Consider the following 110,045-nt stretch of genomic DNA (forward strand, 5'->3'; position numbering starts at 1 on the left):
TGGAGAACAGCGACGCGCAGGAAATCCATGCCGCGCTGGAACAGTTGCGGGAAATCACGCTGCTGCGCCTGGAAGGAGTCATCCACGAATGAGCACGCTCAGCACCCATATTCTCGATATTTCGACGGGCAAGCCCGCACAGGGCGTGACGGTTCACCTGCAGCAGGACGGGAACACGCTGGCCACGGGCGTGACCAACGCCCAGGGGCGTATCGCCGCGTTTGTCCCTTTCCTGCCCGCAGGCCGCTACCGGCTGGTGGCGGAGATCGGCCCGTGGTTTAGCGAAACCGGTCGCAACACGATCTATCCCTGCGCGCAGATTGAGTTTGTGACGGGAGACGCGGCAGACGAGCATTTCCATCTGCCGTTTGTGATTGCGCCCGGCGGGTGGTCAACCTACCGGGGCAGCTGACCACACCCGCTCGCCGTTGACCCAGGTCTCGCTGATGTTGCGCTCGTCGCCCAGGGTCATCAGCACAAAGAGCTGCTCGTAGATATCCTGGCAGCGGCGATTGCGCAGGCGCTGCAGCGGCGTGACGTCCGGGTCGATGACGACGAAATCCGCCTCTTTGCCGGGCGCGAAGTTGCCGATCTTATCGTCCAGCCTGAGCGCATGCGCGCCGCCCAGCGTGGCGTGGTAAAAGGCCTCGCTGGCGCGCAGGCGGTAGCTCTGGAGCTGGCCGACCTTGTAGGCTTCCCCCAGCGTGCGCAGCATGCTGAAGGTGGTGCCCGCGCCCACGTCGGTGCCGATGCCCATCCGCACGGCGTGCTGCCAGCAGGCGGGCAGGCGAAACAGCCCGCTGCCGAGAAACAGGTTCGAGGTAGGGCAAAACGCTACCGCCGAGCCGGTGTCATGCAGGCACTGCCACTCGCTGTGGTGCAGATGGATCGCGTGGGCAAACACGCTGCGCTCGCCGGTCAGGCCGTAGTGGTGATACACGTCCAGATAGCGCTCGTGCTCCGGCCAGAGGTCGCTCACCCAAGCCACTTCGTTGGGGTTTTCGCTCAGGTGGGTCTGCAGCCAGGTATCCGGAAACTCCTCTCTCAGCAGGCTGACCGCGGCGAGCAGCTCGGGGGATGACGTCGGGGCAAAGCGTGGCGTAATGGCGTAGCCCAGCCGCCCCCGGTGGTGCCAGCGCCGGATCAGCTCACGCGTCTGCCGGTAGCTCTGCTTCGCGTCCTCGCTCAGGTAGTCCGGCGCGTGTCTGTCCATCATCACCTTCCCGGCGATAAGGCGCATGTTGAGGCGCAGCGCCTCAGTAAACAGCGCCTCGACCGATTCCGGATGCAGCGTGCAGAACACCAGCGCGGTGGTGGTGCCGTTGCTCACCAGCTGGTGAATGAAAAATTCGGCGATCTCTTTCGCGTAGGCCTCATCGGCAAACTGGCTCTCCACCGGGAAGGTATAGGTGGTCAGCCACTCCAGCAGCTGCTCGCCAAAGGCGCCGATCATCTCCGTTTGCGGATAATGAACGTGGGTATCGATAAAACCGGGCAGCAGCAGCCTGCCGCGCATATCGGTGTAGCCCTTGTGGGGGTCAAGATACTGCTCGCCCTCCTGCCACGCCATGTGCGCCAGAATTTTACCGTTCTGGATAAACAGTAGTCCGTCCTCAAGGTAGCGCGCGTGTTCGGCAATGGCGTCTGCGCTGTCGCAGACCTGGGCAATGTCAAAAAATGCACCGCGTATCGCAGTCTGGTATTCCATCATGGTTCCTGCCTTCGGGTTTGCGTAGCGGGGTGAGAAAGCGCAGCAAGAACGGTGCCAGAATGAACGGGCCGCAGTGACGCTGCGGCCAGAAGGGGAGGGAAGGGTTACTCTTTTTGCGTTGCCACGCGGGAGCTGAAGGTGGTCGCGCCTGCCGTCTCGCGATCTTCCCGCGCCAGCCAGCGGTAGGTCACGCCGCCGAGGAAGACGCCGATGAACCAGCTGAAGTTTGCCACCTCATGCAGGGCCGGGATAAAGCTAATGACCAGGCCCACGGCAACGGAGGGGATCAGCGCGCCGATGGCTTTCGGGTTAAAGCCGTTGCGATACCAGTATTTGCCCTTTGGTGTGTCGTCGAACAGGTCGTCAACCGACACCTTGCCGCGTTTAATCAGGTAGAAATCGGCAATCAGTATGCCGAACAGCGGGCCGATAAACGCCCCGAGCACGTCCAGGGTGTAGTGGATAAGCTCCGGCGAGTTGAACAGGTTCCACGGGGTGAGCAGGATTGAGCCGACGGCGGCAATCATCCCCCCGGTGCGGAAGCTAATTTTCTGCGGCGAGCAGTTAGAGAAATCAAAGGCCGGTGAGACGAAGTTCGCCACAATGTTAATCCCGATGGTGGCGGTGATCATCGTCAGCAGGCCAATCGCCACGGCCAGATCGTTACCCACACGGCTGACGGTTTCAATCGGGTCGGTGATCATGCGGCCAAACAGCGACTGCGTGCCGGAGACAATCACCACCGTGACGATGGAGAACAGCAGAAAGTTAAACGGCAGTCCCCAGCGGTTGCCGCGGCGGATCTCCCCCATGCTTTTGCCGTAGCGGGAGAAGTCGCCAAAGTTGAGCAGCGGGCCGGAGAAGTAGGAGACCACCAGCGCGGTCGCGGTGATCATCTGCCAGGTTTGCTCGCCCGCGGTCAGGGATTTGCTGGCGAGGGTAAAGGAGATGCCGTCAAAACCGGTCTTGTATACAATCCAGCCCGCAAGGGCCAGCATCACCACGTAGACCGCCGGACCGGCGATATCAATGAAGCGCTTGATGGCGCTCATCCCGTGCCAGAAAACCATCGCCTGCAATACCCACATGATGGCGAAGCAGATCCAGCCCAGATGCGACAGGCCGAGGAACGCGCCGGCGGTGAGCGAAGAGAGTGACGGCCAGAACTTCAGCGCCACCAGCATCAGGGCGTTGGCGGCCAGGTAGGTCTGGATGCCGTACCACGCAAAGGCGATAAGCCCGCGGATCACCGCCGGAATGTTCGCCCCGAAGACGCCGAACGCCTGACGGCTGATCACCGCATAGGGCACGCCCGCCATCTGGCTCGGTTTTGCCACCAGGTTGGCGCACAGCTGCACGATGCAAATCCCCACCAGCAGGCAGAGCAGCACCTGCCAGCTTGCCAGCCCGAGCGTGAAGAAGCTCGCGGCGACAACATACCCCCCCATGCTGTGCACGTCCGACATCCAGAATGAAAAGATGTTGTACCAGCTCCAGTTCTGGTCACGCGTGGGTGCCAGATCCTCATTGCAAAGACGTGGGCTGTAAACCGCACCGGAATCAGCGGCCGTACCCTGCTGCGCGTTTTGACTATTTGGCATGAAACCTGCTCCTGTGAATGAAAACCCCTTGAGTGGGCGTGCAGACGGTGTTGCAGGATCCAGGCCAAAATAATAAATCTTGTATGCAATATTTTATTTTTATGTATACGATTCGATAACGAAGAGTAAAAGACGGAGTGGTGAATGAACAATATAAATGCCCTGCAGACCGCGCCAGACCTGCATGATAAAGATGAATCGATCTTTCAGGCGCTGATGACCGCGATAGTCGAACATCAGCTGCTGCCGGGGAGCAAATTGCCGGAAGAGGCGCTGGCCGAGGTCTTTGGCGTCAGCCGCACGGGCATCCGCAAGGTGCTGCAGCGACTCGCCGCAGTGCAAATGGTCACCTTATCGCCCAGGCGTGGTGCACACGTCGCCAGCCCGACGGTAGAAGAGGCGCGGCACATCTTCCGCACCCGCGCCCTGCTGGAGGTCGCCAACCTGCCGGACGTGCTGGCCCACTGCCAGCCGCCGCACCTTGCCGCGCTGGAGGCCATTATTCGCCAGGAGCAGCAGGCGCACGAGGCGTACGACGGCCCGGCGGCGATCCGCCACTCCGCCAGTTTCCACATTCAGCTGCAGGCCATCTCCGGCAATCAGGTGCTCACCGAGATGGTCACTGGCCTGAGCCAGCGCTCGTCGCTGGTGATTGCCACCTGGGGCGCGCCCTGGCGGCAGGGCTGCCGCTGCAACGACCACGAACAGCTGGTGGATCTGCTGCGCCAGAAGGCGCTCCAGCCGCTAAGCGATGCCTTAATGCACCATTTTGAACATATCGTTGCCAGCCTTTGCTTTGAGCGGGCGGGCGAGTGTCTGCCTGATTTTGCCCGGCTGTTTGCCGGCCACAAGGAGTCGTAATGTCCGTCCGTATACAAGTGATCAACCCCAACACCAGCCTCGCGATGACGGAAACCATCGGCGCGGCGGCCCGCGCGGTCGCGGCACCGGGAACGGAGATCCTCGCCGTCAGCCCCAGCGCGGGCGTGCCGTCTATCGAGGGACACTTTGATGAAGCTATCGCCGCCGTGGGGGTTCTCGAACAGGTCAAGCTCGGCAGAGAGCAGGGCGTGGACGGTCACGTCATCGCCTGCTTTGGCGATCCGGGCCTGCTGGCGGCGCGCGAGCTGGCGCAGGGGCCGGTTATCGGCATCGCCGAAGCCGCCATGCATATGGCGACGCTGGTGGCGACGCGCTTTTCGGTGGTCACCACGCTGCCGCGCACGCTGATTATTGCCCGCCATCTGCTGCACCAGTATGGCTTTCACGACCGGTGCGCGGCGCTGCACGCCATCGATCTCCCGGTGCTGGCGCTGGAAGACGGCAGCGGTCTGGCGCAGGAAAAGGTGCGCGCGCGCTGTATACAGGCGCTGAAAGAGGACGGCTGCGGCGCCATCGTGCTGGGCTGCGGCGGCATGGCGACGCTGGCGCAGGAGCTGACCCGCGAGCTGCGCGTGCCGGTGATCGACGGCGTCAGCGCGGCGGTGAAGATGGTGGAGTCGCTGGCGGCGCTAGGGCTGTCGACCAGCAAGCATGGGGATCTGGCGTTCCCTGAGAAAAAAGCGTTAAGCGGACAATTTCAGGCACTGAATCCATTTTAATTTTTGGGGGTGGCAATGGGGCTTTTTGAACAGGATTACCCGCGGGATCTGCGCGGCTACGCGGGCAGCCCGCCGCACGCGCGGTGGCCGAATCAGGCGCGCATCGCCGTGCAGTTTGTGCTCAATTACGAAGAGGGGGCGGAAAACCACGTTCTGCACGGCGATGCCGGATCCGAGCAGTTCCTGTCGGACATCATCGGTGCGGCCAGCTACCCGGACAGGCACATGTCGATGGACTCGCTCTACGAGTATGGCAGCCGCGCCGGGTTCTGGCGGATCCACAGTGAATTTCAAAAACGCGGCCTGCCGCTGACGGTCTTCGGCGTGGCGATGGCGCTGGCGCGCCACCCGGAGATCGTTGAGGCGATCAAAGCCGCGGATTACGACGTGGTCAGCCACGGCTGGCGCTGGATCCACTATCAGCATATGGACATCGCCCAGGAGCGTGAGCATCTGCATAAAGCGGTGCAGGTGCTGACCGACCTGTTCGGCAAGCCGCCAACGGGCTGGTACACCGGGCGCGACAGCCCCAACACGCGCCAGCTGGTGGTGGAGCACGGCGGCTTCGACTACGACAGCGACTACTATGGCGACGACCTGCCTTTCTGGACGGAAGTGGCCTGCAGCGACGGTACCCGCAAACCACACCTGATCGTGCCGTATACGCTGGATGCGAACGACATGCGCTTCGCCACCGCGCAGGGGTTTAACACCGCCGAGCAGTTCTATACCTATCTCAAGGACAGTTTTGACGTGCTGTACGAAGAGGGGGAAAGCGCGCCGAAAATGATGTCCATCGGCATGCACTGCCGCCTGCTGGGGCGGCCGGGGCGTTTTCGCGCGCTGCAGCGGTTCCTGGATTACGTGCAGCAGCACGAGCGGGTGTGGATCTGTACCCGCCAGCAGATTGCCGATCGCTGGCGGGAGGTGCATCCGTTTCAGAAGTAATTGAGCCGTATTTTGCCGGGTGGCGGCTGCGCCTTACCCGGCCTACGGAATCTCGTATTCCCGGCGGTGCTACACCATCAAACTCACCTGAGCCGCCACGATCCGCCATCCGTCGGCAAACCGCACCCACGTCTGCTGCTGGCGGCCAATGCGTTCCGTCCCCTCGCGGGTAAACTCGGTGCTGCACACTGCGTAATCCTCCCCGAAGGTGGTGATGACGGTGTGGCGCAGCGTCCGCTGCAGCCCGGCGGCGGGGCGCGCCGCACGGAAGGCGCGGATTTCATCAATGCCGTACAGGTTTTCACCCGCCCCCAGCCGCACCGTGTTTTTGTCGTGCCAGAACAGCTCGTCCAGCACCGCAACGTTGTTGCTCACCAGCGCGTCTTCGTAGCGGTAAAACGCGGCGGTCACCTCGGCAACTACCCACGGCAGGTTAATGTCGTCGTGATTCATCATGCGGCCACCTCCGCCGGGCGGGCATCGGTGATGCCGCGCTCTTCCAGCACGCGCGCGACGCGCAGGCAGGCCTGCTCGTTAAACGGCTCCGCTATCAGCTGCAGGCCTATCGGCATACCCTGAGCGGTGCGCAGCGGAACGGTGGTCACCGGCAGGCCCAGGAACGAAATCGGCTGGGTGAGCATGCCCATGCTGGCGCGAATGGGCAGCAGTTGGCCGTTAATCTCCATGGTCTGCTCACCCGCGAGCGTAGCGCCGCGCGGGGTGGCCGGGGCGATCAGCACGTCGGCCTGGGCGAACAGGGTTTTAAACGCCTGCCGGGCGTGCGCGCGAAACCGCTGGGCCTGAATGTACCAGGCGGAGGGGAGCATCGCCCCTGCCAGCAGCCGTTCGCGGGAATGGGGTTCGAAACGCTCCGGCTCGCGACGAAGCGCGGGCAGGTACTGATTCCCCCCTTCGGAGGCGCTGATGATAAACGCCGCCGCGCGCGCGAGTTCGGCGTCCGGGAACTGCAGCTCGTCCTGCACGTCGAGCGCCTTCGCCACCCGCGCCACGGCGTCTCGGGCGTCCGCGTCGCACCAGGTGGTGAAGTAGCCGCCGAGCACCGCGCAGCGCAGGCCGTCAAGCCCGCGGTCAAGCAGGGGGCGCGTCTGCTCGCGCGAGCTCTCGGCCTGAAACGCGTCGCTGCTGTCCCGCCCCTGCAGCGCGTCATACACCGATGCAAGATCGCACACGCGGCGGGCGAAGGGGCCGATATGATCCAGGCTCGGGACAAACGGATGGCTGCCGGAACGCGACAGGCGGCCAAAGGTGGGCTTCAGGCCATAGATGCCGCACAGGGAGGCCGGAACGCGAATCGAGCCGTTGGTGTCGGTGCCGAGCGAAAAGTGCACCAGCCCGGCGGCCACCGCGGCGGCTGAACCGCCGGACGACCCGCCCGCGATGCGCGCCAGATCGTGCGGGTTGCGCGTCGTGCCGTAGTGGCTGTTCTCGGTAGTAAAGCCGTAGGCGTAGGCGTCCATATTGACCATCCCGGTCAGCAGCCCCCCCGCGCTGCGCAGCTGGCGCACCGCGAAGCCGTCAGCGGCGGCGGCAGGGCGCTGGCTGAACAGCTCGGCCCCGGCGAGGGTGGTGTGGCCCGCAACGTCGAACAGGTTTTTTACCGCGTAGGGCACGCCCGCCAGCGGCGGCAGGGGACGCTTCTCGCGGCGCAGGGTGTCGATGCTCTCGGCCTCGGCGAGCATGCGCGCTTCCGTCACGGCGGTCCATGCGCCGATTTGCGGGTTAACGCGCGCAATCGCCTCCAGCGTCTGGCGGGCGATCTCATGCGCGCTTAGCTCGCCCGCGCTCAGCGCCTGCTGAATGTCGCTGATACTCATCTCGTGTAGCGTCATGCTTTATATACTCCTGCGATCTCCAGGCGGTCGTCGAGCGGCAGCGCCATCAGCGGGACGGCCATGCTGGCAATGCGGCTGAACTGCACCAGCAGCTCGGCGCGGCGGGCGTCGTCCAGCGTCACGCCGAGCACGGACTCCATTTGCGCAAGATACGCCTGCCAGTCGGGTTGGTGTGTGGTCATTGTTGTCTCCTCAAAATCCGGCGGCCGCGCCGTTGCTGCGCGGGTCAAATGCGCCTTCCAGCAGCCCGTTGGGGTGACGGACAATCGCGCCCGCGTGGCCCATCGCTTCACTAAAGTCAGGGAACATTTCCACCTCGTGACCGAGGGCCTGCAGGCGCGCGACGGTCCCGGATGAAAAACGCCCTTCAAGCTTTAAGGTGTCCGAGGTTTGTCCCCAGGTGCGCCCCAGGAGCCAGCGCGGGCGGGAAATGCTCTCCTGCAGGGGCACGCCCTGGACCACGTAGCGGGTAAAGAGCGCGGCCTGGGTTTGCGGCTGCCCGTCGCCGCCCATCGAGCCGTAGACCATCACGCGCCCGTCCTTAAGGCGCGCCGCCGCCGGGTTCAGGGTGTGGAAGGGCTGCTTGCCCGGCGCGAGGGCCAGAAGATGATCGGGATCGAGGCTGAACGAGGCCCCCCGGTTCTGCCAGACGATGCCGGTGTCGGGCAGCACCACGCCGCTGCCGAACTCGTGATAAATGCTCTGGATAAACGATACGGCAAGCCCGCTGCTGTCCACTACCCCCATCCACACCGTGTCGCCGGGGCCTTTACCGATTCCCCACGGCGCGGCGCGACCGTCGTCAACCCTGTCGGCAAGCGCCTGCAGGGCGGCGGGATCCAGCAGGCTTTGAATATCGGTTTTCAGCGCGCGCGGGTCGGTGATGTGGGCATCGCGCAGGCCAAAGGCCAGCTTGGTGGCTTCCACGATGCGGTGAAGGGTGTCGGCGTCGTCGGCCTCCGCCATGTTCAGGCGATCGGTAATGCCGAGTATCGCCAGCGAAACCAGCCCCTGCGTCGGCGGGGCGTGGTTATAAATTTCTCCCTGCTGATGCTGCAGTTTCAGCGGCGCGGTGCGCCGGGCGGCGTGGGCGCGTAAATCGGCCAGCGTGACCGGCAGGCCCAGCGTCTCCATCCCCTGCGCCAGCACCTCCGCCAGCGGGCCGCGATAAAAGCTGTCCAGGCCGTCTTCCGCCAGGCGCTTAAGCGTGGACGCCATGGCCGGTTGATAAAAACGGCTGCCGGCCTCTGGCGGCCTGCCGTCCACCAGCCAGGTTTCCGCGAAGCCGGGAACGTCCTTCAGCTCGTCAAATTTACTGGCCGTGGCGTTGGCCTGAGAGGCTGTGACCGGCGTGCCGTTCTGCGCGTAATCGATGGCGTCGGCCAGCAGGCGGGAGAGCGGCAGCGCCTTGCCGGTCATCTCGCGGGAGACCTTCAGCGCCTCGTCCCAGCCGCTCACGGTGCCGGCGACGGTCAGGGCCGCCTGCGGGCCGCGATGGGGAATATGCGCCAGCCCGTCGTAGGCGGCGAGCGTCGCGCGCGATCCCGCCGCGCCGCTGGCGTCAATGGCGATCGGTTCGCCCTGCGGGGGGACGATGAGCCAGAAGCCATCGCCGCCCAGCCCGTTCATGTGCGGGTAAACCACGGCGATAGTGGCCGCCGCGGCGACCATCGCCTCTATCGCGCTGCCGCCTTCTCGCAGCACCGCCAGCGCGCTCTGGCTGGCAAGATGGTGGGGCGCAACGGCCATGCCGTGCGTGGAGACATTACTTTGCATGAAGCATCCTCGTAATCCTGAAAGGCACAAGGTGCTGCAAAAGCTGTTCCAGATCTGAAAAAAAAGTTTCAGTAAACTGGCACGTATAATGAAAGGTAGAATGAAAAGCAAAATGTGATGAAACAAAAGTTACAGAGGCGCTATGGAACAACTGGATGAACGTCTGAAAGCACAGTACCCGTCACTGTCGCCGCAGGAGCAGCGGGTCGCGGATTTTATTTTCGACCATTTTGACGATCTGATTAGCTACAACAGCGCCGAGCTGGCGCAGCTGAGCGGGGTGTCGAAAGCCACGGTCAGCCGCCTGTTTAAGCGTCTGGGCTATGAGAAATATAAGGACATGCGCGACGAGCTGCGCACCCTGCGCCAGAGCGGGATGCCGCTCACCGATAATCGCGACGCGGTGCAGGGCAATACGCTGCTGGCGCGCCACTACAAGCAGGAGATGGCGAACCTGACCCAGTGGGTCAATGCCCTCGACGCGCAGCAGTTTGCCGACGCCATGGCCTGCATGGTGAAGGCGCGGCGCATCGTCATTATCGGCATGCGTAACGCCTATCCGGCGGCGCTGCACCTGCGCCAGCAGCTGCTGCAGGCGCGCGGTCAGGTGCTGGTCCTGCCGCAGCCGGGGCAGAGCCTGAGCGAAGAGCTGGTCGATTTAACGCCGGACGATATGGTGGTCATGATGGCGTTTCGCCGCCGTCCGCGCATCATTCGCCCGCTGATGCAGCAGCTTCAGCGTTGCGGCATTCCGGTACTGCTGATGTGCGAGCCGCAGGCCCACAGCCTGTTTCCGCTGGCCAGCTGGCAGCTCTGCGCCCCGCTGGACAGCGTCTCCGCCTATGACAGCTATTCCTCGGTCAACAGTCTGATTAACCTGCTGGCGAACGCTTTCCTGCATGACGTTCTCGATAAAGGCCGTCCGCGCATTCACGACATTGCCTCCCTCTACCAGCAGCTGGACGAGCTCGAACAGCGATAATGGGGCATCAGTCTGGTGCTTTGCATTGAAATGGTGCAGAAGGTCGGGGCGAAAATGGAGAATATTTTCGCCCCGACCGCCTTATTTAAGGCTTTATAAGAAATTTCCCCGCGTCGCCTCACCTGGCACATTAGTTGCAAAATTACATTCAAAGAATCTTTTGTTTCATGTTAACGTTACGGGGAAGCACCATGAAAAAACTGTTGATTGCACTGGTCGGGGCCGCAGGCCTCTTCACACAGCTGCCGGCAAAGGCTGACCAGCTTCAGGATATCGAGAAGCGCGGCACCATTCGCATTGCCGTTCCGCAGGACTTCCCGCCGTTTGGCTCGGTGGGGACCGACCTGCAGCCGCAGGGCTATGACATCGACATGGCGCGCTATCTGGCTAAGCAGATGAAGCTCAGGCTGCAGCTGGTGCCGGTGACCAGCGCCAACCGCGTGCCGTACCTGCAAACCGATAAGGTGGATCTGGTCATCTCCAGCCTCGGGAAAAACCCGGAGCGCGAGAAGGTAATCGACTTCAGCCGCGCCTACGCGCCGTTCTTCCTCGGCGTGTTTGGTCCCAAAGGGGCCGAGCTGAAGGATGCCGCCGCGCTGAGCGGCAAAACCATCGGCGTGACGCGCGGGGCGGTAGAGGACATGGTACTCACCGGCCTGGCGCCAAAAGACGCGAACGTGAAGCGCTACGAAGACAACAACACCACGCTCTCTGCATACCTCTCCGGGCAGGTGCAGTACGTGGCAACCGGCAACCTGGTGGTGGCGGCTATTTCGCGGCAGAACGCGGATAAAGCCCCGGTGCCGAGCTTTATGCTGAAAGATTCGCCGTGCTTTATCGGCCTGAAGAAAAACGAACCGGCCCTGAAGGCAAAAGTGGACGCTCTGATTGAGCAGGGCATTAAGGACGGCACGCTGAACGGCCTGTCCGAGCAATGGCTGAAGGCCCCGCTGCCGGCAAACCTTGGCGCCTGAGCCGATGACGGAGCAACTTGATTTTTCAGCCCTCTGGCCGCACTGGCCGGAGCTGCTGGCGGGGCTGTGGGTCACCGTTCAGCTGACGGTGATGGCGACCGTCGGCGGGCTGGCGACAGGGATTTTCGGGGCGGCGATCCGCAGCGGACGCACGACCTGGTACAGCCGGATCTGGGGCGGTTACGTGGAGATTATCCGCAACACGCCGTTTGTGGTGCAGCTATTTTTCATCGTCTTCGGCCTGCCGAATCTGGGCCTGAAGATGACGGCGGGGGAAGCGGCGCTGCTGGCGATGGTGGTGAACCTGGGCGCCTACAGCACGGAGATTATCCGCGCGGGCATTCAGGTGACGCCGAAAGGGCAGTGGGAAGCCGGACGCGTGCTGGGGCTGAGCCGCCTGCAGACCTTTATCCGCGTGGTGCTGCCGCCCGCGCTGCAGCGAATTTACCCGGCGCTGGTGAGCCAGTGCATCATCGTGATGCTCGGCTCGTCGGTGGTGTCGCAGGTCTCGTATGAAGAGCTGACCTTCGCCGCCAACCTGATCCAGTCCAGAACGTTTTTGAGCTTTGAGGTCTATCTGGTGACAACCGGGATTTACTTAGCGCTGTCGATTACCCTGCGCCAGCTGATGATGGCGGCAGGACGTAAATGGCTGGGGGTGCAGGCATGATGACCACCTTTACCGACTGGGACATTATTCGCAACCTGCTGCTGGCCGGACGCTGGACGGTGCTGCTGTCACTGGTGGCGTTTGTCGGCGGGGCGGCGGTGACGCTGCCGCTCCTGCTGCTGCGCCTGACCGGCGGGCGCACGGTGAAGCGCATCATCCGCGGCTATATCGAGCTGTTTCAGGGCACGCCGCTGCTGATGCAGCTGTTCCTGGCCTTCTTCGGCGTGGCGCTGTTCGGCATCGACGTTTCGCCGTGGACCGCCGCCTCGCTGGCGCTGACGTTTTACACCAGCGCGTTTCTGCTCGATATCTGGAACGGCAGCATTCGCGCCCTGCCGAAGGGGCAGTGGGAGGCCTCGCGCTGTCTGGGGCTGACCTTCGGCCAGACCCTGTTTCGCGTGGTCGCCCCGCAGGCGCTGCGCATCGGTATCGCCCCGACGGTCGGCTTTGCCGTGCAGGTGATTAAAGGCACCGCGCTGGCGTCCATTATCGGCTTTATCGAGCTGACCAAGGCCGGGACCATGCTGACCAACGTGACGTATCAGCCGTTTAAGGTCTTTGCGCTGGTGGCGCTGGGCTACTTTATTCTGTGTTATCCGCTGTCGCGCTACAGCCGCTATCTGGAGACGAAATTCAATGCCTCTTATCACCATTAATCAGGTGCAGAAGTACTACGGCGATAACCACGTGCTCAAGGGTGTCGATCTGGATATCGACATGGGCCAGGTGATCTCCATCATCGGGCGCAGCGGATCGGGCAAAAGCACGCTGCTGCGCTGCATTAACGGCCTGGAAGGCTACCAGGACGGCAGCATCAAGCTTGGCGGCATGACCATTACCGACCGGGACTCCCAGGCGCGCGAAATCAGCCGCTCGGTCGGGATGGTGTTCCAGAGCTTTAATCTGTTCCCGCACATGACGGCGCTGGAAAACGTGATGCTTGCCCCGCGTCGGGTGCTGAAGAAAAGCGCCGCCGAATGCCGGGCGCTGGCGCAGCAGATGCTGGAGAAGGTTGGCCTTGGCGATCGTCTGGATTACTACCCCTCGAGCCTCTCCGGCGGCCAGCAGCAGCGCGTGGCGATCGCCCGCGCGCTGGCGATGTCGCCGAAAGTGTTGCTCTGCGACGAGATCACCTCCGCGCTCGATCCGGAGCTGGTGGGCGAAGTGCTCAAGGTGCTGGAGCAGCTGGCGGCAGAGGGGATGACGCTGATACTTGTTACCCATGAAATGAATTTTGCCCGCGAAGTGGGCGACCGCGTGGTGTTTATGCACCAGGGGAAAGTCTGGGAGCAGGGCGACAGCAAAACGCTGTTCGCCAACCCGCAGACCACGGAACTGAAGCAGTTCATCTCCTCCGTGCGCGGCCTTAACTGATAAGGACTTAACGATGGATATCGCACGCTTTCCGCAAATCAACCCGCCCCAGCGCCTGCTTATGGGCCCGGGGCCAATCAACGCCGACCCGCGCGTGCTGCGCGCCATGTCGAGCCAGCTGATCGGCCAGTACGATCCGGCCATGACCCACTACATGAACGAGGTGATGGCGCTCTATCGCGGCGTGTTCCGCACCGAAAACCGCTGGACGATGCTGGTGGACGGCACCTCCCGCGCAGGGATTGAGGCCATTCTGGTCTCCGCCATTCGCCCGGGCGATAAGGTGCTGGTGCCGGTCTTTGGCCGCTTCGGCCACCTGCTGTGCGAGATTGCCCGCCGCTGCCGGGCGGAGGTCCATACCATCGAGGTGCCGTGGGGGGAGGTGTTTACCCCGGACCAGGTCGAGGATGCGATCAAACGTATCCGTCCGCGCCTGCTGCTGACCGTGCAGGGCGATACCTCCACCACCATGCTGCAGCCGCTTGCGGAGCTCGGCGCCATCTGCCGCCGCTACGACGTGCTGTTTTACACCGACGCCACCGCGTCGCTCGGCGGTAACGCGCTGGAGACCGACGCCTGGGGGCTGGACGCCGTCTCGGCCGGGATGCAGAAGTGCCTCGGCGGCCCGTCGGGCACGTCGCCGATCACCCTGAGCGCGCGCATGGAGGAGGCGATCCGCCGCCGCAGGTGCGTTGAGGAAGGCATACGCACCGACGCCCACCGCGACGGCGACGAGGAGATGATCTACTCCAACTATTTCGATCTCGGCATGGTGATGGACTACTGGGGACCGGAGCGGCTAAACCACCACACCGAAGCCACCACCGCGCTGTTCGGCGCTCGGGAATGCGCGCGGCTGATCCTGCAGGAAGGGCTGGATAACGGCATTGCCCGCCACAGGCTGCACGGCGATGCGCTGCTGAAGGGCATTCAGGCGATGGGGCTGGAGACCTTCGGCGATCTGAAGCACAAGATGAACAACGTGCTGGGCGTGGTTATTCCTCAGGGCGTCAACGGCGACGAGGTGCGCAAGCTGATGCTGGAGGATTTCGGGATTGAAATCGGCACCTCGTTTGGCCCGCTGCACGGCAAAGTGTGGCGCATCGGCACCATGGGCTATAACGCGCGCAAGGACTGCGTGATGACCACCCTGAGCGCGCTGGAGTCGGTGCTGAACTACCTGAAATTCACCACCACGCAGGGGGCCGCCATGCAGGCCGCGTGGGACCACTATCGCCGCGAGACGCCGCAATGAGCCCGGCGGCAGAGCGGGTGATGGCGCGCGCCGACGCGCTGGCCGCCATTAGCGAAACCCCGGATGCGCTGACGCGGGTCTATCTTTCCACGCAGCATCTGCAGGCCAACCAGCTGGTCGGGGAGTGGATGCGCCAGGCGGGCATGACCGTCTGGCAGGACAGCGTGGGCAATATCTGTGGACGCTACGAAGGCGCGCGGGAAGGGGCGCAGGCGGTGCTGCTCGGCTCGCATCTGGATACCGTGCGCAACGCCGGGCGCTATGACGGCATGCTCGGGGTACTCACCGCCATCGAAGTGGTAGACGGCCTGCACCAGCAGGGTCTCCATCTGGCGCAGGCCATCGAGATTGTCGGCTTTGGTGACGAAGAGGGCACCCGCTTCGGCATTACGCTGTTGGGCAGCCGGGGGCTGACGGGCACCTGGCCGCAGGGCTGGCTGGAGACGCGCGATGCCAGTGGCATCAGCGTGGCGCAGGCGATGGTGCAGGCGGGGCTCGATCCCGCCCGCGTGGCGCTCGCGGCACGTCGTCAGGACGATTTCAGCGCCTGTCTGGAACTGCATATCGAACAGGGGCCGTGCCTGGAGCAGGAAGGGCTGGCGCTGGGCGTGGTGGAAGCCATTAACGGCGCGCGTCGTCTGAACTGCCGCTTCACCGGCGAGGCCGGGCACGCGGGCACCGTGCCGATGAACCATCGCAAGGACGCGCTGGCCGCCGCCGCCGAGTGGATGGTGCTGATCGAAAACACCACCCGACAGCGGGGCGGCAACCGGGTGGCGACGGTCGGCGAGCTGCGCTGCCTGCCCGGCGCGGTCAACGTGATCCCCGGTGAGGTTACGCTCACGCTGGATATTCGCGGTCCGCAGGAGGCACCGCTTGACGCGCTGCTCGATGAACTGCTGGCGCAGGCGCAGGCGATTGCCGCGCGTCGCGGGCTAAGCTTCAGCGCGGAGGCGTTTTACCGGATCGCCGCCACGCCGTGCGATGCGCGTTTGCAGCATCTGCTGGGGAACGCCGTGGAATCGGTGCAGGGGCGCTCAGTATCTCTGCCGAGCGGCGCCGGGCATGACACCATCGCCCTGGCGGAACGCTGGCCGGTGGGCATGCTGTTTGTGCGCTGCAGGGGGGGCGTCAGCCACCATCCGGCGGAATCGGTGATGGCTGAGGATGTTGCCCTGGCGATTGAGGCGTTTGGGCAGGCGGTGAGAAGGCTGGCTAACGGTGGCGCGCGTTAAGCCACCGAGCGTACTGCATCTTCGATATCCGCGCTCACCCGCACGTCCTGTTCGTCAAAGATCATGCAGTGACGGTCGTCAAACGCCACGTCTATCTTCTGCCAGGGCGCGAACATCACGTCGCCCGGCAGTAAGATCTTCACGTTGTCATGGCCGTAGCATTGTCCAAACAGGTACGTATTGTTCCCCAGACGCTCCACGACTTCACAGTTGAATTCCAGCGGCGTGCCGCGCCTGACGTCGGTGGACAAATGTTCCGGACGAATGCCCAGCGTCACCTGGCTTCCCGGCTGCAGCGGCGTGGTGGTTATAGCGAGCGTGAGCGACTTCTGCTGCGACAACCTGACGGTGAGCTTGCCCGGTTGCCAGGCTTCGACGGTCGCCGGCAGGAAGTTCATTTTCGGCGAGCCGATAAACCCGGCGACAAACTTATTTGCCGGTTTGTAATAGAGATCCATCGGCGCGCCCATCTGCTCAACCTTGCCATAGTTCATGACCACAATTTTGTCGGCCAGCGTCATCGCTTCGATCTGGTCATGCGTGACATATACCATGGTGGTTTTCAGCTCCTGATGCAGGCGGGCGAGGTGCAGTCGCATCTCGACGCGCAGTTCAGCGTCCAGGTTAGAGAGGGGTTCATCGAACATAAAGACGCGCGGATTGCGCACGATGGCGCGCCCAATGGCCACGCGCTGGCGCTGCCCGCCGGAGAGTTGTTTCGGCTTACGGTCCAGCAGGTGGGAGAGCTGCAGCGTTTTTGCCACCATCTCCACCTGATGGCGGATCTGCTCTTTCGGCACTTTGTTCACCTTCAGACCGTAGCCCATGTTTTCGGCGACCGTCATGTGTGGATAGAGCGCGTAGGATTGAAAGACCATCGCCACGCCCCGGCGTGAAGGGGCGACGTCATTCATCACCTCATTACCGATTAAGACTTCACCTTCGCTAATCTCCTCCAGCCCCGCAATCATGCGCAGCATGGTCGATTTCCCGCAGCCGGAAGGGCCGACAAAAACGGCAAATTCACCGTCTTCAATTTCCAGATTCACGTTGTGTAAGGTGACGGTGTCGCCAAAGCGCTTGGTGACATTCCTCAATTGTATGTTCGACATCAGTGTTCCCCGAGTAAATCGTCAGCTATGTTTTACGTATAACAATCTGGTTCAACACAGCTGGACGGTGCAATTTGTCTGGATTGACTATAACTTCCAGTATTCACGCGCCCTATACAGATATTCCATTAATGTTATGACGATCACACAACTTACAGTTTTTTGTAGAGTTATCATGATGTGAAGGGTAGCGTATATCCAACCAAAGGCATTTGATGTCATACGTGCAGCATTCGTTTTAATGCGTAACAGGATGCGTCGGGTACGGCGTTAAATGCGATAACAACCATAAAATTGTTATACCTTCACATGAGGTTGAACATGAAAAAGAACATTCTCGCTGCGCTTATCCTCTCTACGCTCGCGGTGCAGGTTCACGCCACCGCGCAGCTTAACGTATGGGAAGACATCAAGAAGTCGTCCGGCATTAAAGATGCGGTCGCCGATTTTGAAAAACAGTACGACGTGAAGGTTAACGTCCAGGAGACCCCTTACGCTCAGCAGCTGGAAAAGTTGCGTCTGGACGGTCCGGCAGGGATTGGCCCGGATGTGCTGGTTATCCCTAACGATCAGCTAGGCGGCGCCGTTGTGCAAGGGTTATTGACCCCCCTGAATCTGGAGGCCAGGCAGACCGAACAGTACACCCCGGCCTCCATCAATGCCTTCAAAATGGATAACGCCCTCTACGGCGTGCCGAAAGCGGTTGAGACGCTGGTGCTGATCTACAACAAAGACCTCATCGCTAAACCCCTCAACTCGCTGCAGGACTGGTATGACTTTTCTAAACAGCAGCGCGCAAAAAACCAGTACGGCCTGCTCGCCAAGTTCGATCAGATTTACTACAGCTGGGGCGCTATCTCCCCGATGGGCGGCTACATCTTTGGGCAAAACGACAAGGGCGGCTATAACGCCAGCGACGTCGGCCTGAACAAACCGGGCGCAGTAGAGGCCGTGACGTACCTGAAAAAATTCTACGCCGACGGGATCTTCCCGGCCGGGATAGTCGGCGACAACGGCCTGAACGCCATCGACTCTTTATTTACCGAGAAAAAAGCGGCAGCCGTGATCAACGGGCCGTGGGCCTTCCAGCCGTATGAAGCGGCAGGCATCAACTACGGCGTTGCGCCGCTGCCCACGCTGCCGGACGGCAAGCCAATGAGCTCCTTCCTCGGCGTGAAAGGCTACGTGGTCTCCACGTGGAGCAAAGACAAAGCGCTGGCGCAGAAATTCATCGAATTTATTAACCAGCCGCAGTACGTCAAAACCCGCTACGTCGCCACGCGCGAGATCCCGCCGCTGACGGCGATGATCGACGATCCGATTATCAAGAACGATGAAAAAGCGAGCGCCGTTGCGGTACAGGCCGCGCGCGCTTCCGCCATGCCGGGCATTCCGGAGATGGGCGAAGTGTGGGGGCCAGCCAACGCCGCGCTGGAGCTGAGCCTGACCGGCAAACAGGATCCGAAAGCCGCGCTGGACAGCGCAGAGAAGCAGGTCCAGATGCAAATCGAAGCCATGCAGGCCAGCAACCAGTAATTTTCTGACGTCACCGAACGGGAGGCTGCTCTCCCGTTTTTTGAAAGGAGTTGTCTGTGAGTATCATCCCGGAACATATTGCCAAACCGCGCGTGGCCGGGCGTCATGCCTGGACTGGGCTGCTGCTGGCGGTCATCCCTGGCTTCGGTCAGTTCTACCATCGCCAGTGGCTGAAGGGGATCATCTTCCTGGTGCTGCTGGCAAGTTTTATCGGCGTATTCGCTGATTTTTTACGCGAAGGGCTGTGGGGGCTGGTGACGCTTGGCGAGGAGGTGCCGCGTGACAATTCCATCTTCCTGCTGGCTGAGGGGATCATCAGCGTGTTGATTGGCGCGTTTGGCGTGGCGGTGTACGCCCTGTCGATGCGGGATGCGTGGGCAAATGGCCGTCGACGTGACGAAGGCTTACGGCTTAATAGCGTGCGCAAGCAGTACCAGATGCTGCTCAGCGACGGCTTCCCGTATCTGATGATCGCGCCGGGTTTTATCCTGCTGGTGTTTGTCGTGGTATTCCCCATTCTGTTCGGCTTTGCCATCGCCTTTACCAACTACAACCTTTACCACACGCCGCCGGCTAAGCTGGTGGACTGGGTTGGCTTTAAGAACTTTATCAATATTTTCACGCTCTCCATCTGGCGCTCGACCTTCTTCGACGTGCTCCAGTGGACGGTGGTCTGGACCCTGCTCGCCACCACGCTGCAATGCTCGGTAGGCGTGCTGCTGGCCATCCTGGTTAACCAGAAAGATCTGCGCTTTAAGCCGCTGATCCGCACCATCTTTATCCTGCCGTGGGCGGTGCCGGGTTTTGTCACCATTCTGGTATTTGCCGGGATGTTCAACGACTCCTTCGGGGTGATTAACAACGCGATTCTGGCCTTCTTCGGCATTGCGCCTAAAGCCTGGATGACCGACCCGTTCTGGACCAAAACGGCGCTGATTATGATGCAGACCTGGCTCGGCTTCCCGTTTGTGTTCGCCATGACCACCGGCGTGTTGCAGGCGATCCCTGACGATCTGTATGAAGCGGCCACCATGGACGGCGCCAGCAGCGCGACCAAGCTGCGCACCATTACGCTGCCGCTGGTGCTGTACTCGATTGCGCCGATTCTGATCACCCAGTACACCTTCAACTTCAATAACTTCAACATTATCTATCTGTTTAACAACGGCGGTCCGGCGGTGGTCGGGTCAAATGCGGGCGGGACCGACATTCTGGTGTCGTGGATCTACAAGCTGACGATGTCCTCTTCGCAGTACGCGATTGCGGCGACCATCACCATCCTGCTGTCGATTTTCGTCGTCGGCCTGGCGCTGTGGCAGTTCCGCGCCACCAAATCTTTCAAAAATGACGACATGGCGTAAGGGACGCAACAATGGCTCAATCACCAAGTATTAAACGTGAGAAGTGGGTACGCCTCTCGCTCTCCTGGCTGGTTATCGTGCTGGTGTCGACAATCATCATTTACCCGCTGGTGTGGACGGTCGGGGCGTCATTCAACGCCGGTAACAGCCTGCTCAGCTCGTCGATTATTCCGGAGAACTTTTCGGTCCAGCACTATGCCGACCTGTTCAACGGCCAGGTGAACTACATGACCTGGTACTGGAACTCGATGAAAATCAGCTTTCTGACCATGGTGCTGACCCTCATCAGCGTGAGCTTTACGGCCTATGCCTTCTCGCGCTTCCGCTTTAAGGGGCGTCAGAACGGGCTGATGCTGTTTCTGCTGCTGCAGATGATTCCCCAGTTCTCGGCGCTGATTGCCATCTTCGTACTGTCGCAGCTGCTGGGCCTCATCAATAGCCATCTCGCGCTGGTGCTGATCTACGTGGGCGGCATGATCCCGATGAACACCTATCTGATGAAAGGCTATCTCGATGCCATCCCGAAAGATCTGGATGAGTCCGCGCGCATGGACGGGGCCAGCAATTTCCGGATTTTCATCGAAATCATCATGCCGCTTTCGAAGCCGATTGTGGCGGTGGTGGCGCTCTTTTCCTTCACCGGGCCGCTGGGGGATTTCATTCTCTCCAGCACCATCTTGCGCACCCCGGACAAATTCACGTTACCCATTGGGCTTTATAACCTGGTGGCGCAAAAAATGGGTGCCAGCTACACCACCTACGCGGCAGGCGCGGTGTTGATTGCCGTACCGGTGGCGATCCTCTACCTGGCGTTACAAAAATACTTCGTCTCCGGCCTGACCTCCGGGAGTACCAAAGGATAATCATGAAAAGACTCAAACCCGCTTTGCTTGCCGTTTGCCTCTCATGTGGCCTTGCCGCAGGCGCTTTTGCTGCCGACGCGGTGAAAACGCGTCCTTTTAACGCTATGCCGGCGGATTTCATCAAGGGGGCGGATATTTCGACCCTGCTGGAAGCCGAACAGCACGGTGCGAAATTTTATAATCAGAACGGTCAGCAGCAGGATGCGATAGCGATCCTCAAAGCGAACGGCGTGAACTATGTGCGCCTGCGCCTGTGGGTTGACCCGCAGGATTCGGATGGCAATACCTACGGCGGCGGCAGTAACAGCCTGGAAAACACAATTACGCTGGCGAAGCGCGTGAAAGCGCAGGGCCTTAAGCTGCTGCTCGATTTCCACTACAGCGATTTCTGGACCGATCCGGGCAAACAGTACAAGCCAAAAGCCTGGGAAAAGATGGACTACCCGCAGCTCAAAACGGCGATCCACGACTACACCCGCGACGCGATTGCCCGCTTTAAGAAAGAGGGCGTCCTGCCGGACATGGTGCAGATCGGTAACGAAATCAACGGCGGCATGCTGTGGCCGGAAGGGAAAAGCTGGGGGCAGGGCGGCGGCGAATTTGACCGCCTGGCCGGTTTGCTCACTGCTGCCATTGGCGGGCTAAAGGAGAACCTGACCGACGGTGAACAGGTGAAGATCATGCTGCATCTGGCGGAAGGGACCAAAAATGACACCTTCCGCTGGTGGTTTGATGAAATCACCAGGCGCAACGTGCCGTTCGATATTATCGGCCTGTCGATGTACACCTACTGGAACGGCCCAATCAGCGCGCTGAAGGCCAATATGGACGACATCAGCAAACGCTATAACAAAGACGTCATTGTGGTAGAAGCGGCCTACGGCTATACGCTGGAAAACTGCGATAACGCCGAGAACAGCTTCCAGGCGAAAGAAGAAAAAGACGGCGGCTATCCGGGCACCGTTCAGGGCCAGTACGATTATATCCACGATTTAATGCAGTCCGTTATTGATGTTCCGGACCATCGCGGCAAGGGGATCTTTTACTGGGAGCCTACCTGGATCGCCGTGCCGGGTACCACGTGGGCGACCAAAACCGGCATGAAATATATCCATGACGACTGGAAAGAGGGAAATGCCCGCGAAAACCAGGCGTTATTTGATTGTCAGGGAAAAGTGCTGCCGTCAGTAACGGTATTTAAGTAATTTATTTTCATTCAGGACCTTTTTAATATGAATAAATTTGCGCCTTTAAGCTCGAAGGTCGCGGCGTTATTGCATGGCGCCGACTATAACCCGGAGCAATGGGAGAATTACCCCGGTATTATTGAAAAAGACATCGCCATGATGCAGCAGGCGAAATGCAATGTGATGTCGGTGGGGATATTTAGCTGGGCGAAGCTCGAGCCGCGCGAGGGGGAATATGATTTTGCGTGGCTGGATAATATTATTGAGAAACTCTATGCGGCCGGTATTCATATTTTCCTGGCGACGCCAAGCGGCGCGCGTCCGGCCTGGATGTCGCAAAAATATCCTGAGGTGCTGCGCGTCGGGCGCAACCGCGTGCCCGCGCTGCACGGAGGTCGTCATAACCACTGCATGTCATCCCCGGTGTACCGGACTAAAACGCTACAAATAAACGCCCTGCTGGCTGAGCGATATTCACACCATCCGGCGGTGCTGGGCTGGCATATCTCCAATGAGTACGGCGGAGAATGCCACTGTGACCTGTGCCAGGCGCGCTTTCGCGACTGGCTGAAGGCGCGCTACAACACCCTCGACGCGCTGAACCATGCATGGTGGAGCACCTTCTGGAGCCATACCTACACCGACTGGTCGCAGATTGCGTCTCCCGCGCCGCAGGGTGAAGTGTCGATTCATGGCCTGAACCTCGACTGGCGGCGTTTCAACACCGCGCAGGTGACGGATTTCTGCCGCCATGAGGTGGCCCCGCTGAAAGCCGCGAATGCACAACTGCCGGTGACCACCAACTTTATGGAGTATTTCTACGATTACGACTACTGGCAGCTTGCTGAAGCGATCGACTTCATCTCCTGGGACAGTTACCCGATGTGGCACAAGGAGAAAGACGAAACGGCGCTCGCCTGCTATACCGCCATGTATCACGACATGATGCGCAGCCTTAAGGGCGGCAAACCCTTTGTGCTGATGGAGTCCACGCCGAGCACGACTAACTGGCAGCCGACCAGCAAGCTGAAAAAGCCTGGGATGCACATTCTCTCTTCTATTCAGGCGGTAGCGCACGGGGCGGATTCAGTGCAGTACTTCCAGTGGCGTAAAAGCCGCGGGTCGGTGGAGAAATTCCACGGCGCGGTGATCGATCACGTGGGCCACCTTGATACCCGCGTCGGGCGGGAAGTGACGCGCCTCGGTGAAATGCTTGAACGTTTGCCGGATGTCGCGGGCTGTCGCACAGAAGCCCGGGTGGCGATTATCTTCGACCAGCAAAACCGCTGGGCGCTGGACGATGCCGAAGGGCCGCGCAACAAGGGGATGGAGTACGAGAAAACCGTTAACGAGCACTATCGTCCGTTCTGGGAGCAGGGCATCGCGGTGGATATTATTGACGCCGATTGCGATCTCAGCCCGTACGCGTTGGTCATTGCGCCAATGCTCTACATGGTGCGCAAGGGCTTTACCGAACGAGCGGAGGCCTTTGTCGCTGCGGGCGGGCATCTGGTGACGACCTACTGGAGCGGGGTGGTGAATGAAACGGATCTTTGCCATCTGGGAGGATTCCCGGGACCGTTGCGCAAGCTGGTGGGGGTCTGGGCTGAGGAGATAGACTGCCTGGATGACGGCGAACGTAACCTGGTTCAGGGGCTGGCGGGTAATGCGTCGGGGCTACAGGGGCCGTATCAGGTCCGTCATCTGTGCGAGCTGATCCACGCTGAGTCCGCGCAGGTGCTGGCGACCTACCGGGATGATTTCTACGCCGGTCGCCCTGCGGTGACGGTCAATCGCTTTGGGAAAGGCAAGGCGTGGCACGTGGCGTCGCGCAACGATCTGCCGTTCCAGCGCGATTTCTTCGCCGCCATTATCAACGAGCTGGCGCTGCCGCGCGCGGTCGAAGGGGATTTTCCACCGGGCGTGGTCGCGACGGCGCGCACGGACGGCGAAACCACCTGGGTGTTTGTGCAGAACTTTACCGCCCAGCAGCAGTACATCACGCTGCCGCAGGGGTATACCGACTGCATGACAGACGCCGCCGCAGCGGGCGATACCGTGCTGCTGGCGTGGGACTGTCGGGTGCTCAGGCGTAAAGCGTAGTGCGGTTTTATTGCCGGGTGGCGCTGCGCTTACCCGGCCTACCCAACCCGTAGGCGCTGCAAGCGAAGAGCCGCCGGGCAACAAGGCACAGAACGCCTGCTCCACGAGCAGGCATTTTTTTATCTGCATATCATGAGGCGTATTATGGACAGTCAAATAACCCAGCGTTTAATTCCCGCGTTTGGCGGTGATGATAATATCGAACACGTCGAAGCCTGTATTACCCGCCTGCGCGTAACGGTTAAAGATTTGAATAAGGTTGATTCACAGGCCTTACAGAATGAAGGGGCGCTGGGCGTAATTATTATCGGTCAGCAGGTGCACGCCATATTTGGCAGGCAGTCTGATACATTACGCCAGTTATTAGATAAACATTTTAATCATTAAATATAAAAAAGGGATAGCCAAAATAATGGCTATCCCCGAGCAGAGAGTGAGGCTGCAAATAGCTGGAGATACAATAACGATTAACGCATTTTAAAAATGAAGACTTACCACCAGGCTTCGACCTGTACGCCAAAGTTCCAGGTATTATTCGCCGTGCCGTCCTCGAACGATTTTCCTTTTTCGGAATCATTCAGGTAGGAGGCAAACACGCGCAGTTCCGGACGTGACATAAAATCAGGACCGTCTGCCAGACCCAGCGCGAGGGTATACTTCTCGCCGCTCTGCTTGTAGTTCGAGCCGTCGGTGTAGGTATCTTTCTGATAGAAACCACCCACTTCGCCAATCAGGCGGACATACTCGGTGAACTGATACTGCGCGCGGCCGACCAGGGAAACCAGGCGCGATTTATCGGTAAATTGCGTGGTGTCGTCCGCCGACCCCCAGGTCAACACGTGGTTGAAGGAGAGCTTGTCGGTAATGGGAATTAGGCCGGTGTTGATCACGCGGTAGCCGCTGGCATCGTTCACATAGTTCCACATGTCGTACCAGCCGCCACCCTGGGACACCATGTTCTGCGCCAGCCCTTTGTTGGCGTACTGCAGCACCAGCTTGTTGTAACCCCCCAGCATGTCCTGGCTGATTTCGCCGGTCACCATCACGCCGTTATCGGCCTCGTAGAGCCCGCCGTACTCTTTCTGCTTGTTGGTTGGGTTGGGCATAGCGTAGTCGATACCGACTTCGGTCCAGGCGCCTGCCCATGGTTTCCAGCCCGCATAGCGCAGATCGATGTAGTTGATGTTCACGTCGTTATCACCGTCAACGCGATAGTCTACGTCGTTGGCATCGCCGCGGATCCACGCCACGGAGACCGCGCCTGGGCCGAGCGTATAGTTCTCAATACCCGCGCCGGAACCCGAGATATTCCAGTATTTGGTATCAATGATGTGCAGGTCATGGCGCTGGTAATAGCGTTTACCGCCCCAAATCACCGCGTTAGGATCGCCCGGGATCAGGCCTTTGATTTGCAGGTTCAGCTGACGAAGACCGAACTGGGCATCATCACCGAAGGTAGTCTCGTTATCGTTAGAGCCGTCAGACACCATGCTCACCATACTGTCGAGGTAGAAGCTGACGTCGTTCTTTTTGTAAACCTCAGAGCCCAGCTCCAGCTCGCCGTAGGTGTCGGCTTCGTTACCCAGACGGCCAATTTTATTTTTTTGCCACTCCTCCATCCCACCATCCCGTGAGACGCCCACGCCGGAGCGAAGATATCCATGAAAATCAATCGGTACTGAAGACGCTGCAAACAGCGAAGGAGACGCTAGCGCCGCAGCCAGCGCAACAGATACAGAGCGGATCGTCGTGTTCATTGTTACCCTCTTATTGTTTTGTAATACGTTCACAAATCCGCTGTCATAAAATGCCTAAACCCTCCAACTGGCAATTGCGCGATCATAAATGTGTGATTAAGTGCAAATAAAATAGACAATTTTGTATCAATCAATGTGATTTTTCAGGGAGTGCTGTATTGTGAGCGTCATACTTTTTTGATGTGTTATGCCAGCAGCGAGAGGGTGATTAGCGTTTTTTTTCAGCGCCCCTGTTACAATCAGCGCATAACAGCATAAGGAACCGGACCATGAAGTCGAAAAGCGCAACGTTAGAGGACGTGGCACGCCATGCGGGCGTCTCCTATCAGACCGTGTCCAGGGTACTGAATAAATCTGCCAACGTATCCGACGCCACGCGTAGCAAGGTGGAGAAATCCATAGAGTTATTACGGTATGTGCCCAACCGCCTGGCTCAGCAGCTGGTCGGCAAACAGACTCAGACCGTCGGGCTGGTGACAATTTCGCTCGCGTTGCATGCCCCTTCTCAGGTGGCGGCGGCGGTAAAACGCTATGCGAACGTGGAGGGTTATCAGGTCCTGATTTCAATGATCGATGAGAACGTCAACCACAGCATTCAGGACTCTATCAACGAACTGAAGTCTCAGCTGGTGAGCAAGGTGATCATCAACGTGCCGCTGGAGGCCGAAGAGGCGCAGAAGATCGCCACAGACAACGACGATATCGTCTGTTTGTTCCTGGATGTGGACCCGTACAGCTCCGTGTTTAACGTTTCGTTTAACCCGGCTGACGGTACCCGTGCGAGCGTTAAATACCTCTACGAACTGGGCCATCGCGACATCGCTCTGCTGGCGGGGCCAGAGTCCTCTGTCTCGGCGCAGCTGAGGCTGAAAAGCTGGATCGAAACCCTGAAGGGTTATGGCCTGGAGCCTGCCTCGGTGATCCGCGGCAACTGGGATGCACAGAGCGGGTATGCCGGCGCGCTGCAGATGCTGCGCGAAACGCCGCACTTTTCCGCCGTGCTGGTGGGCAACGACCAGATGGCACTCGGCGTCCTGAGCGCGTTCCATCAGCAGCAAATTTCAATTCCGGGCGAGAAGTCGGTGATTGGCTACGATGACACCTACGAAAGCTCGTTTTTCTACCCGGCGCTAACGACGGTCTCGCTGGATTTAGATCTGCAGGGTAAAGAGGCGGTGCGGCGTATTCTGGACAGTGGCGAAGATAATGCGCTGCGTATGTCCTCGATTTTGCCTGCTCGTCTGGTGGTGCGGCAGTCTACCGGGCCAAAAGGGGAGAAGGGGAAAAATCTCCAGGCGCTGGCCCAGCAGCTGCGCGAGATTGCGCATCACCTTGGTGACGCGTAGCGGCGTGAGCACCGCAATCACAGAAAGCGGTGCTCGCAAGATTACTCCAGCCCCAGCGTGTACTGGGCGATTTTGAAGTAGATAATCAGCCCGGTGCCGTCGATGAGCGTCGCGATAAACGGCGCGGAGACGACCGCCGGGTCAATGCCGCAGCGCTTGAGCACCATCGGAATCACGGACGACACGATCGCGCTCCAGAGCGTAATGCACACCAGCGTCAGGCTGACGATAAGCGTGATTTCCAGCCCAATCCCCATCATCCAGGCGCGGATACACCCGGCGATACCCAGCGTCACGGCAATCATCAGCGAGGTGGTCATCTCTTTACGCAGCACGCGCCCGACGTCGCGCAGGTGGACTTCCCCCAGCGCCATGGCGCGCACCAGCGTGGAGGTGATCTGCGTCCCGCTGTTGCCGCCCGTGCCGATCAGCAGTGGAATAAAGAACGCCAGCGCAATGGCGGACTCCAGCGCCTCTTCGAAGTGCTGGATCACCGAACTGGTGTAGGCTTCCGCGACAAACAGCAGCAGCAGCCAGACGGAGCGTTTCTTCCACAGGCTGAAGGCGCTGGTTTCCAGATAGGGCTTCTCCAGCGGCAGCGTCGCCCCCTGAAGCTGGGCGTCCTCGGTGACGTCATCCTCCAGCAGATGGGCGATTTCGCGCTCGGTCAGGCAGCCGACGAGCTTCCCATGGGTGACCACCGGCACGACATCCGCGCCGCCGTGCGCCAGCAGACCGGCGACATCGGCACGTTCATCCTCCGGCTTGACCTGCAGGAACTGCGAAATCATCAGCGATTTCACCGGCTGTACCGTATCGGCGGTCTGCAGCAGTTTACGCACCGCAATCATGCCCGCCAGGCGACCATTGTCTTCAATAAAAATATGTGACGGAATATCGTCATCTTTTAATTTTTCGAAGAATTGCTCGCGGGCCAGGGCCACGCATAATGAAATATCGAGAACGATAAAATCGGTATTCATATATTGCGCGATGGCGCTGTCGTTGAATCCCGAATTTTGATTGTGAATAGCGTAAGACATAGTGAATTCCCTTTGAATAATAACATCTCTCAGGGGCGAGCAAGACAGGGCATGTCGAAGAGGAGATCCCCACGTCCTGGGTTCAGCACTGTACACCGTATCCCGCAAGGGAAGTTATACTGACAAAGCCTTGATTCGACAGTGCCTGTTTTACCCTGTGCCGATTCTCTCGAACCCACCAGAGCGATAACGTGTATTTGTACAGGAGCCTCGCCATAACGAGATCGTTGTAAAACGTGAGGGATAATACGCATATTTAAATTCACCGCTCGGGAATTTAAATAACGTTTAAGAACGGTTTAAAATAATATTATTAATGCGATGTTGAGGTTTTATTTAATGTTGCTCCTTTTAAATGGAGGATTAAATAATTAACGGAGGAGGGGGGAATGGCGTGGTTTGATAATCTGCTGAATCATTTTGCGCTCTATCCGGCACAGTTGTTCGCGCTGTTATTTATGATGGCGCTAAGCAAGTCGACGGTGCTGATCTCCTCCGTGCTGCCGCCCGCGTCGGTGATGCTGCTGGCGGGCATTACCGTCAGCCAAGCGAGCATGCATCCCGGGCTGGCGTGGCTCGCCGTCGTGATGGGGGCAACGGCGGGGTCGGTGCTGAATTACCATATCGGCCAGCTGATGGGGCATACCCGGCTGGTCACGCGCTTCACGTCGAAGCATGCCGGTAAGTTCTTGCGGGTACAGCATCAGCTGCAAAAGAACGGTGCCATCGCACTTTTTACGTCGCGCTTTCTGGCGGTGCTGCGCTACATCGTCCCGCTGGCAGCGGGAATGCTCAGGCTGAACGCCGTCAAGGTCTACGCCGTCAGCCTGCTTTCCGCCTGCGCGTGGGCGGCGCTGTATGTCGGCATCGTCACCGGCATCAGCGCCTTCTGAATGGCAAACTCTCCATTCCACCGTATGGACGCCAGATAGCGCCAGGCTACTGCTTCGCGTAGCGCGGGGCCGGGATGCCGGTGCGCGCGCTGTTAAACAGCTCAAGGCGCGCCGCTTCGTAACGCTCCCAGAGCCCTTCGTCATGCATCGGGGGGATGGTGATCGGTTCGCCTAGATCCAGACCCGCCAGTGAGGCATCGACCATATCGTCGGTGGTCATCACCGACCCTTCCGGCAGATCGTTCACCGTGACGCCGGAATGGCTCCAGATTTCCGTCGCCGTGGCGGCGGGCAGCACGGCCTGAATGCGCACGCTGCTGTCGGCAAATTCTTCCTGTAGCCCACGGGTAAAGCTCAGCACCCACGCCTTGGTGGCGCTGTAGAGCGCGCTGCCCGCCCGCACGTGCAGGGCCAGCACGGAGGCGATATTGATTAAGGTACCGCGATTGTTCTGCGCCAGCCGCGGCAGCGCCGCATAGGTCAGCCGCATCAGGGCCGTGGTGTTCAGGGTATTGATGGCCTGATGCTGCGCCACATCGCCCGCGAGGAAGGGCGCCATCTGCGCGGTGCCCGCGTTGTTAATCAGCGCATCAATGGCGGTATTGCTGCGCAGCTCTTCTTCTACGGCGCGGATCCCGGCTTCATCGGTGAGATCGGCCACCAGAATATCGACGGTGATGCCATAGCGGGCGCGCAGGTCGGCGGCGAGGGATTTCAGACGATCCTCGCGACGGGCGACCAGCACCAGGTTAGCGCCGCGCGCGGCAAGACGGTCGGCATAAACGGCACCAATCCCGGAAGAGGCGCCCGTAATCAGGGCGGTGGTGATGTGCGTAGTCATCGTGTGTTACCTCAAGCAAAGTGGGTTATTTGGTTTCAATATGAAACTTAATTAACTCTCCATTATTTGGTTTTATAATGCAACCAATTTTGCGATCGTTTTGTGCTTTTACCGTCGGGAAGGATCAGGAGGGGAGTTTAGCCACGATCTCTTCAGGCGCCAGTTCGCGCCCGTCGTCGGCGATAAGCGCCAGTTTGCGCAGGGGTTTACGCTGTTCGGTATCGACCAGCACGGTGCCGCATTCGTTTTCCGCAAACAAAAATTCATTCCCCCACTGGGAAAGGGCAACCAGCACCGTCTGCAGGGCGCGACCCTTATCGGTCAGGACATACTCCTGCCAGGCGCTGCCGTCGGACGGGGGCTGAAGCCGGAGGATACCCTCATCAACCAGCAGCTTGAGCCGCGTGGTCAGCATGTTTTTCGCGATGCCGAGGCTTTTCTGAAACTCGCCGAAGCGCTTAATTCCGCGCAGCGCGTCGCGAACAATCAGCAACGACCACCAGTCGCCGATGATATCCAGCGAACGGGCGACGGGGCAGGGGCTCTCTTCAAGGCGGGTACGTTTCACAAGCAATTCTCCGGTAGGGTATGGTTTTATTATAAAACTAATTGGCACACACCGTAAGCACGTTAATCATCAGTTTGAGAAATGCTTCCCGGAAAATTGTCACCAATCTGTCACACTGAACGCGACATTTAAAACGAGTGAGGAATTAGGGATGAGAAAAGCACTACTCGCGCTGGCAGTCGCCGGTTCCATTTCAGCAACGTTTGGCGTGCAGGCGCAAGAGACGCCGGAAGGGTATCAGCTGGAACAAGTTTTAATCATGAGTCGCCATAACCTGCGCGCGCCGCTTGCCAACAACGGCAGCGTGCTGGAGCAGTCCACGCCGAAGCAGTGGCCTGAATGGGAGGTGCCGGGCGGCCAGCTCACCACCAAAGGCGGCGTGCTGGAAGTCTACATGGGCCATTACATGCGCGAGTGGCTGGCGCAGCAGGGGATGGTGACCACCGGCGAATGTCCACCGGCGCAGAGCGTTTATGCTTACGCCAACAGCCTGCAGCGTACCGTTGCGACCGCGCAGTTCTTCATTACCGGGGCGTTCCCGGGCTGCGACATTCCTGTGCACCATCAGGAAAAAATGGGCACCATGGATCCGACCTTTAATCCGGTGATTACCAATAACTCGCCGGAATTCCGTGAAAAAGCGCTGAAGGCGATGGAGGCGGAACGGCAGAAAATGCAGCTTACAGAGAGCTATAAGCTGCTGGAGCAGATGACGAACTACGCCGATTCTCCGTCCTGCAAAGAGAAAAAGGTCTGCTCGCTGGCGGACGCGAAGGATACCTTCAGCGCCGACTATGAAAAAGAGCCTGGCGTATCCGGGCCGCTGAAGGTGGGCAACTCGCTGGTGGATGCGTTCACGCTGCAGTACTACGAAGGCTTCCCGGCCGACCAGGTAGCCTGGGGCGAAATCAAGACCGACCAGCAGTGGCGCGTGCTGTCGATGCTGAAAAACGGCTATCAGGACTCGCTGTTTACCTCCACCGAGGTGGCGCAAAACGTGGCGAAGCCGCTGGTGAAGTATATCGATAAAACGCTGGTCACCGACCGGGCGAAAGCGCCGAAAATCACCCTGCTGGTGGGGCATGACTCGAACATCGCGTCGCTGCTCACCGCCCTCGATTTCAAACCGTATCAGCTGCACGATCAGCACGAACGTACCCCGATTGGCGGGAAAATTGTCTTCCAGCGCTGGCATGACAAAAATGCTAACCAGGAGCTGATGAAAATTGAGTATGTCTACCAGAGCGCGGAGCAGCTGCGTAACGCCAGCGTGCTGTCGCTGCAGTCTCCGGCGCAGCGCGTGACGCTGGAGCTGAAGGGCTGTCCGGTGGATGCGAACGGTTTCTGTCCGGTCGATAAATTCAATGCGGTGATGAATAACGCGGCGAAGTAAAAGAGAACCCCCCGCGTGATGGCGGGGGGAAACGCTTAGACGTTTTTACGTTCGATGGTTTGCTCGCCCCAGAAGAGCGAGTCTTTATCCGTTTTTTCGAAGGCGCGCACCAGCACCTCATCGTTACCTTCCTCCCATATCTGCTCGGCCAGCTTTTCATCGTATTTCGCGACTTCAAAGATAGCTTCGGCGATCTCCGGAGAGGTGTTGCGTAAACTTGCCCATTCGCCCACGTGGTGAGCTTTGGATTCTTGAGTTGGCATGCTTGTCCTCCTGTTGGGTGTTAGCCGTTCAGTTTTTTAGCCAGACCCGCGACGTATTCACCCTGATAGCGGGCAATAGCCAGTTCTTCATTGCTTGGCTGACGCGAGCCATCTCCACCCGCAATGGTGGTGGCACCGTACGGCGTACCGCCGCGGACCTGGGAAACGTCAAACAGCTCCTGCGCGCCGTAGCCAATCGGCACAATCACCATCCCGTGATGGGCAAGGGTCGTCCAGGTTGAGGTAATCGTCTGCTCCTGACCGCCGCCGGTGCCGGTGGAGCTGAAGACGCTGGCGAGTTTGCCGTAAAGCGCCCCGGAGGCCCACAGCCCGCCCGTCTGATCGAGGAAGGTGCGCATCTGGCCTGACATATTGCCGAAGCGGGTCGGGGTGCCAAAAATAATGGCATCGTAGTCTGCCAGTTCCTGCGGGGTGGCCTGCGGCGCGTTTTGCGTTTTACCGCCGGCTTTTAAGAACGCCTCGGCATTCATGGTTTCCGGTACGCGTTTTACCACAACCTCTACGCCGTCTACCTTGTTTGCACCCTCAGCGACCGCGTGAGCCATGGTTTCAATGTGTCCATACATGGAATAATAGAGCACCAGAACTTTTGCCATTTTGCTTCACTCCTCGTTGGTTTTTCTGACAGCGGATCGCTGCGTTCTTTTAAAGATATGCCATCACGGCCAGACTGCAAAAATGAACGGCATTTCTTTGATTTATAACAATATGATTACAAAAAGGCGTTGTAGCAAAATGAAACAAATTTCAGGCGGCGGTTTTTTGAAAAGATAAGAAAGGCTTATGAATTACCGCCGCGTCATCTCACCCGAAAGACTGAGATCATGTTGCAGGATATTACCTTCGACTTGCCGGATAACCTCATTCCACTAAGCTTAGTTTCACGCGGCACGGATAAAGGCTCTGTCCTTGTGTTGCGAGGTGAAAGAATCCTCTTTTACTGAATGCAATATGATGTCTAATGTTTCACACTTTGGAGGTTAGAGATGGCAAACCATCGTGGTGGTTCAGGTAATTTCGCTGAAGACCGTGAAAGAGCATCAGAAGCAGGTCGTAAAGGTGGCCAGTCTAGCGGGGGCAACTTTAAAAATGACCCTCAGCGTGCATCAGAGGCTGGTAAAAAAGGGGGCAAAAACAGCCACGGCAGCAGCAACAAGTAGTACGCCGGGTTGACTCCCTGCCGCCGGGTTTCCCGGCGGTTTTTTTATGTCTGCAACATTGAACTGTAACCAAAGGCAACGCACACTAGAGAATTGTTATTATTTGCTGGTGCCGCATGTCCTTTTCACGCTTCAAATTCTCCGTTAAACCGCAGGAAGCTATCCTCATACTCATCACCATGTTCTGGGGCGGGACGTTTCTGGCCGTCCAGTACGCGGTGACCCTCAGCGATCCCTTCTTTTTTGTTGGCCTGCGCTTTGCGACGGCGGCAATAGCCGTGGGGCTGATCTCGCTGAAAACGCTGCGTGGCCTGACGCTTAAAGAGCTTAAGGCCGGCGTGGCGATTGGGGTGGCGATAGCGATGGGCTACAGCCTGCAGACGTGGGGGTTGCAGACCATCTCCAGCAGTAAATCCGCATTTATCACCGCCATGTATGTGCCCCTGGTGCCGCTCCTGCAGTGGCTTTGCCTGGGGCGGCTGCCGGGGCTGATGTCCTGCATCGGCATCGTGCTGGCGTTTATCGGCCTGATTTTGCTGGCCGGGCCGGAAAACAACCTCCTGGCGCTGGGGCCGGGCGAGATCATCACCCTCGTCGGGGCGATTGCGATTGCGGCGGAAATTATTCTGATCAGCGCCTGGGCGGGGAAGGTGGACGTCAAGCGGGTCACGGTCGTGCAGCTTGCGACGGCATCGCTGGTGGCGTTTGCGACAATGGTGCCGACAGGGGAGTCCGTGCCGCCCATGTCCACCGGCCTGATCGTGGTCGCGCTGGGGCTGGGTATCTTCAGCGCCATTATTCAGGTCACCATGAACTGGGCGCAGCGCAGCGTGTCGCCGACGCGAGCGACGGTGATTTATACCGGTGAACCGGTGTGGGCGGGGATTTTCGGCCGTCTTGCCGGCGAGCGTTTGCCGCTGCTGGCGCTGGTGGGCGCGGCGTTTATCGTCGCCGGGGTGCTGGTGAGCGAGTTAAAGCTCAGAAAGCGTCGGAGTCAGGTGAGCGACCTGACCGCTAAAGAAGGTTTAGATTGAAAAAAAGGCCCGGCCTATCTACCATGTGTACGGATAAATACCGTACACAGTGAAGCAAACCATGCCAGCACTTAAAAAACAGCGTATCGATCTTCGCTTAACGGGCGAAGACAAAACCATGATTGAAGAAGCGGCGGCGATGACAAACCAGACGATCACCCAGTTTATGGTGAACAGTGCGTCAGCGCGTGCTGCAGAGGTCATTGAACAGCATCGGCGTCTCGTATTAAACGAAACATCATGGAATGCGGTGATGGATGCCATCGACAATCCGCCAGAGCCAAATGAACGCCTGAAGCGAGCGGCAAAACGTCTTAAAGACATGGAGTGATGCGTCGTGGAAAATCTCACGATCGAAATGTTTGCTGAAGGAAAAGATTACGATTTCAGGGAGTTCGATTGTGGTGAACCCTCGCTAAATGTTTTCCTCACAGAACATCTGGTGCGTCAGCACAATGGACGTATTTTACGCGGCTACCTGCTTAAAGCGCGCGACCATCCGCGAGTCTTGGGTTATTACACGCTGTCTGGAAGTTGCTTTGAAAGGGAGATGCTTCCCTCTAAGACGCAGCAGCGGCGCATCCCTTATAGCAACGTGCCCAGCGTAACGCTGGGACGTCTGGCTATTGATAAAAACATACAGGGACAGGCGTGGGGAACGACGCTCGTCGCGCATGCCATGCGGGTTGTCTATCTGGCATCGCAGGCGGTGGGGGTACACGGAATATTTGTTGATGCACTTAACGAGCCGGCAAAGCGATTTTATCTTAAGCAGGGGTTTATTCCCCTGACGGGAGAAAACGGCCATTCTCTTTTCTTTCCGACAAAATCTATCGAACGACTGTTTGAGCAAGATTGATCGTTGTACATCTTGTTGATGGTTCTAACGAGATTAGTCGGGTAAGGCCCGGCCGTTACCCGACATGCAGACTTCACGACTCCTGATGCATCACTTCCCCCTGCGGGGCAGCGGCCATCCGGCGGCTCAGCAGTGCGTTAAGCAGAATTGCCCCGAACGTTGCCGTGCCAATCCCGCCAATCGTAAACCCGCCCAGCGTCAGGGCAAAATCGCCCGCGCCCAGCACCAGCGTGACCGCCACCATAATCAGGTTGCTGTTCTGGCTAAGATCGACCCGATGCTGCACCCAGATTCGCGCCCCGGCGACGGCGATCAGCCCAAACACCACGATTGATGCGCCGCCAATGACCGGTGACGGAATGGTGTGGATCAGCGCGCCGAACTTCGGCGAGAAGCCAAGCAGGATTGCCATCACCGCCGCCGCGACGAAGACCAGCGTCGAATAGACTTTGGTCACCGCCATCACGCCGATGTTCTCGGCATAGGTGGTCACGCCGCTGCCGCCGACGGAGCCCGAGAGCATGGTCGCCAGCCCGTCACCGACAAACGCGCGGCCCATGTACGGATCCATGCTGCGTCCGGTCATCCCTGCAACCGCCTTCAGGTGACCCAGGTTTTCCGCCACCAGGATCACCGCCACCGGTGCGATAAGCATCATCGCCTGGGCGTTAAAGGTGGGCGAGGTCACCTGCGGCAGGCCAAACCAGGCGGCCTGCTGAAGCAGCGTAAAATCAACCGGCTTGCCGAGACCAAAAACGTTGGCCAGCAGGGCATAGACCAGACAGGCGGCAATCAGCCCGACCAGGATCAGCAGCCGCTGGATCATGCCCCGCGTAAACACCGCCACCAGGCCGATGCACAGGACCGTAATCACCGCCATCCAGCTTTCAAACGGCGAGCCGGAGACGCTTTTCACCGCAATCGGCGCAAGGTTCAGGCCTATCGCCATCACCACCGCGCCGGTGACGACGGGAGGCATCATGCGCTCGATCCAGCGGGTGCCGATCTTCATCACGACCAGGCCAATCAGGGTGTACACCAGGCCGCAGGCGATGATGCCGCCGAGTGCCACGCTCAGGTTAGGATTGATCCCCTGGCCGTTAAAGCCGGTGGTGGCGATAACCACGCCCACAAAGGCGGCGCTGGATCCGAGATAGCTGGGCACGCGTCCGCCGGTAACAAAAAAGAACAGCAGGGTGCCGATACCCGACATCAAAATCGAGAGGTTGGGATCGAGCCCCATCAGCATCGGCATCAGCACCGTGGCGCCAAACATGGCGACCGCGTGCTGGACGCCCATCACCATCGTTTGCCCGAGCGGGAGGCGTTCATCAGGCGCGACCACGCCTGCGTCTGTGGAGGTCGATTTCAACTGCCAGTGGGGAAATCCGAACATGGTCTGTCTCCTTAGAGCGCCTTAACAGGCGGGTCGCATAAGCGCGTGGTAGCCGCGGTCAAACCACACCAGCCCTTGCGGCGCGGGGTGGCGAATAATCGAAACAATGTCGCAGAACAGAATGTCGTGGGTACCGACGCTCACCACCTGACTGATGCGGCAGTCAAACGAGGCCAGCGCATCCTCCAGGCGCGGGCAGCCCGTGTCGCCCGTTTGCCAGCGGGCGGCGGCAAAGCGTTCCTCCATCGGCGTTTTGCCGCCAAACAGGTTAGAGAGCGGCTCTTGTCCGGCGCTCAGGGTATTTACGCAAAGAGTGCGGTTTTCGCTGAACGTCGGCCAGACGGACGCGCCGCGATTCAGGCACACCAGCAGGGTGGGCGGTGAGTCCGTCACGCTGCACACCGCGCTGGCGGTGAAGCCTGCCATCCCCGCCGGACCGTCGGTGGTGATGATGTTGACCGCCGCGCCAACGCAGGCCATCGCGTCGCGAAAGTTTTGTTTATCCGGTGTCGTCATAGTCGTTCCTTACGCCAGCCCGCAGGCATCGTTGAAGGTCAGGCGCGGCAGGCGCCCGTACACTTTACGGGTATCGCCGTAGCCGATGTTGATCAGCAGATTGCTCTTAAGCGTGGTGCCGGTGAAAAAGGCCTCGTCGACTTTTTGTCGGTCAAAGCCCGACATCGGACCGGTGTCGAGCCCCAGGGCGCGGCAGGCGAAAATCAGGTAGGCGGCCTGCATCGAACTGTTGCGAAAGGCCGTCTCTTCCGCCAGCGCGGGGCTGGTGGTAAACCAGCTTCTGGCATCACCGTGCGGGAACAGCTCGGGCAGGCGCTCGTAGAATTCACCGTCCCAGGCGACAATCGCCGTGACCGGGGCGGCGAGCGTTTTCTCCAGGTTGCCGCTGGAGAGCGCCGGGCGCAGCTTCGCTTTTCCCTCCGCGCTTCGCACAAAGACAATCCGCGCCGGGGAGCAGTTGGCGGACGTGGGGCCCCATTTCATCAGGTCGTAGATTTCGCGCAGCGTTTCGTCGCTGACGGCAATATCCCGCCAGCCGTTGTGGGTGCGGGCAGCGGTGAACAGCGTTTCCAGCGCGGCGGGCGTAATGGCTTCGCTCATTAAAGCTCCTTACAAAGCGGGTTCGGGACTGTGCAGCAGGCTGGCGAGCCCGTTCAGCAGCAGGGTGTTAAAGGTGTCCGGCTCGGTGACGTTGCAGGCGTGCCCGCCCTGGCGCATCACCGCGCCGTGGCTGTGCGGGAGAGCCGCCTGCAGCTCGGACGAGCAGACCGCGGGTACCAGCATGTCGTCGGCGGAGCAGATAAGCTGTACCGGGCAGCGGATGCGCGCGGCGTGGCGGCTGAAGTCGGCCTTTTTCAGGGCGCTGAGCCGGTGCAGCAGGTTGGCTTTTCCCTGGAAATGGGCCAGCGCCAGCGCTTCTTCGGCCTCCAGACGGGGCGCGCGGGCGGCCATCCAGTCTGCCGGGTAGAGAAACAGCGGCTGCGCCTCAACCCACGCCTGCGTGCCGCCGTAATGCAGCAGGCGCTCGCGGATCTGAAAGCAGCGTCGGGTGTGGGCGTTGAGGGTTAACCAGCCGTTGACGCACACCAGCGCGGTGAGGGCCTCGGGCCTGTCGAGGGCCAGTTGCAGGCCGACCAGCGCCCCCAGCGCGTGACCGACGACGCTGTAGCGCGCGATCCCGGCTTCAGCCAGCGCCAGGGCCAGTTCGTCCGCCATCTGCGCCAGGCTGTAGCCTTCCGGCAGGGCGTCGGGGTTATTGCCCGTTCCGCGCTGGTCATAGCACACCACCTGATACTCCGGCTCCAGCGCGGCCAGCTGCGGCAGCCAGTAGCTGCCGCTGCCGCCGAGACCGGAAATCAAGACCACCACGGGCGTACCCTCATACGGCGGCGGTGAGACGGAGAGTTTCATGGTTGCCTCACTTCGCGATGTGCGCAACGGTGGCGATTTCCACCAGCGCGTCCGGCTTCACCAGCCCGCACTGAATGCAGAACCGGGCCGGTTTATCGCCGGGGAAGAACTCGGCGTAGATTTCGTTAATCGCGGCGTAGTTTTTCCAGTCGGTGATAAAGATGCTGTTGAAGGTCACATCCTCCATGGTGCCACCCGCCGTTTCGATCACGGTTTTGATCGTCTCCAGCACGTGGCGGGTTTGCGCCTTTGGGTCGTTGATAAACACCACGTTGTTGTCTTTATCGAACGGCAGCGTGCCGGAGACATACACCACCCCGTCGGCGAGCGTGCCGGGGACGAACGGGGCGATGGGCGTGCTGGTGCCCGGCGGAATAATCACGGATTTCGGCATAGCATATCTCCTCAGGCGATGCGGGCGAGCGGGGGATTCAGGGCGTCGCAGAAATCATTGACGTTACTGACCCAGCCAAAAAAGGTTTCGATATTGAACAGGGCCGCCTTCTGGGCGAATTCCGGCCCGGCCTGGTGGGTCGCGTCTTCCAGCACCACGCCAAAATACTCGAGGAAAAAGCCGTCGCGCAGGGTCGACTCCACGCAGACGTTGGTGGCGATCCCGGTGAAGACCAGGTGGCGAATGCCCCGGCTGCGCAGCAGGCTGTCGAGCGGGGTATTGAAAAAGCCGCTGTAGCGCGGTTTCGGCAGGACGATATCGCCCGCCTGCGGCACCAGCTCGTCCACCAGCTGATAGTCCCAGCCGCCTTTGGCCAGCAGCTTGCCCTGCAGTTCTGGGTTTTTGCGCATCGTTTTCAGGGCGTTGGACTTGTGGAAGTTGGGCGAGCCGGGCCCGCCGGCCTCCACGTACTGGTCATCCCAGCCGTTCTGGAACCAGACGATGAGCATGCCCGCGGCGCGCGCGGCGGCGACGGCGGTGTTGATGTTCTCAATCACGGGTTTGGTGGCGGAGACGTCGAACCCCGCCAGGTCCAGATAGCCGCCCTGGCTGGCGTAGGCGTTTTGCATGTCCACCACGATCAGCGCGCTCTGCTGCGGCGAGAAGGTGATGGCTTCCGGGCGTGCGTTGAGGGTCGTCATTACGCCACCTCCTTCGTCATGGCAGGAATGTGGGCGCGGCACTGCATCAGCGGCTGGATGCGATCGCCGAAGGTCTCCACGCCGGTGAGGAAATCATCGAAGGTCAGCAGAACGCCCTCCGCCCCGGGCACGGCCGCCACTTCGTCAAGCATTCTGGCGACGCTGGCGTACGAGCCGACCAGCGTGCCCATGTTGATATTGACGGCAGAGGTCGGGTCAGCCATCTGGCGCACGTTGGTGTCCGCGCCGGAGCGGGTGTCCTTCTGGCTCTGCTCGGTTAGCCAGCTCAGGGCCTCCTCGTCGGCGCCGTCCTTATAGCGCTCCCATTTGGCGCGCGCGGCGTCGTCGGTTTCGTCGGCAATGACCATAAACAGCACGTAGGATCCCACGTCGCGCCCGGTTTTGTCGGCGGCCTCTTTCATGCGCGCCGCGGTGGGGGCGAAGGCGGCAGGGGTGTTGACGCCTTTGCCGAAGCAGAAGTTAAAGTCGGCGTATTTGGCGGAGAATTCCATTCCCGCGTCGCTCTGCCCGGCGCAGATCACCTTCATCGGCACCGACGGCTGCGGGCTGACGCGACAGTCGTTCATGGTGAAGAAGTCGCCTTTGAAATCGCTTTTGCCGGTCCCCCACAGGTCGCGCAGGACCTGCACGTACTCGGTCAGGTAGTCGTAGCGACGGGAGAAGTAGTCGTCACCCGGCCAGAGCCCCATCTGCTCGTACTCCGGCTTTTGCCAGCCGGTCACCAGGTTGACGCCAAAGCGCCCGCCGGAGATGGAGTCGATGGTGGAGGCCATGCGCGCGACGATCGCCGGGGGCAGGGTGAGCGTGGCGGCGGTCGCGTAGATCTGAATCCGCGAGGTGACCGCGGCCAGCCCGGCCATTAGGGTGAAGGACTCCAGGTTGTGATCCCAGAATTCGGTTTTGCCGCCAAAGCCGCGCAGCTTGATCATCGAAAGCGCAAAGTCGAAATGGTAGTGCTCCGCTTTCTGCACGATGGCTTTATTCAGCTCAAAGGTCGGCATGTATTGCGGGGCAGCGGTCGAGATAAGCCAGCCGTTGTTGCCGATGGGTACAAATACGCCAATTTTCATCACGAACCTCTTTTCACTACGTTGCAGGTACTGACGTTTTTGCAAAGGGAGTGCCAGTTTTGAAAATGACTTTGTTATTAATGTGTTAATCGAAGGTTGGCGTATTGATGCGGTTAAAAGTGGACTAACTGGTCAAAAACATTGCACAGAAAACAGGCATTCATGCGCGATGGGAGTGCAGAATGTCGTGGCGAGACGGGGGTTTTGCTATGCTGAGGGCAACGCAGAATAAGGAGAGCGGGAATGACGCAAGGCGCAGTGAAAACACCAGGTAAACGTTCGCAGGCGGTGAGCGCCAAGAAGCAGGCGATCCTCAGCGCGGCGCTGGAGACGTTTTCACAGTTTGGCATTCACGGCACGCGGCTGGAGCAGGTAGCGGAGCAGTCCGGGGTCTCCAAAACCAATCTGCTCTACTACTACCCGTCGAAAGAGGCGCTGTATGTCGCGGTGATGCAGCAGATCCTCGATATCTGGCTGGCGCCGCTGAAGGCGTTCCGCGCAGAGCTGGCCCCGCTGGTGGCGATAAAAGAGTACATCCGCCTGAAGCTGGAGGTGTCGCGCGATTACCCGCAGGCGTCGCGCCTGTTTTGTCTTGAGATGCTGCAGGGCGCGCCGCTGCTGCAGGCTGAACTGACGGGGGATTTAAAACAGCTGGTGGACGATAAGTCGGCGATTATTGCCGGATGGGTCGCCAGCGGAAAGCTGGCACCGGTCGACCCGCAGCATCTGATCTTTATGATTTGGGCCGCCACCCAGCATTACGCTGACTTTGCGGCCCAGGTTGAGGCGGTCACCGGGAAAACGCTGCAGGACGAAGCGTTTTTCCACAGCACCCTGGAAAACGTGCAGCGGATGATTATTGAAGGGATCCGCGTGCGCTAGTTCCCCTCACCCTGGCCCTCTCCCCAGAGGGGAGAGGGAAGAGTTCTCTGCCTCGTCAGCCCGGCGGGAGAGGGCAGCTTAAGTCGCCCTCTTCACACTGCATCAGCGAGGCCAGAAACGCTTCGCGCTCCACGGTTTTTTCCGCCAGGCACTGGTTCACAATCATCGGCTGTACGCTCCCGCCTTCCGTCCCCGAACCGATAAACGCGCAGTCCGCGTCGCGCAGGGTAATCCACGCCTGCTGCGCTTTTTTCAGCAGATCGCGCTGGGGGGCTGCCGCGCGTTTGATGGCGGCCTGATAGGTCTGGTTGAGCTTTTTATCAGCAGCCTGGTACTGCTGCGCGCTGCAGGTATTCAGCTCAAGCTGGGTGGTCGCTTTGTCGCACTCGTCGGCCAGCGCGCTGGCGCTCAGCAGCAGTGCGGCACCTGCGAGAAATACTCTTTTCATCATCCCCTCCATGTAAAAAAGCCGGATGCGCTGCGCTTATCCGGCCTACGGTGATTTTGTCGCCCCGGTTAGCGTAGCGCCACCGGGGAAAGTTTACACGATTAACCGATGGTCATCAGGCTGGCGTTACCGCCTGCCGCCGCGGTGTTGACGCTGAGCGAGCGCTCCACGTACAGACGCTCCAGCAGCAGGTTGGTTTCCCCGCGCGCAAAGCCCTGCACCGATACAATCGCCCCGCTGCGGGCCGCGACCTGCTCGCACAGTTCGCGCAGCTGGTCGGAATCACCGTGATAAATGACGGCATCAAACGGCTGGGTCAGCAGCGCATCGGCCTTCGCGAAGCGAATGCGGGCCGAGACCGCTTTCGGCAGCTGTTTCGCCAGGTCGCGATGCAGCGCGTCTTCCGGCCACAGTACCTCACACCCGGTTGCCATCGCGGCCGCCAGCTGCACCAGCGCGTCCTGCTCGTTATCCGCCACGCAGAGTACGCGCTCGCGCGGCATCAGCGTCCAGGTGTTGCGCTCGCCGGTTGGCCCCGGCAGCAGACGCTGCGTGCCCGCCTGCGCCAGCTCGCCATACTGCTGGGCAACGGCCCGCAGCTCAGGACGTTTTTCCGCCCAGGCGATCAGCGCCTCCAGCGGCTGGGTGAGCACGGTTTTCAGCTGCGCATCGACCGGATAGTCTGCGTCCTGACGCGCCAGCGTCACGCCCAGGGCGTTCTCCGGACGGTTCGCCAGCAGACGGTACAGGTAGAGAGGACCGCCCGCTTTCGGACCGGTGCCGGAAAGGCCTTCACCGCCGAACGGCTGCACGCCCACGACCGCGCCAACCATGTTGCGGTTGACGTACAGGTTGCCCACTTTCGCGCTGCCGGTCACCTGGGCGATAGTCTCGTCAATACGGGTATGCACGCCGAGCGTCAGGCCATAGCCGGAGGCGTTGATCTGCTCAACCAGCTCGTTCAGGTTGTTACGGTTGTAGCGCACCACGTGCAGCACCGGGCCGAAGACCTCTTTTTTTAGCTCGTCGAAGCTTGCCAGCTCGATCAGCGTTGGCGGCACAAAGGTGCCACTCCGCCATTCGCGGGCATCTTCGCTGCTCTCACGCACCGCCTGGAACACCGGACGCCCTTTCGCGCGCATGGCCTGAATGTGGTTTTCAATATTGGCTTTGGCTTCCGCGTCGATCACCGGCCCGATGTCGGTGGTGAGACGGCCCGGGTTACCCATGCGGCATTCGGCCATCGCGCCGCGCAGCATCTTCAGCGTGTGGTCCGCCACGTCGTCCTGCAGGCAGAGCACGCGCAGGGCGGAGCAGCGCTGACCGGCGCTGTCGAAGGCGGAGGCCAGCACGTCGACCACCACCTGTTCCGTCAGGGCAGAGGAGTCCACGATCATGGCGTTCATGCCGCCGGTTTCCGCGATGAGCGGCGTAGGACGGCCCTGCGCATCCAGGCGGGTGGCAATGTTGCGCTGCAGCAGAGTGGCCACTTCGGTCGAGCCGGTAAACATCACGCCGCGCACGCGGTTATCGGAGGTCAGTCTGGCACCCACGGTTTCACCGCGGCCCGGCAGCAGCTGAACCACGCCCGCCGGTACGCCCGCTTCCAGAAGAATGTTGATGCCCTGCGCGGCAATCAGCGGGGTCTGCTCTGCCGGTTTTGCCAGCACGCTGTTGCCAGCGGCCAGGGCGGCGGCAATCTGGCCGGTGAAAATCGCCAGCGGGAAGTTCCACGGGCTGATACAGACGACCGGGCCGAGCGGGCGGTGGGTTTCGTTGTCGAAATCATCGCGCACCTGACCGGCGTAGTAGTGCAGGAAGTCGACCGCCTCGCGCACTTCGGCGATGGCGTTGCTGAAGGTTTTACCCGCCTCGCGCACCAGAATGCCGATAAGCTGTTGCTTCTGGTCTTCCATCAGCACCGCGGCGCGTTCCAGAATGGCGGCGCGCTCCTGCGGCGGGGTGGCGAACCAGATTGGGGCGTTATTCACCGCGCTGTCCAGGGCCCGTTCCACTTCCGCGTCGGTGGCTTCCCGCACGTAGCCGACGATGTCTTTTGGCTCTGCCGGGTTAATGACCGGCTGCATGTCGCCGTCCTCAACGGACTGCTCGAGGATCGGCTTCGCCTGCCATTTCTGCAGGGCGCTGTTGAGCAGGGCAGAGGAGAGGGACGCCAGACGGTGTTCGTTGGCGAGGTCCAGACCCGCCGAGTTGACGCGGCCTTTGCCGTACAGCTCGCGCGGCAGGGCAATCTTCGGATGCGGCAGGCCAATCTGGCCTTCCTGCGCCGCCATCTTCTCAACGGCCTGCACCGGGTCGGCCACCAGCTCGTCGAGCGGCAGGGTGGTGTCGGCGATGCGGTTCACGAAGGAGGTGTTCGCGCCGTTTTCCAGCAGGCGACGCACCAGGTACGCCAGCAGGGTTTCGTGGGTGCCTACCGGGGCATAGATACGGCACGGGCGGTTCAGCTTGCCGTCCGCCACCTTACCGGTCACCTGCTCGTAGAGCGGTTCGCCCATGCCGTGCAGGCACTGGAACTCGTACTGGCCCGGATAGTAGTTCTGCCCGGCCAGGCTGTAGATCGCCGCCAGGGTGTGGGCGTTGTGGGTAGCGAACTGCGGGTAGATCAGGTTCGGCACGCCGAGCAGCTTTTTCGCGCAGGCGAGGTAAGAGACGTCGGTGTAAACCTTGCGGGTATAGACCGGATAGCCTTCCAGCCCTTCCATCTGGGCGCGCTTGATTTCGCTGTCCCAGTAGGCGCCCTTGACCAGACGGATCATCAGGCGACGGCGGCTGCGGCTGGCCAGGTCGATCAGATAGTCAATAACGAACGGGCAGCGCTTCTGGTACGCCTGGATAACGAAGCCAATGCCGTTCCAGCCCGCCAGCTCTGGCTCGAAGCACAGCTTTTCCAGCAGATCGAGGGAGATCTCCAGACGGTCGGCCTCTTCGGCGTCGATGTTAATGCCGATATCATACTGGCGCGCCAGCAGGGTCAGGGACTTCAGGCGCGGGTAAAGCTCCTCCATTACCCGATCGTACTGCGCGCGGCTGTAGCGCGGGTGCAGGGCGGAGAGCTTAATGGAGATGCCCGGGCCTTCATAAATGCCGCGGCCGTTGGAGGCTTTACCGATGGCGTGGATCGCCTGCTGGTAAGAGACCATGTAGGCCTGCGCGTCGGCGGCGGTCAGGGCCGCTTCACCGAGCATGTCGTACGAGTAGCGGAAGCCTTTGTCTTCCAGCTTGCGGGCGTTCGCCAGCGCTTCGGCAATGGTTTCTCCGGTGACGAACTGCTCGCCCATCAGGCGCATCGCCATGTCCACGCCTTTGCGGATCAGCGGTTCGCCGCTCTTGCCGATGATGCGGTTCAGGGAGCGGGAGAGGTTAGCTTCGTTATGGGTCGACACCAGCTTGCCGGTAAACAGCAGGCCCCAGGTCGCCGCGTTGACGAACAGCGACGGGCTGCGGCCAATGTGCGAATGCCAGTTGCCGTTGCTGATCTTGTCGCGGATCAGCGCGTCGCGGGTGGCTTTATCCGGAATACGCAGCAGCGCTTCCGCCAGGCACATCAGCGCCACGCCTTCCTGTGAGGAGAGGGAGAACTCCTGCAGCAGCCCCTGAACCATCCCGGCGCGGCCGGTGGCGGTTTTCTGGTTGCGCAGCTTGTCGGCTAACTGATAGGCCAGGTCGTGGGCCCGGGCGGCAATGGCTTCCGGCAGGCGGGCCTGCTCCAGCAGCATCGGCACGGCGTCGGTTTCGGCACGGCGGTAGGCGCCGGTAATGGCGGCGCGGCTGACGGACTGCGGCAGGATCTGCTCGGCAAACTCGAGGAACGGCTGATGGCTCTCGTCGCCAGCGGCGGGCGCTTCCTCGCTTTCATTGGCCGCACCGGCCAGCAGGGCAGGCAGCTCCGGCAGGCCCTCGTCGCTCTCGAGCCTTTCGAGATAGTTAAAAATCGCCTGCTTAATTAACCAGTGCGGCGTGCGGTCAATGCGGGTTGCTGCGGTCTTAATCCGTTCGCGGGTGGCGTCATCCAGCTTCACCCCCATGGTGGTCATACCCATGCCAAAGCTCCTGTTGTGCTTTTATCGTATTTGGTCGTTAGCGTGAAATATCCACCATGTTGCAACTTTGTGCAACCGTGTTAAATGTGACCTGGTTTGCAACCCAGAAAATGAATGGATTGTTAACGAATGGTTAGCTGGAAAAACGCGCTGACGGTTTTGCCGGAAGTCAGTTTTTATGCGGGAGTTAACAGTTTTAAAAGGTGCAACCCGTAAAAGCGTGAGCAAGTGCAACCTATAGGAAACTCGTATCAAACCGGGGATGAATTTGATGTAAATGCAGTGTTAAATCGTTTGTCAGCGGGAGGCGCATACGGCAGGATAGCGCGCCTCATCGAAACACAAGATACCGTCACCACGTTCCGGTGATCATATAACAAGGCAGCCCGGACGGCTGTCGCTCGACACTTTTGGAGAATTTGCATGGCTATTAGCACACCGATGCTGGTGACATTTCTCGTTTATATTTTTGGCATGATCCTGATAGGGTTTTTGGCGTGGCGTTCAACGAAAAACTTTGACGACTACATTCTGGGCGGACGCAGCTTAGGCCCGATGGTGACCGCGCTGTCTGCGGGCGCATCGGACATGAGCGGCTGGCTGCTGATGGGCCTGCCGGGCGCGATTTTCATCTCCGGTATCTCGGAAAGCTGGATCGCCATCGGTCTGACCGTGGGCGCGTGGATCAACTGGAAGCTGGTGGCAGGCCGCCTGCGCGTGCACACCGAGGCCAACAATAACGCCCTGACGCTGCCGGACTACTTCACCGGACGCTTTGAAGATAACAGCCGCATCCTGCGCATCATCTCGGCGGTGGTTATCCTGCTGTTCTTCACCATCTACTGCGCCTCCGGCATCGTGGCGGGCGCGCGTCTGTTCGAAAGCACCTTCGGCATGAGCTATGAAACCGCCCTGTGGGCCGGTGCGGCGGCGACTATCCTGTATACCTTCGTGGGCGGGTTCCTGGCGGTAAGCTGGACCGACACCGTGCAGGCGAGCCTGATGATCTTTGCCCTGATCCTGACCCCGGTGATTGTGATTTTCACCGTTGGCGGCTTTGGCGAATCGCTGGAAGTGATCAAGCAGAAGAGCATTGAAAACGTCGACATGCTGAAAGGCCTCAACTTCGTGGCCATCGTGTCGCTGATGGGCTGGGGTCTGGGCTACTTCGGCCAGCCGCACATTCTGGCGCGCTTTATGGCGGCGGATTCTCACCACACTATCGTTCACGCGCGCCGCATCAGCATGACGTGGATGATCCTGTGTCTGGCGGGGGCGTGTGCGGTCGGCTTCTTCGGTATTGCCTACTTCAACAACAACCCGGCCCAGGCGGGCGCGGTGAACCAGAACGCGGAGCGCGTGTTCATCGAGCTGGCGCAGATTCTGTTTAACCCGTGGATTGCCGGCATCCTGCTCTCCGCGATCCTGGCGGCGGTGATGTCTACCCTTAGCTGCCAGCTGCTGGTTTGCTCCAGCGCGATTACCGAAGACCTCTACAAAGCCTTCCTGCGCAAGAACGCGAGCCAGAAAGAGCTGGTGTGGGTCGGGCGCTTTATGGTGCTGGTGGTGGCGCTGGTGGCGATTGCCCTGGCGGCCAACCCGGAAAACCGCGTGCTGGGCCTCGTGAGCTACGCGTGGGCGGGCTTTGGTGCGGCGTTTGGTCCGGTGGTGCTGTTCTCCGTCATGTGGTCACGCATGACCCGCAACGGCGCGCTGGCGGGGATGATCATCGGCGCGGTGACCGTCATCGTCTGGAAGCAGTTCGCGTGGCTGGGCCTGTACGAAATCATTCCGGGCTTCATCTTCGGCAGCATCGGCATCGTGGTCTTCAGCCTGCTGGGTAAAGCCCCGTCTGCCTCCATGCAGAAGCGCTTTGCTGAAGCAGACGCGCACTACCACTCCGCGCCGCCGTCTAAGCTGCAGCCTGAATAATCCACCCCCTCACCCTAACCCTCTCTCCAAAGGAGAGAGGGGATAAACCTCTCTTGCTAAATTCTGCAATTTACGTTGATATCGCTGTGCTTATAACAATGAGGATAGCGAAGCATGACAATCAAAACAGGGTTAATGGCAGGGGCATTATTGCTGCTGGCAGGATGCACCGTACCGTCGCAGCACGCGGCGGTGGAGACCTGCAAAGCGGATAACCAGATGCAGCAAACCACGCTCTATTTCGGCTTAAACCGTCCTGCCGGGGCGCAGATTACCCCCAACGAGTGGCAGCAGTTTGTTGACCTGGACGTGACGCCGCGCTTTCGCGATGGCTTAACGGTATTTGATGCCCGGGGGCAGTGGCTGGGGAACGACGGAAAAGTGGCGCGCGAGCCGAGCAAAGCGCTGATGCTGATCCACGGAAAAGATGCGCAGAGCGAGAAGAACATCGAGGCGTTACGCGGGATTTATAAGTCACGCTTCGCGCAGGAGTCGGTGATGCGGGTCGATCAGCCGGTGTGCGTGCAGTTTTAATAAAAACGGCGGGATAACCCGCCGTTGTTGTTTTGTAGGCCGGGTAAACGCAGCGCCACCCGGCAATACATCAGAGCACCAGCCCCGCAAAGCTCGCCGACAGCAGGCTCACCAGCGTCGCGCCGTAGACCAGACGCAGGCCAAAGCGCGATACCACGTTACCCTGCTGCTCGTTCAGGCCCTTAATCGCCCCGGCCACGATGCCGATGGACGCGAAGTTCGCGAACGACACCAGGAAGACGGACAAAATGCCCAGCCCGCGCGGGGACATCTGGTGCGCGATTTTTTGCAGCTCGATCATCGCCACAAACTCATTCGCCAGCAGCTTGGTCGCCATAATACTGCCCGCGTTTAGGGCATCGCTCAGCGGAATACCCACCAGCCACGCCAGGGGATAAAATACATAGCCCAGGATCTGCTGGAAGCTCATGCTGAATACGCTGGAGAAGAGGGCGTTGACGGCGCTAATAAGCGCGATAAAGCCGATCAGCATCGCCAGGATAATCATCGCCACCTTAAAACCGGCCAGAATATACTCGCCGAGCATTTCGAAGAAGCTCTGGGATTCGTGCAGTTTTTCCAGCTTAACCTCCGGCTCCGCTTCCGGGCGCGCCGGGTTGATGACGGAGAGAATAATAAAGGTGCTGAACATGTTCAGAATCAGCGCCGCAACGACAAATTTGGCGTCGAGCATGGTCATGTAAGCGCCGACAATCGACAGGGAGACCGTCGACATGGCGGTGGCCGCCATGGTGAACAGGCGACGCGAGGAGAGATCGCCCAGCACGCCCTTGTAGGCAATGAAGTTTTCCGACTGGCCGAGGATCAGCGAGCTCATCGCGTTAAACGATTCCAGCTTGCCCATACCGTTCACTTTCGACAGCAGCGTACCGATCGCCCGAATAAAAATCGGCAGGATCCGCCAGTGCTGAAGAATACCGATCAGCGCGGAAATAAAAATAATCGGGCAAAGCACGCCGAGGAAAATGAACGCCAGCCCTTTTTCACCCATTCCGCCAAAGACAAAATTGGTGCCTTCGCCGGCAAATTTCAGCAGGGATTCAAAGAAGCCGGAAACGTATTTAATCAGGAATAAGCCGCTTTCGGCGTGCAGGAAAAAGAACGCCAGGGCAATTTCAATGACAATCAGCTGTAAAACATAACGAATGCGAATTTTTCGGCGGTCGAAACTCACCAGCCAGGCCAGCGCAAGAATAATGACCAGCGCCAGCAGGAAATGGACAATCTTAAACATGGTTTATTTTCACTTGGTTTTCGAGGCGGATATTTAGCCACAGCGCTGATTAACCGTAAATGGGCATTTTCGCTATAACTTATAAACCTGAACGTTACGCAGGTAACTATTATCACGCTTGGCGTTTACAACTCGTCATCAAAACACCACACATTTCGCTTGTGTTTCTTTCTGCCGTAATGATAATCACTATCACAAGAATTTACCTTTCTTTGCATCAGTTGACCGCGATAAACATTTAAGGTGTCGGCATGTTTGTTCCATTTCTCATTATGTTACGTGAAGGGCTTGAAGCTGCCCTCATCGTGAGCCTCATCGCCAGTTATCTGAAGCGAACCCAGCGCGGACGCTGGATTGGCGTCATGTGGATTGGCGTATTCCTTGCCGCGGCGCTCTGCCTGGGCTTAGGTGTCCTCATCAACGAAACCACCGGCGAGTTCCCGCAGAAGGAGCAGGAGCTGTTTGAGGGGATTGTCGCCGTGATTGCGGTCGTCATCCTCACCTGGATGGTGTTCTGGATGCGTAAGGTCTCGCGTAACGTGAAGGTGCAGCTGGAGCAGGCGGTGGATAACGCGCTGCAGAAAGGCAATAACCACGGCTGGGCGCTCATTATGATGGTCTTTTTCGCCGTGGCGCGCGAAGGGCTGGAGTCTGTTTTCTTCCTGCTGGCGGCGTTTCAGCAGGATGTGGGGATCTGGCCCCCGCTGGGCGCCGTGCTGGGTCTTGCCACGGCGGTGGTGCTCGGTTTCCTGCTGTACTGGGGCGGTATCCGCCTGAACCTGGGCGCGTTCTTCAGGTGGACCAGCCTGTTCATTCTGCTGGTGGCGGCCGGGCTGGCGGCAGGGGCGATCCGCGCCTTCCACGAAGCGGGCCTGTGGAATCATTTCCAGGACGTGGCGTTCGACCTCAGCAACGTGCTCTCCACACATTCTTTGACCGGCACCCTGCTCGAAGGCATCTTCGGCTATCAGGAAACGCCGAGCGTCAGCGAAGTGGCGATGTACTTTATTTATCTGGTTCCGGCGCTGGTGCTGTTCGCTATGCCGCCGCGTGCCGGCACCCAAGCGACGCGCGTCGCGCCGTAATCATTGATTTAGTGACAACATACTTTTAAAGGGAAGAGTCATGGCAATTCAGTTCCGTCGTAGTGCGTTATGCGCAGGCATTGCCGCGCTGTTCGCTTCCGCATTCTCCGCCTGGGGCGCGGATGTTCCACAGGTTAAGGTCACCGTTAACGACAAGCAGTGTGAGCCGATGACCCTCACGGTGAACAGCGGCAAAACCCAGTTCATTATTCAGAACCACAGCCAGAAGGCGCTGGAGTGGGAGATCCTGAAAGGGGTGCTGGTCGTCGAAGAGCGCGAAAACATCGCCCCTGGCTTCAGCCAGAAGATGACCGCCAACCTGCAGCCGGGCGAGTATGAGATGACCTGCGGCCTGCTGACCAATCCTAAGGGTAAGCTGATCGTCAAAGGTGAAGCGACGGCCGATGCGGCGAAAGGCGCTGCGGTGCTGAGCCTGGGCGACGCGATTACCGCCTATAAGGCATACGTTACCCAAGAGACGGCGGATCTGGTGGCGGGCACCAAAGCCTTTACCGATGCGGTGAAGGCCGGGGATATCGAAAAGGCGAAATCCCTCTACGCGCCAACCCGTCAGCACTACGAGCGCATCGAGCCGATTGCCGAGCTATTCTCTGACCTTGACGGCAGCATTGACGCCCGCGAAGACGACTACGAGCAGAAGGCCGCCGATCCGAAATTCACCGGCTTCCACCGTCTGGAAAAAGCCCTGTTTGGCGACGGCTCCACCAAAGGGATGGAGAAATACGCCGAGCAGCTGAACGGCGACGTGCTGGAGCTGCAAAAGCGCATCAGCGAGCTGGCCTTCCCGCCGTCAAAAGTGGTGGGCGGCGCGGCCGGTCTGATTGAAGAAGTGGCCGCGAGTAAAATCAGCGGTGAAGAGGATCGCTACAGCCACACCGATCTGTGGGACTTCCAGGCCAACGTCGACGGCGCGCAGAAAATTGTCGAACTGCTGCGCCCTCAGCTGCAGAAAGAGAACGGCGAACTGCTGGCCAAGGTGGACGCCAACTTCAAAAAAGTCGATACCATTCTGGCGAAGTACCGCACCAAAGACGGGTTTGAAACTTACGATAAGCTGACCGACGCGGACCGTAACGCGCTGAAAGGCCCGATTACCGCCCTGGCGGAAGATCTCTCCCTGCTGCGCGGCGTACTGGGTCTGGACTAAGCACGATGAACAAGAATGGCAAGTTCGACGAGGTAGAACCTTCCCGTCGTCGGTTGTTAAAAGGGGTAGGGGCGCTGGGCGGCGCGCTTGCCCTTGCAGGCGGCTGCCCGGTGGCGCATGCGGCGAAACCGCAAAGCGCGCCCGGCACGCTGTCACCCAATGCCCGCATGGAGACGCAGCCGTTCTACGGCGATCATCAGTCGGGTATTCTGACGCCGCAGCAGGCGTCGATGATGCTGGTGGCCTTTGATTCGCTGGCCAGCGATAAGGCCGATCTGCAACGCCTGTTCCGCCTGCTGACGACGCGCATCGCGTTTCTTACCGTCGGCGGGCCGGCACCGGATACGCCGAACCCGCGCCTGCCGCCGATGGACTCCGGCATTCTGGGGCCGTTTATCGCCCCGGATAACCTGACCATTACCGTGTCGCTGGGGGAATCGCTGTTTGATGCGCGCTACGGGCTGGCAAAGCAGAAGCCGAAAGCGCTGCAAAAAATGACGCGCTTCCCGAATGATTCTCTCGACGCGGCGCTGTGCCACGGCGACCTGCTTCTGCAGATTTGCGCCAATACCCAGGATACGGTGATCCACGCCCTGCGCGACATCATCAAGCACACGCCGGATCTGCTCAGCGTGCGCTGGAAGCGGGAAGGGTTTATCTCTGACCACGCTGCGCGCAGTAAAGGGAAAGAGACGCCGGTGAACCTGCTGGGCTTTAAGGACGGTACGGCCAACCCGGACAGCCACGACGGTGCGCTTATGAAGGAGGTGGTGTGGGTCACTGCCGACCAGGGCGAACCGGCATGGGCGGTGGGGGGCAGCTATCAGGCGGTGCGGATTATCCAGTTCCACGTGGAGTTCTGGGACCGCACGCCGCTCAAAGAGCAGCAGACCATTTTTGGCCGCGACAAGCAGAGCGGGGCACCGCTCGGCATGAAGAACGAGCATGACGTGCCCGACTACGCCAGCGATCCCAATGGCGACACCATCGCGCTGGACAGCCATATTCGTCTGGCTAATCCGCGCACCAAAGAGACGCAGTCCAGCCTGATGATGCGTCGGGGATACAGCTACTCGCTCGGCGTGACCAACTCCGGCCAGCTCGATATGGGGCTGCTGTTCGTCTGCTATCAGCACGATCTGGAAAAAGGCTTCCTGACCGTGCAGAAGCGGCTCAACGGCGAAGCGCTGGAAGAGTACATAAAGCCTATCGGCGGCGGCTATTTCTTTGCCCTGCCGGGCGTGCGCGACAGCAGCGCGTATCTGGCTCAGGGTCTTATTGAAGCCTGATAATCGTCCCCGCAATCGTTCGCGGGGACATTATTTTTTCCTATGACTATCTTGTTGTTATATTTCTGTAATATTCCTATATGAGACTGAATTCGCTGCAGGAGCAGTCTTAAAAGTTGCATCAAGGTAAAATAAATGTTGCATTTATGATAACTCCTGATGTACTTAAGATAAGACAGCGGTAGTTCCCGGCAGTGATGCTGAATCACTATGGAGATCGCGTATGGTTGCGTCCTGTACTGGACAAGGTAAACATAACAACCGCAGCACCCGGCGCGGAGGCTCAGACTCCGGCAGCGATTTCCTCACCACTCAATTTTCCCCCCTCCCTCAAGAATCTGATTCGACCGACGTGCTGAACGGTGCGCGTAGCTGTTCCGTATCGTCATCCGATAGTGCAAGCAATGGCTTACAAGGAAGCCAACCCTCTGATGTTCGTGCGCATAATCGCGCCAACGCTGGCGCGTGTGATGAATACCAACAACTCAAGGTGCTATCCATGGGAAGACAAAAAGCAGTGATCAAAGCTCGTCGCGAAGCAAAACGTGTGCTGAGACGGGATTCACGTAGCCATAAACAGCGTGAAGAAGAATCGGTCACCTCGCTTGTGCAGATGAGTGGCGTAGAAGCAATTGGCATGGCCCGAGACAGCCGTGATAATTCTCCAATTGTGGCGCGCAATGAGGCTCAGGCGCACTACCTGAATGCTATCGAGAGTAAACAGCTCATCTTTGCAACCGGTGAAGCCGGATGCGGGAAAACCTGGATCAGTGCGGCCAAAGCGGCGGAAGCGCTGATTCATAAGGACGTGGAGCGCATTATTGTTACCCGTCCGGTACTGCAGGCGGATGAAGATCTCGGCTTCCTGCCCGGCGATATTTCGGAGAAGTTTGCCCCGTACTTCAGGCCCGTCTATGACGTGCTGGTGAAGCGGCTGGGCGCATCCTTCATGCAGTACTGCCTGCGACCAGAGATTGGCAAGGTGGAAATCGCGCCGTTCGCCTACATGCGCGGACGTACATTTGAAAATGCGGTCGTCATTCTTGACGAGGCTCAGAACGTGACCGCTGCGCAAATGAAGATGTTTTTAACGCGCCTCGGGGAAAACGTGACGGTTATTGTTAACGGCGACATCACCCAGTGCGACCTGCCGTCCGGCGTGAAGTCCGGGCTGAGCGACGCCATGTCACGTTTTGAGGAAGATGAGATGATTGGTGTGGTACGCTTCACGAAAGAGGACTGCGTGCGCTCGGCGCTGTGTCAGCGGACGCTGCAAGCCTACTATTAAGTGTGCAGACGTGCGTAAGGCCCGGGAGACCGGGCCTTACGCTTTTGACGCAGTTACGCTGGAAGATAATCGCCTTCTAGCGCCATGAGCATGCCTGTTTCTTCCATCCCCGTGATTGCCTTAGCATCACGTTCCAGCTGAGCCCGATCGGAATGAAACAAGACAACCCTACCGTAGGAGGTGACTAAGTCGACCGTCTTTTCCAGATAATCGCCCGCGTTGTATTTGCATACCGTAAAGCCATAACTTTCTAGCGAATTACAACGAGATTCGATCTCCACTGACTTAACGGTCCCGGCATGCTTAGAGGTAAGAAAATACTCTGCAGCGTACTGCTTTAACACCGGTTGAAGCGCTGTTTTATCGGCGAATTCGCGCGGCGAGATCCGCACGAGCAGACTTAAATCGATCAGAGAGTGAGAATTACAGGCTTCAACGAGACGTGGACCCAGCCCGCCATGCATTCGTGCTCCTGACTCAACCAAAACTGGCCCCTTGTCAGAGAGGATTACCTCGTTGTGGGACGTACCATGACGAATGCCGAGTGAAGTCAATACCGTTTTGACATAGCTAACAAGTTCTGGGTGAGCATCAACCGGTTCAGCGATCATTTGTTGATAGATAGGAACCCCGTTGATTTCGTGTTTAATATATTTAAACAGGTTAACAATAAAATGTTCGCCCTGGCTGCTCACCGCGTCCACAACATATTCAGTACCGTCAATTCTCTGCTCGATCAGCAGTTCCGCATTTTTATTTCCTGAATAATCGCGCGTGTCGATCAGCGCATGGAATGCTTTTTTAACGTCTGAGATAGTTTTGCAGAAGAAAACGCCTTCCGTACCAAAAGAACAGACGGGTTTAACCACATATTCATCAAATGGGTGAGTTGCACACCATTGCAGGATCTCATCCAGACTACCGGATTTATGGTGCGGAATATAGCGGATGCCGTCCTGCATGAGTTGTCGCTGCATCAGATATTTATCGCGTCGTGCAAGACTCTTTTCCGGTACGTTAGGTAAAAGATTCCAGTGGCTGCACAGTTTGTCGAAAACCGCGACACCCGGCTCTGAGCCACAGACGATAAAGTCTGGCGCATGACCGAGAGCCCGCTCAATGAGCTGAACGGTTTCCTCGAAATCACGACTGTAAAAGACCTTGCTATAATCTTCCTGACGAAATGTTGCCATCACCGCAGAGGGAAGTTGATTATTGGTAATCAGCGCAATGACATTGTATCCGTAGAGTGTTTTTATGCGGTTGGCATAGGCTGCGCCACTGGAAAAAGGGTCAACAACCAGAACTGTTTTATTCTGCATTTTATATCCTTGGCTTAATGAATTCAGAGAGTCTCAATAACAATATCTTTCTCGGAGTAAGAGCAGCAGGCGAGATGAATATTTTCCTGGTGGTCTTTTGTCGACAAACAGAAATCGGGAACAGTTTGTACTTCGCCGCCGATCAGACGGAATTTACAGCTGCCGCATATTCCTGAACGACACATATTCCTGATGGGAATGCCGTGCTGCATAAGGTTCTCAAGAACCGTTGCGCCCGCCGTTACGTTGATTTCCCGGCCCATGTTTTGCACAGTGAGGCGAGCGGGGGAAATCACCGGTTCGCTGTCACTTAGCTTCAACGCTGGTGCGCTGCTAAATGCTTCAACGGCGATGGTTGTCTTCGGAAAGTGTTGCTGGAGCGCGGTCATCATCGTTTGTGCAAAACCGACGCTACCACAGATTATGGCGATATCAGGAATAACGCCTTTCACGTCCCGACCCACCTCAATGCGGCCTGAATTAATAAATTCGCTGTGCCTGATCGGCGAGGCGCGGGTGACGTTTATCCGTAGCGTGAACCAGTTGCTGCGCAGATGAAGATCGAGCAACTCATTAAGGCAGGGCATGGACTTCAGATCTGTACAGCTTAATTGTAATACAACATTTTTTTGAGCTACGGTGTATCCATAATGTCTGAAGCTTTCACGTAGTAATGCGAGAGGCAGCGTGATGCCTATACCATTTGCCATCAGTAACACGTTTGTTTTATCACGTAGGGTATTAAACGTTATCTCCCCGCCATGTTCTGTAACCTCTACTTCTTTTTTATTCAGCAACAGTCGGGAAAGCGTTGCAGATGCATGCCCCTCGCCTTTATCTTCAATAATAACGTCATAGTATTCTCCTTTTTCACTGTTCACTACCGTATAACAGCGATGAAAAGAAGCACCAGATGTATCCCTGAAAAGGAAGTTTAAGTATTGTCCGGGATAAATATCTTTTTCCCGGGACACGTCTTTATCAACGGGGATCAGCCTGAACATTCTGATACGTTGCGTTAAAAATGTTGATTCAGCACAAATCAGTTTCATTTTTTCTCACCGTGTCATTACAGACCGATTCGTGAAATGACGGTTTCCGCTGAGTCGAGATAGATATTTATCTCATTACAGCTTTCTGTATCCGCAATAATGTCTCGGGCGTGAGGCATCCCTGCAAGACGGAATGCCGTCTCCCACGCGCCGAGTTCATTATTCGCAAAGAGTTCGGCAGTGCTGAGCATGGTATCTCTGAGATATTTCCGTTCGCTCTGGCCGAGCTCTCTGACAATATCATAGGCAACATAGCTAAAGACGCTTGAGTGGCTCCATTCGTCTTCAGCGTGAATCCGGGTAACCTCATGGCAGATTTTTTGGATACTGTTATCGGTGGCCATCACTTTAAGATAATCGGTTATCAGCGTCTCACTGGCGCAGGCGATAGCGAAGCGGGTAAGGCGTCTTTGCCAGTCTGCATTGCACGCGGCCAGCGTTTTTTGCCGCCAGTCAATAAGGTTAAAATCTCTGTAATTCAGCGGCTCAATCTTGCGTCGGTCGTAGATGTAGTTACTCGCCAGCAATGACATTCGCGTGTGCAGAGCTTCGTCCAACAGCGCTTCAGACATAACGTCCTGCAATAATGCCCGATTCGGAGAATTAACCGGCGGGCACTTAATAATGTCTTCACAGGCGGGAGTGACAATATCGCATTCGATATAGATCGTTTTGAGATTATAAATCCCCCATGCGTAGGACAGACAACGGTCCTTGATATCGTCAGGTGCTTCTCGCCAGGCATCATGCTCTTTGAAGGGCAGCAAAGACATGCTGAAATCTTTTTTATCTGGATCAAATTCGAGTTCAGTATATTCGTAAGGGCCTTTATTAACTGCTGCCCGGTTTTTCCAGAGAGCCGACAGTTTATTGAGCATTAGCGCAACATTCTGACTATCGGGCACGGCAAAATCAGCGGTCATAAAATACTCCGATTAATGACAAGTGATAATATTAGCTTTCGTGTTTTACACGTATCAGGCTCATGAAGAGGGCGCCGGTGAGGGCCAGCATCGCTGAAATCATCAGCGTCTGCTCCCAGTGACCTTTATCCAGCAGATCGCCGTATAAAATGGCTGACAACGCACTGCCTAAATAAAAAGAGAGCTGACGAATACTTGTTGATAACAGCGTTCTTTCTTTCGCGAAGCCGGTTATCGCAAGCGTATCCAGGAGGGGCATCAGGCAGTAATTAAGAAGAAGTCGCAGGAAATAGAGTACAATAAAAATAAAAACGGGAACATGCAAAGACTGAGAGTACAGACAACCAGCCGTTAATATTCCTGCAATAATAATCGTGGGCTTTAGTGAAAATCGCTTGACCAGTAAAGGGGCAAACAGGGCACCGATGATACTGACAATTTTGTCTCCACCCATTATTAATGAAATTTCGCTGATATTCATGCTGTACGCAAGATTAAATACGATATTCACGAACCGAAAGATGAGCGTAATGGATGCGCCAAGCAGTGCTGCAGCGATAAAGAGCACGGCAAAGTTATACCACTCCAGCTCCTTTTTTTCCACCATACGTCGGGTGTCACTTTCAGGTTCAGAGATACCCTGAATCGATTTAATGCGAAAATAGATCATTAGTAAGGAAGCCATAAATGATGCTACAAGAATTCCCTGATAGTGACCTAATGCTTCGCCACTCAAATAGTGAGTAACCGCGCTGACTATAACTGAACCTGTCATCGCCGCACCCAGATAGGCAACAAAAAAGCAGCTGAAAAGCGTAGTTCTGCTTTCAGGGTTAATATTCGATCCCATCAGAGAATTCCCGAGTGACAGAAGGGCAATCATTCCGGAAAGAATAAGCCCTAACGTAATGGCACTTCCCCATACCGAGGTGAGAACGGGTAGCAGAATAAAAGGTAGGCTGTAAATAAAAGCGGAAATCAGCAGTAAACGCTTTTGAGAAACACGCCTGCTGATGTAAATCAGCGGAATCACCGCGGCGGCCATCATTGCCATGGCGATGGCATAGATATGACCTGTCGCCGCTTTATCTACGCCTCGCGCGTCGAGATAAAAGTTATAAACGGCGTCGAACATACCATTACTGAGTCCCATTAGAAAGGTAGCAATCAAAAAATTGCGCGCCGCGGAACTGAATTTTTTTATATCAGCGAACATCATACTTCCCTTTTTGCAACGTCAATGAATAAAGCGCCGGTGAATGTCTCAAATAAACGTTCCCCCTCTGACCATTGCCCGTATCCCGCAGCGGTATGCAGATGACCTGCTCCCGGAATCATGCGGGTTTCGCATCCCCACTGCCGTGCGAGAACGCGCGCGCGATCTTCACTGAGGTGTTCATCGTTATCGCTGTGTATTAGCAGGGAGCGAATTCCCAGCGATGTTGAAGGCAGAGGACGCTGCTGTTTTAAAGGTTCTAACGCGGTTTCTGCGTCTACGTCTGCCGGTGCCACGAGGATTAGCGCCCGTACTTTATTACTGGCACAAGACGTAGCCCACTGGGCAACGGTAACCGCACCGCAGCTATGTCCGAGCAATACGATATCGCCTTCGGTTTCGGCGATGGTGCGGTCAAGCCTGGCAATCCATTCGGATCGTGAAGGATTATTCCAGTCGTCCTGCTGGACGCGAACAGCGTTGCTGTATTTACGCTCTATCCAGCTCTGCCAGTGCTCGGGCCCTGAGTTTGTGTAGCCCGGAACGAGGAGGTAGGTGGTTTTCATGGGTGTTTCGCCTTAAGAGAGTTGTTCTGATGGAATACTGAGTCCGAATCGTGAGAAGAGAAGCTCCGCCAGTTTTTCTTTATTTGTTATCTCCTCAGAGAGGGACGTCACCCCCTTTACTTCGGTGAACACATTATTGCGCAGGCTTATTCTGCCCTGCGGTGTAGGCAAGCTCGCCACCTTATTTGTGTTAAGAAGGCTTTCGGGATGATGTAGGGTATAAAAGTGAGCCATTTGGATATCAGGTTCCAGCGCGTCCGTATCGTGGAAAGCGTAGATTGCCTCCCAGACGGCATCGGGTTTACTCATCTCTTTTACAGAAACTACCCAGCCATAGACCGGATGGCGGTTTACTCTGGTTGAGAGGAAGGCGTGGTGATGGGTGTAATCTTCAGAAAGCAAAATCGGTGCCCGTGGCCCTTTAGCGCCAAAACCGATATCGAAAATCCACTGTTGGTTATTAAGGGTTACAATAAAAAACTGGTGTGTGGCAGGCGTGGTATGGGGGATGAGTACTCTGGCTAAACGTTTACGAAAAACAATACCCGCATGTTTAAACAGCGCTTCCAGCAATAGTGCAAATTCAAAGCAGATTCCACCCCTGTGATTGACCATTATGTTGCTGGCAATCTCATCATAAGAGAGTTTTTTCACAGCATTTTCTTTCATTCCAAAATTTTCAAAGGGAATAGAATAAAAATGCGCATTATGCAGTTGGGTGAGAAAATCAATATCTGCGGTCGGCGCTATAGTGAGTTTTAGTTTCTTAAGATAAACATCAAGATACTTCATAAATCCACCATCAAATAATCAACAGCACAATTTTATTTATGACAAGGAGAGATAGTTCCCACGAGAGGAACTATCTTCGGTATTAATTGTAAATAAGGTAATTCTGTGTTGCGGTTACTGAGTTATTGTATCCAGCAGCCCATCGTAATAATCTGCGCAAGACTGCAGGCGAAGTATCGCGCCAGAAATAATATCATTCGCCGCTTCCGGTTTTTTCATTAACAATGGCTTAATAACGTTGTTTAGCCACCCGTCGGCATGGTCAACGTCAATTTCAATATGTTCAGTATAGTAGAGTGCATGTTTTTCATTGATGCCCAGACGCTTAATACCTCTGACAAGCTTTGTATATTGTGGAGGATCGAGTAGCTCTGTGACGGCCATCGCGCCGATTGATTTATAATAATGCTGACGATTGGTCGCTCCCAACATAAACACATTATAACCTGTATATCCTTGCCAGGTATAAAGATTGGTAAATCGATCGTCTGGAAGAGATATATTACGTTGTGTTAACAGATGTTCATATAAACCGACATGTGTCCGATTTGGATCGCCATTGCCAGACTCATCCCAGAGGTTTTTACAAATTTCTGCTCTTGTTTGCGGTAAAGAACCCGGGAGCATTAGCGCAACAAGGTCAAAAAACAGAATATTTAACGCACTGTCACTTTTGAAAAAATAATCCATCTGTTCTACGGAAGCCGTAGATTCAAGAAAATCAAAAATCGGATGGCAGGAAGCGCGATGAGACTGGCAGAGCTCAATAAGCTGGTGTGAGAGGTTTTCACCTTTGCCGATCGTTATTTTGGGCACCCGGCTCATTTCATAAGACAGCCAGTGCGTTTGAATTTCTTGTTTTAATGCCAGCAGCAGTGGATGATATTGGTTTCCAGCCGCAGCGGACTGCGGTTCTGCAAGAGAGAGATTATTAAGTATAAAAAGCGCATGTTGAAGTTCTTTGCGCGCGAGCAGATTACCTTCGGAATATGCCTGGCCTGAGAGCGCACGGCAGGTATCCAGGATTTGCTCTTCTGTAATGCCTTGCTGCTGTAAAAGATCGGCGGGATTAGGAGTATTCGCCAACTGAAGAACGACTTCGTTTAAGGGCGCGTCGAAACGCCTGCTATTGCTCATGGTGTGTTTGAACCTGCTATGTGAGATACAGGCAAAAGCTATCACATCTAAAACTATACGCAACAGTAAAGTTGTTATAATGTTAAAAAATTAAAGAATATAGTTATATATTATTGATTTTGAAGGGTTTTTATCTTGTGCTGTGTGTTGTTGTTTTTTAACATTAATAAAGTGACGCAATAACTATACTCATCGGTCTACTTGCGGGAAGTCTCTTAAAAGACCTTGCTCTCAGCAAGGATTAGCGATTTTGCAGCAATCCATGCCAGATCGATAGCCTGATACTCGCGGGTCATTGAGGGGCTGAGGGAGGCAATAATTGCGCCATCAATCAGAATCATGATCGTTAGCGCGAGACGCTCCGCTGGCTCTGGCTCTATCGCTTCTTTAAGCACATCCGTTATGGTTTGGACCAAATCGGTTTTCAGTTCATCGTTAATCTGCAAAATAAGCGGGGAGGTGGCCCCCAGTTCTGTTACAGCACGTGAAAACATACATCCGTTAAAATCGGGACCGGCTATCCAGGAGGCATAATAATCAAAGATGCCTTTCAGCTTCAGGCGAGGTGTGGCGGCAGTAGAGATTATCTGCGCAATTTCGCTTAAGAAAACCGTTTTTCGAATGCTGAGAACTTCCGTTATTAATGACTCTTTGTCCGGGAAGTATTTATAAAAAGTCATTTTTGAAACATCGCCCGCCTGAGCAATTTTTTCTATGCTCGGGCTGACATAACCGGATTCGTTGAAAATGTTATTCGCTGCACTGATTATTTTCATTTTTGTATTACGCATAAATTTTTCTCTGAATCCAGTAAAAATCCGACTTATTATAGGGTTATTTAAGGTGAATTATACACGCTATATCAAATGTCGAACAATTTCTTTACATTTTATGCCTCTAACCGTTAACGCTGGGTTCCCCTTCGTGGTTGTAAGAATATATAAGAAAAAAGCCCGCATTTTCATGCGAGCTCTTCTTCAAATATGGCGGTGAGGGGGGGATTGACTCGCTTCGCTCGCCCTGCGGGCAGCCTGTTCGCTTCGCTCTCAGTCTGTCCAACTGGCTGCGCCAATTGTCGAACCCCGGTCGGGGGTTCTCATCCCCCCTGCATGTGTGCAACATACGAAAAAAAAGCCCGCATTTTCATGCGAGCTCTTCTTCAAATATGGCGGTGAGGGGGGGATTCGAACCCCCGATACGTTGCCGTATACACACTTTCCAGGCGTGCTCCTTCAGCCACTCGGACACCTCACCATATTGTTTTGCTGCCTGACTGCTTGGGGGGCAACGGGGCGCTACTATAGGGAGTTGCGCTAAAACGGTCAAGCAGATTTTCTGTATTCGTGTGCGTTCGGTTAAGCCTTAATCAGCTCATGCCGCAGTACGGGTTATTAGCGCTTTGAATCGAGCACTTCGCTGTTTTTAACCACTTCCTGCGCTTTGCCGTAGCTTTCGATCAGCAGTTGGTAAGCCGGGAAGATATGGGTATATACCTCAGCCCATTCAGCCGCGTCTTCACGGTTCCAGGTACGCTGGATCTCAGAGGTCACCGCCGCCGTGTCCATCGGGACCACGCCTGCCTGCACGACGCGCGCCAGCGTGATCTCCTGTGCCATTTTGCTGTAGGTACCGGAGGCATCAATCACCGCAAACACCTTATACCCGTCCGCAACCGCGCTGATTGACGGGAAGGCCATGCAGACGCTGGTGATAGTGCCTGCGATAATCAACGTCTTGCGTCCGGTCGCTTTCACCGCCGCCACAAACTCCGGATTATCCCAGGCATTGATCTCACCTTTACGGGCAACGTATTGCGCATGCGGCGCGTTGGCGTGGATCTCCGGGATAAGCGGGCCGTTTGGCCCCTGCGGAACGGACGCGGTGGTGATCACCGGGATCTTTGCCAGAGTCGCGATTTTAGCCAGCGCAGCCGCACGGGCGCGCAGTTCCGGCATGGGCATATCCCCAACGGTCTGGAACAGGCCGCTTTGGTGATCGATGAGCAACATCACCGCATCGTTAACATCGATAACCGGACGCGTGCCGTTAAAATTCGCAGGTGTAGACATGTTCTTCTCCTTTATTACCTTCAGATCTGGCCGAAGCGGCCTGAGTTGAAATCACGAATGGCTTCGTTGATTTCGCTTTTACTGTTCATCACAAACGGGCCATAGCCCACGATGGGTTCATTCAGCGGCTCGCCCGCCATCAGCAGCACTTTTGCGTCGCTGTTCGCCTCCAGGTGCAGCTTGTCGCCTTCCTGGCTCAGTACGACCAGCTGGGCTTCTCCTGCCTGAGCCGTACCGTTCACCGTGATGTTGCCTTCCAGCACGACCAGCGCGGTGCTCCAGCCTTCGGGCTGGTTGAGCGTCAGATGGCTTCCCTGATTAAGCGCGATATCCCAGACGTTCAGCGGCGAGAAGGTGTGCGCCGGGCCGGTAACCTCGTCGTAACGACCGGCAATAACCCGCAGCGTTCCACCGTTGTCAGGCAGCGTCGCCACCGGGATCGCATCCTTCGTTATGCTCTGGTAGCCCGGCACCGCCAGCTTGTCTTTCGCCGGCAGGTTGACCCACAGCTGCATCATTTTCAGCTCGCCGCCTTTCTGCGAGAACCCGGCGGAGTGGAACTCCTCGTGCAAAATGCCTGCGCCTGCGGTCATCCACTGCACGTCGCCGGGGCCAATGATGCCGCCTTTACCGGTGGAGTCGCGATGCTCCACTTCACCGGAATAGACGATGGTGACCGTTTCAAAACCCCGGTGAGGATGCTGGCCTACGCCGCGTTTCGCACCGTCAGCGGGAAAGGTGTACGGGCCCGCGTAGTCCAGCAGCAGGAACGGGCTGAGAGACTCGCCGTGCGTCTGATACGAGAACATTGAACGGACCGGGAAACCGTCTCCCACCCAGTGCTGGCGGGGAGCGGTATAAACGCCGGTAATGTTTTTCATGATTAACTCCTGATGTTCTGTTGATGTAATTAGCTTATATTCAGGTTTAATATCCCGGTAGATAGTGAAAATGGTATTCACTGTTCTAAAAATAGAACGATGAGGATGTATGCAAGATCTCAATGACTTCGTCTGGTTTGTGAAGGTGGTGGACAGCGGTGGCTTTGCGGCGGCGGGAAGGGCGCTCGATCTGCCCAAGTCCAGGCTAAGCCGCCGGATCGCGCAGCTGGAAGAACGCCTTGGCGTGCGGCTCATTCACCGAACAACCCGGCAGTTTACGGTGACCGAGGTCGGGCAGACCTTTTATCAGCACTGCAAAGCGATGATGGTGGAGGCCGAAGCCGCCGAGGAAGCCGTTGCGGCACTGCAGGCCGAACCGCGCGGTGTCGTCAGGATCACGTGCCCGATAACCCTGCTGCATGTCCACGTGGGTCCGATGCTGGCCAGATTTATGGCGCGCTACCCCGGCATCAATCTTCAGCTGGAGGCGACCAACCGGCGGGTCGACCTGGTGGGAGAGGGGGTGGATATCGCGATTCGCGTCCGCCCGCGTCCGTTTGATGACAGCGACCTGGTGTTAAGGGTGCTGGCTGACAGGGGGCATTGTCTGGTGGCCGGGCCGGCGTTACTTCAACGCATGGGAGAACCGGTCGCCCCGTCAGAACTCAGTGCCTGGCCTGGGTTAAGCACGAGCGAGGGTAAACATATCCATAAATGGGAACTCTGTGGCCCCGGCGGCGCCAGAGCGGAAATCCATTACCATCCCCGGCTGATCACCACCGATATGCTCGCGCTGCGTGAAGCTGCCATGGCGGGCATCGGCGTGGTGCAGCTGCCGATTTTAATGGTGAAGGATCAGCTTGCGTCCGGAGAGCTGGTTCGGGTACTTGAGGCATGGGAACCGCGACGGGAAGTGATTCACGCCGTTTATCCGTCAAGGCGCGGTTTGCTGCCGTCCGTCAGAACGCTGGTAGATTTTCTGACCGCAGAGTACGCGAAGATGGTTGAAGAGTAGTTTTTGTAGGTCGGGTAAGCGCAGCGCCACCCGACATATACGGCGCAGGGGAGCTTTAAGATTCTCATCCCCCCTGCATGTGTGCAACATGCGAAAAAAAAGCCCGCATTTTCATGCGAGCTCTTCTTCAAATATGGCGGTGAGGGGGGGATTGACTCGCTTCGCTCGCCCTGCGGGCAGCCTGTTCGCTGCGCTCTCAGTCTGTCCAACTGGCTGTCGCCAGTTGTCGAACCCCGGTCGGGGGTTCTCATCCCCCCCTTTCGGAGAATATAAAAGAAAAAAGCCCGTACTTTCGTACGAGCTCTCATCTTAAATATGGCGGTGAGGGGGGGATTCGAACCCCCGATACGTTGCCGTATACACACTTTCCAGGCGTGCTCCTTCAGCCACTCGGACACCTCACCATATTGTCATCCCGTTGTTGTCGGGACGGGCGCTAATGTAAGGAAAAGCCGAACTCCCGTCAACTCACTTTTTCAGTAATTTAGCGCGTTTAGACAAACTTCAGGCAACATGATTCTTAAATGTGCTGAAAGCGTCTTTTTTATCAGCAACACAGTCGCGCAATAAATTTGATATGCTGACCCTCCAGTGAAAAAGCAAAATAAATCAGCGCAATAAAAGGCAGGAATAACTATGGATATACTTTTCTATCACCCCACGTTCGATACGGCATACTGGATCAAGGCGCTTACGGCGGCATTACCCGGCGCACGCGTTCGCGAGTGGAAGCGTGGCGATAATGAACATGCTGACTATGCGCTGGTCTGGCATCCTCCGGTAGAAATGCTCCAGGGCCGCAAGCTGAAGGCTGTTTTTGCCCTGGGCGCAGGCGTGGATTCCATTCTGAGCAAACTGAAGGCACACCCTGAAATGCTGCCAGAAGAGATCCCCCTTTTCCGCCTGGAAGATACCGGAATGGGCCAGCAAATGCAGGAATATGCCGTGAGCCAGGTGCTGCACTGGTTCCGCCGCTTTGATGACTATCAGGCCTTTAAACAGCAGGCCCACTGGGAGCCGCTCCCGGATTACCGTCGCGAAGACTTTACTATCGGGATCCTCGGTGCAGGCGTGCTGGGCTCAAAAGTGGCTGAAGCACTCGCTCCGTGGGGCTTTCCGCTGCGATGCTGGAGCCGCAGCCGTAAGGACTATCCGGGCGTAGAAAGCTTTGCCGGAACGGATGAACTTCCGGCGTTTCTTAAAGGCACGCGCGTGCTGATCAACCTGCTGCCAAACACGGCGGAAACGGTAGGGATCATCAATGAAGCTCTGCTTAACCAGCTCGTCGACCAAAGCTATCTGATGAACCTGGCGCGTGGGGTGCATCTGGTCGAGTCCGACCTGCTGAAGGCGCTGGATAGCGGAAAGCTGAAAGGCGCGATGCTGGATGTCTATAGCCGCGAGCCGCTGCCCGCGGAAAGCCCGCTGTGGACGCATCCGCGCGTGGCGATGACTCCGCACGTGGCTGCCGTGACGCGTCCGGCAGAGGCGGTGGCGTATATCTCCCATACCATCAGCGAAGTGGAAAAGGGCAACCCGGTCACCGGCCAGGTCGACAGACGGCGCGGCTACTGAGAGAAACCCGGCGTTCGCCGGGTTTTTGCTAATATTCGCCGCTGATAACTGCTATCCTTTGGAAAAACCGCAGAGGAGAGAGAGATGTATCCCGTTGACCTGCATATGCACACCGTCGCCAGCACCCACGCGTATAGCAACCTCCATGATTATATCGCCCAGGCAAAGCTGAAGGGCATTAAGCTTTTCGCTATCACCGATCATGGCCCGGACATGGCGGATGCGCCGCACTACTGGCATTTTGTGAATATGCGTATCTGGCCACGTCTGGTGGACGGCATTGGGATACTGCGCGGCATTGAGGCAAACATCAAAAATACCGACGGTGAGATCGACTGCACCGGCCCGATGCTGACGTCGCTCGACCTTATCCTCGCCGGTTTCCATGAGCCGGTTTTCCCCCCGCAGGATAAAGAGACCAACACCGCGGCGATGATTGCCACCATTGCCAGCGGCAATGTGCACATTATCAGCCATCCAGGTAACCCGAAGTACCCCATTGATATTCAGGCCGTCGCGCAGGCGGCAGCGAAGCACCGCGTGGCGCTCGAGATCAACAACTCCTCCTTCGTTCACTCGCGCAAGGGCAGTGAAGCTAACTGTCGTGAGGTGGCCGCTGCCGTGCGTGATGCCGGCGGCATGGTGGCGCTGGGCTCCGATTCGCATACCGCGTTTACGCTGGGTGATTTCAGCGAGTGCCTTAAGGTGCTGAATGATGTCAACTTCCCGGAAGGGCAAATCCTCAACGTCACCCCACGCCGCATGCTCGATTTCCTCGAGTCGCGCGGCATGGAGCCGATTGACGAATTTGCCAGTCTTTAATTGTGTAATGGAATAATAAAAATGAACGAGTTCTCCATCCTTTGTCGCGTGCTGGGTACGCTCTATTATCGCCAGCCGCAGGACCCGCTGCTGGTTCCGCTTTTTACGTTAATTCGTGAAGGCAAACTGGCGCAGAACTGGCCGCTGGAACAGGATGATTTACTGGAACGTCTGCAAAAAAGCTGCGATATGCAGCAGATCGCGACGGACTACAATGCGCTGTTCGTCGGCGATGAGTGCCGCGTTTCGCCATACCGTTCCGCCTGGCAGGAAGGGGCGACGGAAGCGGAAGTGCGTGCATTCCTTTCCTCGCGCGGTATGCCGCTGAGCGATACGCCAGCCGATCATATCGGTACGCTGCTGCTGGCTGCCTCCTGGATCGAAGACAACGCCGGGGATGATGAGAACGAAGCCATCGAAACCCTGTTCGAAACGTATCTGCTGCCGTGGGTGGGAACATTCCTGGGTAAAGTAGAAGCGCATGCCGCCTCGCCATTCTGGAGGACGCTGGCACCGCTCACCCGCGACGCGATCGCGGCGATGTGGGATGAGCTGGAAGAAGAGAGTGAAGAGTGATTTAAATCACACAAATTCTGCAACTCAACATTTCAATTTGCACATAATGTGCTTCTGATCGCATTTCTATGGTGCGCTTCTGCTAAGATGCGCGCCATGAACATATTACTTTCTATCGCAATAACGACGGGCATTCTCTCCGGACTCTGGGGATGGGTGGCCGTGTCTCTCGGATTGCTCAGCTGGGCCGGATTCCTTGGCTGTACGGCCTATTTCGCCTGCCCGCAGGGGGGCGTCAAAGGGCTCTTCATCTCAGGCTGCACGCTGATGAGCGGGGTTATCTGGGCGCTGGTCATCATGAAAGGCAGCGCGCTGGCGCCGCATCTGGAGATGCTGGGATACATCATGACGGGCGTGGTTGCCTTCCTGATGTGCATCCAGGCTAAGCATCTGCTGCTGTCGTTTGTGCCGGGAACCTTTATGGGGGCGTGCGCGACCTTTGCGGGGCAGGGTGACTGGAAGCTGGTGGTCCCCTCCCTGGCGCTGGGGTTGCTGTTTGGCTATGCCATGAAAAACAGCGGTCTTTGGCTGGCGTCGCGGCGGGAGAAAGCGCAAAACGTCACGGCCGTGAGTGAATAAAAAAGGCGAGATAATCATCTCGCCTTTTTTACGCGCTTCCCGTCAGGATTCCGGAGGTACTGACATATCGCGGTATTTCACCAGGATCGGATTCTGCACGTCCGCTTTGTTTTGCAGATCCCACAGCCCGCGGTCAATACCGTCGTTGATTAAGAAGATCACGCCGGTTTCAATGGCTGACATCAAACACATCATGACCGGCTCGTTAGAGGTGTAGCCAATTTCACCCTCCAGCAAACGCTGGTAATCGATGAAGCGGAATACCCCCGCCTGGACTTCATAAGACAGGATGGTTTTACTGGTGTTCACCGAAGAGAGCACTTCGCCGGTGCTGACGTTGACCACGCGCAGGTTAACCGCGATTTGGTCGAGCTGGTACTGGGTATCCGCACCAATACCGAAGTACCGCGCGCCCACACCCCCCGATTTAACGTTACTTTCGTAACCAATTATCGACCCTTCAATCATCACGTTCGCCGCCGCCAGAGATTGCAGAGGCGTACGGTTGTTGTCCGCGACGGTGCCATTTTCCTGTGCGGCACGAATAATTTTGCGCTCATTCAACAGGTTCTGCAGCCCCTGACGCTCAAGGGGAATAAACCAGTGTGAATCCTTAAGCGCGGTAACCAGCATCGCGGTGGCGCTTTGCGGCACGGCCGTGGAGAAGTTACTTGCCGGGTAAGGTTTAAATTGCCCGGTTTCATCCTGAATATTGTACACGGAGACAAATATTTTCCCCGTAGGAGAAGGTAAATGCGTTAAATCACGATAACTTTGGGCCCGAGGCATTAATGTCGGTTTTGCAGCTTCTTTGGGTGGAGCAGTTAAACAACCGCTCAATAAGCACACTGCAACAAATATCAGGAAGCGCTGCATGATTGTTGTCCTTATTTCGTTGTTGTTTAGAAGTTAGTTGAATCGTTTTGTAGACCGGAAACCTGAATGGTTGAGACTTTCCCGGTTTTACGATCGGTCACGTTCAGCTGAAGCTGTCCGTCCCGGTTGGCGATATCAACAATAAAGTCGTTGGTCACCATTCGGCCGGGTTTACCGGTATTAATATTGGTGAGCAAACCGCCTAAAATCTGCGACTGGATAGCCTGGGTGAAGTTGTCCAGTGCGGAGGGGGTATCCACGCTATAATCCTTGTAGCTTGGGTCCTTATAGGAGTTTTGCGCCTGAGCCTCATTCAGCAGAAACGCGCCGTTGTTAGGGTTACCCCCGAAGTTAGGGTTACGGAACTGAAACGTCATATTTCCGGCCCAGCTTATCGGTGTGATCAGCATTATTGAAACAACTGCATATGCAATACGCATGACAGCCTCCAGATATCGGTTCGCTAGAACTCGTCTTTTGCTAAATCGCGGGTGCTTAATAGCGCTTTATCTATTTGCAGGCGATTAATAGCGTCTTCGGATTGTGCCAGTGCCAGGGCTACGTTTTTATCGAAGTCGAGTTTGGTCGGAAATAAAAACGTTTGATATATAACGTCCTGATTAGCCGTTATCGTTATCCAACTTCCCCATCGTGCACTGGGCCGCTCGTTGATTGTTATATTACCCGTATAGGTACTGTCCCATTTGTCGCTGAAGGCACGGTAAAAGCTGTGCCCGATCGACGAGACGGTGTGGTCTGTTAACAATCCGGGAACTTCGACCTCGACGGCCTTCAGATTCCCAGCAGCGAGCAGGAAACCCGCTGCGGCGATCCAACTCAACGTGCGCTTCATGTGATTAACGCCTGAGGTTATCGTTTGCCCACGAAACCGCCTGAGTTCGGTTTTTCACAGCTATCTTCTTGAAAAGATTATAAAGGTGCGTCTTTACCGTATTTTCGCTGATAAATAACGAACGGGCGATTTCAATATTTGAAGCACCAATGCGTAGCTTATTCAGGATCTCTTTCTCACGGTGCGTGAGCAGTGCTGACTCTGAACTGTTATAGCGATAATTTCCGGAGTGCGTGATGAGATAGCTGGCAAGCTTTTGCGAGAAATAACACTCTCCGCGCAATATACCCTGCAGGCCCTCAACAACCCGGTCTTCTTCTTCCGTGACGTAGAATACGCCATTGATATGCGGCCAGCTTTCAATATCTCTAAAAGGATACTCATCAGGGGTGTTCAATAATAGCACGCGGATATTATTGTTTTTCCTGCTTAAAATATCTTGCCAGTAATGGATAAGCTTTTTATCAGCTTCCATCATATCGAACAGAATGATGCTGCCAGGTGCAATATCATCAAAAGAACGTTGAATATTATGCAATTTCCCGTTCAGTGATAAAGATTGCTTTAAATGTTGTAATAACGCTGTCGCTTGCAAAGAAGGTTTTGTGATCAACAGTAATGTATGACCATGTAAACTATGGACTTCATTATACATGATGAAACCCCACTTTTTTTTTGGCACCTGGCAGCTGGCCTCCTTTTTAACCGAGGCCCCCAGAAGTACTGACAGATGTTGCACTGCTGTGTGTAGAATCAGACCATAACCTCCACAGGGAGGTAAATATAAAACCAATTTCGTACATCTAATTTCAATCTAGCTTTTACGAAGTTTAAATCAAGTGTTAAACGTGTAACAGAATGTAAAAATCAATATTAATTTGTGAAAATTGATTGTATGGAATGATAGAAATTGATGCGAAAGTTGTACACTCTAATACAACTGCACAGATTTTAAAAATCATACAAATATTTTTATCTGCATGATTTTAATGTTTATTTATTATTTTTTTACAAGGTTGATTCAGTATGAGTTGCCGATTATTTCTAAGTCCAAAATTGAGTGGCTGCCTGCCTTAAGAAAACGGGCTTGGTGTCACGCTTGAGAAAAAACCCTCTTCTGCCGCTACGTTTAAACAACGCGGAAGGAAGCATGGACAGCCTTCGTCTCGTTGTACAACCCCACGGTTCGCGATCTGCAATAAAAAATATAAGCTGGCCTGATTAAAGTGATTTTTGATGAAAAATACGACTTTGTGGTGAGCCGATAAATAAAAATAAGGCGCGCGGGTGAGATATTTAAAATGTTTCAGCGGACATACTCTTCACCGTAACGACGCGTTAACACAATACGAAACGTTTTTACAAGTAACACGGTTGTACGGTTATGGCGTGATTCAATAACCAGGTCCAGGGTGACAACATGAAATACACATCGTTATTTATGGTGTTAACATTACTGGGTGCGCCTGGATTTGTAACCGCAGCGAATTCAGATTTAGCCAATGCTGAATATAACTTTGCGGTGAACGAATTAAGTCTTTCATCATTAAATCAGGCAGCCATTATTGGTCAACAGGGAGTTTTCAATAACGCTCAGGTTCGCCAGGAAGGTTCAAAACTTCTATCCATTGTTTCCCAGGATGGGGCAGGAAACAGAGCGAGAGTTGATCAATCAGGGAGTTACAATATTGCCTGGATCGCTCAGAGCGGTAACGGGAATGATGCAGGTATTACGCAAGATGGATACGGTAATAGCGCGAAAATTATCCAGCAAGGGTCGGGTAATAGAGCAAATATTACGCAGTACGGTACGCAGAAAACCGCAGTTGTAGTGCAGAAACAGTCGCAAATGGCGATTAACGTTATTCAACATTAATGCTTTCGCGACGACTTTAATCAATCCGACGGGGGTTTACCATGAAATTTTTCAAAGTGGCAGCGCTTGCAGCAATCGTAGTTTCTGGTAGTGCTATGGCTGGTATGATTAATCAAGGCGGCTGGGGTGATGATCATGGTCATGGTGGTTACGGTGGCCCAAATTCAACCCTGAATATTTATCAGAACGGTGGCGGTAACTCTGCGGTAGCCCTGCAGACAGATGCCAGAAATTCCGTCCTGAATATTAGCCAGACCGGTGGCGGTAACGGCGCCGACGTTGGTCAGGGTTCTGATGACAGTAAAATTAACCTGAGCCAGAACGGTTTCGGCAACAGTGCAACTCTTGATCAGTGGAACAGTAAAAATTCCAAAATGAACGTTAGCCAGTCCGGCGGCTTTAACGGTGCCCTCGTAGACCAGACTGCTTCGAACTCGACTGTTAACGTTACCCAGATTGGTTTCGGTAACCACGCGACAGCCCATCAGTACTGATACTGAAATCTGTGCTACAAAAAACAGGGCTGATGCCCTGTTTTTTTTCGGGAGTTCATCATGAATACCTTAATTCTCCTTGCCGCCCTGTCGAGCCAGATAACCTTCAAAACGTCGCAGCAGGAAAATATGACCACCATCATTCCGCAGGTCACTCTGGCACAATCGTGTGATTGTCAGGTTCAGATCGTTTCTGTGCGTGAAGGGCAGGGGGGACAAAGTTCTTCCAGACAGCAAAACACGCTTTTTATTCCCGCTAATCAGACGATTGATTTAATGCGCCTGAGTTTAAATATAAGCGCGGGTGACACGGTAAGCATCGTTGTCACCGTTACAGACGGTAAAGCGCTACATTTATCACAGCAGTGGTCGCCAGCGGAACGATCGCTATAAACATTCATGAAATCAATATGTTGCGAATGTGGCGAGGCTGCGCCGTTGGGCTATGCTGATATCAGGGACCTGGTTGTTATGTTCCGTACGTGAAACTTCGTTTGCCATAAATGAAGCGCGTTTACCCCTCATGGACGATTTTCATTGAGGAGTACTTATAATGAACAACGCATTTGCTCGACTCGCGGCAGGTCTGGGTCTGTTCGTTTCTGCTTTCAGTATACCGGCCTATTCGGCCACCGTTGTTGACGGTGGCGTGATTCATTTCCGCGGAGCCATTGTCGCAGACCCTTGTGAAGTCACTCCGCAGAAGCAACAGTTTGCCATGTCATGTCCAATAAATAACCGTATGCAAACGCGTATGGTCAGCTATGAAGAGGCGCTTAACGGGAAAGTGAGCGACTCAAGCCTGGCGACGCTTAATATGAAATACCTTAATCCTGAAAAAACGCTCGCGGTTGTCGAAATCCAATATCGCTAATGCGTACTCTCCCGCCCTGCGGTGGAAGAGGATTTTTTCTGATAGTTTTTTCTCCCGGTCTCCTCTGCGATACACTTAAGAAAAAGGCGGGTTGCAGAGGGGCTTTATGAAACCGCAAATTGAAATTATTCATGGCGATATTACGACAATGCACGTCGACGTTATCGTCAATGCGGCCAATCCATCCCTGATGGGGGGAGGCGGCGTGGACGGGGCTATCCACCGGGCTGCCGGACCGCAGCTGCTGGAAGCCTGTAAAATTGTCCGGCAACAGCAGGGCGAGTGTCCTCCCGGTCACGCGGTCATTACCCTGGCGGGCAACCTGCCTGCCAGAGCGGTTATTCATGCCGTAGGGCCCGTCTGGCATGGCGGGGATCGGCACGAAGCGAGTATTCTGGAAGAGGCTTACCGGAACTGTCTGCGACTGGCCGCCGACAACGGCTATAAAACGATGGCATTCCCGGCCATTAGCACCGGCGTGTATGGTTACCCTAAGGCCGCCGCCGCAACCATCGCCGTCGAAACCGTTTACCGCTATTTATCTTTAAAACCGCTGCCAGAGAAGGTCATTTTTGTCTGTTTCGACGACGATACCCTGCATCTTTATCAGCGGCTTTTGACCCAGCGCAGACAGGAGCTGGAAAGCTGAAGCCAACGCGGCGCATCGAATGCGCCGCGCTGTTTACGCGGCTTTCGCCGGTGGTTTTCCTGAGAAGAGGAAACGCAGGAGTGGGATCCGCAGGTGGATTTCGTAAAGGACGATCGCCACGCCCACCACAAACACCAGCCCGGTAAAGAAGCCCAGCGTGTTGGAGGCGATGTGCGGCGTGATGTAAGCCCCGAAGAAAAGCGTCAGCGGGTGATGCACCAAATAGATAAACAGTGACGCATTCACGAAGTAGGTCACGCGGCTGGACTTGAAGTTAAGCAGACGGTGGCCCAGCGCGAAGACCACGTTCACCATCCACAGGCCCAGCAGCATCGTGATCACGCTTTCCGTTTCATACATCCAGGCGTCGCCGCTGCCGTAGCGCTGGTTCAGCAGATAGGCCGCGAACGCGAGGGTGGCCCCCAGCGCGCACCACGGTGACGGGGTGATAAACAGCGATTTAAGTTTGGGATAAATAAAGGCCAGCGCGCCGATTAAAAAGAACGGAATGTAGAACAGCGACTGCATCACGACAAAGTTAAATAATCCGTCGCTCAAAATCGGCGGATAAACGATGAGCAGGGTCCGTCGCACGGCGGCATAGGCAATCCCCAACAGCAGGAAGAGCACCGACAGTCTACCCATCGTCACGTTAGCGAAGAAGGCGTCGGCTCTCGTGCTTAGATGGTGGCGCAGGCGGCTGAAAATCAACAGGCTCACCGTGGTGAGCACCACCAGCACCAGCAGGAACCACAGGTGAGACACCAGTTCCCAGACCAGCGTATTGTACTTTTCATACGGCGTAAGGTTCGGCCAGTTCTCGGCCTTGCCCTTTACGTATTGCAACATAATGAACTGGGGCAGCGTCAGCAGCGGAATGGCGGTCAGCATGGGGATCCCCACGCGCTCTACGCGCACTTTCCACCAGCGTTTGAGCGGATATCGCAGAAACAGCATGTAGGAAAAATAGCCGGAAATGACGAAAAACACCTGCATACGGAAGGCGTGAATAAAGTCATTAAACAGCGTCAGCCACCAGGAGGGCATCGCGCTATTCACGTGCCAGGTGTGACTGGAGTAAATCAGTGATATGTGAAAAGGGATCCCCAATAGCATCAGCCATGCCCGGATCGAGTCGAGGAAATATTCACGTTCTGTTGGTGTTGTGCTCATATAACGTTGTGCATTCTCAGACTTTTCGTCTTATCCCTAAGACTCATAATGGTTACATTCGAAGCCAACCCTACACCAAGACCGACACCCTGTCTCCAGGATAAGCACGCAAAGTGAAAAGCGGGTTCTTTCATTTGCTTATTCCATGAGCCAGCAGCTGAACAAAGCAGTGATAATGTTGTCGGATTGCCTGAGTTTCCATTAAAATGGATCGGATCGATATAAGCACACAAAGGGGGAAGTGCTTACTTATTATGAAACATAAACCACAGATGATGAAAATGCGTTGGTTGGGTGCTGCAGTGGTGTTATCACTGTATACCTCATCGGCACTGGCCTTTAACATCGACGATGTCGCAAAACAGGCAAAATCGATGGCAGGCAAGAGCTACGAAGCGCCGAAAAGTAACTTGCCCTCCGTTTTCCGCGACATGAAGTATGCGGACTATCAGCAGATCCAGTTCAACCACGACAAAGCGTACTGGAGCAATATTAAAACCCCGTTCAAGCTTGAGTTTTATCATCAGGGTATGTACTTCGACACGCCTGTTGCCATCAATGAAGTGACGGCGACCGCGGTACGTAAGATCAAGTACAGCCCGGATTACTTCAATTTCGGCAATGTCCAACACGACAAAGATACGGTGAAAGACCTGGGCTTCGCAGGCTTTAAGGTGCTTTACCCGATCAACAGCAAAGATAAAAACGACGAAATCGTGAGCATGCTGGGCGCCAGCTATTTCCGCGTCATTGGCGCCGGGCAGGTGTACGGGCTTTCCGCGCGTGGTCTGGCTATTGATACCGCGCTGCCGTCAGGTGAAGAGTTCCCGCGTTTCCGCGAGTTCTGGATTGAACGTCCAAAACCAACGGACAAACGGCTGACCATCTATGCGCTGCTGGATTCCCCGCGTGCAACCGGCGCCTATCGCTTTGTGATCATGCCGGGTCGTGACACGGTGGTTGACGTGCAGTCCAAGGTTTACCTGCGTGATAAGGTGGGCAAACTCGGCGTTGCGCCGCTGACCAGCATGTTCCTGTTTGGGCCGAACCAGCCGTCGCCGGCAACTAACTTCCGCCCGGAACTGCATGACTCCAACGGGCTGTCTATTCATGCCGGTAACGGGGAGTGGATCTGGCGTCCGCTGAACAACCCGAAACATCTGGCGGTGAGCAGCTTCGCGATGGAAAACCCGCAAGGGTTTGGCCTGCTGCAGCGTGGTCGTCAGTTCTCCCGCTTTGAAGATTTGGACGATCGCTATGACCAGCGTCCAAGCGCCTGGGTCACGCCAAACGGTGACTGGGGTAAAGGTAAGGTCGAGCTGGTAGAAATTCCAACCAACGACGAAACCAACGATAACATCGTCGCGTACTGGACGCCGGATCAGCTGCCGGAAGCCGGTAAAGAGATGAACTTCAAGTACACCATTACCTTCAGCCGCGATGAAGACAAGCTGCACGCGCCGGATAACGCGTACGTGATGCAGACTCGCCGCTCAACGGGTGATGTGAAGCAGTCTAATCTTATTCGTCAGCCTGACGGTACCGTGGCGTTTGTCGTGGACTTCACGGGCCAGGATATGAAGAAACTGTCTTCGGATACCGCCGTTGCCGCTCAGGCCAGCATCGGTGATAACGGTGAAATCGTTGAGAATACCGTGCGTTATAACCCGGTAACCAAAGGCTGGCGTCTGACCCTGCGCGTAAAAGTGAAAGATCCGAAACAGACCACTGAAATGCGCGCTGCGCTGGTCAGTAACGATCAGCCGCTGAGTGAAACCTGGAGCTATCAGCTACCTGCCAATGAATAATACATCTGAATATATTGATGCCATGCCGCTGACGGATATCGAAAAAGCGGCACTGCCTAAGAGCGACATCCGCGCGGTTCACACCGCGCTGGATGGCGAACATCGTCAGTTTACCCGTGATGATGATACGCCGCTCGGGTCAGTGAAGGCGCGTCTGGAGCAGGCCTGGCCGGACTCGCTGGCAGAAGGGCAGTTGATTAAAGACGACGAAGGACGCGATCAGCTTCAGGCGATGCCGAAGGCGACGCGTTCCTCGATGTTCCCCGATCCCTGGCGCACCAACCCGGTTGGTCGCTTCTGGGATCGCCTGCGCGGGCGTGATGTGACGCCGCGCTATCTGTCGCGCCTGACGAAAGAAGAGCAGGCCTCCGAACAGAAATGGCGTACCGTGGGGACCATCCGTCGCTATATCCTGCTGCTTCTGACGCTGGCGCAGACGGTCGTCGCGACCTGGTATATGAAAACCATCCTGCCTTATCAGGGCTGGGCGTTCATCAACCCGACGGACATGATGGGCCAGGATCTCTGGGTCTCCTTCATGCAGCTGCTGCCGTATATCCTCCAGAGCGGTATTCTTCTGCTGTTCGCGGTGCTCTTCTGCTGGGTTTCGGCCGGTTTCTGGACCGCGCTGATGGGCTTCCTGCAGCTGCTGATGGGACGGGACAAATACAGCATTTCAGCGTCAACGGTCGGGGATGAACCCCTCAACCCCGAGCACCGGACCGCGCTGATCATGCCTATCTGTAACGAAGACGTTGACCGCGTATTTGCGGGCCTGCGTGCGACCTGGGAGTCCGTGAAGGCGACCGGCAACGCGGCGCATTTCGACGTTTACATCCTGAGCGACAGCTACAACCCGGATATCTGCGTGGCGGAACAAAAAGCGTGGATGGAGCTGATTGCAGAAGTGCAGGGTGAAGGCCAGATCTTCTACCGCCGTCGCCGTCGTCGCGTGAAGCGTAAAAGCGGCAACATCGATGACTTCTGCCGTCGCTGGGGTAATCAGTACAGCTACATGGTGGTGCTGGACGCTGACTCCGTCATGAGCGGTGACTGCCTGAGCGGTCTGGTGCGTCTGATGGAAGCCAACCCGAACGCGGGTATCATTCAGTCCTCGCCTAAAGCGTCCGGTATGGACACCCTTTATGCGCGCTGCCAGCAGTTCGCCACCCGCGTTTACGGCCCGCTGTTTACGGCCGGTCTGCACTTCTGGCAGCTGGGCGAGTCGCACTACTGGGGTCACAACGCCATTATCCGCGTGAAGCCGTTCATTGAGCACTGTGCGCTGGCACCGCTGCCGGGCGAGGGTTCGTTTGCCGGTTCTATTCTGTCGCATGACTTCGTGGAGGCGGCGCTGATGCGCCGTGCGGGCTGGGGCGTCTGGATTGCCTACGACCTGCCGGGATCGTACGAAGAGCTGCCGCCAAACCTGCTGGACGAGCTCAAGCGTGACCGCCGCTGGTGTCACGGTAACCTGATGAACTTCCGCCTGTTCCTGGTGAAGGGGATGCACCCTGTTCACCGCGCGGTGTTCCTGACGGGCGTGATGTCTTATCTCTCCGCACCGCTGTGGTTTATGTTCCTCGCGCTCTCTACCGCGCTGCAGGTTGTCCATGCCCTGACGGAGCCGCAGTACTTCCTGCAACCGCGCCAGCTGTTCCCGGTGTGGCCGCAGTGGCGTCCGGAGCTGGCGATTGCGCTGTTTGCCTCCACCATGGTGCTGCTGTTCCTGCCTAAGCTGCTCAGCATCATCCTGATCTGGTGCAAAGGCTCGAAAGAGTACGGCGGTTTCTTCCGCGTGACCCTTTCACTGCTGCTGGAAGTGCTCTTCTCCGTGCTGCTGGCGCCGGTACGTATGCTGTTCCACACCGTGTTTGTGGTCAGTGCGTTCCTGGGCTGGGAAGTGGTCTGGAACTCACCGCAGCGTGATGACGACTCCACGCCGTGGGGTGAAGCCTTTATGCGCCACGGTTCTCAGCTGCTGCTGGGTCTGGTGTGGGCGGCCGGGATGGCCTGGCTGGATCTGCGCTTCCTGTTCTGGCTGGCGCCGATTGTCTTCTCCCTGATCCTGTCGCCGTTTGTCTCCGTCATCTCTAGCCGTTCAACGGTGGGGCTGCGAACCAAACGCTGGAAGCTGTTCCTGATCCCGGAAGAGTATTCCCCGCCGCAGGTGCTGGTGGATACCGATCGTTACCTGGAACAGAACCGCAATCGCTCGCTGGACGATGGGTTTATGCACGCCGTGTTTAACCCGTCATTCAACGCCCTGGCAACGGCAATGGCGACGGCGCGTCACCGTGCCAGCCAGGTGCTGGAGATTGCCCGCGATCGTCACGTTGAGCAGGCGCTTAACGAGACCCCGGAAAAACTCAACCGCGATCGCCGTCTGGTGCTGTTGAGCGACCCGGTGACAATGGCGCGTCTTCACTACCGCGTGTGGTCCGCTCCGGAGAAATACTCTTCGTGGGTGAACTATTACAAGGACGTTAAGCTGAATCCGCTGGCGCTAAAGACGAAGTCAGTCGTTAACCAGGGCGGGTAAGCGAAGCGCCACCCGCCAGATAAAATACCGGCTTAATCGCCGGTATTTTTTTAGAGGTGACTCATGAAAATACTCATCGTCGTACTGATGGCGTGCCTGCTGAGCGGCTGCGGCAGCATCATCAGCCGCACCATACCAGGGCAGGGCCATGGGAATCAGTATTACCCGGGCGTGAAGTGGGATGTCCGCGATTCCGCATGGCGCTACCTGACCGTGCTCGATCTGCCGTTCTCGCTGATTTTTGACACCCTCTTACTGCCCATTGACGCCAGCCACGGCCCGTACGAGTAGCGTCAGTTAACGCTCGTCCCACTCATCGGCCGCGGTTTGACCTTCTTCCGTATCCAGCGGCGGCTCGAGCTGAAACTCACCTTCATCCCACTCGTGCAGGGTGTTCTCTTCCAGCCACTCCTGCCGCAGCTCAATCTCGTCGTAATCGCCATCAAAAACGGCCTGCGCACCTTCACCGCTTAATATCGGCAAACATTCCCCTTCTTCGCCTTCGTCGGCAAAGAATTCGGCCTGCCACATAATATCCCCGTCCTGTAGAACGTATTTCTGGATATTAAGCTGCTGCACGTCGGCATCTTCTTCCTCAACGCCGGGGTTATCGGCGAGGAACTCTTCACGAGCGGCATCAATCGCTTCTTCCAGCGTACTATAGAATACATATTCTTTATCGGACATAATGAGTTCCTCATTGATTATGTTTATCAAATGTATAGGTGCATGAATGCGAACTGTCAAAGCCTACATTTATAGTAGGGTATCGAGCTTACAGCAGGTTGATGCTTTTGGCTTAGATCGCCAGATCAGTACAGTATTAGACTTCCTCGAAAACGCTAAACTGCCCACCGAATTAGGGTATCAACTTGATCCAAGCAATTACGAAGTACTGGAAAGTGATAAAGGTCTGTCAGGGTACAAAGGGCATAACTTTACCAAAGGTTCTTTAGGTCAGTTTAAGCGGCGTGTAGAGGCAGGGGAGATAACTGAAGGTTGCTTGCTAATCGAGTCTGTAGACCGCTTTTCACGTAAGCAAGGCTACGATGCTATCGATGAGTTTACTTTTTTAATCAAACGTAACATTGATATTGTAGAGGTTGAGACTGGACAAATTTACAGCTACAAACTCGACCACAAGTTATCCGCATTATCCACCAGTATCGAACGTGCTCACCAGGAATCGAAAAGAAAAGCCCGTATCAGTAAAAAATCATGGAACAGACGAAAAGAAGAATCATTGTCTACGGGTGTTGCTCTTAACAACAATACACCTGACTGGCTTTCTCTCAGCCACGATAAAAAGTCATATGAGATTGACCCTCAGAAGTTACAAACGATAACCAAAATTTTTGAGTGGTATAGTGATGGCTATGGTGTGACAGAAATCGTGAATCGGCTTAACGGGGAAGGCGATAGATACAATGGCAGAGGGTGGAACACGGTCACAGTCTATAACAAGTTGAGGGATCGCCGCCTAAATGGGTATCTAATCGGCAAGTACTCAACCATCCTGAAGAAAGAAAATGAAAGTACCAGTGACGCTGAAAAGCGAATCTTGGGAAATATTAAGATTAAGAAAGAAGCAAATGATAATGCAATACGTATCTATCCAGTAGTTATTGATGATGAGTTGTTTTCAAAAATTCAATCTATGATGGATAGAAATGTATCCTCCAAAAAGCAAAGAAGTACTACAACGAAGCAAAGAAATCTCTTTAACGGTTTAACTAAGTGCCATGAATGCGGTAGCCCAATGATCGTTCAAAGTATGTCTAATGGTGGGCAGTACTTGAGGTGTTATAGACAACGTACAAAAGATGAGAAATGTAACTCAAAAATGCTTCGGTACTTTGAAAGTGAGAAGGTGCTATTAGGGCACATTAAAAATCTCAATATTGATGAAATCTATAATGATCAAAAACAGAGTCAATCTTTAGAAGTACTGAAAAGGAAACTGTCAGATATTAATGAAAAAATAGTGTTGCTGAATGATAAGGTCAGGAGTGCCAGCGATGAAGATGAACTCTTTGCTATCATGGAATTCAAAAGAAAACGCATTATAGAAAAAGATGAATTAACTGAAAAGATAAGTGCACTTGAAAACGAAAGTGAAATTTTTCGTTTGGATTATAACTATGATGTAGAAAAGCTCACAGACCAGGACAACACAGTACTTAGAAGAAAAGCTAACGAGCATATAGCGAAGGTGATTTCCTCAATTAAGTGTCGAAGAATTGATTCTAGTTACATTGGTGCTTACTATCTCTATGATATTACCTACCATAGAGAAGTGCTTAAGCATATCCTGATTACCGATAACAGTGGCAAGTTGATTAGTGAAATAGCCATATCAGAAAAAGATAACGAACGTACTTATCAGGTAAGAGAAGGTGGTAAAACTGTTTTCAAGGTAGAATCGAATGGTAATGCCTGGGTATTGTATGCAAGTAGAACTAAAACAATAGATGATTTACTCTATTACATAACTACAATGATGGTTGGAAGAGAGCCAGATGAGTTTGTATACCAACTGAACGAAGATCAGATCGAATGGATTGACTAGTACTGGAGAGAATTATTAGTATGTGGATTAACCTGCTTATAGATATGATACTTGGTATTGGCCTAGTGTGCGGTCTTGGTTGGTTAATCCTTAGATTTTGGCCTTACATCTTCAGTGTAGTATTCATACTGGCGACGATCTATGAGTTGTGGAGCATTTTCATATGAACAATGTAACCATATCCCTGAAGGGTTTATTGAAAAATACAAAGTTGAGTAATGATAGTATTTCTCTTTTAAAAATGTAACTAACAATCGTTACATGTATTTTTGTGATAAATCTAACGTTACTTCCAAAGTACATAGTGATGTACTTGAAAGTAGTCTATAGTTAAATTGACAATAATAATAAAGTAGTATCAGTTGAGTAGTTAGCAGTACTTTGATGATAGTTGTCATGGGACGTAAGCGAAATACGATACATTTTTTTGCCCTGCTAGTATTTGATGGTATTAGCAGGGTGTTTTTATGTTTGAAGAACAATAGTAAAGCTAACTATTTATAACGTTGAATAGTACAAGCCATGATAAATCGCAAGGCAGACTATCTAATTTTCCGATAAGTATTTGATTATTGTAAAAACAAGATTTTACGTTTTAAGTTTAATTTTGGTCTCGTGTACGCTCGTATGCGAGGCTTTTTTGTATATGGTAATGCGTTGATATGGTTTTGTAATAGAGCCTCTCAAAACGCGTCACAGCAAAAATTTGCGTTAAGTGATTTGTGAGGGTGACTGATATCAGGCGATGTGAGATTTTTCTTGGTGAAAAAACCTTCTATTTGATATAATAACAATCAATCCAAAACTCCTGTTGGTGAAAGGTAGTACTGAAATGAGGTTGCCGCCTCTACCGTTTGCCGACGGTTAAAGGTACATTACCTTCTTATAGCCCCTGGAAGGATTCAGGGGCTATAGTATTGAAATGTTCCAACCTGGTATGTTCATATCAGTACTTCTATTACAATAACTCACATGATTACCCCTCTTTATATAAATAAATGTATACAATACAGGAGGCGTATACATGCTAAAACTTTTAATTGAATTCTTACTATTCCCAATCTACACAATACTAGTATTGATGTTTATGATTCTCACAGTACTAGCACTTCCAATAAAGATACGATTTGTAGAACGTTACATAAGACAATACATAAATAAAAGTACTAATGTAATACGCAAGAAAAAAACCTAAGAATTTTGGATCGGGTGATTTTTTCACGGTATAATGTAGGTATCTACAACATATTTGGGACAGACACAAAAAATGTCCTATAATATAGATATGGCTTTTTGAATGATCGAAAACGTTCACGTAGCCGAACTGCGAAGTATAATTCAATTCTCCAGCCATCAGAGACTAAATAGATGGTAACATTATAATTCTCCTATATTGCTAAAGTATAGCCCCCTAAAAAGGGCTATCTTTTTTGCTTGGGATAAATAACGTATACGTATACAAATTACATGAGTTAATTAAATGAAGAATAATAAATCTAAGGATAGAAAAGATAACGTAATAACCGCACGTTTATCTAATTCACAGGTTGAGGTACTAAAGAAATTGATTGATGAAGGTAAGGTATCAAAGGGTACTCTATCTTCTGCTGTAGGTTACTTAATTGATCAGTACATTGTACTAAACAGTAAGTAATTAATTGGTTGTCTACTAACCACACAATAAGTAGAAACGCGATTACAGGAAGTAACGCGGGTAATATGGAAGTTATATATGAAAATATGGAAAGAAACGAAATATGAATATTATGTGGTAAGTAATGAAGGTGATGTATTCAATACTAAGACAGAAACACTACTAAAGCTAACCCCTTCAAAATCTAATGGGTACTACAAAGTAACACTATCTGTCAAAGGTGGTGATAGTAGAACTGTAGAAGTTCATCGACTAATCGCAGAAACTTTTATTGAACGTGATGAATCATTGAAATTAGTTGTTGATCATATTGATGGTAATCCTCTAAACAATCACGTGGATAACCTACAATGGATTACACAAAAAGAGAATATGGCTAAAGCGAAAAATAAACGTAGCTGGAATAGATTCACCGAAGAAGAGAAAGTACAAATTATTGATGCGTGGAATACTGGAAAGTACTCATACATTGGGATTACATCTCACTTCAATCAACTATGGAACCGTAATACTACACGACATAGTTACACAAGAATTATCAAAAAAGCATAATAACTTAGGGGCTATCATGTAGGAGTGACAGCCCCATATTAAGGGGGAATTATAATGGCAAGAAAAGAAACAATACACAATAATCAAATGATCCAGAATGAACTACGTTTAATTTGCTTTAATTCACTATCTAGTGAAGCAAAAGAAGTAATGCGTGGGATAATCCAGAAAAGTACTTTTCTAGGTAAAAACCGTGTACCGGAAGAAGATGTATTTGCGATAGTAAAGAATGCTCCTGAATTCAGTGAAGTTATGGTATTTGAACATCTAAAACTATTCAGACAGAATAAAAATCAAAACTATCCAGATAGTAAATCATCGCGTGAAAAGTACAAACGCATAGCAACCCTAGTATCACAGGCGTTTGAAGTACTAGTAAAGGAAGGGAAATCCCTTAATAGAATGAAGCAATACAAACCAAAGAATACCGTAACTGAAGAACATGTAGCACTAGTTGAACTGCTAAAAGATGAAGGTGCGGATCTTATTACCTTAATTGAACGACTAGTAGCAATGAATAAGTAATTGATTTATATGGGAGTAATAACCGTAACTATAACCGTATTGTATACGTCGAAAATACGGTTATTATGAGTAAAATACGGTTGATGCCACAATATATAGTAGTTAAACCAATTGGTTACATACCATATATTGATTCCCGTAACTTAATATAATATACACTTTAAAGTAAATGCCTTACTTGTCTATTCAGTCTCATAGATCCTAACTCGCTTTGCTCGTTAGTCTCTGTAAAACCAAAAAGATAAGATCGTAAACTTGCGTTTTCTCGCTAGTCACTCGAAGAACGCCACGTCTTTTGTTTTTGTCTATCGACTACTGAAGGAAGTGAAAACCTATACTGTTTGGGGTCTGCCGTCTTTTGGAGTAACTACGCGGGCTTTGCCCTTGTCGGGTTATCGGGCTGTTTAAGCCCTTTCTATTAATCACTCTACTACTGGTACAGTACTACCAGAACTAAGGACTTATCAGATGACGAGGCAGCATACTTCCAACAATCTTTAGTTAACTTGGAGTTAGATACAATAATCCGAGCAATGAATATCTTTCCTAATCATCTAAAAATAGAATTACCAGATAAACCCATATAACTCTTAAGACCAAATTATAGTTTCATTATTACTGATTAACATTAAGAAACCATAAGGAAAGATGATACTTGCGTAAATGATGAAATACAATCTTAAACCCCTTGAGAACCGGATATTTGAGACAAGTACCCAATTTACGTTCAAAACCTTGAAAATATGTAAAATTCTTGTATATTTATAAACATAGGCTGATAACAAATAAAATATATTAACTTATTCTCATTTAGATTATGTACAATACTGAGCCAAGGGAAATGATTGATATGAAACATTTTTTAATAGTGGAGCCGTTAGTAGACCCAGTATCCATGAGGTTAAGAGGTGTGGAAATCCTAACTCGCACCCAAGATCAGGATGGTAAGTTCTTTCCGCCGGATACTGCCATTGACAGCATGAGCAATGAAGAAAGATGCTTGTTACTCAGAGAGCAAATCAATGCTATCAGACAAAAAAGTGAGTTCTTCACAAAGAACAATCTGTTATGTAGCCTCAATGTTAATAGGGATATGATCGAATGTATTATTCGAACACCAGAGAAGGATTGCCTACTAAGGGGTATGGATTATGTGCGGCTTGAAATTTCTGAGAGTCTGGCCACATGTGAAGTTCACACCCGTACTAAGCTAATAGAAACACTATGCTTTAGATTTGGAAAGGTATGGCTGGATGACATGGGGGCAGGGTACTGTGATATAAACATGGTCGATACGAATCACTATGAACTAATCAAGATTGACCGTGATTACTTCTGGCGGGAATCCAAGAAAGAACAGCCCTTTAAAGGTCTTGTACTCTATAAAAAGAAATGTGACAAAATTGTCTTTGAGGGCGTAGAGACAGATGAACAACTTGAACTAGCAAGGCGTTTAGAGGTGTGGGGTGTACAAGGTTACTTGTTTAACTCTTGTAAACTAATAGATATTGAAAGTCTGGCACTTCGCTATGACTAATATATGCCTATATAAGGCTGACACTTTAATATCTAGAATCGTTATGTGCTATAAAATTCTTGCCCTTGATAATGGTATATATGAGATATATCGCTTGAGTGAAAGCAGCGATCATTCGTTTACTCAGTTAGCCCGGACTATCCTTAGTACACATGAGGTTTTACTAACTAATCCTCAGACGTATCCCGACATTTCATATATAGACTATATTATGTTCTACGTACCCTAGTTAAGGAAGAAAAATGAATTATAATAAATGTGACTATTCTGCTATAGAATTAGTGGATGGTGTAATCTTTCGCATGAAAGATGATATTATTGGCTTTTATAAGTTATTTGATAATGAGAGGTATTACTATTATCATTTTGAGGATGGTGTCTATACACGTACTGATGGTTTAGTAACTATAGAGAAGGGTGATCTTTTTTCTAATCTACTAGCACTGAGTACAGAGAGTTTCATTAATATCTCAGACCAAAATATAGAAAAGCCTAAGAGTGAATTCCGTAGTGCTTTTTTATATTTCGATAGTTTACGAGTCAGCATTGAAAGTAATGACGGAAACATGTCAATAAAGTCCTTTGATTATAAAACTGATACTGAAATTCAAACTTATAATGATGTACTACAGTTCTATAATCAAATCATTGATAATAAATGTGCGTATTATGGAAGACCCGACTTTGAAAATGATATTCTTATCAATTCATTACGTCATGTTGGGGTTCCTATCGATCAGGTTAAGGAACATCTAACCAAATTTGATATGTTTTGTAGATTGGTTATTCCTGAATACCAGTATCCAATCGCACCAACAGAGATAAAACAGCTTAGCTATTAATTTTCTCAATGCCTTTACTACTTGGTAAGGGCATTGAGCTTTTGGATTAACTTTAAAAAAACTTATCGATAATCTTATATGGCTTTACCTCTATATCATACCTAAAGTACACTCATAACCTCACGCCCCCCACTATGGGTAGGTTTGTTGAAGGTGTGGGTGTGGCGTGAAGCTACCATACGACAGCCCTCAGTACTGTTACTCCCCCTTCAGTTTACATGGAAGTAAAGAAATTCTACATAAGGCCGATACTACCCATTGTGATTTAGAGGATGTTGAAACAACCTCTTGTATTCCAGATAGTTCACAAGGGTTACTAATGGGGAAAATTATTGTAGTTTTATTGGTGCTCATCGCTTTGTATTTCAAAATCTCAGGTGGAGATGTTAAGCATGAAGCACAGCACGAAGAACCGTCTACCCAGCTCACCAATCAAGAGTTACAGGACGCTAAGGATTTCGCTCAGGCTCTTATCCAGCGTGATTACACATGCGATAAAGTCACTACGTTTAGCAATGCGAACTTCTCAGGCCGTATAGATGTATGGTGTGATGATCAATACCAGTATGAGATTATAAAGCCTGGTGGACGCTGGCAGGTAGTAGCGAAGTAATCTGAAAATTTCAGTACTAAGCCCTGTATGATGTGAATCTACAGGGCTTTTTCAATTTGTAAATGATATTATCATTCAGAACTTGCCTATAGTGAAGAGTGGTAAAATGAAAATTACTGTTGAAAATATCTCTGAGATGTTCGAGGGAACGAAAGAACTATTGATTGGTGGGCTGATCACGGCTGTCACTGGTTTGATTATTATAATTGGTCCAAATGGCAATGAATATGTAAAAGTGCCTTTGATGTTTGTTGCGATATTTCTAATTACTATAATACCTGGTTTTATCGCGATGCTTTTCTCACCATTAACAAAACTGACAGCAAAGATTTTTGATATTAAAAGTAGCAATATACTTTGCCGCCTGTTTTCATTTTTGTATTTCCTACTGTATTGGTTTGTAACGCTTTCAGTGTTCAACTTTATAATTAGATATGTATTAAATGTACACCCAATAGAAGATGGTATGAAAATATGCTTTGCTATTGGGTGCTTTATTGTCGCAGTAGTACAAACAAGAAGATTTTACACAATACTTATTAAGTAATTGAATATGCCCCAATAACATGAACTGTCCTACTCAATGGGGCCGTCAATGTGTAGGGGCATTTTTTAGAATGGCAGTTCTTCTTGCCCACAGAACCAATCATCAGCATGTTGTTCAACCCCACGGCGTTCAGCATGTAGATAAACTAGAGCATCCAATACCTTGTTAAATGGTGTCTCGCTAATCAGTACAAAACAATCCCTTTCCACCGTTCCCAGCCAGAACACCCCACCTACAGAACCTTCAAATATCACCCGATCACCAAACTTTAATTGCTCAAGAACACTTCCCCGATAACAGACCATGAACCAAACCCCAGCGTGTGAGAACTGATGAACACCTCTACGTATGGATGGATCGTAACCGTTCTTATTGCCCATTTCTTAGCCCTCCAAACGAAACCAAGAATACTGTAATTATATACATCACCAAATAAAACACCACAAAATAAATAAAAACGATCATTTTCAATAAGTTTAGCAATTTTCTATAGTGCGGTTAGTCTTTCATTGATATCTACAACGATCAATAATCAATAATCAATAATCAATAATCAATAATCAATAATCAATAATCAATAATCAATAATCAATAATTAATAATTAATAATTAACCAATTATAGAGATAAGCAGGGATGATCAATACAACCTTCATAGCAGAACCAATCATGACAACATCAGGCCAACTGGTAGGTTGTGAATTGTTAACCCGTTTCCATTGCCAGGACTTGCCTGTACTGAACAGCAAGTACTTCATCATGGCCATGACGGTCGAAGGGAAGAAGGAACTACTGAAACAACAATTAGAGACAGTAGAAGTTCATGCGTCATGGTTCAGAGAACACCGGCTTTTCTGTACCGTGAACGTTGATACCGTACAGGCACGGCTATGTGTATTTGACAGGGATATTATTCAGCTATTGGATAAGCTGGATTTCATCAGGCTTGAGATCTCAGAGAACTTTGAAGGGCTTGTACTCGGTATCAATCATCCAGTACTTAAAAAACTGTTAAACGTGGGCTATCGATTGTTCCTTGATGATCTTGGTTCCGGTCGGGCTAACGTTACGGCGTTAACTACTGGATGCTATGAGGCGGTCAAGATCGATAGGGCGTTCTACCGTGAGGAAGTACAGAAACCTACATTCAACATACTGATGAAGAACATCATGAAGTATTGCCCCTATGTAATCGTAGAGGGAGTAGAGCAACGCCAAGAGCTAACAGTATTACGCGATGCTGGAGTAACGGCGGTTCAAGGATATCTATACCGTTCAGTTCCTTTCCATAAAGTTAATAATTTGCAATAGATCTCATTAAATGAAGCCCTACCAATTCCAAGCTTGGTAGGGCATCAATTAACAATTAATTGAAATTATAAGATAATATTTCTCCAGTTTCGCCATTAAATTTGCATGAATACTGGACATTCTTATACGCACCAAATCCATTCTGAGCTTGAGCCTGATCACCATACATTTCAATCACTTTTGAATCTTTACTAACCCATGCGTAAGTTACAAAAGCAGGGTTGGTAATCGAATCCTTCCATTTAAAATCATACTTAGCTAATTTCTCGATAGCCCGTTGACATTCATAAACAGGATTATGGTGATTTTTTGCGTAGCCAATCGGGTTTTTATCTTCTTCCGATTTACGTGCTGCCAGTTGAGCATCTTCTTTTGCTTGACCTTCCTGCCCCCAAATACCAAAAATTGCAACAGAGGAAACAAAAAATACAGGTATTGCCAGTAATAAGCCTACAAAAATGATACTACCTTTCTCCCAATTTTTTTTCGTACCTTTATGCTTAACCCATTGATAGGCAGCTATAGCTATTGCTGCGGCTATGAACAGACTTGCTTGTAGATTCATATTCATTCCTTGCGATAAAAAGAACTATAAAATTGTCATTCTGGAATCAATTGCTATCATTTATTTGGTATTCTTTTCAAGCATTTCTATGATTAGCCTTTTAGTTTCGATAGAGCACAAAGCAACATAAGTTTCTTCATCATTAGCATTAATCTTTTCGATGCGAGAACTAAGTTCTTTGATGAATGAATTACTTCTAATTAAATCAACAACTGAGTTAGCAAATTCTTCTTTTTTCTTTTGAGAGTAAAGAGAAGGCATGAGATTACTCACAGCAGCCACTGTGGTATTCCATTGTTGTGGTGTTACTGCTTCCTCAGTAGCTTTCCGTAAATCTTCTTCTTTTTTCTTTTTAAAAAAACGTTTAAAACCAAATGTCAAAGTAAGAATAATAGCGTTGATGATTTGCTCTTGAACAGACTTTGGCAACTTTGTGAACAACTCAAAGAACTTTAAAATCGCAGCCAGCATAAAACTAACCTCGTATGTGTGTAGATCGAAAAGATTATCATGAAGTACTGAAATATTTCAATCACCAAAAATGGTAAATAAACAAAATAGGTTCTCTTTGGACCTTAAAACACTGCGTAGATTTCGACGCACTTTGTTTTAAATATATGTGAAAAAATAATAAAGAGGCGAAACGATAAACAAAATGAGTAAGAACATTAGCATGAATCAGCTTGCGAAGCAGTACGGGTATAACGAAAGCACAGTTCGCGAATGGAAAGCACAGGGTATGCCTGACCTGCTCCCCGTTGATTAGTACACCCCGATGTTAGTAATGTCTTCATAAGCCACATGAGGACATCCCCATGAAGAAGCGTTTTTCCGACGAACAGATCATCAGTATTCTCCGCGAAGCCGAAGCTGGGGTACCCGCCCGTGAACTCTGCCGCAAGCATGCCATTTCCGATGCCACGTTTTACACCTGGCGTAAGAAGTATGGCGGTATGGAGGTGCCTGAAGTTAAGCGCCTGAAGTCGCTTGAGGAAGAGAACACCAGACTCAAGAAGCTGCTTGCCGAAGCCATGCTGGATAAAGAGGCGCTTCAGGTGGCTCTTGGGCGAAAGTACTGACGACAGACCAGAAGCGGGAAGCCGTGATGTTGATGTGTGATGCGACCGGTCTGTCGCAACGTCGTGCCTGCAGGCTTACAGGTTTATCCCTGTCGACCTGCCGCTATGAGGCTCACCGTCCGGCTGCTGATGCGCATTTATCAGGGCGCATCACTGAGCTGGCACTGGAGCGCAGGCGTTTTGGCTACCGTCGTATTTGGCAGTTGCTGCGCCGTGAAGGGCTTCATGTTAATCATAAGCGCGTGTACCGGCTTTATCACCTCAGTGGCCTGGGCGTAAAACGCAGAAGACGTCGTAAAGGGCTGGCAACAGAACGTCTGCCGCTGCTCCGTCCGGCGGCGCCCAATCTGACCTGGTCGATGGATTTCGTCATGGACGCACTTTCCACCGGTCGCAGGATCAAGTGTCTTACCTGCGTCGATGATTTCACAAAGGAATGCCTGACGGTCACTGTTGCCTTTGGGATTTCAGGCGTTCAGGTCACGCGTATTCTGGACAGCATTGCACTGTTTCGAGGCTATCCGGCGACGATAAGAACTGACCAGGGGCCGGAGTTCACTTGCCGTGCACTGGATCAATGGGCCTTTGAGCATGGTGTTGAGTTGCGCTTAATCCAGCCGGGCAAGCCAACGCAGAACGGATTTATTGAGAGCTTTAACGGACGATTTCGCGATGAATGTTTGAATGAGCACTGGTTCAGCGATATCGTTCATGCCAGGAAAATTATTAATGACTGGCGGCAGGATTATAACGAATGCCGCCCGCACTCCACGCTGAATTATCAGACACCGTCTGAATTTGCAGCGGGCTGGAGAAAGGGTCATTCTGAGAATGAAGATTCCGACGTTACTAACTGAGTGTTGTATCTAATCGTGGGGGCAGGTCATTTCATCATCATACAACACCTAAAGTAAATGAGGATGATGTATTGATGGTTGAACTAATGAAAGAACAAGTAGAAGTAAAGGTACTATTATCTTACAACCACATCTTTAAAGGTCATCGCGTAGTTTCTTGTGTTTGCCAAATACAAGGATAACATATGTTAAGTATTATCATTGACCTTATCAAAAGCGGTATAAGTCTTATCAGTAAGAACAAAACCGAAGTTGCTAAGTCAAAAGACGAACTTGAAACTGAAAAAACAAGTGAAGCACAGGAAACAAACCGTGAAGAGATCAAGGCTGGAAAAGGCTGGAGATCATTTTTAGGTTATGCGTGTACTGGTATTCTTGTTTATAACTATATCTTAGTACCTATCTTAGATTACTTTGGTATCGTTTTATTCTCATTCCCACTATCTGATATTATTAGAATTATCATTCTATTACTTAGTGGTAACTAAACTCAAAGCCCCACAAGGGGCTTTTTTATTATTCCCAAAAAACAGTAGTTTGTCCTCCTGGTTCATCAACTTCTGTTTTTTTAACTCTTGCCACTGTTTGATTGGTTTTTTTGTCTATAATTTCAACAGGGGTTTCTGTAATTGAATCTTTGTGCCCTCGTTCTTTGCTAAGACCGTATTTAAAAACATACTTTTTTTCGGGGTACTTTTTATGAAATTCCGAATCAGTCATGGTCATCTCCAAGTGTAGAAAGTAGTTATTCACACTTCCAAATTGTATTTTGTACACCACTACCTTTAGGTAAATGTGGATTCATGTTAGCACTATGAAAATATGTTGCCTTTTCCTTTCCATATTGCTGACATGCTTCATTAGCTGTTTTCTGTAAACTATCTAAACCATACCAACCGTCAGACTGAATGCTAACAGTTTTACCATCATTGTATTGTACTGCTGCACATCCCGTTAAAGCTAATGAGATAAGAAGCATAATTTGGTTTTTCATGGTCTTCCCTAAATACCCGTACAACAACTGTACAAGGGTATCTTATGGCAAGAATTACAAAAAAGGAATCAGCATTACACATACAAGTAATGGATTTAATCCACTCTGATAAGCAACTAACACAAGACAATAAAGAGTTTATCTTTAACACCTACAAAGGTGATGGTATAGGGGCTACTGGTGCTTTCTTCACACCTGAAATGCTCGCATGGGATTTCATACTTGATGCTGGCTGTACTGGTCAGTGTATCGAACTATGTGCGGGTATCGGACGTCTCAGTTACTACCAGTACTTAAGAAACAACCCAACACACATTACCTGTGTTGAACTCAATCCAGAGTACGTAATGATCGGGAAGAGGGTACTACCTGAAGCTGAATGGATCGTTGGTGACGCTCTCCAGTACTCAGCAGACCGTTTCTATGATGTTGCCTATGGCAATCCTCCTTTCGGCAAGATCAACACATCAGAAGCGTATACAGGCCGTTATACAGGCTCAGAGTTTGAATACAAGGTGATTGAACATGCCAGTACTTTTTCATCCTTTGGGGCATGGATCGTACCGCAAGGTTCCGCAGGGTTTAAGTACTCAGGCCATAGGTACTTTGACGCTACAGTACAGACAGCCAAGTACCAGAAGTTTGTTAATGATGCTGGGTACACGTTTCAACCAGGGGTAGGGATTGATACCAGTATCTACAAGGACGAATGGAACGGTACGAAAGTAATTTGTGAGAGCGTCTTAGTTGATTATGACGGCACAAATTCATGATGTATTTTACTTTACGCTTCTTCCATCGTGGCGTACATGGTCATTGGTGTCTCCCTGTTTTCCAGAAGGTTTCAGGGAAAGAATAGCTGAATATATGATTCTGCAAGTATGAATGCGAAAATAAGCTTCAGGCGTTCGTCTTATTCCGCCACCGGCCGTAGCGCGCGGGATAAACTGAGCCACGAATAAATGGCATTGAACAACACCACGCCCGCCGTCACGATAAAAACGGCGCGGAAACCGAAGCTGGCGGAGATCCCGGCTCCGAGCAGCGGTCCGGTGACGTTACCGATATCGCGGAATGACTGGTTATAGCTAAAAATACGCCCCGCAATCTGGTTCGTGGAGTTGTAGACCAGCAGGGTCTGTACGGCGGGCAGTAACGCGCCGTCGGCAGCACCCAGCAAAAAGCGCAGGACGCCCAGCTGCCAGGGCGATTGCACCATCGACATCGGGATCAGCAGCAGGACGGAAATCACCAGCGCGCAGATCAGGATTTTTTCCGGACCAACGCGATCCCCCAGCTTGCCCAGCCTCGGGGCGCTCAACAGCGCCGCCACGCCGGGCACGGACGCAATCATCCCGCTGATGAATGCAATATTGCTCACGTTACCCGCCAGATCGCGCACGTACAGCGTCAGAATGGGGGCAATCGAACCGGTCGCCACCTGAATAATCAGGGTCGTCACGAAGAGGCTGAGCACCAGTCTGGGATTCTTAAGCGAGGTCAGCACCTCCCTGGCGTGGAGCATCTCTTTTTTGGCGACGGGCGTGAATTTTTCACGAATACAGAGCAGGGTGACGATAAAGCACAGGAACAGCACGCTGGCGGTGATAAAGAACACCGGGCGCAGGCCGTAGTTATCCGCCAGCAATCCACCGGCAAGCGGCCCCAGCAGAGCGCCGCTCACGCCGCCGGTGGAGAGCGTGCCCAGCGCCCAGCCGCTTTTATGGCGGGGTATCTGCGTGGCAATCAGGGCATTCGCGTTGGGAATAAATCCCCCCAGCAAGCCCAGCAGCGCGCGCAGGATCAGAAACTGCCAGACGTTTTGCGCCACGCCCATCAGCGCCATGATGATGGCCATCCCCAGCGCCGAACGCAGCAGCATGATTTTTCGACCCTTGCGATCGGCCAGGCCACCCCAGAAAGGAGAGGCTATCGCGGAAAAGAGAAACGTGATGCTGAAGACCAGGCCAGACCACATATTGAGCGCGCCGTGGCCCGTCACGCCCAGCTGTTCGACGTAGAGCGGCAGGAAGGGCATGATCAGGCTAAACGCCGCGCCGGTAAGAAAACAGCCAAGCCAAGCAACCGTGAGGTTACGCTTCCAGTTTATGGGGGCATCTGAGGGTGACATAACTATCCGCATAATGAGGTGCAGAGCACCTGAAGCATAAGGTAATAAGCCTGCTAATTATGCGCCTGGGTTATGATTGCCGCAATGCGGGTGAGCTTTTAAAGCTAAAATGGGATGCGGCCCGGACGGGGCCGCATGAGGATCAATAGCGGGACGGCGTGCCCTGTGGTCGCGTTTTAAAGCGACGGTGTAGCCACATATACTGCTCCGGCGCGAGCATGATGCACTTCTCCACGACGCTGTTCATCCAGCGCGCGGTGGTTTCCGCATCGTCGAGCGGCGGCGCGAGCTCCGGCTCCAGCATCATCAGCTCGTAGCCTGACCCATCCGGCTTACGGCGGGGAACAAAAGGCACGATGGCCGCTTTTGACATGCGCGCCAGCATCCAGGTTCCGGTCGTGGTGGCGGCCTCTTCAACGGCGAAGAAGGGAACAAATACGCTGGCCTGTGGGCCATAATCGTGGTCGGGGGCATACCAGACCACTTCACCGGACTTCAGCGCGCGGATCATCCCCTTCAGATCCTTCCGGTCGATCATGCTTTTGTTGGAGCGCATGCGGCCGTTGGTCTGGATGAGATCGATGACCGGGTTATCGTTTGGGCGATAAACGCCGATGCCGGGCGCCTGCATGCCGAACATGCGGGCACCAATTTCCAGCGTCAGAAAATGGACGCCGATCAGCAGAACGCCCGTCTGGTTGGCCTGAAGCGTGTGCACCGGATCCATACCGGTTCCCGTTACCTCGCTCCAGCGAGCCATGCGTTTGTCCGGCCAGAACCACGCCATACCGGTTTCCATGAGCCCCATTCCGACGGATTCGAAATTCTTCGTGACCATATCGTGACGTTCTGATTCGCTCATCTGCGGAAAACACAGCTCAAGATTGCGGTACGCGATTCTGGCGCGGCGCTTCATAAACGCCTGCGCGAAACGGCCCAGAGATTTACCCAGCCGGAAAATAACGGGGTAGGGAAGCTGTACCAGTAGCCATAAAAAGCCTATGCCAAGCCAGGTCAACCAATAGCGGGGATGCAAAAGGGCAGCAGTAAATTTTGGTAACTGGGTCATGTCTTTCCTGTGTGTAAACGTCCTGTTTTGCTAGTGTCTCATTTTTTGAGACGTAGCCAAAATATCTGCTTTCGAAACGTGCACGAATACAGCAATTGTTATCCCTGATTAATCAGGGTGAGTGAAATGTAGCGTAAATTGTGTGGATGTAAATTGGTTTTGTTTGCTATATGATGCCGACCGATTTTTCATTCTCTCTAACGATTCCAGGACTGTACACCATGCCAGTGTTACACAACCGCGTATCGAATGAGATGTTAAGAGCGCGCATGTTGGCTGAAACCGAACCGCGCACGACCATCTCATTCTATAAATACTTCACCATTGACGATCCGCAGGCGACCCGCGATGCGCTCTACCAGGCGTTCACCGCGCTGAACGTCTTCGGCCGCGTCTACCTTGCCCGTGAAGGCATCAACGCGCAGATTAGCGTACCGGAAAGCAACGTCAGCGCCTTCCGTGACGTACTCTATCAGTTTGACCCGGCCCTTAACGGCTTGCGCCTGAACATTGCCCTGGATGATGACGGCAAATCCTTCTGGGTGCTGCGCATGAAGGTGCGTGAACGCATCGTGGCGGACGGTATCGACGATCCTGAGTTTAACGCGGCGGACGTCGGTGAATACCTGAAGGCGGCGGAAGTCAATGCGATGCTGGACGATCCGGATGCCGTGTTCATCGATATGCGTAACCACTACGAGTACGAAGTGGGGCATTTTGAGAACGCGATGGAAATCCCGGCCGATACCTTCCGCGAACAGCTGCCGAAAGCGGTTGAGATGATGCAGGAACATAAAGATAAAAAGATCGTTATGTACTGCACCGGCGGTATCCGCTGCGAAAAAGCCAGCGCGTGGATGAAGCACAACGGCTTTAGTAAGGTCTGGCATATTGAAGGCGGCATTATCGAGTACGCCCGCCGCGCCCGCGAGCAGGGGTTACCGGTACGCTTTATCGGGAAAAACTTTGTCTTTGACGAGCGTATGGGTGAGCGTATTTCGGAAGATGTGATTGCCCAGTGCCACCAGTGCGGCGCGCCGTGCGATACCCACACCAACTGCAAAAATGACGGGTGTCATCTGCTGTTCATTCAGTGCCCGGCCTGTGCCGAGAAGTTTAACGGCTGCTGCAGCGAGCTGTGCAGCGAAGAGAGCGTCCTGCCGGAAGAAGAGCAGCGTCGCCGTCGCGCAGGGCGTGAAAACGGCAACAAGATTTTCAATAAATCACGCGGCCGTCTGAACACCAAGCTGGGTATCCCTGACCCGGAATGATAATAACGCCCGGCAAGGTAAAAACCTGCCGGGCGAATCTATTATGATTTCTGCTGTACACCTTCAACGGAAATAATCAGCTCCACGTCCTGAGACGCCGGGCCTAAATCCGTTGTGATATTAAAATCTTTCAGATGAATTTTCCCTGCCGCTTCAAACCCTGCGCGTTTACCGCCCCAGGGATCGTCACCCTGACCCAGTAATTTAGCATCAAGCGTGACCGGTTTTGTTACGCCATTAAGCGTCAGGTTGCCGGTAATATTCAGCTTATCGCCGTCTTTCTTTACGTCCGTGGAGGTGAAGGTTGCCTGTGGGAATTTCGCGACATTCAGGAATTCCCCACTGCGCAGATGCTTATCGCGCTCTGCATGGTTTGTGTCGACGCTGTTCGTATTAATGGTCACATTGACCTTATCGGCCGCGGGATTTTTATCGTCAAAGGTGAACGTGCCGTCAAAATCCTTAAAGGTGCCGTATAGCCAGCTGTATCCCAGGTGCTGAATACGGAAATTGACGAAGGCGTGCTGGCCCTCTTTATCAATTTTATAATCCGCAGCCACGGCGGAACCGGCGGTAAATAACAGAGAACCCAGTGCGATACCCAGCAGGTGTTTTTTCATTTTATGCTCCAGAGTCAGCTGACGAGCGGCCAAGCATGCGCTTAAGCGTATCGTCTTTATCAATAAAATGGTGTTTAAGGGCGGCAAGCCCGTGCAGTACGGACAGAATGACGACGCTCCACGCAAGCCAGAGGTGAATAACCCCTGCCGTATCCGCCTGAGCGCCCGCATCGCTGAGCGTTGCCGGGACGTCAAAAAGTCCAAAGACGCTAATCGGCTTACCGTCAGCCGTCGAAATGAGATAGCCGCTAATCAGGATGGCAAACAGCAGCGCGTAGAGGGCAATATGCGCGGCGACTGCACCGACGCGAGTCAGTTTGCTGTGGGTCTTCGGCGCGGCGGGCGGCGGGGAAATATGCCGCCAGATGACGCGGAAAACCAGCCCCAGCATCAGGAGGACGCCAATGCTTTTATGTAACTCCGGTGCATGGTGATACCAGCCATCATAATAGCTGAGCGTGACCATCCAGAGTCCAAGTCCAAACATACCGTAGACGGCAAGAGCAAATATCCAGTGCAAACCTATGGATATTATTCCGTAGCGTTGGGAGGCGTTACGCAACTGCATTAGAATGTCCATTTTCAGATTAACAGGGAGTTAAAAATGAACGGGGCGGCAAAATATTGCAACTGAAAAAAGAGTATATGGACCGTTATTTTATTTATATCAGCGATTTTGAAAAGGATCGGTTAATGTAATTCAGTGAGGTCGGGCAAGATGAAATTAAGAGTTTCAGCTAATATAAATTAACGTCAATTATTGTCAGTCCGGCTTTTCAGTAAAATACAATGTAAACAAAATCAATAATGGCCAGCAGCGCCCACAGCAAGATATAGAGCATAAAATGCTCGCGAATATTGTTCATCAGAAAGTTAACGATCCTGCGCATAACGCCCCGTAATGCCGTGTGAATGAAACGGGCCCCGGCACGTCCGGAGCCCGCGGCGGATTATCCGTTAAAACGCGAGAGGGAGAACGGCGTTAGATCAAACTGCGGCGTAATGCCCTGGGCAAACTGCGCGGCGATTTCACCGAGCACGGAAGCAAACTTAAAGCCGTGGCCGCTCAGCCCGGTGACGATCATTGTGTTGTCATGCCCCGGCAGCGTATCAATGATAAAGTCCTCGTCCGGCGTGTTGTCGTAGGTACAGGCTGCGCCATACAGCAGGCCGCCGACGCCCGGAAGGATCGTGCGCAGGAACGTGAAGGCTTCTGAGCCATCCTGTGGAACGGCGCCGAAAGGTTTACGCTCTTCAGGGGAGGAGATCGCCTGGCCCCCGTTGTGTTTACCGATTTTCAGCGCGTCCTTCTCTGAGGGGAAGCCGTAGAACTGATCGCCATTCGGCAATTCGCCGGTGAAGGCCGGGAATTTATTCTGCGCGCTGTAGCGACCATCTGACTGGAACCAGGAGAAGACCTTGCGCACCGGCTGGATTGGCAGCTCCGGCAGCAGGCGAGTGACCCATGTTCCTGCGCTGACCAGCAGGCGGGATGCTGAATAGTCGCCGTCAATCGTTGTGACCGTAACGCCGTTTTCGTCATGGGTGATGGTTTCCACCGGACAGTTAAACAGCTGCGCACAGCCGGCTTTCGCCGCAAGATCGATCCAGGTTTTGATCGCCGTTTCACAATGCAGCACGCCGGAGTGGGCTTCGAAGAGGGCGATATAATCATCCGGGACGGTAATTTCAGGCCAGCGCGCGGTAATACCCGTTGCGTCCAGTTTCTCCACGTCCAGATTAAAGGCCTTCGCGCTGCGCTCGACGCTGGCGAGAAATTCAGAATGGGCAGGGCCCAGGTTGACGACGCCGGTACGCTCGAAGATGCGATCCTCGGTCTGCTTCGCCAGCTCATCCCACAGCGTCTGGGCGCGCAGCACCAGCGGCACGTAGCGCTCGCCTTCTCCGTACGCATGGCGCATGAGGCGAGTATCGCCATGATGGCTACCCTCCGAATGAGGAGGAAGATGGGCATCGATCATCAGGACCTTCAGCCCTGCCTGCGTCGCGTAATAACCGGCGGCAGAGCCCACGGAGCCGCTACCAATAATGATTAAGTCGTATCTCATATGCATCTCTTAAACTGACGTTTTGTTAGCAGAGTAATTAACAACGCGGGCTTAGACAAGGGAGAAATAAATAAGGCACCGCGAGGGTGCCTGTAGAGAGAAAAGTGGGCATAAGCTTAGTGCCGTTTATACTCATTTTCCTGATAGTCGCCAGATTCTATTTTTGCAATACCTGCCTCTAAAATAGAAATAAACTGACGGGCGACGTCTGTTGTTAGCCACAGCGTCTGTCCAACTTCCGCTTCGTCACGGTTAAGTTGATTCGGGGTCTGGTAGTGCAAACGCAGCATCAGCGCATCGTAGCTATCTACGGTACTGATATCCCAGCCGACAAGTGGATGGGTCTGGATCACTTCACTATTCTTTTCCATTATAACCCCCTTAATGCGTGTTAGAAGACAACGGCTCTGAGGTTCAATGCATGTTTTTCTGAAGGCATCTTCAGTATATCAAGTAATAAGGGTTCCGACGGGAAAAATAAACAGGTAGCAACACATTTTCCTGCTTTTTAGGATTGTTCGAGCAATAAAACACCATCTTGTTCACGATTCTTAAAGAAGATGCCGAATTAATTTGAACTTACCGTGTTTTAGACGAAAAAAAGCCGGGGCGACCCGGCAAAAAAACACAATGAGGGAGCAGTGTTAATCTGTGATAAACCAGTCGTCTGCGCTTTCCCACGTTTCCTGCAGGATTTCGCTGATGCGGTCTTTATCTTCTTTCGCGGCACCCATTACTGAGAGGTTGTTTGCCGCGGCGTAGCGCACCGTGACGGCACCCGCGTTGTCGGGAAAGGTGTTGTTAATACGACGGGATAATTCGCCGGCCAGCGCGTCAAGCGCGCCGGCAGGCAGAACGGTAGTTTTGGCAATGGTGACTTCAATACGCATAAATGCCCCCTGTGTAATATACTGTTTATTTATACAGGCATATTGTCGGTTTGACAACCAGGGGCATTGATTTTTTAACGTTTTACCGTCCAGCTTACGGTCTCGCCCGCCAGGAACGGGATCAGCGTGTCATCCGTCAGCGCAATAGACTCCTCAACGTGGCTCGCTTTACGCTCCAGTTCGATGAAGGTGTCGTTGGCCGGCAGGCCGTAGAAGCGCGGGCCGTTAAGGGAGCAGAACGCTTCGAAATATTCCAGCGCGTTCATCTCTTCAAATACGGTCGCGTAGCTGGCAAGTGCCGTTGGGGCGTTGAAGCAGCCTGCGCATCCGCAGCTCGCCTCTTTACGGTGGCGGGCGTGAGGCGCGGAATCGGTGCCGAGGAACGCGCGGGTGAACCGGCTGGCCACCAGCTCGCGCAGCGCCTGCTGGTGAACGTTGCGCTTGAGGATCGGCAGGCAGTACAGATGAGGGCGCACCCCGCCCACCAGCATATGGTTACGGTTAAACATCAGGTGCTGTGGGGTGATGGTGGCGGCAATCAACTCGTTGCCGTCACGCACGTACTCCGCCGCGTCTTTGGTGGTGATATGTTCAAAGACCACTTTAAGCGCAGGCAGGCGCTGGCGCAGCGGTTCCATCACGGTCTCGATAAAGCGGGCTTCACGGTCAAAGATGTCAATCTCGGCATGCGTGACTTCACCATGCACCAGCAGCGGCATGCCCAGTTTCTGCATACGTTCCAGCACCGGCATGATGGCATCAATGCTGGTGACGCCGTGGCTGGAGTTGGTGGTGGCGTTCGCCGGGTAGAGTTTCGCTGCCGTAAATACGCCTTCGTTAAACCCGCGCTCCACCTCGTTCGGATCCAGCGAGTCGGTCAGATAGCAGGTCATCAGCGGGGTAAAATCGTGTCCCGCAGGCACGGCATCCAGGATACGCTGGCGATACGCGATCGCGGCATCGACGGTGGTGACTGGTGGCACCAGGTTAGGCATGACAATCGCGCGGCCATAAATTTCGCTGGTATAAGGCACGACGGTTTTCAGCATATCGCCATCGCGCAGATGGATATGCCAGTCGTCTGGGCGGCGGATTTTTAAAACCTGGGGTTGTACAGTCATGGAAGCTCCGGCTTGTCAGGAATCAGTCATAAGGATGGCTGTTTTTGCCGGACACAAATCATAAGCGGAAACGTTTTCGTTTGCACACTTTTCCGTAAAAAAAAGGGGCGCCGCAGCGCCCCTCAGGTTAATCGGTGAAAGGAATGATAATTTCTCCCGGCTTCACCTCTATCCCTTTTGCGTATTTTTTCGCCAGAGCTTCACCCTTGCTTTTATCTTCACTTAAGACGTACGCGGGCTGCTGGTTAAAGTAATTCCGCAGCGACTGGTTCAGATAGGGCATCAGGGTTTGCAGAACCGGCGCCATCTTGTCCGGCGAGACCTGCGCATCGACGACTTCCATCTCCTGCAGGAAAATGGCCCCTTTTTCTTTGTTGAAAACGGGGAGCGCCTTCAGCTTGAGCTTGATGTTGGCCTTCTGATTGCCAAAGAGGGATGACATATCTAGAGCCGCATCACCTGCCAGGGTGACTTTGTTTGGCTCCTCACGTCCGATCTGGCTGGTGAGATTCGTGAGGACGATATGCGCGTCCGCCAGACCCGGCACGCCAATGTCTTTAGAAAAATTATTATGTTTTTCCAGCGCCTGATTAATTTCCTGTTCACTGACGGTATATTGCGTGAGCTGGTTACAGCCAACCAGCAGGCCGCTGACGACCAATGCCGCGGCTAAAACAATTTTCTTCATAGTGTTCCTCAACGAAAAATCGGCGCTTCTGTCCTGTTACGCCAGTATGTCAGCGTGAATGGGCAGAAACCAGCAGAAAAAACTGAGAAGCGGGGCGGGAAAGACTCCCGCCAGAGAGAAAGGCTACGCGCCGGGCTCGAGCATGCCGCTCGCGCTGCGCTTCTGGCTGAACTGCCACCAGAGGGCCAGGAGCGTCATAAAGCCCACCGCGCCGAGCATCATCCACGGGAGTTCGGGCTGGTTCAGCGCTTTGCCGGCATCAAACAGCCAGCCGCCGCCGGCATACCCCAATGCGCCGCCCAGCGCCAGCCCCAGCCGGCTGAAGCCCATATAGCTGCCGCGGGCACGCGCATCCGCAAGCGAGGCGCTCAGCGTTTCACGGGCAGGCTCGGCGATGATCGAGCCAATATAAAAGGTGCAAATCAGCGTAAACAGCTGCTGGAGCGAGTTCACCAGGCCGATCGGCATCATGCTCAGCGTCATCAGGAACAGCCCGGCCATCAGGCGATGCTCCAGGCGAAAACGCCGCTCGCTCCAGCGGGCGATGGGGTAGAGCAGCGTCAGAGACAGGCAGGCCTCAATGGCGTACATCCACTTAACGGCGGCAGGCGTACCCGCAATGTCGTTAACCATAATTGGCAGCATCAGCATGACCTGCACGGCCAGCATGTAATACCCGGTCAGGGTCAACACGTAGGTGACAAAACGCTTGTCTCGCATGACGCGTCCAAGCCCCTCGCGCACCGGCGCTTTCACCGTCGACAGCTTCCAGGCAGGAAGGTAGAGGCCGTTGAACAGCGCGCACAGGATAAAGAGCACCGCGCCAGCGGCGCAGACCAGACGGAAGTCATACTGCAGCAGCCAGCTTCCCAGCAGGGCGCCGACAACCGCTCCGGCGCTGTCCTGCATCATGAGTATCGAGAAAAAACGACCACGATGCTGAGGGCGAATCAGCTTCACCACCAGCGCGGTGCGTGGCGGATCGAACAGCGTGCCCCCAATACCGGAAAGGAAACAGGAGAACCAGAGCAGCCAGGGCTCGTGGGCGACCGCCATGGTGGCAAACCCTGCCGCGCGCAGCAGCATACCGATCACGATCATCGGCTTAGCGCCAAAGCGGTCAGCGATGGCCCCGCCAAAGACGCCCAGACCCTGCTGGACAAACTGGCGTAACCCTAGGGCAATGCCAACCATGAGTGCCGCCCAGCCCATTTGATCGACAAAGCGGATCGAGATGAGCGGAAAAACGACAAAAAAGCCGAGCACGACCAGCATGTTATCGACGAGCAGGAAATATTTACCCAGGCTCCTGGCCTGTGATACGCGGGACATTTTCCCTCCAGGGAAAATAAGAAGGTGAGCACGCTAACATTCTGCGGTGTCGCCGCACGTTTTCCCACCCCCGGAGGTGACAATATTTTTTTATCAAAAGGGTGCTTTGATAGAGAGTTCTCATCGAAAATGGTGAAAAGCGCGCAAAATGGTATGTCACTGTTTTCACAGACGGCGCAGGCGCAGGTATAGTAAAGCTAATGGGTGAGCAGAAGTGACGGGAAGGAGTGGTATCGATGTTTGGCTATCGCAGTAATGTGCCAAAAGTGCGTCTGACAACGGACAGGCTGGTCGTTCGTCTGGTGCACGAGCGTGATGCCTGGCGTCTGGCGGATTATTACGCCGAGAATCGCCAGTTTTTAAAACCCTGGGAACCCGTTCGGGACGAGAGCCATTGTTACCCTTCCGGCTGGCAGGCGCGGCTCAGCATGATCGCGGAATTTCACAAGCAGGGCAGCGCGTTTTATTTTGCGCTGCTGGATCCAGAAGAGAAAGAGATTATCGGGATCGCCAATTTTTCAAACGTGGTGCGGGGATCGTTTCACGCCTGCTACCTTGGCTACTCCATCGGCCAGAAATGGCAGGGGCAGGGGCTGATGTACGAGGCGCTGACGGTGGCGATCCGCTATATGCAACGCACGCAGCACGTCCATCGCATTATGGCGAACTATATGCCGCATAACCAGCGCAGCGGCAATTTGCTGGCGCGTTTAGGGTTTGAGAAAGAGGGGTACGCCAAAGACTATCTGCTGATAGACGGAGAGTGGCGCGACCACGTTCTGACGGCGTTAACCACCCGTGACTGGACCGCAGGTCGTTAAGGAGAAAAAATGAAGTATCAGCTAAACGCTACAGAAGCGCGCGTGATTGGGTGCTTGCTCGAAAAACAGGTCACCACGCCGGAGCAGTATCCGCTCTCCGTCAACGCCGTGACCATGGCCTGCAACCAGAAGACCAACCGCGAGCCGGTGATGAACCTCAGCGAGCATGACGTTCAGGACGTGCTGGATGCACTGGTAAAACGCCACTATCTGCGCACCGTCAGCGGCTTCGGCAACCGCGTGACCAAATACGAACAGCGCTTCTGTAACTCCGAGTTTGGCGACCTGAAGCTGAGCAGTGCGGAAGTGGCGGTCATCACCACGCTGCTGCTGCGCGGGGCGCAAACCCCGGGCGAACTGCGCACGCGCGCGTCGCGTATGCACGAGTTTAGCGATATGCAGGAAGTCGAGCAGACCCTGGAAGGGCTGGCGGCGCGTGAAGACGGCCCCTACGTGGCGCGTCTGCCGCGCGAGCCGGGCAAGCGTGAAAGCCGCTATATGCACCTCTTCAGCGGTGACGTCGAGGTCGCTAGTGTGGAGAGCGACGCGGGATCTTTAGCAAGCAACGACACGCTTGCCGCGCGCGTAGAGGCGCTTGAAGAAGAGGTCGCTGGGCTGAAACAGCGTCTGGACGCGTTGCTGGCACATTTGGGAGACTAACATTGAAAAAATTACGCATTGGCGCGGTGGGGCTGGGTGGTATCGCGCAAAAAGCCTGGCTTCCGGTTTTAGGGGCAGCGACGGACTGGACCCTGCAAGGGGCATGGTCGCCCACCCGAGAAAAGGCAGAACGGATCTGCGACACCTGGCGCATCCCTTATGCGGCATCGCTTCAGGATCTGGCCCGCGAGTGTGATGCGGTATTTGTGCACACCTCAACGGCCACCCACTATCAGGTGGTGAGCGAGTTACTCAACGCGGGCGTCCACGTCTGCGTGGATAAACCGCTGGCGGAAAATGTTCAGGATGCCGAGCGGCTGATTGAGCTGGCGTCGCGCAAAAAACTGACGCTGATGGTGGGCTTCAACCGCCGCTTCGCGCCGCTTTATCAGCAGCTGAAGGCGCAGTCGGGCACGCTCGCTTCGCTTAGGATGGATAAGCACCGCACCGACAGCGTAGGGCCAAACGATCTGCGCTTTACGCTTCTGGATGACTATCTGCACGTTGTGGATACGGCGCTGTGGCTGAGCAACGGCGAAGCGCTGCTGAAAAGCGGTACCCTGGTGACGAACGACCAGGGGCAGATGGTCTACGCGGAACACCACTTTGCCGTTGAGCATCTTCAGATTACCACCAGCATGCACCGTCGGGCGGGAAGTCAGCGCGAATCGGTGCAGGCGGTGACCGACGGCGCGCTCTATGACATTACGGACATGCGCGAGTGGCGGGAAGAGAAGGGCAACGGCGTGGTGACGCTCCCGGCGCCGGGCTGGCAGAGCACCCTTGAGCAGCGCGGTTTCGCAGGATGCGCCCGCCACTTTATCACCTGCGTGCAAAATCAGACGGTTCCTGAAACGTCCGGCGAGCAGGCCATTATGGCCCAGCGCATTGTGGAAAGGCTCTGGCGCGAGGCCATGAGCGAATAATTCGCTGTAACATCTGCGGATAGTAATTCGTTGAAATCCGGTTAGACTAAGCGCCGCTTGTTGGCTTTGCCGGGCGGCGCTTACGCTTGTCCGGCCTATACATCCGTATGGTTCTGGAAATTCACGTTAATGAACTTATTAAAATCGCTGGCGGCCGTCAGCTCGATGACCATGTTTTCCCGCGTGCTCGGTTTTGCGCGCGACGCCATTGTGGCAAGGGTATTTGGTGCAGGGATGGCCACGGACGCTTTCTTCGTCGCGTTCAAATTGCCGAACCTGCTGCGTCGTATTTTTGCGGAAGGGGCGTTCTCCCAGGCATTCGTTCCAATCCTGGCGGAATATAAAAGCAAGCAGGGTGAGGACGCCACGCGCGTTTTTGTCTCGTATGTCTCCGGCCTGCTGACCCTGGCGCTGGCGGTGGTGACCGTCGTTGGGATGCTGGCCGCGCCCTGGGTGATTATGGTGACCGCGCCCGGTTTTGCCGATACGGCTGACAAATTTGCCCTGACCTCGCAGCTGCTGCGCATTACCTTCCCCTATATTCTGCTCATCTCGCTGGCCTCGCTGGTGGGGGCGATCCTCAATACCTGGAACCGCTTCTCGGTGCCGGCGTTTGCACCGACGTTTCTCAACGTCAGCATGATCGGTTTTGCCCTGTTCGCCGCGCCGCACTTCAATCCGCCGGTGCTGGCGCTGGCCTGGGCGGTCACCGTCGGCGGCGTGCTGCAGCTGGCGTATCAGCTGCCGCACCTGAAAAAAATCGGCATGCTGGTGCTGCCGCGCATCAATCTCAAAGATGCCGGAGCGATGCGCGTGATTAAGCAGATGGGACCCGCCATTCTCGGCGTCTCCGTCAGCCAGATCTCGCTGATTATCAACACCATCTTTGCCTCTTTCCTGGTGTCCGGCTCGGTGTCGTGGATGTACTACGCCGACCGTCTGATGGAGTTCCCGTCCGGGGTGCTGGGCGTGGCGCTGGGGACTATTCTGCTGCCGTCGCTGTCGAAAAGCTTTGCCAGCGGCAACCACGATGAATATTGCCGCCTGATGGACTGGGGTTTGCGTCTCTGCTTCCTGCTGGCCCTACCCAGCGCGGTGGCGCTGGGTATTCTGGCCAAACCGCTGACGGTATCGCTCTTCCAGTACGGCAAATTCACCGCTTTCGATGCGGCAATGACCCAGCGCGCGCTGATTGCCTACTCGGTCGGACTGATGGGGCTTATCGTGGTTAAAGTGCTGGCGCCGGGGTTCTATTCCCGTCAGGACATCAAAACGCCGGTAAAAATTGCCATCGTGACGCTGATTATGACGCAGCTGATGAACCTGGCGTTTATCGGCCCGCTGAAGCATGCCGGCCTGTCACTGTCTATTGGTCTGGCGGCCTGTCTGAACGCCGGGCTACTGTACTGGCAGCTGCGCAAGCAGGATATCTTTACGCCGCAGCCGGGCTGGGCGAGCTTCCTGGTGCGTTTGATTATTGCGGTGCTGGTGATGTCTGCGGCATTGCTCGGCATGATGTACGTCATGCCGGAGTGGTCTCAGGGCACGATGCCCTTCCGTCTGATGCGGCTGATGGCCGTGGTGGGCGTCGGGGTGGTGGCGTACTTTGCCACGCTCGCGGTGCTGGGCTTCAAGGTCAAAGAGTTTGCCCGCCGTACGGCATAAACGCCAAAAGGGGAGTTCACCTTAGGGTGCTCCCCACTGCATGATTTGTCGCTGATGCGTCAAATCGAAATCTTTTTAACTCCCGCAATACGCGCCGTCGCTGTCTGACCGTCCGCACCGTACAGTCCGGTTTCTTTATGCGGTTTCAGTACCTCAAGCGCCTGCTGATTTCGCTCAATCTGACCTTCCAGCAGCCAGCCGTTGTGCTGGTTAAGATCGCGCAGGAGCTGGGTTTTTTCGGTAATGGTCTGCCAGCGCTCAACGATATCGTCATTGGCGCTGCGCTTTGGATCTTGCTCAGCGCGACGCTGTTGCTCAAGATAATCCAGCGTTGCCAGAAGCGAACTTTTGTCTTCAGTAATACGCTGCAGCGCGCTGCCGTTGATGTGGCCGGAAGAGAGATGCTGTTGCTCAGCGTCCATTACCGTTTTCAGGTCGTTCAGGACAACCGTCATTTGGTCCAGTATTTCTGACAGTCGACTCATACGGTTAGTTACTCTGCAAGAAACTCTGAGCTTCCTGAATCAGGGCATCAGCAATCTTGCTGGTATCCATTTTCAGCTCACCGTTACGAATAGCCGTTTTCAACGCTTCAACACGTTCCATATTGATATCGTTGGTGCCTGGCTGCATCAGTTTTGCCTGGGCGTCGCTCAGGGTCACGCTGGTGCTGTTGGACGTTGACGGTTTTTCCA

The 110,045-nt window shown here is 54.4% G+C and carries 117 protein-coding genes, 2 tRNA genes, 2 other RNA genes, 1 pseudogene and 1 riboswitch (2 of these 123 running past the window's edge); of the genes and pseudogenes, 61 read left to right on the plus strand and 61 right to left on the minus strand.

Annotated features, from left to right (window positions below; genetic code table 11):
* Both uraD and uraH read left to right on the plus strand, forming a co-directional pair.
* Nucleotides 1-92, plus strand: the 3' end of a protein-coding gene (gene uraD, locus FY206_RS09195; protein WP_032639389.1) for a 2-oxo-4-hydroxy-4-carboxy-5-ureidoimidazoline decarboxylase. The gene continues 409 nt to the left of window position 1, outside the view; only the last 92 of its 501 coding nucleotides appear in the window; its start codon lies off the left edge, out of view; its stop codon occupies nt 90-92.
* Nucleotides 89-412 (plus strand): hydroxyisourate hydrolase, encoded by a 324-nt coding sequence (gene uraH, locus FY206_RS09200; protein ID WP_032639391.1) that lies wholly within the window; start codon nt 89-91, stop codon nt 410-412. Before uraD ends, uraH begins: the two co-directional genes overlap by 4 nt.
* On the opposite strand, the gene guaD is transcribed toward uraH, so the two are convergent.
* Both guaD and FY206_RS09210 read right to left on the minus strand, forming a co-directional pair.
* Entirely contained in the window at nt 392-1,711 is a 1,320-nt protein-coding gene (gene guaD, locus FY206_RS09205; protein WP_050488778.1) for a guanine deaminase, read from the minus strand. The two genes, uraH and guaD, sit on opposite strands and share 21 nt — an antisense overlap.
* Nucleotides 1,712-1,815: 104 nt before the next feature.
* Nucleotides 1,816-3,312, minus strand: a complete 1,497-nt coding sequence (locus FY206_RS09210; protein ID WP_032639394.1) for an NCS1 family nucleobase:cation symporter-1 — start codon at nt 3,310-3,312, stop codon at nt 1,816-1,818.
* Nucleotides 3,313-3,456: 144 nt separating this feature from the next.
* On the opposite strand from FY206_RS09210, the gene FY206_RS09215 reads away from it, so the two are divergent.
* The 3 genes and pseudogenes from FY206_RS09215 to puuE all read left to right on the plus strand — a co-directional run bounded on the left by FY206_RS09215 (nt 3,457) and on the right by puuE (nt 5,861).
* Nucleotides 3,457-4,173 (plus strand): GntR family transcriptional regulator, encoded by a 717-nt coding sequence (locus FY206_RS09215; protein WP_032639395.1) that lies wholly within the window; start codon nt 3,457-3,459, stop codon nt 4,171-4,173.
* Nucleotides 4,173-5,041, plus strand: a pseudogene (locus FY206_RS09220) (aspartate/glutamate racemase family protein); the annotation flags it as partial. The gene FY206_RS09215 and the pseudogene FY206_RS09220, both read left to right, overlap by 1 nt.
* A complete protein-coding gene (gene puuE, locus FY206_RS09225; protein WP_229267783.1) occupies nt 4,962-5,861 on the plus strand; it encodes an allantoinase PuuE in 900 nt (299 codons plus the stop codon). The pseudogene FY206_RS09220 and the gene puuE, both read left to right, overlap by 80 nt.
* Nucleotides 5,862-5,930: 69 nt before the next feature.
* Here puuE and hpxZ read toward each other — a convergent pair whose 3' ends face one another.
* The 4 genes from hpxZ to hpxW are packed head-to-tail and all read right to left on the minus strand — an operon-like array spanning nt 5,931 to nt 9,490.
* Entirely contained in the window at nt 5,931-6,317 is a 387-nt protein-coding gene (hpxZ, locus tag FY206_RS09230; protein ID WP_032639401.1) for an oxalurate catabolism protein HpxZ, read from the minus strand.
* Nucleotides 6,314-7,711, minus strand: coding sequence for an AtzE family amidohydrolase (locus tag FY206_RS09235; RefSeq protein ID WP_032639403.1), 1,398 nt, complete (start codon nt 7,709-7,711; stop codon nt 6,314-6,316). The genes hpxZ and FY206_RS09235 overlap by 4 nt, the downstream gene beginning before the upstream one ends.
* Nucleotides 7,708-7,896: an oxalurate catabolism protein HpxX gene (gene hpxX / locus FY206_RS09240; protein WP_032639405.1), complete on the minus strand. Its 189-nt coding sequence runs from the start codon at nt 7,894-7,896 to the stop codon at nt 7,708-7,710. The genes FY206_RS09235 and hpxX overlap by 4 nt, the downstream gene beginning before the upstream one ends.
* Nucleotides 7,897-7,906: 10 nt before the next feature.
* Nucleotides 7,907-9,490 carry an oxamate amidohydrolase gene (gene hpxW, locus FY206_RS09245; protein ID WP_032639407.1) on the minus strand — a complete coding sequence of 528 codons (1,584 nt, stop codon included), beginning with the start codon at nt 9,488-9,490 and terminating at the stop codon, nt 7,907-7,909.
* Nucleotides 9,491-9,632: 142 nt separating this feature from the next.
* On the opposite strand from hpxW, the gene hpxU reads away from it, so the two are divergent.
* The 7 genes from hpxU to hpxK all read left to right on the plus strand — a co-directional run bounded on the left by hpxU (nt 9,633) and on the right by hpxK (nt 15,980).
* On the plus strand, nt 9,633-10,472 hold the full coding sequence (gene hpxU, locus FY206_RS09250; protein WP_032639409.1) for a MurR/RpiR family transcriptional regulator HpxU: 840 nt from the start codon (nt 9,633-9,635) through the stop codon (nt 10,470-10,472).
* A 191-nt stretch (nt 10,473-10,663) separates the two neighbouring features.
* Nucleotides 10,664-11,446, plus strand: a complete 783-nt coding sequence (locus FY206_RS09255) for a transporter substrate-binding domain-containing protein (RefSeq protein WP_032639412.1) — start codon at nt 10,664-10,666, stop codon at nt 11,444-11,446.
* 4 nt (nt 11,447-11,450) lie between these two features.
* Nucleotides 11,451-12,116, plus strand: a complete 666-nt coding sequence (locus FY206_RS09260; RefSeq protein WP_032642519.1) for an amino acid ABC transporter permease — start codon at nt 11,451-11,453, stop codon at nt 12,114-12,116.
* On the plus strand, nt 12,116-12,772 hold the full coding sequence (locus FY206_RS09265; protein ID WP_072001198.1) for an amino acid ABC transporter permease: 657 nt from the start codon (nt 12,116-12,118) through the stop codon (nt 12,770-12,772). Before FY206_RS09260 ends, FY206_RS09265 begins: the two co-directional genes overlap by 1 nt.
* The gene (locus FY206_RS09270) at nt 12,753-13,490 is read left to right on the plus strand and encodes an amino acid ABC transporter ATP-binding protein (RefSeq protein WP_023327069.1); all 738 of its coding nucleotides are present in this window, start codon (nt 12,753-12,755) and stop codon (nt 13,488-13,490) included. Before FY206_RS09265 ends, FY206_RS09270 begins: the two co-directional genes overlap by 20 nt.
* Before the next feature lie 13 nt (nt 13,491-13,503).
* Complete coding sequence (locus tag FY206_RS09275) at nt 13,504-14,745, plus strand: pyridoxal-phosphate-dependent aminotransferase family protein (protein WP_032639416.1); 1,242 nt, start codon at nt 13,504-13,506, stop codon at nt 14,743-14,745.
* Nucleotides 14,742-15,980, plus strand: a complete 1,239-nt coding sequence (gene hpxK, locus FY206_RS09280; RefSeq protein ID WP_032639418.1) for an allantoate amidohydrolase — start codon at nt 14,742-14,744, stop codon at nt 15,978-15,980. The genes FY206_RS09275 and hpxK overlap by 4 nt, the downstream gene beginning before the upstream one ends.
* On the opposite strand, the gene FY206_RS09285 is transcribed toward hpxK, so the two are convergent.
* Nucleotides 15,977-17,092 (minus strand): ABC transporter ATP-binding protein, encoded by a 1,116-nt coding sequence (locus FY206_RS09285; protein WP_045890413.1) that lies wholly within the window; start codon nt 17,090-17,092, stop codon nt 15,977-15,979. The genes hpxK and FY206_RS09285 overlap by 4 nt on opposite strands.
* A 321-nt stretch (nt 17,093-17,413) precedes the next feature.
* On the opposite strand from FY206_RS09285, the gene FY206_RS09290 reads away from it, so the two are divergent.
* The 6 genes from FY206_RS09290 (at nt 17,414) to FY206_RS09315 (ending at nt 24,529) form a co-directional block, all read left to right on the plus strand.
* Nucleotides 17,414-18,628 (plus strand): extracellular solute-binding protein, encoded by a 1,215-nt coding sequence (locus tag FY206_RS09290; RefSeq protein WP_032639494.1) that lies wholly within the window; start codon nt 17,414-17,416, stop codon nt 18,626-18,628.
* A 56-nt stretch (nt 18,629-18,684) separates the two neighbouring features.
* Complete coding sequence (locus tag FY206_RS09295) at nt 18,685-19,989, plus strand: carbohydrate ABC transporter permease (protein ID WP_032639496.1); 1,305 nt, start codon at nt 18,685-18,687, stop codon at nt 19,987-19,989.
* A gap of 11 nt (nt 19,990-20,000) precedes the next feature.
* Nucleotides 20,001-20,852: a sugar ABC transporter permease gene (locus FY206_RS09300; RefSeq protein WP_032639498.1), complete on the plus strand. Its 852-nt coding sequence runs from the start codon at nt 20,001-20,003 to the stop codon at nt 20,850-20,852.
* 2 nt (nt 20,853-20,854) lie between these two features.
* Nucleotides 20,855-22,057, plus strand: a complete 1,203-nt coding sequence (locus FY206_RS09305; protein WP_032639499.1) for a glycoside hydrolase family 53 protein — start codon at nt 20,855-20,857, stop codon at nt 22,055-22,057.
* 27 nt (nt 22,058-22,084) lie between these two features.
* Nucleotides 22,085-24,142 (plus strand): beta-galactosidase, encoded by a 2,058-nt coding sequence (locus tag FY206_RS09310; protein WP_032639501.1) that lies wholly within the window; start codon nt 22,085-22,087, stop codon nt 24,140-24,142.
* 144 nt (nt 24,143-24,286) lie between these two features.
* Nucleotides 24,287-24,529: a PTS sugar transporter subunit IIB gene (locus FY206_RS09315; protein WP_077064051.1), complete on the plus strand. Its 243-nt coding sequence runs from the start codon at nt 24,287-24,289 to the stop codon at nt 24,527-24,529.
* Nucleotides 24,530-24,633: 104 nt separating this feature from the next.
* Here the strand turns inward: FY206_RS09315 and FY206_RS09320 are convergent, their stop codons facing one another.
* Nucleotides 24,634-25,899 (minus strand): maltoporin, encoded by a 1,266-nt coding sequence (locus FY206_RS09320; RefSeq protein WP_032639505.1) that lies wholly within the window; start codon nt 25,897-25,899, stop codon nt 24,634-24,636.
* A gap of 269 nt (nt 25,900-26,168) precedes the next feature.
* On the opposite strand from FY206_RS09320, the gene FY206_RS09325 reads away from it, so the two are divergent.
* Nucleotides 26,169-27,245 carry a LacI family DNA-binding transcriptional regulator gene (locus FY206_RS09325; protein ID WP_032639508.1) on the plus strand — a complete coding sequence of 359 codons (1,077 nt, stop codon included), beginning with the start codon at nt 26,169-26,171 and terminating at the stop codon, nt 27,243-27,245.
* 41 nt (nt 27,246-27,286) lie between these two features.
* Here FY206_RS09325 and FY206_RS09330 read toward each other — a convergent pair whose 3' ends face one another.
* Nucleotides 27,287-28,288: a magnesium transporter gene (locus FY206_RS09330; protein ID WP_077064050.1), complete on the minus strand. Its 1,002-nt coding sequence runs from the start codon at nt 28,286-28,288 to the stop codon at nt 27,287-27,289.
* 60 nt (nt 28,289-28,348) lie between these two features.
* A riboswitch (M-box (ykoK) riboswitch) is annotated at nt 28,349-28,518 on the minus strand.
* 159 nt (nt 28,519-28,677) lie between these two features.
* Between FY206_RS09330 and FY206_RS09335 the strand changes: the two genes are divergently transcribed.
* Nucleotides 28,678-29,181 (plus strand): DedA family protein, encoded by a 504-nt coding sequence (locus tag FY206_RS09335; protein ID WP_032639511.1) that lies wholly within the window; start codon nt 28,678-28,680, stop codon nt 29,179-29,181.
* A 46-nt stretch (nt 29,182-29,227) separates the two neighbouring features.
* Here the strand turns inward: FY206_RS09335 and FY206_RS09340 are convergent, their stop codons facing one another.
* Together FY206_RS09340 and FY206_RS09345 are read right to left on the minus strand one after the other, a co-directional pair.
* A complete protein-coding gene (locus tag FY206_RS09340; protein WP_032639513.1) occupies nt 29,228-30,022 on the minus strand; it encodes an SDR family NAD(P)-dependent oxidoreductase in 795 nt (264 codons plus the stop codon).
* Nucleotides 30,023-30,146: 124 nt separating this feature from the next.
* Complete coding sequence (locus FY206_RS09345; protein WP_077064049.1) at nt 30,147-30,590, minus strand: winged helix-turn-helix transcriptional regulator; 444 nt, start codon at nt 30,588-30,590, stop codon at nt 30,147-30,149.
* A gap of 151 nt (nt 30,591-30,741) precedes the next feature.
* On the opposite strand from FY206_RS09345, the gene agp reads away from it, so the two are divergent.
* Nucleotides 30,742-31,983 carry a bifunctional glucose-1-phosphatase/inositol phosphatase gene (gene agp / locus FY206_RS09350; protein WP_032639517.1) on the plus strand — a complete coding sequence of 414 codons (1,242 nt, stop codon included), beginning with the start codon at nt 30,742-30,744 and terminating at the stop codon, nt 31,981-31,983.
* 35 nt (nt 31,984-32,018) lie between these two features.
* Here agp and FY206_RS09355 read toward each other — a convergent pair whose 3' ends face one another.
* Both FY206_RS09355 and wrbA read right to left on the minus strand, forming a co-directional pair.
* Entirely contained in the window at nt 32,019-32,246 is a 228-nt protein-coding gene (locus FY206_RS09355; protein WP_008499832.1) for a YccJ family protein, read from the minus strand.
* Between the two features lie 20 nt (nt 32,247-32,266).
* Nucleotides 32,267-32,863 carry an NAD(P)H:quinone oxidoreductase gene (gene wrbA, locus FY206_RS09360; protein WP_032639519.1) on the minus strand — a complete coding sequence of 199 codons (597 nt, stop codon included), beginning with the start codon at nt 32,861-32,863 and terminating at the stop codon, nt 32,267-32,269.
* A 390-nt stretch (nt 32,864-33,253) separates the two neighbouring features.
* Here wrbA and FY206_RS09365 point away from each other — a divergent pair, with 390 nt between their 5' ends.
* The 4 genes from FY206_RS09365 to FY206_RS09380 all read left to right on the plus strand — a co-directional run bounded on the left by FY206_RS09365 (nt 33,254) and on the right by FY206_RS09380 (nt 35,320).
* Complete coding sequence (locus FY206_RS09365) at nt 33,254-33,427, plus strand: con-10 family general stress protein (protein WP_032639520.1); 174 nt, start codon at nt 33,254-33,256, stop codon at nt 33,425-33,427.
* A 116-nt stretch (nt 33,428-33,543) separates the two neighbouring features.
* Nucleotides 33,544-34,461, plus strand: a complete 918-nt coding sequence (locus FY206_RS09370) for a DMT family transporter (RefSeq protein WP_032639521.1) — start codon at nt 33,544-33,546, stop codon at nt 34,459-34,461.
* Between the two features lie 61 nt (nt 34,462-34,522).
* Nucleotides 34,523-34,792: a type II toxin-antitoxin system TacA family antitoxin gene (locus FY206_RS09375; protein ID WP_032639522.1), complete on the plus strand. Its 270-nt coding sequence runs from the start codon at nt 34,523-34,525 to the stop codon at nt 34,790-34,792.
* A gap of 27 nt (nt 34,793-34,819) precedes the next feature.
* Nucleotides 34,820-35,320: a GNAT family N-acetyltransferase gene (locus FY206_RS09380; RefSeq protein ID WP_171847083.1), complete on the plus strand. Its 501-nt coding sequence runs from the start codon at nt 34,820-34,822 to the stop codon at nt 35,318-35,320.
* A 73-nt stretch (nt 35,321-35,393) separates the two neighbouring features.
* Here FY206_RS09380 and rutG read toward each other — a convergent pair whose 3' ends face one another.
* From rutG to rutA, 7 genes are read right to left on the minus strand one after another with little or no spacing between them, the layout of a single operon-like run.
* Entirely contained in the window at nt 35,394-36,716 is a 1,323-nt protein-coding gene (rutG, locus tag FY206_RS09385) for a pyrimidine utilization transport protein G (RefSeq protein ID WP_032639524.1), read from the minus strand.
* A 21-nt stretch (nt 36,717-36,737) separates the two neighbouring features.
* Nucleotides 36,738-37,232 (minus strand): NADH-dependent FMN reductase RutF, encoded by a 495-nt coding sequence (gene rutF, locus FY206_RS09390; protein WP_032639525.1) that lies wholly within the window; start codon nt 37,230-37,232, stop codon nt 36,738-36,740.
* Between the two features lie 9 nt (nt 37,233-37,241).
* Entirely contained in the window at nt 37,242-37,832 is a 591-nt protein-coding gene (locus FY206_RS09395; RefSeq protein ID WP_032639527.1) for a malonic semialdehyde reductase, read from the minus strand.
* A gap of 9 nt (nt 37,833-37,841) precedes the next feature.
* Entirely contained in the window at nt 37,842-38,642 is an 801-nt protein-coding gene (gene rutD / locus FY206_RS09400; protein WP_077064048.1) for a pyrimidine utilization protein D, read from the minus strand.
* 7 nt (nt 38,643-38,649) lie between these two features.
* A complete protein-coding gene (gene rutC, locus FY206_RS09405; protein ID WP_008499822.1) occupies nt 38,650-39,036 on the minus strand; it encodes a pyrimidine utilization protein C in 387 nt (128 codons plus the stop codon).
* 11 nt (nt 39,037-39,047) lie between these two features.
* Complete coding sequence (gene rutB, locus FY206_RS09410) at nt 39,048-39,737, minus strand: pyrimidine utilization protein B (RefSeq protein WP_032639531.1); 690 nt, start codon at nt 39,735-39,737, stop codon at nt 39,048-39,050.
* Nucleotides 39,737-40,828, minus strand: coding sequence for a pyrimidine utilization protein A (gene rutA / locus FY206_RS09415; RefSeq protein WP_032639533.1), 1,092 nt, complete (start codon nt 40,826-40,828; stop codon nt 39,737-39,739). The genes rutB and rutA overlap by 1 nt, the downstream gene beginning before the upstream one ends.
* A gap of 243 nt (nt 40,829-41,071) precedes the next feature.
* On the opposite strand from rutA, the gene rutR reads away from it, so the two are divergent.
* Nucleotides 41,072-41,710 carry an HTH-type transcriptional regulator RutR gene (gene rutR, locus FY206_RS09420; protein ID WP_014883312.1) on the plus strand — a complete coding sequence of 213 codons (639 nt, stop codon included), beginning with the start codon at nt 41,072-41,074 and terminating at the stop codon, nt 41,708-41,710.
* Nucleotides 41,711-41,765: 55 nt separating this feature from the next.
* Here rutR and FY206_RS09425 read toward each other — a convergent pair whose 3' ends face one another.
* The gene (locus tag FY206_RS09425; protein ID WP_032639535.1) at nt 41,766-42,158 is read right to left on the minus strand and encodes a lysozyme inhibitor LprI family protein; all 393 of its coding nucleotides are present in this window, start codon (nt 42,156-42,158) and stop codon (nt 41,766-41,768) included.
* Between the two features lie 101 nt (nt 42,159-42,259).
* Complete coding sequence (gene putA, locus FY206_RS09430; RefSeq protein ID WP_032639537.1) at nt 42,260-46,222, minus strand: trifunctional transcriptional regulator/proline dehydrogenase/L-glutamate gamma-semialdehyde dehydrogenase; 3,963 nt, start codon at nt 46,220-46,222, stop codon at nt 42,260-42,262.
* Nucleotides 46,223-46,645: 423 nt separating this feature from the next.
* On the opposite strand from putA, the gene putP reads away from it, so the two are divergent.
* Both putP and FY206_RS09440 read left to right on the plus strand, forming a co-directional pair.
* Entirely contained in the window at nt 46,646-48,154 is a 1,509-nt protein-coding gene (putP, locus tag FY206_RS09435; RefSeq protein WP_032639538.1) for a sodium/proline symporter PutP, read from the plus strand.
* 114 nt (nt 48,155-48,268) lie between these two features.
* Nucleotides 48,269-48,688, plus strand: a complete 420-nt coding sequence (locus FY206_RS09440) for a DUF3574 domain-containing protein (RefSeq protein ID WP_032639540.1) — start codon at nt 48,269-48,271, stop codon at nt 48,686-48,688.
* A gap of 70 nt (nt 48,689-48,758) precedes the next feature.
* Here FY206_RS09440 and FY206_RS09445 read toward each other — a convergent pair whose 3' ends face one another.
* A complete protein-coding gene (locus tag FY206_RS09445) occupies nt 48,759-49,943 on the minus strand; it encodes a NupC/NupG family nucleoside CNT transporter (RefSeq protein WP_032639542.1) in 1,185 nt (394 codons plus the stop codon).
* A gap of 251 nt (nt 49,944-50,194) precedes the next feature.
* On the opposite strand from FY206_RS09445, the gene efeU reads away from it, so the two are divergent.
* The 4 genes from efeU (at nt 50,195) to phoH (ending at nt 54,773) form a co-directional block, all read left to right on the plus strand.
* Nucleotides 50,195-51,028 (plus strand): iron uptake transporter permease EfeU, encoded by an 834-nt coding sequence (gene efeU / locus FY206_RS09455; protein ID WP_032639544.1) that lies wholly within the window; start codon nt 50,195-50,197, stop codon nt 51,026-51,028.
* A 40-nt stretch (nt 51,029-51,068) separates the two neighbouring features.
* Nucleotides 51,069-52,196: an iron uptake system protein EfeO gene (gene efeO, locus FY206_RS09460; protein ID WP_032639546.1), complete on the plus strand. Its 1,128-nt coding sequence runs from the start codon at nt 51,069-51,071 to the stop codon at nt 52,194-52,196.
* A gap of 5 nt (nt 52,197-52,201) precedes the next feature.
* On the plus strand, nt 52,202-53,485 hold the full coding sequence (efeB, locus tag FY206_RS09465) for an iron uptake transporter deferrochelatase/peroxidase subunit (RefSeq protein ID WP_032639548.1): 1,284 nt from the start codon (nt 52,202-52,204) through the stop codon (nt 53,483-53,485).
* 499 nt (nt 53,486-53,984) lie between these two features.
* Nucleotides 53,985-54,773 carry a phosphate starvation-inducible protein PhoH gene (gene phoH, locus FY206_RS09470; RefSeq protein WP_024908976.1) on the plus strand — a complete coding sequence of 263 codons (789 nt, stop codon included), beginning with the start codon at nt 53,985-53,987 and terminating at the stop codon, nt 54,771-54,773.
* Nucleotides 54,774-54,826: 53 nt separating this feature from the next.
* Here the strand turns inward: phoH and FY206_RS09475 are convergent, their stop codons facing one another.
* From FY206_RS09475 to FY206_RS09530, 12 genes are all read right to left on the minus strand, one after another.
* Entirely contained in the window at nt 54,827-56,095 is a 1,269-nt protein-coding gene (locus tag FY206_RS09475; RefSeq protein ID WP_032639550.1) for an ATP-grasp domain-containing protein, read from the minus strand.
* Between the two features lie 23 nt (nt 56,096-56,118).
* The gene (locus tag FY206_RS09480) at nt 56,119-57,147 is read right to left on the minus strand and encodes an iron-sulfur cluster-binding domain-containing protein (RefSeq protein WP_032639552.1); all 1,029 of its coding nucleotides are present in this window, start codon (nt 57,145-57,147) and stop codon (nt 56,119-56,121) included.
* Between the two features lie 17 nt (nt 57,148-57,164).
* The gene (locus FY206_RS09485; protein WP_032639554.1) at nt 57,165-58,070 is read right to left on the minus strand and encodes a diiron oxygenase; all 906 of its coding nucleotides are present in this window, start codon (nt 58,068-58,070) and stop codon (nt 57,165-57,167) included.
* 31 nt (nt 58,071-58,101) lie between these two features.
* Nucleotides 58,102-59,289 (minus strand): MFS transporter, encoded by a 1,188-nt coding sequence (locus FY206_RS09490; protein WP_235007392.1) that lies wholly within the window; start codon nt 59,287-59,289, stop codon nt 58,102-58,104.
* Nucleotides 59,286-59,852 carry an RBBP9/YdeN family alpha/beta hydrolase gene (locus FY206_RS09495; RefSeq protein WP_032639558.1) on the minus strand — a complete coding sequence of 189 codons (567 nt, stop codon included), beginning with the start codon at nt 59,850-59,852 and terminating at the stop codon, nt 59,286-59,288. Before FY206_RS09495 ends, FY206_RS09490 begins: the two co-directional genes overlap by 4 nt.
* 12 nt (nt 59,853-59,864) lie before the next feature.
* The gene (locus FY206_RS09500; protein ID WP_032639560.1) at nt 59,865-60,644 is read right to left on the minus strand and encodes an arylamine N-acetyltransferase family protein; all 780 of its coding nucleotides are present in this window, start codon (nt 60,642-60,644) and stop codon (nt 59,865-59,867) included.
* 114 nt (nt 60,645-60,758) lie between these two features.
* Entirely contained in the window at nt 60,759-61,781 is a 1,023-nt protein-coding gene (locus tag FY206_RS09505; RefSeq protein ID WP_032639561.1) for an iron-containing redox enzyme family protein, read from the minus strand.
* A gap of 215 nt (nt 61,782-61,996) precedes the next feature.
* Nucleotides 61,997-62,572, minus strand: a complete 576-nt coding sequence (locus tag FY206_RS09510) for a TetR/AcrR family transcriptional regulator (RefSeq protein ID WP_032639563.1) — start codon at nt 62,570-62,572, stop codon at nt 61,997-61,999.
* A 193-nt stretch (nt 62,573-62,765) separates the two neighbouring features.
* A non-coding RNA gene (locus tag FY206_RS09515) (RtT sRNA) lies at nt 62,766-62,901 on the minus strand.
* Nucleotides 62,902-62,947: 46 nt separating this feature from the next.
* Nucleotides 62,948-63,035 (minus strand) — tRNA-Ser (locus tag FY206_RS09520).
* Between the two features lie 137 nt (nt 63,036-63,172).
* Nucleotides 63,173-63,850 (minus strand): isochorismatase family protein, encoded by a 678-nt coding sequence (locus tag FY206_RS09525; RefSeq protein WP_032639565.1) that lies wholly within the window; start codon nt 63,848-63,850, stop codon nt 63,173-63,175.
* Between the two features lie 20 nt (nt 63,851-63,870).
* Nucleotides 63,871-64,731 (minus strand): pirin family protein, encoded by an 861-nt coding sequence (locus FY206_RS09530; protein ID WP_032639567.1) that lies wholly within the window; start codon nt 64,729-64,731, stop codon nt 63,871-63,873.
* A 109-nt stretch (nt 64,732-64,840) separates the two neighbouring features.
* Between FY206_RS09530 and FY206_RS09535 the strand changes: the two genes are divergently transcribed.
* Nucleotides 64,841-65,746, plus strand: coding sequence for a LysR family transcriptional regulator (locus FY206_RS09535; RefSeq protein ID WP_032639569.1), 906 nt, complete (start codon nt 64,841-64,843; stop codon nt 65,744-65,746).
* Nucleotides 65,747-65,880: 134 nt separating this feature from the next.
* On the opposite strand, the gene FY206_RS09540 is transcribed toward FY206_RS09535, so the two are convergent.
* Nucleotides 65,881-66,018, minus strand: a non-coding RNA gene (locus tag FY206_RS09540) — RtT sRNA.
* A 44-nt stretch (nt 66,019-66,062) separates the two neighbouring features.
* Nucleotides 66,063-66,150 (minus strand) — tRNA-Ser (locus FY206_RS09545).
* 232 nt (nt 66,151-66,382) lie between these two features.
* On the opposite strand from FY206_RS09545, the gene ghrA reads away from it, so the two are divergent.
* From ghrA to FY206_RS09565, 4 genes are all read left to right on the plus strand, one after another.
* Nucleotides 66,383-67,321, plus strand: coding sequence for a glyoxylate/hydroxypyruvate reductase GhrA (gene ghrA / locus FY206_RS09550; RefSeq protein ID WP_032639571.1), 939 nt, complete (start codon nt 66,383-66,385; stop codon nt 67,319-67,321).
* Nucleotides 67,322-67,405: 84 nt separating this feature from the next.
* On the plus strand, nt 67,406-68,143 hold the full coding sequence (locus tag FY206_RS09555) for a phosphatase (RefSeq protein ID WP_032639573.1): 738 nt from the start codon (nt 67,406-67,408) through the stop codon (nt 68,141-68,143).
* Nucleotides 68,144-68,164: 21 nt separating this feature from the next.
* The gene (locus tag FY206_RS09560; protein ID WP_032639575.1) at nt 68,165-68,719 is read left to right on the plus strand and encodes a TorD/DmsD family molecular chaperone; all 555 of its coding nucleotides are present in this window, start codon (nt 68,165-68,167) and stop codon (nt 68,717-68,719) included.
* A gap of 96 nt (nt 68,720-68,815) precedes the next feature.
* Nucleotides 68,816-69,298: a DUF1097 domain-containing protein gene (locus FY206_RS09565; RefSeq protein WP_077064580.1), complete on the plus strand. Its 483-nt coding sequence runs from the start codon at nt 68,816-68,818 to the stop codon at nt 69,296-69,298.
* A gap of 42 nt (nt 69,299-69,340) precedes the next feature.
* Here the strand turns inward: FY206_RS09565 and csgG are convergent, their stop codons facing one another.
* The 4 genes from csgG to csgD are packed head-to-tail and all read right to left on the minus strand — an operon-like array spanning nt 69,341 to nt 71,682.
* Nucleotides 69,341-70,174 carry a curli production assembly/transport protein CsgG gene (gene csgG / locus FY206_RS09570; protein ID WP_028019093.1) on the minus strand — a complete coding sequence of 278 codons (834 nt, stop codon included), beginning with the start codon at nt 70,172-70,174 and terminating at the stop codon, nt 69,341-69,343.
* Between the two features lie 26 nt (nt 70,175-70,200).
* Nucleotides 70,201-70,614 (minus strand): curli production assembly/transport protein CsgF, encoded by a 414-nt coding sequence (csgF, locus tag FY206_RS09575; RefSeq protein ID WP_032639579.1) that lies wholly within the window; start codon nt 70,612-70,614, stop codon nt 70,201-70,203.
* A gap of 23 nt (nt 70,615-70,637) precedes the next feature.
* A complete protein-coding gene (gene csgE, locus FY206_RS09580) occupies nt 70,638-71,027 on the minus strand; it encodes a curli production assembly/transport protein CsgE (RefSeq protein ID WP_032639581.1) in 390 nt (129 codons plus the stop codon).
* Between the two features lie 4 nt (nt 71,028-71,031).
* Nucleotides 71,032-71,682 (minus strand): biofilm master transcriptional regulator CsgD, encoded by a 651-nt coding sequence (csgD, locus tag FY206_RS09585; RefSeq protein ID WP_021240790.1) that lies wholly within the window; start codon nt 71,680-71,682, stop codon nt 71,032-71,034.
* A 765-nt stretch (nt 71,683-72,447) separates the two neighbouring features.
* Between csgD and csgB the strand changes: the two genes are divergently transcribed.
* The 5 genes from csgB to ymdB all read left to right on the plus strand — a co-directional run bounded on the left by csgB (nt 72,448) and on the right by ymdB (nt 74,920).
* Nucleotides 72,448-72,903, plus strand: coding sequence for a curli minor subunit CsgB (gene csgB / locus FY206_RS09590; RefSeq protein ID WP_032639583.1), 456 nt, complete (start codon nt 72,448-72,450; stop codon nt 72,901-72,903).
* A gap of 41 nt (nt 72,904-72,944) precedes the next feature.
* Nucleotides 72,945-73,397: a curli major subunit CsgA gene (csgA, locus tag FY206_RS09595; protein ID WP_032639585.1), complete on the plus strand. Its 453-nt coding sequence runs from the start codon at nt 72,945-72,947 to the stop codon at nt 73,395-73,397.
* 60 nt (nt 73,398-73,457) lie between these two features.
* Nucleotides 73,458-73,790, plus strand: coding sequence for a curli assembly chaperone CsgC (gene csgC / locus FY206_RS09600; protein WP_032639587.1), 333 nt, complete (start codon nt 73,458-73,460; stop codon nt 73,788-73,790).
* 160 nt (nt 73,791-73,950) lie between these two features.
* On the plus strand, nt 73,951-74,271 hold the full coding sequence (locus tag FY206_RS09605; RefSeq protein ID WP_032639589.1) for a type 1 fimbrial protein: 321 nt from the start codon (nt 73,951-73,953) through the stop codon (nt 74,269-74,271).
* 106 nt (nt 74,272-74,377) lie between these two features.
* Nucleotides 74,378-74,920 carry an O-acetyl-ADP-ribose deacetylase gene (gene ymdB, locus FY206_RS09610; RefSeq protein ID WP_032639591.1) on the plus strand — a complete coding sequence of 181 codons (543 nt, stop codon included), beginning with the start codon at nt 74,378-74,380 and terminating at the stop codon, nt 74,918-74,920.
* Between the two features lie 33 nt (nt 74,921-74,953).
* Here the strand turns inward: ymdB and mdoC are convergent, their stop codons facing one another.
* Nucleotides 74,954-76,093 (minus strand): glucans biosynthesis protein MdoC, encoded by a 1,140-nt coding sequence (gene mdoC, locus FY206_RS09615; protein ID WP_032639594.1) that lies wholly within the window; start codon nt 76,091-76,093, stop codon nt 74,954-74,956.
* A 254-nt stretch (nt 76,094-76,347) separates the two neighbouring features.
* On the opposite strand from mdoC, the gene mdoG reads away from it, so the two are divergent.
* From mdoG to FY206_RS09630, 3 genes are all read left to right on the plus strand, one after another.
* A complete protein-coding gene (gene mdoG / locus FY206_RS09620; RefSeq protein ID WP_077064579.1) occupies nt 76,348-77,901 on the plus strand; it encodes a glucans biosynthesis protein MdoG in 1,554 nt (517 codons plus the stop codon).
* Nucleotides 77,894-80,443, plus strand: a complete 2,550-nt coding sequence (gene mdoH / locus FY206_RS09625) for a glucans biosynthesis glucosyltransferase MdoH (protein WP_077064578.1) — start codon at nt 77,894-77,896, stop codon at nt 80,441-80,443. The genes mdoG and mdoH overlap by 8 nt, the downstream gene beginning before the upstream one ends.
* A gap of 63 nt (nt 80,444-80,506) precedes the next feature.
* Nucleotides 80,507-80,734 carry a YceK/YidQ family lipoprotein gene (locus FY206_RS09630; RefSeq protein WP_032639597.1) on the plus strand — a complete coding sequence of 76 codons (228 nt, stop codon included), beginning with the start codon at nt 80,507-80,509 and terminating at the stop codon, nt 80,732-80,734.
* A gap of 6 nt (nt 80,735-80,740) precedes the next feature.
* On the opposite strand, the gene FY206_RS09635 is transcribed toward FY206_RS09630, so the two are convergent.
* Entirely contained in the window at nt 80,741-81,130 is a 390-nt protein-coding gene (locus FY206_RS09635; protein ID WP_032639599.1) for a MysB family protein, read from the minus strand.
* A 46-nt stretch (nt 81,131-81,176) separates the two neighbouring features.
* Here FY206_RS09635 and FY206_RS09640 point away from each other — a divergent pair, with 46 nt between their 5' ends.
* From FY206_RS09640 to FY206_RS09670, 7 genes are all read left to right on the plus strand, one after another.
* Nucleotides 81,177-83,012, plus strand: a complete 1,836-nt coding sequence (locus tag FY206_RS09640; protein ID WP_080500353.1) for a recombinase family protein — start codon at nt 81,177-81,179, stop codon at nt 83,010-83,012.
* 1,732 nt (nt 83,013-84,744) lie between these two features.
* Nucleotides 84,745-85,218 carry an HNH endonuclease signature motif containing protein gene (locus FY206_RS09645; RefSeq protein ID WP_052702695.1) on the plus strand — a complete coding sequence of 158 codons (474 nt, stop codon included), beginning with the start codon at nt 84,745-84,747 and terminating at the stop codon, nt 85,216-85,218.
* Between the two features lie 54 nt (nt 85,219-85,272).
* Nucleotides 85,273-85,743, plus strand: a complete 471-nt coding sequence (locus tag FY206_RS09650; RefSeq protein WP_045890787.1) for a hypothetical protein — start codon at nt 85,273-85,275, stop codon at nt 85,741-85,743.
* Nucleotides 85,744-86,593: 850 nt separating this feature from the next.
* On the plus strand, nt 86,594-87,280 hold the full coding sequence (locus FY206_RS09655; protein WP_167513846.1) for an EAL domain-containing protein: 687 nt from the start codon (nt 86,594-86,596) through the stop codon (nt 87,278-87,280).
* A 242-nt stretch (nt 87,281-87,522) separates the two neighbouring features.
* Nucleotides 87,523-88,122 (plus strand): hypothetical protein, encoded by a 600-nt coding sequence (locus FY206_RS09660; RefSeq protein WP_077064576.1) that lies wholly within the window; start codon nt 87,523-87,525, stop codon nt 88,120-88,122.
* Nucleotides 88,123-88,288: 166 nt separating this feature from the next.
* A complete protein-coding gene (locus tag FY206_RS09665) occupies nt 88,289-88,735 on the plus strand; it encodes a hypothetical protein (RefSeq protein WP_131825689.1) in 447 nt (148 codons plus the stop codon).
* Between the two features lie 106 nt (nt 88,736-88,841).
* A complete protein-coding gene (locus tag FY206_RS09670; RefSeq protein WP_059305894.1) occupies nt 88,842-89,282 on the plus strand; it encodes a hypothetical protein in 441 nt (146 codons plus the stop codon).
* Between the two features lie 65 nt (nt 89,283-89,347).
* On the opposite strand, the gene FY206_RS09675 is transcribed toward FY206_RS09670, so the two are convergent.
* Nucleotides 89,348-89,662 carry a hypothetical protein gene (locus FY206_RS09675; protein ID WP_077064574.1) on the minus strand — a complete coding sequence of 105 codons (315 nt, stop codon included), beginning with the start codon at nt 89,660-89,662 and terminating at the stop codon, nt 89,348-89,350.
* Nucleotides 89,663-89,917: 255 nt separating this feature from the next.
* On the opposite strand from FY206_RS09675, the gene FY206_RS09680 reads away from it, so the two are divergent.
* On the plus strand, nt 89,918-90,592 hold the full coding sequence (locus FY206_RS09680; RefSeq protein ID WP_077064573.1) for an EAL domain-containing protein: 675 nt from the start codon (nt 89,918-89,920) through the stop codon (nt 90,590-90,592).
* A gap of 55 nt (nt 90,593-90,647) precedes the next feature.
* Here the strand turns inward: FY206_RS09680 and FY206_RS09685 are convergent, their stop codons facing one another.
* The gene (locus FY206_RS09685) at nt 90,648-91,157 is read right to left on the minus strand and encodes a hypothetical protein (protein WP_077064572.1); all 510 of its coding nucleotides are present in this window, start codon (nt 91,155-91,157) and stop codon (nt 90,648-90,650) included.
* Between the two features lie 60 nt (nt 91,158-91,217).
* Nucleotides 91,218-91,628 (minus strand): hypothetical protein, encoded by a 411-nt coding sequence (locus FY206_RS09690; protein ID WP_077064571.1) that lies wholly within the window; start codon nt 91,626-91,628, stop codon nt 91,218-91,220.
* 344 nt (nt 91,629-91,972) lie between these two features.
* On the opposite strand from FY206_RS09690, the gene FY206_RS09700 reads away from it, so the two are divergent.
* Together FY206_RS09700 and FY206_RS09705 are read left to right on the plus strand one after the other, a co-directional pair.
* Nucleotides 91,973-93,093, plus strand: a protein-coding gene (locus tag FY206_RS09700) for an IS3-like element ISSen4 family transposase (protein WP_085950818.1) whose coding sequence is annotated in 2 segments (ribosomal slippage) — nt 91,973-92,231 and nt 92,231-93,093 — 1,122 coding nt in all. Because the reading frame shifts where the segments join, the coding sequence is not laid out codon by codon here.
* Between the two features lie 185 nt (nt 93,094-93,278).
* Nucleotides 93,279-93,581, plus strand: a complete 303-nt coding sequence (locus tag FY206_RS09705; RefSeq protein ID WP_023292979.1) for a hypothetical protein — start codon at nt 93,279-93,281, stop codon at nt 93,579-93,581.
* Nucleotides 93,582-93,609: 28 nt separating this feature from the next.
* Here the strand turns inward: FY206_RS09705 and FY206_RS09710 are convergent, their stop codons facing one another.
* Nucleotides 93,610-93,813, minus strand: coding sequence for a hypothetical protein (locus FY206_RS09710; protein WP_126547654.1), 204 nt, complete (start codon nt 93,811-93,813; stop codon nt 93,610-93,612).
* Between the two features lie 25 nt (nt 93,814-93,838).
* Nucleotides 93,839-94,087 (minus strand): hypothetical protein, encoded by a 249-nt coding sequence (locus tag FY206_RS09715; protein WP_223232808.1) that lies wholly within the window; start codon nt 94,085-94,087, stop codon nt 93,839-93,841.
* Between the two features lie 44 nt (nt 94,088-94,131).
* On the opposite strand from FY206_RS09715, the gene FY206_RS09720 reads away from it, so the two are divergent.
* Complete coding sequence (locus tag FY206_RS09720; RefSeq protein ID WP_032639601.1) at nt 94,132-94,860, plus strand: class I SAM-dependent methyltransferase; 729 nt, start codon at nt 94,132-94,134, stop codon at nt 94,858-94,860.
* A 140-nt stretch (nt 94,861-95,000) separates the two neighbouring features.
* Here the strand turns inward: FY206_RS09720 and mdtG are convergent, their stop codons facing one another.
* Both mdtG and FY206_RS09730 read right to left on the minus strand, forming a co-directional pair.
* On the minus strand, nt 95,001-96,218 hold the full coding sequence (gene mdtG / locus FY206_RS09725; RefSeq protein ID WP_032639603.1) for a multidrug efflux MFS transporter MdtG: 1,218 nt from the start codon (nt 96,216-96,218) through the stop codon (nt 95,001-95,003).
* Between the two features lie 142 nt (nt 96,219-96,360).
* On the minus strand, nt 96,361-97,287 hold the full coding sequence (locus tag FY206_RS09730) for a Kdo(2)-lipid IV(A) acyltransferase (RefSeq protein WP_032639605.1): 927 nt from the start codon (nt 97,285-97,287) through the stop codon (nt 96,361-96,363).
* Nucleotides 97,288-97,508: 221 nt separating this feature from the next.
* Between FY206_RS09730 and trhO the strand changes: the two genes are divergently transcribed.
* Entirely contained in the window at nt 97,509-98,558 is a 1,050-nt protein-coding gene (gene trhO / locus FY206_RS09735) for an oxygen-dependent tRNA uridine(34) hydroxylase TrhO (RefSeq protein WP_032639607.1), read from the plus strand.
* Nucleotides 98,559-98,599: 41 nt separating this feature from the next.
* Here trhO and FY206_RS09740 read toward each other — a convergent pair whose 3' ends face one another.
* The 9 genes from FY206_RS09740 to mdtH form a co-directional block, all read right to left on the minus strand.
* A complete protein-coding gene (locus FY206_RS09740) occupies nt 98,600-99,178 on the minus strand; it encodes a YceI family protein (protein ID WP_032639608.1) in 579 nt (192 codons plus the stop codon).
* A gap of 1 nt (nt 99,179) precedes the next feature.
* A complete protein-coding gene (locus FY206_RS09745) occupies nt 99,180-99,746 on the minus strand; it encodes a cytochrome b (RefSeq protein WP_032639610.1) in 567 nt (188 codons plus the stop codon).
* A 208-nt stretch (nt 99,747-99,954) separates the two neighbouring features.
* Nucleotides 99,955-100,068: a YceO family protein gene (locus tag FY206_RS09750; RefSeq protein WP_032639612.1), complete on the minus strand. Its 114-nt coding sequence runs from the start codon at nt 100,066-100,068 to the stop codon at nt 99,955-99,957.
* A 60-nt stretch (nt 100,069-100,128) separates the two neighbouring features.
* On the minus strand, nt 100,129-101,247 hold the full coding sequence (gene solA, locus FY206_RS09755) for an N-methyl-L-tryptophan oxidase (RefSeq protein WP_032639615.1): 1,119 nt from the start codon (nt 101,245-101,247) through the stop codon (nt 100,129-100,131).
* 116 nt (nt 101,248-101,363) lie between these two features.
* A complete protein-coding gene (gene bssS, locus FY206_RS09760; RefSeq protein WP_003858012.1) occupies nt 101,364-101,618 on the minus strand; it encodes a biofilm formation regulator BssS in 255 nt (84 codons plus the stop codon).
* 273 nt (nt 101,619-101,891) lie between these two features.
* Complete coding sequence (gene dinI / locus FY206_RS09765; RefSeq protein WP_028012694.1) at nt 101,892-102,137, minus strand: DNA damage-inducible protein I; 246 nt, start codon at nt 102,135-102,137, stop codon at nt 101,892-101,894.
* Between the two features lie 74 nt (nt 102,138-102,211).
* Nucleotides 102,212-103,258 (minus strand): dihydroorotase, encoded by a 1,047-nt coding sequence (gene pyrC / locus FY206_RS09770; RefSeq protein ID WP_032639617.1) that lies wholly within the window; start codon nt 103,256-103,258, stop codon nt 102,212-102,214.
* A 127-nt stretch (nt 103,259-103,385) separates the two neighbouring features.
* Nucleotides 103,386-103,946 (minus strand): lipoprotein, encoded by a 561-nt coding sequence (locus FY206_RS09775; protein WP_032639620.1) that lies wholly within the window; start codon nt 103,944-103,946, stop codon nt 103,386-103,388.
* A gap of 123 nt (nt 103,947-104,069) precedes the next feature.
* Nucleotides 104,070-105,278: a multidrug efflux MFS transporter MdtH gene (mdtH, locus tag FY206_RS09780; RefSeq protein ID WP_032639622.1), complete on the minus strand. Its 1,209-nt coding sequence runs from the start codon at nt 105,276-105,278 to the stop codon at nt 104,070-104,072.
* A 236-nt stretch (nt 105,279-105,514) separates the two neighbouring features.
* On the opposite strand from mdtH, the gene rimJ reads away from it, so the two are divergent.
* The 4 genes from rimJ to murJ all read left to right on the plus strand — a co-directional run bounded on the left by rimJ (nt 105,515) and on the right by murJ (nt 109,350).
* Entirely contained in the window at nt 105,515-106,099 is a 585-nt protein-coding gene (gene rimJ / locus FY206_RS09785) for a ribosomal protein S5-alanine N-acetyltransferase (RefSeq protein ID WP_032639624.1), read from the plus strand.
* 9 nt (nt 106,100-106,108) lie between these two features.
* A complete protein-coding gene (locus FY206_RS09790) occupies nt 106,109-106,759 on the plus strand; it encodes a YceH family protein (RefSeq protein WP_032639627.1) in 651 nt (216 codons plus the stop codon).
* Between the two features lie 2 nt (nt 106,760-106,761).
* Nucleotides 106,762-107,685 (plus strand): Gfo/Idh/MocA family protein, encoded by a 924-nt coding sequence (locus FY206_RS09795; RefSeq protein WP_032639629.1) that lies wholly within the window; start codon nt 106,762-106,764, stop codon nt 107,683-107,685.
* 129 nt (nt 107,686-107,814) lie between these two features.
* The gene (gene murJ / locus FY206_RS09800; RefSeq protein ID WP_032639631.1) at nt 107,815-109,350 is read left to right on the plus strand and encodes a murein biosynthesis integral membrane protein MurJ; all 1,536 of its coding nucleotides are present in this window, start codon (nt 107,815-107,817) and stop codon (nt 109,348-109,350) included.
* A 59-nt stretch (nt 109,351-109,409) separates the two neighbouring features.
* On the opposite strand, the gene flgN is transcribed toward murJ, so the two are convergent.
* Entirely contained in the window at nt 109,410-109,835 is a 426-nt protein-coding gene (flgN, locus tag FY206_RS09805) for a flagella biosynthesis chaperone FlgN (RefSeq protein WP_032639633.1), read from the minus strand.
* A gap of 4 nt (nt 109,836-109,839) precedes the next feature.
* Nucleotides 109,840-110,045: the 3' portion of a flagellar biosynthesis anti-sigma factor FlgM gene (gene flgM / locus FY206_RS09810; RefSeq protein WP_032639635.1), read on the minus strand. It continues 88 nt past the right edge of the window; 206 of the gene's 294 nt are visible here — the last part of the coding sequence; the start codon falls outside the window, past its right edge; it ends in the stop codon at nt 109,840-109,842.

This window comes from Enterobacter chengduensis (genome assembly GCF_001984825.2).
Classification (GTDB): domain Bacteria; phylum Pseudomonadota; class Gammaproteobacteria; order Enterobacterales; family Enterobacteriaceae; genus Enterobacter; species Enterobacter chengduensis.

What these genes read in the sequence shown, in the direction of transcription:
- uraH (WP_032639391.1), top strand. Translation starts at nt 89, where the DNA reads ATGAGCACGCTCAGCACCCATATTCTCGATATTTCGACGGGCAAGCCC.
- guaD (WP_050488778.1), bottom strand. Translation starts at nt 1,711, where the DNA reads ATGATGGAATACCAGACTGCGATACGCGGTGCATTTTTTGACATTGCC.
- FY206_RS09210 (WP_032639394.1), bottom strand. Translation starts at nt 3,312, where the DNA reads ATGCCAAATAGTCAAAACGCGCAGCAGGGTACGGCCGCTGATTCCGGT.
- FY206_RS09215 (WP_032639395.1), top strand. Translation starts at nt 3,457, where the DNA reads ATGAACAATATAAATGCCCTGCAGACCGCGCCAGACCTGCATGATAAA.
- hpxZ (WP_032639401.1), bottom strand. Translation starts at nt 6,317, where the DNA reads ATGATGAATCACGACGACATTAACCTGCCGTGGGTAGTTGCCGAGGTG.
- FY206_RS09235 (WP_032639403.1), bottom strand. Translation starts at nt 7,711, where the DNA reads ATGACGCTACACGAGATGAGTATCAGCGACATTCAGCAGGCGCTGAGC.
- hpxX (WP_032639405.1), bottom strand. Translation starts at nt 7,896, where the DNA reads ATGACCACACACCAACCCGACTGGCAGGCGTATCTTGCGCAAATGGAG.
- hpxW (WP_032639407.1), bottom strand. Translation starts at nt 9,490, where the DNA reads ATGCAAAGTAATGTCTCCACGCACGGCATGGCCGTTGCGCCCCACCAT.
- hpxU (WP_032639409.1), top strand. Translation starts at nt 9,633, where the DNA reads ATGGAACAACTGGATGAACGTCTGAAAGCACAGTACCCGTCACTGTCG.
- FY206_RS09255 (WP_032639412.1), top strand. Translation starts at nt 10,664, where the DNA reads ATGAAAAAACTGTTGATTGCACTGGTCGGGGCCGCAGGCCTCTTCACA.
- FY206_RS09260 (WP_032642519.1), top strand. Translation starts at nt 11,451, where the DNA reads ATGACGGAGCAACTTGATTTTTCAGCCCTCTGGCCGCACTGGCCGGAG.
- FY206_RS09265 (WP_072001198.1), top strand. Translation starts at nt 12,116, where the DNA reads ATGACCACCTTTACCGACTGGGACATTATTCGCAACCTGCTGCTGGCC.
- FY206_RS09270 (WP_023327069.1), top strand. Translation starts at nt 12,753, where the DNA reads ATGCCTCTTATCACCATTAATCAGGTGCAGAAGTACTACGGCGATAAC.
- FY206_RS09275 (WP_032639416.1), top strand. Translation starts at nt 13,504, where the DNA reads ATGGATATCGCACGCTTTCCGCAAATCAACCCGCCCCAGCGCCTGCTT.
- hpxK (WP_032639418.1), top strand. Translation starts at nt 14,742, where the DNA reads ATGAGCCCGGCGGCAGAGCGGGTGATGGCGCGCGCCGACGCGCTGGCC.
- FY206_RS09285 (WP_045890413.1), bottom strand. Translation starts at nt 17,092, where the DNA reads ATGTCGAACATACAATTGAGGAATGTCACCAAGCGCTTTGGCGACACC.
- FY206_RS09290 (WP_032639494.1), top strand. Translation starts at nt 17,414, where the DNA reads ATGAAAAAGAACATTCTCGCTGCGCTTATCCTCTCTACGCTCGCGGTG.
- FY206_RS09300 (WP_032639498.1), top strand. Translation starts at nt 20,001, where the DNA reads ATGGCTCAATCACCAAGTATTAAACGTGAGAAGTGGGTACGCCTCTCG.
- FY206_RS09305 (WP_032639499.1), top strand. Translation starts at nt 20,855, where the DNA reads ATGAAAAGACTCAAACCCGCTTTGCTTGCCGTTTGCCTCTCATGTGGC.
- FY206_RS09310 (WP_032639501.1), top strand. Translation starts at nt 22,085, where the DNA reads ATGAATAAATTTGCGCCTTTAAGCTCGAAGGTCGCGGCGTTATTGCAT.
- FY206_RS09315 (WP_077064051.1), top strand. Translation starts at nt 24,287, where the DNA reads ATGGACAGTCAAATAACCCAGCGTTTAATTCCCGCGTTTGGCGGTGAT.
- FY206_RS09320 (WP_032639505.1), bottom strand. Translation starts at nt 25,899, where the DNA reads ATGAACACGACGATCCGCTCTGTATCTGTTGCGCTGGCTGCGGCGCTA.
- FY206_RS09325 (WP_032639508.1), top strand. Translation starts at nt 26,169, where the DNA reads ATGAAGTCGAAAAGCGCAACGTTAGAGGACGTGGCACGCCATGCGGGC.
- FY206_RS09330 (WP_077064050.1), bottom strand. Translation starts at nt 28,288, where the DNA reads ATGTCTTACGCTATTCACAATCAAAATTCGGGATTCAACGACAGCGCC.
- FY206_RS09335 (WP_032639511.1), top strand. Translation starts at nt 28,678, where the DNA reads ATGGCGTGGTTTGATAATCTGCTGAATCATTTTGCGCTCTATCCGGCA.
- FY206_RS09340 (WP_032639513.1), bottom strand. Translation starts at nt 30,022, where the DNA reads ATGACTACGCACATCACCACCGCCCTGATTACGGGCGCCTCTTCCGGG.
- agp (WP_032639517.1), top strand. Translation starts at nt 30,742, where the DNA reads ATGAGAAAAGCACTACTCGCGCTGGCAGTCGCCGGTTCCATTTCAGCA.
- FY206_RS09355 (WP_008499832.1), bottom strand. Translation starts at nt 32,246, where the DNA reads ATGCCAACTCAAGAATCCAAAGCTCACCACGTGGGCGAATGGGCAAGT.
- wrbA (WP_032639519.1), bottom strand. Translation starts at nt 32,863, where the DNA reads ATGGCAAAAGTTCTGGTGCTCTATTATTCCATGTATGGACACATTGAA.
- FY206_RS09365 (WP_032639520.1), top strand. Translation starts at nt 33,254, where the DNA reads ATGGCAAACCATCGTGGTGGTTCAGGTAATTTCGCTGAAGACCGTGAA.
- FY206_RS09370 (WP_032639521.1), top strand. Translation starts at nt 33,544, where the DNA reads ATGTCCTTTTCACGCTTCAAATTCTCCGTTAAACCGCAGGAAGCTATC.
- FY206_RS09375 (WP_032639522.1), top strand. Translation starts at nt 34,523, where the DNA reads ATGCCAGCACTTAAAAAACAGCGTATCGATCTTCGCTTAACGGGCGAA.
- FY206_RS09380 (WP_171847083.1), top strand. Translation starts at nt 34,820, where the DNA reads ATGTTTGCTGAAGGAAAAGATTACGATTTCAGGGAGTTCGATTGTGGT.
- rutG (WP_032639524.1), bottom strand. Translation starts at nt 36,716, where the DNA reads ATGTTCGGATTTCCCCACTGGCAGTTGAAATCGACCTCCACAGACGCA.
- rutF (WP_032639525.1), bottom strand. Translation starts at nt 37,232, where the DNA reads ATGACGACACCGGATAAACAAAACTTTCGCGACGCGATGGCCTGCGTT.
- FY206_RS09395 (WP_032639527.1), bottom strand. Translation starts at nt 37,832, where the DNA reads ATGAGCGAAGCCATTACGCCCGCCGCGCTGGAAACGCTGTTCACCGCT.
- rutD (WP_077064048.1), bottom strand. Translation starts at nt 38,642, where the DNA reads ATGAAACTCTCCGTCTCACCGCCGCCGTATGAGGGTACGCCCGTGGTG.
- rutC (WP_008499822.1), bottom strand. Translation starts at nt 39,036, where the DNA reads ATGCCGAAATCCGTGATTATTCCGCCGGGCACCAGCACGCCCATCGCC.
- rutB (WP_032639531.1), bottom strand. Translation starts at nt 39,737, where the DNA reads ATGACGACCCTCAACGCACGCCCGGAAGCCATCACCTTCTCGCCGCAG.
- rutA (WP_032639533.1), bottom strand. Translation starts at nt 40,828, where the DNA reads ATGAAAATTGGCGTATTTGTACCCATCGGCAACAACGGCTGGCTTATC.
- rutR (WP_014883312.1), top strand. Translation starts at nt 41,072, where the DNA reads ATGACGCAAGGCGCAGTGAAAACACCAGGTAAACGTTCGCAGGCGGTG.
- FY206_RS09425 (WP_032639535.1), bottom strand. Translation starts at nt 42,158, where the DNA reads ATGAAAAGAGTATTTCTCGCAGGTGCCGCACTGCTGCTGAGCGCCAGC.
- putA (WP_032639537.1), bottom strand. Translation starts at nt 46,222, where the DNA reads ATGGGTATGACCACCATGGGGGTGAAGCTGGATGACGCCACCCGCGAA.
- putP (WP_032639538.1), top strand. Translation starts at nt 46,646, where the DNA reads ATGGCTATTAGCACACCGATGCTGGTGACATTTCTCGTTTATATTTTT.
- FY206_RS09440 (WP_032639540.1), top strand. Translation starts at nt 48,269, where the DNA reads ATGACAATCAAAACAGGGTTAATGGCAGGGGCATTATTGCTGCTGGCA.
- FY206_RS09445 (WP_032639542.1), bottom strand. Translation starts at nt 49,943, where the DNA reads ATGTTTAAGATTGTCCATTTCCTGCTGGCGCTGGTCATTATTCTTGCG.
- efeU (WP_032639544.1), top strand. Translation starts at nt 50,195, where the DNA reads ATGTTTGTTCCATTTCTCATTATGTTACGTGAAGGGCTTGAAGCTGCC.
- efeO (WP_032639546.1), top strand. Translation starts at nt 51,069, where the DNA reads ATGGCAATTCAGTTCCGTCGTAGTGCGTTATGCGCAGGCATTGCCGCG.
- efeB (WP_032639548.1), top strand. Translation starts at nt 52,202, where the DNA reads ATGAACAAGAATGGCAAGTTCGACGAGGTAGAACCTTCCCGTCGTCGG.
- phoH (WP_024908976.1), top strand. Translation starts at nt 53,985, where the DNA reads ATGGGAAGACAAAAAGCAGTGATCAAAGCTCGTCGCGAAGCAAAACGT.
- FY206_RS09475 (WP_032639550.1), bottom strand. Translation starts at nt 56,095, where the DNA reads ATGCAGAATAAAACAGTTCTGGTTGTTGACCCTTTTTCCAGTGGCGCA.
- FY206_RS09480 (WP_032639552.1), bottom strand. Translation starts at nt 57,147, where the DNA reads ATGAAACTGATTTGTGCTGAATCAACATTTTTAACGCAACGTATCAGA.
- FY206_RS09485 (WP_032639554.1), bottom strand. Translation starts at nt 58,070, where the DNA reads ATGACCGCTGATTTTGCCGTGCCCGATAGTCAGAATGTTGCGCTAATG.
- FY206_RS09490 (WP_235007392.1), bottom strand. Translation starts at nt 59,289, where the DNA reads ATGATGTTCGCTGATATAAAAAAATTCAGTTCCGCGGCGCGCAATTTT.
- FY206_RS09495 (WP_032639558.1), bottom strand. Translation starts at nt 59,852, where the DNA reads ATGAAAACCACCTACCTCCTCGTTCCGGGCTACACAAACTCAGGGCCC.
- FY206_RS09500 (WP_032639560.1), bottom strand. Translation starts at nt 60,644, where the DNA reads ATGAAGTATCTTGATGTTTATCTTAAGAAACTAAAACTCACTATAGCG.
- FY206_RS09505 (WP_032639561.1), bottom strand. Translation starts at nt 61,781, where the DNA reads ATGAGCAATAGCAGGCGTTTCGACGCGCCCTTAAACGAAGTCGTTCTT.
- FY206_RS09510 (WP_032639563.1), bottom strand. Translation starts at nt 62,572, where the DNA reads ATGCGTAATACAAAAATGAAAATAATCAGTGCAGCGAATAACATTTTC.
- FY206_RS09525 (WP_032639565.1), bottom strand. Translation starts at nt 63,850, where the DNA reads ATGTCTACACCTGCGAATTTTAACGGCACGCGTCCGGTTATCGATGTT.
- FY206_RS09530 (WP_032639567.1), bottom strand. Translation starts at nt 64,731, where the DNA reads ATGAAAAACATTACCGGCGTTTATACCGCTCCCCGCCAGCACTGGGTG.
- FY206_RS09535 (WP_032639569.1), top strand. Translation starts at nt 64,841, where the DNA reads ATGCAAGATCTCAATGACTTCGTCTGGTTTGTGAAGGTGGTGGACAGC.
- ghrA (WP_032639571.1), top strand. Translation starts at nt 66,383, where the DNA reads ATGGATATACTTTTCTATCACCCCACGTTCGATACGGCATACTGGATC.
- FY206_RS09555 (WP_032639573.1), top strand. Translation starts at nt 67,406, where the DNA reads ATGTATCCCGTTGACCTGCATATGCACACCGTCGCCAGCACCCACGCG.
- FY206_RS09560 (WP_032639575.1), top strand. Translation starts at nt 68,165, where the DNA reads ATGAACGAGTTCTCCATCCTTTGTCGCGTGCTGGGTACGCTCTATTAT.
- FY206_RS09565 (WP_077064580.1), top strand. Translation starts at nt 68,816, where the DNA reads ATGAACATATTACTTTCTATCGCAATAACGACGGGCATTCTCTCCGGA.
- csgG (WP_028019093.1), bottom strand. Translation starts at nt 70,174, where the DNA reads ATGCAGCGCTTCCTGATATTTGTTGCAGTGTGCTTATTGAGCGGTTGT.
- csgF (WP_032639579.1), bottom strand. Translation starts at nt 70,614, where the DNA reads ATGCGTATTGCATATGCAGTTGTTTCAATAATGCTGATCACACCGATA.
- csgE (WP_032639581.1), bottom strand. Translation starts at nt 71,027, where the DNA reads ATGAAGCGCACGTTGAGTTGGATCGCCGCAGCGGGTTTCCTGCTCGCT.
- csgD (WP_021240790.1), bottom strand. Translation starts at nt 71,682, where the DNA reads ATGTATAATGAAGTCCATAGTTTACATGGTCATACATTACTGTTGATC.
- csgB (WP_032639583.1), top strand. Translation starts at nt 72,448, where the DNA reads ATGAAATACACATCGTTATTTATGGTGTTAACATTACTGGGTGCGCCT.
- csgA (WP_032639585.1), top strand. Translation starts at nt 72,945, where the DNA reads ATGAAATTTTTCAAAGTGGCAGCGCTTGCAGCAATCGTAGTTTCTGGT.
- csgC (WP_032639587.1), top strand. Translation starts at nt 73,458, where the DNA reads ATGAATACCTTAATTCTCCTTGCCGCCCTGTCGAGCCAGATAACCTTC.
- FY206_RS09605 (WP_032639589.1), top strand. Translation starts at nt 73,951, where the DNA reads ATGAACAACGCATTTGCTCGACTCGCGGCAGGTCTGGGTCTGTTCGTT.
- ymdB (WP_032639591.1), top strand. Translation starts at nt 74,378, where the DNA reads ATGAAACCGCAAATTGAAATTATTCATGGCGATATTACGACAATGCAC.
- mdoC (WP_032639594.1), bottom strand. Translation starts at nt 76,093, where the DNA reads ATGAGCACAACACCAACAGAACGTGAATATTTCCTCGACTCGATCCGG.
- mdoG (WP_077064579.1), top strand. Translation starts at nt 76,348, where the DNA reads ATGAAACATAAACCACAGATGATGAAAATGCGTTGGTTGGGTGCTGCA.
- mdoH (WP_077064578.1), top strand. Translation starts at nt 77,894, where the DNA reads ATGAATAATACATCTGAATATATTGATGCCATGCCGCTGACGGATATC.
- FY206_RS09630 (WP_032639597.1), top strand. Translation starts at nt 80,507, where the DNA reads ATGAAAATACTCATCGTCGTACTGATGGCGTGCCTGCTGAGCGGCTGC.
- FY206_RS09635 (WP_032639599.1), bottom strand. Translation starts at nt 81,130, where the DNA reads ATGTCCGATAAAGAATATGTATTCTATAGTACGCTGGAAGAAGCGATT.
- FY206_RS09640 (WP_080500353.1), top strand. Translation starts at nt 81,177, where the DNA reads ATGCGAACTGTCAAAGCCTACATTTATAGTAGGGTATCGAGCTTACAG.
- FY206_RS09645 (WP_052702695.1), top strand. Translation starts at nt 84,745, where the DNA reads ATGAAAATATGGAAAGAAACGAAATATGAATATTATGTGGTAAGTAAT.
- FY206_RS09650 (WP_045890787.1), top strand. Translation starts at nt 85,273, where the DNA reads ATGGCAAGAAAAGAAACAATACACAATAATCAAATGATCCAGAATGAA.
- FY206_RS09655 (WP_167513846.1), top strand. Translation starts at nt 86,594, where the DNA reads ATGAAACATTTTTTAATAGTGGAGCCGTTAGTAGACCCAGTATCCATG.
- FY206_RS09660 (WP_077064576.1), top strand. Translation starts at nt 87,523, where the DNA reads ATGAATTATAATAAATGTGACTATTCTGCTATAGAATTAGTGGATGGT.
- FY206_RS09670 (WP_059305894.1), top strand. Translation starts at nt 88,842, where the DNA reads ATGAAAATTACTGTTGAAAATATCTCTGAGATGTTCGAGGGAACGAAA.
- FY206_RS09675 (WP_077064574.1), bottom strand. Translation starts at nt 89,662, where the DNA reads ATGGGCAATAAGAACGGTTACGATCCATCCATACGTAGAGGTGTTCAT.
- FY206_RS09680 (WP_077064573.1), top strand. Translation starts at nt 89,918, where the DNA reads ATGATCAATACAACCTTCATAGCAGAACCAATCATGACAACATCAGGC.
- FY206_RS09685 (WP_077064572.1), bottom strand. Translation starts at nt 91,157, where the DNA reads ATGAATCTACAAGCAAGTCTGTTCATAGCCGCAGCAATAGCTATAGCT.
- FY206_RS09690 (WP_077064571.1), bottom strand. Translation starts at nt 91,628, where the DNA reads ATGCTGGCTGCGATTTTAAAGTTCTTTGAGTTGTTCACAAAGTTGCCA.
- FY206_RS09705 (WP_023292979.1), top strand. Translation starts at nt 93,279, where the DNA reads ATGTTAAGTATTATCATTGACCTTATCAAAAGCGGTATAAGTCTTATC.
- FY206_RS09710 (WP_126547654.1), bottom strand. Translation starts at nt 93,813, where the DNA reads ATGACTGATTCGGAATTTCATAAAAAGTACCCCGAAAAAAAGTATGTT.
- FY206_RS09715 (WP_223232808.1), bottom strand. Translation starts at nt 94,087, where the DNA reads ATGAAAAACCAAATTATGCTTCTTATCTCATTAGCTTTAACGGGATGT.
- FY206_RS09720 (WP_032639601.1), top strand. Translation starts at nt 94,132, where the DNA reads ATGGCAAGAATTACAAAAAAGGAATCAGCATTACACATACAAGTAATG.
- mdtG (WP_032639603.1), bottom strand. Translation starts at nt 96,218, where the DNA reads ATGTCACCCTCAGATGCCCCCATAAACTGGAAGCGTAACCTCACGGTT.
- FY206_RS09730 (WP_032639605.1), bottom strand. Translation starts at nt 97,287, where the DNA reads ATGACCCAGTTACCAAAATTTACTGCTGCCCTTTTGCATCCCCGCTAT.
- trhO (WP_032639607.1), top strand. Translation starts at nt 97,509, where the DNA reads ATGCCAGTGTTACACAACCGCGTATCGAATGAGATGTTAAGAGCGCGC.
- FY206_RS09740 (WP_032639608.1), bottom strand. Translation starts at nt 99,178, where the DNA reads ATGAAAAAACACCTGCTGGGTATCGCACTGGGTTCTCTGTTATTTACC.
- FY206_RS09745 (WP_032639610.1), bottom strand. Translation starts at nt 99,746, where the DNA reads ATGCAGTTGCGTAACGCCTCCCAACGCTACGGAATAATATCCATAGGT.
- FY206_RS09750 (WP_032639612.1), bottom strand. Translation starts at nt 100,068, where the DNA reads ATGCGCAGGATCGTTAACTTTCTGATGAACAATATTCGCGAGCATTTT.
- solA (WP_032639615.1), bottom strand. Translation starts at nt 101,247, where the DNA reads ATGAGATACGACTTAATCATTATTGGTAGCGGCTCCGTGGGCTCTGCC.
- bssS (WP_003858012.1), bottom strand. Translation starts at nt 101,618, where the DNA reads ATGGAAAAGAATAGTGAAGTGATCCAGACCCATCCACTTGTCGGCTGG.
- dinI (WP_028012694.1), bottom strand. Translation starts at nt 102,137, where the DNA reads ATGCGTATTGAAGTCACCATTGCCAAAACTACCGTTCTGCCTGCCGGC.
- pyrC (WP_032639617.1), bottom strand. Translation starts at nt 103,258, where the DNA reads ATGACTGTACAACCCCAGGTTTTAAAAATCCGCCGCCCAGACGACTGG.
- FY206_RS09775 (WP_032639620.1), bottom strand. Translation starts at nt 103,946, where the DNA reads ATGAAGAAAATTGTTTTAGCCGCGGCATTGGTCGTCAGCGGCCTGCTG.
- mdtH (WP_032639622.1), bottom strand. Translation starts at nt 105,278, where the DNA reads ATGTCCCGCGTATCACAGGCCAGGAGCCTGGGTAAATATTTCCTGCTC.
- rimJ (WP_032639624.1), top strand. Translation starts at nt 105,515, where the DNA reads ATGTTTGGCTATCGCAGTAATGTGCCAAAAGTGCGTCTGACAACGGAC.
- FY206_RS09790 (WP_032639627.1), top strand. Translation starts at nt 106,109, where the DNA reads ATGAAGTATCAGCTAAACGCTACAGAAGCGCGCGTGATTGGGTGCTTG.
- murJ (WP_032639631.1), top strand. Translation starts at nt 107,815, where the DNA reads ATGAACTTATTAAAATCGCTGGCGGCCGTCAGCTCGATGACCATGTTT.
- flgN (WP_032639633.1), bottom strand. Translation starts at nt 109,835, where the DNA reads ATGAGTCGACTGTCAGAAATACTGGACCAAATGACGGTTGTCCTGAAC.